The 115,343-nt window shown below is 66.4% G+C and carries 86 protein-coding genes and 1 pseudogene (2 of these 87 only partly in view); 30 read left to right on the top strand and 57 right to left on the bottom strand.

What is annotated here, in order from left to right; genetic code table 11:
• Positions 1-1,192: the 5' portion of a hypothetical protein gene (locus ACGFNJ_RS23185; RefSeq protein WP_393451694.1), read on the bottom strand. 992 nt of this gene lie to the left of the window's left edge; 1,192 of the gene's 2,184 nt are visible here — the first part of the coding sequence; the start codon lies at positions 1,190-1,192; the stop codon falls past the left edge of the window.
• Between the two features lie 298 nt (positions 1,193-1,490).
• Here ACGFNJ_RS23185 and ACGFNJ_RS23190 point away from each other — a divergent pair, with 298 nt between their 5' ends.
• From ACGFNJ_RS23190 to ACGFNJ_RS23205, 4 genes are all read left to right on the top strand, one after another.
• Positions 1,491-3,017: a hypothetical protein gene (locus ACGFNJ_RS23190; protein ID WP_393451697.1), complete on the top strand. Its 1,527-nt coding sequence runs from the start codon at positions 1,491-1,493 to the stop codon at positions 3,015-3,017.
• 203 nt (positions 3,018-3,220) lie between these two features.
• Entirely contained in the window at positions 3,221-3,679 is a 459-nt protein-coding gene (locus ACGFNJ_RS23195; protein ID WP_393451700.1) for a DNA-directed RNA polymerase subunit beta, read from the top strand.
• Positions 3,676-4,104, top strand: a complete 429-nt coding sequence (locus ACGFNJ_RS23200; RefSeq protein ID WP_393451703.1) for a DUF4254 domain-containing protein — start codon at positions 3,676-3,678, stop codon at positions 4,102-4,104. Before ACGFNJ_RS23195 ends, ACGFNJ_RS23200 begins: the two co-directional genes overlap by 4 nt.
• 40 nt (positions 4,105-4,144) lie before the next feature.
• The gene (locus ACGFNJ_RS23205; protein ID WP_393451706.1) at positions 4,145-4,939 is read left to right on the top strand and encodes a class I SAM-dependent methyltransferase; all 795 of its coding nucleotides are present in this window, start codon (positions 4,145-4,147) and stop codon (positions 4,937-4,939) included.
• Between the two features lie 559 nt (positions 4,940-5,498).
• On the opposite strand, the gene map is transcribed toward ACGFNJ_RS23205, so the two are convergent.
• From map to rpsH, 9 genes are all read right to left on the bottom strand, one after another.
• Positions 5,499-6,296 carry a type I methionyl aminopeptidase gene (gene map / locus ACGFNJ_RS23210; RefSeq protein WP_393451709.1) on the bottom strand — a complete coding sequence of 266 codons (798 nt, stop codon included), beginning with the start codon at positions 6,294-6,296 and terminating at the stop codon, positions 5,499-5,501.
• Positions 6,297-6,325: 29 nt separating this feature from the next.
• Complete coding sequence (locus ACGFNJ_RS23215; protein ID WP_069161940.1) at positions 6,326-6,871, bottom strand: adenylate kinase; 546 nt, start codon at positions 6,869-6,871, stop codon at positions 6,326-6,328.
• On the bottom strand, positions 6,868-8,196 hold the full coding sequence (gene secY / locus ACGFNJ_RS23220) for a preprotein translocase subunit SecY (RefSeq protein ID WP_393451713.1): 1,329 nt from the start codon (positions 8,194-8,196) through the stop codon (positions 6,868-6,870). The genes ACGFNJ_RS23215 and secY overlap by 4 nt, the downstream gene beginning before the upstream one ends.
• Before the next feature lie 180 nt (positions 8,197-8,376).
• Positions 8,377-8,820, bottom strand: coding sequence for a 50S ribosomal protein L15 (rplO, locus tag ACGFNJ_RS23225; RefSeq protein WP_069161942.1), 444 nt, complete (start codon positions 8,818-8,820; stop codon positions 8,377-8,379).
• Position 8,821: 1 nt separating this feature from the next.
• Positions 8,822-9,001 (bottom strand): 50S ribosomal protein L30, encoded by a 180-nt coding sequence (gene rpmD / locus ACGFNJ_RS23230; protein ID WP_014981721.1) that lies wholly within the window; start codon positions 8,999-9,001, stop codon positions 8,822-8,824.
• Positions 9,001-9,666 (bottom strand): 30S ribosomal protein S5, encoded by a 666-nt coding sequence (gene rpsE / locus ACGFNJ_RS23235; RefSeq protein ID WP_393451718.1) that lies wholly within the window; start codon positions 9,664-9,666, stop codon positions 9,001-9,003. The genes rpmD and rpsE overlap by 1 nt, the downstream gene beginning before the upstream one ends.
• Positions 9,667-9,721: 55 nt before the next feature.
• Positions 9,722-10,129: a 50S ribosomal protein L18 gene (gene rplR, locus ACGFNJ_RS23240; RefSeq protein WP_069161944.1), complete on the bottom strand. Its 408-nt coding sequence runs from the start codon at positions 10,127-10,129 to the stop codon at positions 9,722-9,724.
• A 2-nt stretch (positions 10,130-10,131) separates the two neighbouring features.
• Positions 10,132-10,671, bottom strand: a complete 540-nt coding sequence (gene rplF / locus ACGFNJ_RS23245; RefSeq protein ID WP_393451721.1) for a 50S ribosomal protein L6 — start codon at positions 10,669-10,671, stop codon at positions 10,132-10,134.
• A gap of 15 nt (positions 10,672-10,686) precedes the next feature.
• Positions 10,687-11,085, bottom strand: a complete 399-nt coding sequence (rpsH, locus tag ACGFNJ_RS23250) for a 30S ribosomal protein S8 (protein WP_069161946.1) — start codon at positions 11,083-11,085, stop codon at positions 10,687-10,689.
• A gap of 746 nt (positions 11,086-11,831) precedes the next feature.
• Here rpsH and ACGFNJ_RS23255 point away from each other — a divergent pair.
• Positions 11,832-12,020, top strand: coding sequence for a hypothetical protein (locus ACGFNJ_RS23255; protein WP_393451725.1), 189 nt, complete (start codon positions 11,832-11,834; stop codon positions 12,018-12,020).
• A gap of 272 nt (positions 12,021-12,292) precedes the next feature.
• Here the strand turns inward: ACGFNJ_RS23255 and ACGFNJ_RS23260 are convergent, their stop codons facing one another.
• From ACGFNJ_RS23260 to rplN, 9 genes are all read right to left on the bottom strand, one after another.
• On the bottom strand, positions 12,293-12,496 hold the full coding sequence (locus ACGFNJ_RS23260; protein WP_393451728.1) for a hypothetical protein: 204 nt from the start codon (positions 12,494-12,496) through the stop codon (positions 12,293-12,295).
• 195 nt (positions 12,497-12,691) lie between these two features.
• A complete protein-coding gene (locus ACGFNJ_RS23265) occupies positions 12,692-13,045 on the bottom strand; it encodes a DUF6086 family protein (RefSeq protein WP_393451731.1) in 354 nt (117 codons plus the stop codon).
• Entirely contained in the window at positions 13,042-14,457 is a 1,416-nt protein-coding gene (locus ACGFNJ_RS23270; RefSeq protein WP_393451734.1) for a hypothetical protein, read from the bottom strand. Before ACGFNJ_RS23270 ends, ACGFNJ_RS23265 begins: the two co-directional genes overlap by 4 nt.
• Positions 14,454-14,756: a WXG100 family type VII secretion target gene (locus ACGFNJ_RS23275; RefSeq protein WP_393451737.1), complete on the bottom strand. Its 303-nt coding sequence runs from the start codon at positions 14,754-14,756 to the stop codon at positions 14,454-14,456. The genes ACGFNJ_RS23270 and ACGFNJ_RS23275 overlap by 4 nt, the downstream gene beginning before the upstream one ends.
• A gap of 16 nt (positions 14,757-14,772) precedes the next feature.
• Entirely contained in the window at positions 14,773-15,075 is a 303-nt protein-coding gene (locus ACGFNJ_RS23280) for a WXG100 family type VII secretion target (RefSeq protein WP_393451740.1), read from the bottom strand.
• Between the two features lie 261 nt (positions 15,076-15,336).
• Complete coding sequence (locus ACGFNJ_RS23285) at positions 15,337-15,522, bottom strand: type Z 30S ribosomal protein S14 (RefSeq protein WP_014981705.1); 186 nt, start codon at positions 15,520-15,522, stop codon at positions 15,337-15,339.
• A gap of 4 nt (positions 15,523-15,526) precedes the next feature.
• The gene (rplE, locus tag ACGFNJ_RS23290; protein ID WP_069161953.1) at positions 15,527-16,093 is read right to left on the bottom strand and encodes a 50S ribosomal protein L5; all 567 of its coding nucleotides are present in this window, start codon (positions 16,091-16,093) and stop codon (positions 15,527-15,529) included.
• A gap of 1 nt (position 16,094) precedes the next feature.
• Complete coding sequence (gene rplX, locus ACGFNJ_RS23295; protein WP_393451744.1) at positions 16,095-16,412, bottom strand: 50S ribosomal protein L24; 318 nt, start codon at positions 16,410-16,412, stop codon at positions 16,095-16,097.
• Position 16,413: 1 nt separating this feature from the next.
• Positions 16,414-16,782 carry a 50S ribosomal protein L14 gene (gene rplN, locus ACGFNJ_RS23300; protein WP_069161981.1) on the bottom strand — a complete coding sequence of 123 codons (369 nt, stop codon included), beginning with the start codon at positions 16,780-16,782 and terminating at the stop codon, positions 16,414-16,416.
• Positions 16,783-17,094: 312 nt separating this feature from the next.
• Between rplN and ACGFNJ_RS23305 the strand changes: the two genes are divergently transcribed.
• Together ACGFNJ_RS23305 and ACGFNJ_RS23310 are read left to right on the top strand one after the other, a co-directional pair.
• Positions 17,095-19,146 (top strand): M13 family metallopeptidase, encoded by a 2,052-nt coding sequence (locus ACGFNJ_RS23305; protein ID WP_393451747.1) that lies wholly within the window; start codon positions 17,095-17,097, stop codon positions 19,144-19,146.
• 47 nt (positions 19,147-19,193) lie between these two features.
• The gene (locus ACGFNJ_RS23310; RefSeq protein ID WP_393451750.1) at positions 19,194-21,263 is read left to right on the top strand and encodes a M13 family metallopeptidase; all 2,070 of its coding nucleotides are present in this window, start codon (positions 19,194-19,196) and stop codon (positions 21,261-21,263) included.
• Between the two features lie 49 nt (positions 21,264-21,312).
• On the opposite strand, the gene ACGFNJ_RS23315 is transcribed toward ACGFNJ_RS23310, so the two are convergent.
• Together ACGFNJ_RS23315 and ACGFNJ_RS23320 are read right to left on the bottom strand one after the other, a co-directional pair.
• Positions 21,313-22,626: a hypothetical protein gene (locus ACGFNJ_RS23315; protein WP_393451753.1), complete on the bottom strand. Its 1,314-nt coding sequence runs from the start codon at positions 22,624-22,626 to the stop codon at positions 21,313-21,315.
• Between the two features lie 251 nt (positions 22,627-22,877).
• Positions 22,878-23,171 (bottom strand): type VII secretion target, encoded by a 294-nt coding sequence (locus tag ACGFNJ_RS23320; protein ID WP_069161957.1) that lies wholly within the window; start codon positions 23,169-23,171, stop codon positions 22,878-22,880.
• 304 nt (positions 23,172-23,475) lie between these two features.
• Between ACGFNJ_RS23320 and ACGFNJ_RS23325 the strand changes: the two genes are divergently transcribed.
• Positions 23,476-24,402: an ABC transporter substrate-binding protein gene (locus tag ACGFNJ_RS23325; protein WP_393451756.1), complete on the top strand. Its 927-nt coding sequence runs from the start codon at positions 23,476-23,478 to the stop codon at positions 24,400-24,402.
• Here ACGFNJ_RS23325 and ACGFNJ_RS23330 read toward each other — a convergent pair.
• The 3 genes from ACGFNJ_RS23330 to ACGFNJ_RS23340 are packed head-to-tail and all read right to left on the bottom strand — an operon-like array spanning position 24,383 to position 28,425.
• Positions 24,383-25,465: an MAB_1171c family putative transporter gene (locus ACGFNJ_RS23330; RefSeq protein ID WP_393451759.1), complete on the bottom strand. Its 1,083-nt coding sequence runs from the start codon at positions 25,463-25,465 to the stop codon at positions 24,383-24,385. The genes ACGFNJ_RS23325 and ACGFNJ_RS23330 overlap by 20 nt on opposite strands.
• A 48-nt stretch (positions 25,466-25,513) precedes the next feature.
• Positions 25,514-26,581: an MAB_1171c family putative transporter gene (locus ACGFNJ_RS23335; RefSeq protein WP_393451762.1), complete on the bottom strand. Its 1,068-nt coding sequence runs from the start codon at positions 26,579-26,581 to the stop codon at positions 25,514-25,516.
• 50 nt (positions 26,582-26,631) lie between these two features.
• Positions 26,632-28,425 carry an MFS transporter gene (locus tag ACGFNJ_RS23340; protein WP_393451765.1) on the bottom strand — a complete coding sequence of 598 codons (1,794 nt, stop codon included), beginning with the start codon at positions 28,423-28,425 and terminating at the stop codon, positions 26,632-26,634.
• Positions 28,426-28,598: 173 nt separating this feature from the next.
• Between ACGFNJ_RS23340 and ACGFNJ_RS23345 the strand changes: the two genes are divergently transcribed.
• Complete coding sequence (locus ACGFNJ_RS23345) at positions 28,599-29,582, top strand: ABC transporter substrate-binding protein (RefSeq protein WP_393451768.1); 984 nt, start codon at positions 28,599-28,601, stop codon at positions 29,580-29,582.
• 101 nt (positions 29,583-29,683) lie between these two features.
• Here ACGFNJ_RS23345 and ACGFNJ_RS23350 read toward each other — a convergent pair whose 3' ends face one another.
• Positions 29,684-34,762 (bottom strand): amino acid adenylation domain-containing protein, encoded by a 5,079-nt coding sequence (locus ACGFNJ_RS23350; RefSeq protein WP_393451771.1) that lies wholly within the window; start codon positions 34,760-34,762, stop codon positions 29,684-29,686.
• Positions 34,763-34,776: 14 nt separating this feature from the next.
• The gene (locus tag ACGFNJ_RS23355) at positions 34,777-39,342 is read right to left on the bottom strand and encodes an amino acid adenylation domain-containing protein (protein WP_393451774.1); all 4,566 of its coding nucleotides are present in this window, start codon (positions 39,340-39,342) and stop codon (positions 34,777-34,779) included.
• A gap of 322 nt (positions 39,343-39,664) precedes the next feature.
• On the opposite strand from ACGFNJ_RS23355, the gene ACGFNJ_RS23360 reads away from it, so the two are divergent.
• The 4 genes and pseudogenes from ACGFNJ_RS23360 to ACGFNJ_RS23375 all read left to right on the top strand — a co-directional run bounded on the left by ACGFNJ_RS23360 (position 39,665) and on the right by ACGFNJ_RS23375 (position 46,023).
• Complete coding sequence (locus ACGFNJ_RS23360; RefSeq protein ID WP_393451777.1) at positions 39,665-40,423, top strand: thioesterase II family protein; 759 nt, start codon at positions 39,665-39,667, stop codon at positions 40,421-40,423.
• Positions 40,424-40,439: 16 nt separating this feature from the next.
• On the top strand, positions 40,440-41,759 hold the full coding sequence (locus ACGFNJ_RS23365) for a polyketide synthase (RefSeq protein ID WP_393451780.1): 1,320 nt from the start codon (positions 40,440-40,442) through the stop codon (positions 41,757-41,759).
• A 55-nt stretch (positions 41,760-41,814) separates the two neighbouring features.
• A pseudogene (gene nbtC / locus ACGFNJ_RS23370) lies at positions 41,815-44,832 on the top strand (nocobactin polyketide synthase NbtC); the annotation flags it as partial.
• 435 nt (positions 44,833-45,267) lie between these two features.
• Positions 45,268-46,023 carry a class I SAM-dependent methyltransferase gene (locus ACGFNJ_RS23375; RefSeq protein ID WP_393452255.1) on the top strand — a complete coding sequence of 252 codons (756 nt, stop codon included), beginning with the start codon at positions 45,268-45,270 and terminating at the stop codon, positions 46,021-46,023.
• Positions 46,024-46,135: 112 nt separating this feature from the next.
• Here the strand turns inward: ACGFNJ_RS23375 and ACGFNJ_RS23380 are convergent, their stop codons facing one another.
• From ACGFNJ_RS23380 to ACGFNJ_RS23390, 3 genes are read right to left on the bottom strand one after another with little or no spacing between them, the layout of a single operon-like run.
• On the bottom strand, positions 46,136-47,284 hold the full coding sequence (locus tag ACGFNJ_RS23380; RefSeq protein WP_393451783.1) for an AMP-binding protein: 1,149 nt from the start codon (positions 47,282-47,284) through the stop codon (positions 46,136-46,138).
• A 24-nt stretch (positions 47,285-47,308) separates the two neighbouring features.
• Positions 47,309-48,250 (bottom strand): methionyl-tRNA formyltransferase, encoded by a 942-nt coding sequence (locus ACGFNJ_RS23385; RefSeq protein ID WP_393451786.1) that lies wholly within the window; start codon positions 48,248-48,250, stop codon positions 47,309-47,311.
• 41 nt (positions 48,251-48,291) lie between these two features.
• Complete coding sequence (locus tag ACGFNJ_RS23390; RefSeq protein WP_393451790.1) at positions 48,292-49,578, bottom strand: SidA/IucD/PvdA family monooxygenase; 1,287 nt, start codon at positions 49,576-49,578, stop codon at positions 48,292-48,294.
• 96 nt (positions 49,579-49,674) lie between these two features.
• Here ACGFNJ_RS23390 and ACGFNJ_RS23395 point away from each other — a divergent pair, with 96 nt between their 5' ends.
• On the top strand, positions 49,675-50,382 hold the full coding sequence (locus ACGFNJ_RS23395; protein WP_393451793.1) for a siderophore-interacting protein: 708 nt from the start codon (positions 49,675-49,677) through the stop codon (positions 50,380-50,382).
• A 46-nt stretch (positions 50,383-50,428) separates the two neighbouring features.
• Here the strand turns inward: ACGFNJ_RS23395 and ACGFNJ_RS23400 are convergent, their stop codons facing one another.
• Complete coding sequence (locus ACGFNJ_RS23400; protein ID WP_393452258.1) at positions 50,429-53,878, bottom strand: amino acid adenylation domain-containing protein; 3,450 nt, start codon at positions 53,876-53,878, stop codon at positions 50,429-50,431.
• Between the two features lie 261 nt (positions 53,879-54,139).
• Between ACGFNJ_RS23400 and ACGFNJ_RS23405 the strand changes: the two genes are divergently transcribed.
• Positions 54,140-54,610, top strand: a complete 471-nt coding sequence (locus ACGFNJ_RS23405) for a hypothetical protein (RefSeq protein WP_393451796.1) — start codon at positions 54,140-54,142, stop codon at positions 54,608-54,610.
• Positions 54,611-54,745: 135 nt separating this feature from the next.
• On the opposite strand, the gene ACGFNJ_RS23410 is transcribed toward ACGFNJ_RS23405, so the two are convergent.
• Both ACGFNJ_RS23410 and ACGFNJ_RS23415 read right to left on the bottom strand, forming a co-directional pair.
• Positions 54,746-56,482: an ABC transporter ATP-binding protein gene (locus ACGFNJ_RS23410; RefSeq protein ID WP_393451799.1), complete on the bottom strand. Its 1,737-nt coding sequence runs from the start codon at positions 56,480-56,482 to the stop codon at positions 54,746-54,748.
• 8 nt (positions 56,483-56,490) lie between these two features.
• Positions 56,491-58,341: an ABC transporter ATP-binding protein gene (locus tag ACGFNJ_RS23415; protein WP_393451802.1), complete on the bottom strand. Its 1,851-nt coding sequence runs from the start codon at positions 58,339-58,341 to the stop codon at positions 56,491-56,493.
• A 252-nt stretch (positions 58,342-58,593) separates the two neighbouring features.
• Between ACGFNJ_RS23415 and ACGFNJ_RS23420 the strand changes: the two genes are divergently transcribed.
• The 6 genes from ACGFNJ_RS23420 to ACGFNJ_RS23445 all read left to right on the top strand — a co-directional run bounded on the left by ACGFNJ_RS23420 (position 58,594) and on the right by ACGFNJ_RS23445 (position 66,893).
• On the top strand, positions 58,594-59,988 hold the full coding sequence (locus tag ACGFNJ_RS23420) for an alpha/beta hydrolase family protein (RefSeq protein ID WP_393451805.1): 1,395 nt from the start codon (positions 58,594-58,596) through the stop codon (positions 59,986-59,988).
• Positions 59,989-60,523: 535 nt separating this feature from the next.
• Positions 60,524-60,976 carry a TIGR03667 family PPOX class F420-dependent oxidoreductase gene (locus ACGFNJ_RS23425; protein ID WP_393451808.1) on the top strand — a complete coding sequence of 151 codons (453 nt, stop codon included), beginning with the start codon at positions 60,524-60,526 and terminating at the stop codon, positions 60,974-60,976.
• Positions 60,977-60,986: 10 nt separating this feature from the next.
• Entirely contained in the window at positions 60,987-61,565 is a 579-nt protein-coding gene (locus tag ACGFNJ_RS23430) for a putative glycolipid-binding domain-containing protein (protein ID WP_393451811.1), read from the top strand.
• Between the two features lie 48 nt (positions 61,566-61,613).
• Positions 61,614-62,543, top strand: a complete 930-nt coding sequence (locus tag ACGFNJ_RS23435) for an RluA family pseudouridine synthase (RefSeq protein WP_393451814.1) — start codon at positions 61,614-61,616, stop codon at positions 62,541-62,543.
• 210 nt (positions 62,544-62,753) lie between these two features.
• Complete coding sequence (locus ACGFNJ_RS23440) at positions 62,754-63,497, top strand: CPBP family intramembrane glutamic endopeptidase (protein WP_393451817.1); 744 nt, start codon at positions 62,754-62,756, stop codon at positions 63,495-63,497.
• Between the two features lie 225 nt (positions 63,498-63,722).
• On the top strand, positions 63,723-66,893 hold the full coding sequence (locus ACGFNJ_RS23445) for a hypothetical protein (RefSeq protein WP_393451820.1): 3,171 nt from the start codon (positions 63,723-63,725) through the stop codon (positions 66,891-66,893).
• 2,764 nt (positions 66,894-69,657) lie between these two features.
• On the opposite strand, the gene ACGFNJ_RS23450 is transcribed toward ACGFNJ_RS23445, so the two are convergent.
• From ACGFNJ_RS23450 to ACGFNJ_RS23470, 5 genes are all read right to left on the bottom strand, one after another.
• Positions 69,658-71,802, bottom strand: a complete 2,145-nt coding sequence (locus tag ACGFNJ_RS23450) for an MMPL family transporter (RefSeq protein ID WP_393451823.1) — start codon at positions 71,800-71,802, stop codon at positions 69,658-69,660.
• Between the two features lie 36 nt (positions 71,803-71,838).
• A complete protein-coding gene (locus ACGFNJ_RS23455) occupies positions 71,839-72,267 on the bottom strand; it encodes an EXLDI protein (RefSeq protein WP_069165347.1) in 429 nt (142 codons plus the stop codon).
• 525 nt (positions 72,268-72,792) lie between these two features.
• Positions 72,793-73,956 (bottom strand): MFS transporter, encoded by a 1,164-nt coding sequence (locus ACGFNJ_RS23460; RefSeq protein ID WP_393451826.1) that lies wholly within the window; start codon positions 73,954-73,956, stop codon positions 72,793-72,795.
• 146 nt (positions 73,957-74,102) lie between these two features.
• Positions 74,103-74,486, bottom strand: coding sequence for a hypothetical protein (locus ACGFNJ_RS23465; RefSeq protein WP_393451829.1), 384 nt, complete (start codon positions 74,484-74,486; stop codon positions 74,103-74,105).
• 197 nt (positions 74,487-74,683) lie between these two features.
• Positions 74,684-75,499, bottom strand: a complete 816-nt coding sequence (locus ACGFNJ_RS23470) for a phosphatase (protein WP_393451832.1) — start codon at positions 75,497-75,499, stop codon at positions 74,684-74,686.
• A 245-nt stretch (positions 75,500-75,744) separates the two neighbouring features.
• Between ACGFNJ_RS23470 and efeU the strand changes: the two genes are divergently transcribed.
• From efeU to ACGFNJ_RS23490, 4 genes are all read left to right on the top strand, one after another.
• A complete protein-coding gene (gene efeU / locus ACGFNJ_RS23475; RefSeq protein ID WP_393451835.1) occupies positions 75,745-76,638 on the top strand; it encodes an iron uptake transporter permease EfeU in 894 nt (297 codons plus the stop codon).
• A 23-nt stretch (positions 76,639-76,661) separates the two neighbouring features.
• Positions 76,662-77,876 carry an iron uptake system protein EfeO gene (efeO, locus tag ACGFNJ_RS23480; protein ID WP_393451838.1) on the top strand — a complete coding sequence of 405 codons (1,215 nt, stop codon included), beginning with the start codon at positions 76,662-76,664 and terminating at the stop codon, positions 77,874-77,876.
• Between the two features lie 24 nt (positions 77,877-77,900).
• Entirely contained in the window at positions 77,901-79,220 is a 1,320-nt protein-coding gene (efeB, locus tag ACGFNJ_RS23485) for an iron uptake transporter deferrochelatase/peroxidase subunit (protein WP_393451841.1), read from the top strand.
• A 312-nt stretch (positions 79,221-79,532) separates the two neighbouring features.
• Complete coding sequence (locus ACGFNJ_RS23490) at positions 79,533-80,285, top strand: ABC transporter permease (protein WP_393451844.1); 753 nt, start codon at positions 79,533-79,535, stop codon at positions 80,283-80,285.
• Positions 80,286-80,387: 102 nt separating this feature from the next.
• Here the strand turns inward: ACGFNJ_RS23490 and ACGFNJ_RS23495 are convergent, their stop codons facing one another.
• The 13 genes from ACGFNJ_RS23495 to rpsJ all read right to left on the bottom strand — a co-directional run bounded on the left by ACGFNJ_RS23495 (position 80,388) and on the right by rpsJ (position 86,484).
• The gene (locus tag ACGFNJ_RS23495; RefSeq protein WP_393451847.1) at positions 80,388-80,822 is read right to left on the bottom strand and encodes a PIN domain-containing protein; all 435 of its coding nucleotides are present in this window, start codon (positions 80,820-80,822) and stop codon (positions 80,388-80,390) included.
• A gap of 14 nt (positions 80,823-80,836) precedes the next feature.
• Positions 80,837-81,070 carry a DUF6364 family protein gene (locus ACGFNJ_RS23500; protein WP_393451850.1) on the bottom strand — a complete coding sequence of 78 codons (234 nt, stop codon included), beginning with the start codon at positions 81,068-81,070 and terminating at the stop codon, positions 80,837-80,839.
• Between the two features lie 122 nt (positions 81,071-81,192).
• On the bottom strand, positions 81,193-81,465 hold the full coding sequence (gene rpsQ / locus ACGFNJ_RS23505) for a 30S ribosomal protein S17 (protein ID WP_393451853.1): 273 nt from the start codon (positions 81,463-81,465) through the stop codon (positions 81,193-81,195).
• Positions 81,462-81,701, bottom strand: coding sequence for a 50S ribosomal protein L29 (rpmC, locus tag ACGFNJ_RS23510; protein ID WP_014981663.1), 240 nt, complete (start codon positions 81,699-81,701; stop codon positions 81,462-81,464). Before rpmC ends, rpsQ begins: the two co-directional genes overlap by 4 nt.
• On the bottom strand, positions 81,701-82,117 hold the full coding sequence (rplP, locus tag ACGFNJ_RS23515) for a 50S ribosomal protein L16 (RefSeq protein WP_025347180.1): 417 nt from the start codon (positions 82,115-82,117) through the stop codon (positions 81,701-81,703). The genes rpmC and rplP overlap by 1 nt, the downstream gene beginning before the upstream one ends.
• A gap of 3 nt (positions 82,118-82,120) precedes the next feature.
• Positions 82,121-82,927, bottom strand: a complete 807-nt coding sequence (rpsC, locus tag ACGFNJ_RS23520; RefSeq protein ID WP_069165357.1) for a 30S ribosomal protein S3 — start codon at positions 82,925-82,927, stop codon at positions 82,121-82,123.
• Positions 82,928-83,359: a 50S ribosomal protein L22 gene (gene rplV, locus ACGFNJ_RS23525; RefSeq protein ID WP_393451857.1), complete on the bottom strand. Its 432-nt coding sequence runs from the start codon at positions 83,357-83,359 to the stop codon at positions 82,928-82,930.
• Positions 83,356-83,637 (bottom strand): 30S ribosomal protein S19, encoded by a 282-nt coding sequence (gene rpsS / locus ACGFNJ_RS23530; RefSeq protein ID WP_019045020.1) that lies wholly within the window; start codon positions 83,635-83,637, stop codon positions 83,356-83,358. The genes rplV and rpsS overlap by 4 nt, the downstream gene beginning before the upstream one ends.
• Before the next feature lie 15 nt (positions 83,638-83,652).
• Complete coding sequence (gene rplB, locus ACGFNJ_RS23535; RefSeq protein ID WP_069165359.1) at positions 83,653-84,492, bottom strand: 50S ribosomal protein L2; 840 nt, start codon at positions 84,490-84,492, stop codon at positions 83,653-83,655.
• A 33-nt stretch (positions 84,493-84,525) separates the two neighbouring features.
• Positions 84,526-84,831, bottom strand: a complete 306-nt coding sequence (gene rplW / locus ACGFNJ_RS23540; RefSeq protein ID WP_033091018.1) for a 50S ribosomal protein L23 — start codon at positions 84,829-84,831, stop codon at positions 84,526-84,528.
• Entirely contained in the window at positions 84,828-85,502 is a 675-nt protein-coding gene (rplD, locus tag ACGFNJ_RS23545) for a 50S ribosomal protein L4 (protein WP_393451862.1), read from the bottom strand. Before rplD ends, rplW begins: the two co-directional genes overlap by 4 nt.
• A complete protein-coding gene (rplC, locus tag ACGFNJ_RS23550; protein WP_069165361.1) occupies positions 85,499-86,164 on the bottom strand; it encodes a 50S ribosomal protein L3 in 666 nt (221 codons plus the stop codon). The genes rplD and rplC overlap by 4 nt, the downstream gene beginning before the upstream one ends.
• Before the next feature lie 14 nt (positions 86,165-86,178).
• Positions 86,179-86,484, bottom strand: a complete 306-nt coding sequence (gene rpsJ, locus ACGFNJ_RS23555; RefSeq protein ID WP_003938093.1) for a 30S ribosomal protein S10 — start codon at positions 86,482-86,484, stop codon at positions 86,179-86,181.
• A 554-nt stretch (positions 86,485-87,038) separates the two neighbouring features.
• Here rpsJ and ACGFNJ_RS23560 point away from each other — a divergent pair.
• Positions 87,039-87,515: a hotdog fold domain-containing protein gene (locus ACGFNJ_RS23560; protein WP_393451865.1), complete on the top strand. Its 477-nt coding sequence runs from the start codon at positions 87,039-87,041 to the stop codon at positions 87,513-87,515.
• Positions 87,516-87,633: 118 nt separating this feature from the next.
• Positions 87,634-88,824, top strand: a complete 1,191-nt coding sequence (locus ACGFNJ_RS23565; RefSeq protein ID WP_393451868.1) for a lycopene cyclase family protein — start codon at positions 87,634-87,636, stop codon at positions 88,822-88,824.
• Here the strand turns inward: ACGFNJ_RS23565 and ACGFNJ_RS23570 are convergent.
• Genes ACGFNJ_RS23570 through ACGFNJ_RS23580 form a run of 3 tightly spaced genes read right to left on the bottom strand, consistent with a single transcriptional unit; the run spans position 88,794 to position 91,446 of the window.
• On the bottom strand, positions 88,794-89,654 hold the full coding sequence (locus ACGFNJ_RS23570; RefSeq protein WP_393451871.1) for an ABC transporter permease: 861 nt from the start codon (positions 89,652-89,654) through the stop codon (positions 88,794-88,796). The genes ACGFNJ_RS23565 and ACGFNJ_RS23570 overlap by 31 nt on opposite strands.
• A complete protein-coding gene (locus tag ACGFNJ_RS23575; protein ID WP_393451874.1) occupies positions 89,651-90,466 on the bottom strand; it encodes an ABC transporter permease in 816 nt (271 codons plus the stop codon). The genes ACGFNJ_RS23570 and ACGFNJ_RS23575 overlap by 4 nt, the downstream gene beginning before the upstream one ends.
• Positions 90,463-91,446 carry an ATP-binding cassette domain-containing protein gene (locus tag ACGFNJ_RS23580; protein WP_393451877.1) on the bottom strand — a complete coding sequence of 328 codons (984 nt, stop codon included), beginning with the start codon at positions 91,444-91,446 and terminating at the stop codon, positions 90,463-90,465. Before ACGFNJ_RS23580 ends, ACGFNJ_RS23575 begins: the two co-directional genes overlap by 4 nt.
• Positions 91,447-91,811: 365 nt before the next feature.
• Between ACGFNJ_RS23580 and ACGFNJ_RS23585 the strand changes: the two genes are divergently transcribed.
• Positions 91,812-93,338: an aldehyde dehydrogenase family protein gene (locus tag ACGFNJ_RS23585; RefSeq protein ID WP_393451879.1), complete on the top strand. Its 1,527-nt coding sequence runs from the start codon at positions 91,812-91,814 to the stop codon at positions 93,336-93,338.
• Positions 93,339-93,429: 91 nt separating this feature from the next.
• Here ACGFNJ_RS23585 and ACGFNJ_RS23590 read toward each other — a convergent pair whose 3' ends face one another.
• Positions 93,430-94,710: a TetR/AcrR family transcriptional regulator gene (locus tag ACGFNJ_RS23590; RefSeq protein WP_393451882.1), complete on the bottom strand. Its 1,281-nt coding sequence runs from the start codon at positions 94,708-94,710 to the stop codon at positions 93,430-93,432.
• Positions 94,711-94,838: 128 nt separating this feature from the next.
• Between ACGFNJ_RS23590 and ACGFNJ_RS23595 the strand changes: the two genes are divergently transcribed.
• Both ACGFNJ_RS23595 and ACGFNJ_RS23600 read left to right on the top strand, forming a co-directional pair.
• Entirely contained in the window at positions 94,839-95,660 is an 822-nt protein-coding gene (locus ACGFNJ_RS23595) for an enoyl-CoA hydratase (protein WP_393451885.1), read from the top strand.
• Between the two features lie 222 nt (positions 95,661-95,882).
• Positions 95,883-96,908, top strand: coding sequence for an SDR family oxidoreductase (locus tag ACGFNJ_RS23600; RefSeq protein ID WP_393451888.1), 1,026 nt, complete (start codon positions 95,883-95,885; stop codon positions 96,906-96,908).
• A gap of 41 nt (positions 96,909-96,949) precedes the next feature.
• Here the strand turns inward: ACGFNJ_RS23600 and ACGFNJ_RS23605 are convergent, their stop codons facing one another.
• From ACGFNJ_RS23605 to ACGFNJ_RS23615, 3 genes are all read right to left on the bottom strand, one after another.
• Entirely contained in the window at positions 96,950-98,185 is a 1,236-nt protein-coding gene (locus tag ACGFNJ_RS23605; RefSeq protein WP_393452261.1) for an Nramp family divalent metal transporter, read from the bottom strand.
• A 125-nt stretch (positions 98,186-98,310) separates the two neighbouring features.
• Positions 98,311-99,300 carry an alpha/beta hydrolase gene (locus ACGFNJ_RS23610; RefSeq protein WP_393452264.1) on the bottom strand — a complete coding sequence of 330 codons (990 nt, stop codon included), beginning with the start codon at positions 99,298-99,300 and terminating at the stop codon, positions 98,311-98,313.
• Positions 99,301-99,541: 241 nt separating this feature from the next.
• Positions 99,542-115,343 carry the 3' portion of an amino acid adenylation domain-containing protein gene (locus ACGFNJ_RS23615; RefSeq protein ID WP_393451891.1) on the bottom strand. 860 nt of this gene lie beyond the right edge of the window, so the window shows 15,802 of its 16,662 coding nt (coding positions 861-16,662); the start codon falls outside the window, past its right edge; its stop codon occupies positions 99,542-99,544.

The raw sequence follows: 115,343 nt of genomic DNA on the forward strand, positions 1-115,343 counted from the left end.
CGCCCCCAACAGGTGTTGAGATCTGAGGACTGTCGGGCCGTGCACCTTGCGTTGGCAGTGGTGCAACATCCGACGGTGTCGCCGAACTGCCCATCGGCTGCAGTTCGTGGGTATCACGCGACGGCTGTGGTATCGCACCGTCACGCACCGGCGTCATGCTCGAGTCGAACACGCGAGAGAATGGACCCAGTTTCCCGTCGGCCGGCGCCATCTTCACCCCGAACCCACCGCGCGCCGCACCGACCATGCCACCGCGCACCATGCCACCGACCCAGCTTTCCGCCGAAGTCATCGCGCTGGCGCCGACTATGGGCGCAAGGACAGCGTTCCCGAAGAAGGTACCGACGGCACCCGAAACAACACCGGTGGCAGTGCCTTTCAGCATGTCACCGGTCATCGGCTTGACGGTCGCCCAGCGGACGCTGTCACCGACCTTCGGTGCGAAGGTCTTTCCTGCCAGCCGGTCGAACCCTCGACCGACCTGACGCGCGGACTTGATACCGGGGTAGGTCCCCACGCCGGAGGCGGCCATCGAAATCAGCGTCTGCTTCCAATTGAGCTCCTTGCGGGTGCCCTTGGCCAATTGGGCGCCTTGCACGACGAGATCGAGGCCCCCCGAAATCAACATGCTCTCCGGGATTTTCATCGCGTAGAGGCCGAGGTTCTTGACCAGGCTGGTGCGCACACCCACCTTCTGGGCGAGTTGGCTAGCGAGCGCGACAACCTTCTTCGCTAGTTCATCCTCCAACGTCCGCAGAAAACTTCGCGTCGCAGCGACGGCGGCCGCCTCGGCCGCCGGTGCGGTCGGCGGAAACATCCAGGCCCAAGCGATTTCGACAGCAAGCGCGAGCAGCGAGACGATGATCGTCAGCTTGGTCGCTTCCAGTTCGGTTCCGGTGTTGAAGACCGCTTTCGATACCTGCAGCAGATGTTCGGCAAGCCGGTCCAACGACTGATCGCCATGCAGGAGTGCGTCATAGGCCGCGGCGATCGCCCGACCGCCCTCACCTTCCCAGGAGCGCTCGGCGGCTCGGCGCGCCATCAGCACCTGATCCGTCAGTGGCCGCACCTTGGTGCTCGCGCGGTCCCAGGCGCGCGCCAGCTCGAACATCTTGTCTTCGTCGCCATCGGGCCACGCCGCGCCCGCGATCCAGCCGAGCCAGCGCAGTTCCTCGGGCAGATACAGGCTCATCGCGCCACCGGCGCACACCACAGCGACGTATCCGCACCCACGCTGGCACCTACCAATCCCGATCACGCATTCGGCGCAGACCGAGGGTGAACACCCGGTGTCGCGCAGAATAATTGCACACCAGACGTTGTCATCAACTGGTCATCAAATGATCAGTGCTGAGCGCCGACCGTCCGGCGCCCCCACTCCCCCATCGATCCGCACGTTGGGCGAATCAACAGATGCGCTGCCTCGGCAACCGTGACAGACTCGGAGCCAAGAAAAGCGGTGTGCGGGCACCGCGCGTCGGCGGAGGAACATGCCTGAAACGAGGGTCTCGATGGATCTGGACGCGGCGGAGCGTCAGGTCGCCGCCGATCGGTATGCGGCGCTCGATCGATCGGTTGCCGCGGACCTTAGGCTCGCCACCTCGCTCGGTGAGCTCGCGAAGGCATTCATCGCCACCAAAACCGATGGGTCGGCCCGCGATCGCACCAGGGAGGGGCTGGCTCCTGCCGAGGAGGCGGTCGGCATCCGGCTGCGCTTGCTCGCCACCGGCGCGGTGGTGCTCGACGCCAAATTGGCAGGCGAACTGAACGAGGTGCTGCGCTCGGTCGAACTCGCGGCACGGCACAGCGGCCGCAGGGAACTCGCCACCACCACCATCCGCCGCGCCTGCGACGCCTATCGTCAAGTGGCGAAGATACATCCGGAGGTCGCCGGGCTCTGCGCAGACGGCCTGTCCAAGTGCGGTGTCTGGCTCGGCCGCCTCGATCAGGACGCCGCCGTCGCGGCGACCGAGGAGGCGGCCCGGATTCGCAGCACGCTGGCCGCGGCGAATCCGGAGCTTTCCGGCAAATACCTCGCGAGCTTGAGCACGTTATTGCGCACGCTCATGGTCGGCAGGTCGCGCAAGCAGGCCCTCTCGATGTATCGCGAGCGGTACTCCGCGTTCACCTCGACGGGGATGTCGATCCGACTGCGCGCGTGCGGGATTCAAGATCTCGACCTCACGCCCAAGTCGTACAAGGCGCTCGCCGAGCTCGGGTGCCGCACCTTGGAGCAGGCCGGGCGGCTGACCCAGCAGCAGATCCTGTTCAAGTCCTCCGGCGACCTGTCGACCGTCGAGGAGCTCAACTGGAAGCTGGCCCTCGTCGGCCTGCGCCCCCTCGTGCCCGGCGCCGAGCCCGATCCGCCGTCGATGCCGGTGCAGATCGGCACCAGCTTCGGCGCCCTGAGTGTCTACTGTCCGACCCCTGACGCGATCGCGCAGATCCGCGCCGCGATCATCGGCGCCTACGCAACCGACGACGCCTACCCGCTGGACCGGGCCAGTTATCTCGGTACGCACGAAGAACATTGGAAGATCGCCGAGGCCGAGGTGAATACCGCGGAAACGCTCAGCGATGACGTCGTCCTGATCGATCAGCCGTACGGCGGCTGGGTGACGGTGATGAGCCTGAACTGGGAACTGACGCCGGTCGGCAAGCATCCGTTGGCGCGGCGGCTGTCCCAGGATTGGCCGGTGGCCGCGATCACGGTGACCGAGCACATCGCCTACGAGCTGTGCTGGTACGAGCACGGAGCGGCGACCCAGTACGCCGCGCTCGGCAGACCCGCAGGGCAGGCGCCCCTGGACAAGCCGCTGGCACCCTTGGACTTCAAGATGCTTGCCGACCTGAACGCGGACCGTGTGCCCGAGACGAAACTGCGCTCCGCGTTCGGCAACACGCAAGTGTTCGCGAATCTGACCTATCTGCCGTCCAGCGGCTTGCGGCAGATTTGCGCGACCACCCCACTCGCCGAGCACGGCGACCGCGCGCTGTTCTTCCGCACCACGCCGTAGCGCAGCGCCCGCCGGTCACCTCGCCTTTCGTTAACCGGCACTGAAACGAACTTCTCGAGAACTAATTGAACGCAACCGGCGCTGCCGGTCCACCGGGTGCTCTACTGAGATCGCGTTCGAACGGTGTCGTGGGTCACGCTGAGCACCCGAGACTATCGGTTCGGGCGGCTTCACCAGACACACGATGCTAGTCGAGGCTCCCCATGGACCAAGTGGCGTTGGCGGAAACCCCAGCCGCCCGATGCGCCTATTACCGCCACACCTGTGACCTCCCCGCCGGATTCCATCCGGCGATCGGCCGGATCATCGTCCGCGCCGGATTCGTCGGCGCGATCACGATGCCCGCCGCGCTGGGTCAGCAGGTCCACGACGATTTGATACACCACCGAAATCCATTGGGCCCGATCATCTCTCACGTCCGATCGAAGCGTTGGACCTACTTGATCCGCCCCGATCTACCCGACGATGTGCGGCTCTTCGCCGAGCTGTTCCGGCTCAATGTGTCGATCGTGCCGATCGGCGGGGAGATCGCCTTGCCGTCCCCTGCCGACGTGCATGCGGGCCTACGCGAGTGGATAGTGCCGCCGCAGAACACCTTTCGTCCCTCCGGCGTTGCCATCGTGGACACCGTGCGGGTGTGCCGCAACGCAGGGCTGCGATGACGACGAGTCAACTGCCCGCGAAACATCAAGTGCTGCAAGCATGCCGAGGTGAGCATCCGGCGGGCAACCCGCTGCTGCGGTGCGCGCACGAGCTGACCACCCTGCACGAGCGCAGGCTGTGCGCCCGGCGCGAGGAACTCGACGAGATCGACGCTCTGCGTGCGAGTCTGGTGCGTGACATCGACCGCTGGATCACCGTCCAGTTGCCGCCTGCGCACGGCGCCGCGCATGTGCACACCGAAACCGTCGGCGCGGTGATCGACCGCCTCGCGCAGTTCACCGCCAATGCCTACGCGGCATTGGCGAGCAACTCGGAGTGGGACCTGTGGGATGCGTGGCAGCGCCTCGCGGAACTGGCCGTCGGCTACGACGATCTGGCCGCGGAGGTGTGTGCGGGCGTGCGGCGACTCCCCGGCGCATCGTAATTTCGCACGCGGGGCGGTAGCTCGGATCTAGGGTGGGCGTGTGGGCAATACGACGAATCGAGATGCGGACAAACGTGCCCTACGTGCCCGGCGGGCCAGCTCCTTCGGCGCTCATGCCACCGCCTACGCCGAGCACAGACCGGACTATCCGACGGCGGCCATCCAATGGGCGCTGGAATCCATTCTCCCGGCCGCGCCCGCGCCGGTGGTACTCGACCTCGGCGCGGGCACCGGAAAGCTCACAGAGGGGCTGCTCGCCGCAGGCGCCACCGTGATCGCGGTCGAACCCGACGACAGGATGCGCATCGAGTTGATGCGACGACTGCCCGGCGTGCGCGCGTACGAGGGTGCGGCGGAAGCGATTCCGCTGGCGGATGGGACGGTGGACGCGATCGTGGCCGGGCAGGCCTTCCACTGGTTCGACCAGGATCGCGCCTTCCCCGAGTTCGCGCGGGTGCTGCGGCGCGGCGGGCGCTTCGCCGCACTGTGGAACACCGACGACATGCGGGTCGACTGGGTCGCCGGACTGGCCGAGGTTGCCCGCTCGGTGGCGTCGACACCGCCGCCGGAACCCGGCGAGGCGCGGCTGCCCGCGCACCCGTTGTTCGAGACCTTCGAGCGGTCCGAGTTCCCGCACGTACAGCGGCGCACCGCCGAATCGTTGGCGGCGACCATCGGCACGCACTCGCACACGCTGGTGGTGTCCGAGCATCAGCGGGCCGAGGTGCTCCGGCGCATCACCGAGTATCTGCGCAGCAGGCCGGAGACCACGGAGGGCGAATTCGACCTGCCCCTGATGACTTTGGTGTTACGCACCCGACTGCGGACGGCCTGATCCGCCGGTACCTGCCCGCCACCGAACTCGCACGCCAGCGCCGCTTTTCCTGGCGCACCCCGCTATCGAGCCGAGGGCACCTCGGTCGCGAACCGCGTGGTGCGCCAAGCAGATTCGAGTAGTTGCCTACTCGCGCCCGCTGCTCATGCCCGGACATACGCTGATCACAGAGTCAGCGCGAATGTCACGGTCAGGCGCAGCGGGCGCAAGGAACGACGACACCGATCCAGCGATGCGGCTGGGTATCGTCCATGATTCACACCGGCAACAAACCGTGCCGGAGAATCACCGAGGCGAGATCGTCCAGCGGAGGGACACTTCGCAGGCGTCGGTGCGTATCGACTCCTCGCCACGCGCGTCGCGGGACCACAGTGTTGCGGACAACGTTGTGCCGCTACACCTTCCAGGCAAAGGTGCCTTCCGGGCTGGTGCGTCGTCTGTACGAAGACGCACCATACGGGAACCTCCACGCACGCCGATGCTCCAACCAAAGGTGTTGGACACGAAGGTGTTCCGTACGAAACGTCGCACGGAACAGGTGGGATCGCCTGCGTGGGAACTACTCCGGGCGCAGGGTGAGGATGCGGGGTCCGTCCTCGGTGACGGCGACCGTGTGCTCCCAGTGGGCGGCGCGGGTTCCGTCGATGGTGACGACCGTCCAGTCGTCCTCGAGCACCTGCGTCTGAGTCGTGCCAAGGGTCAGCATCGGCTCGATCGCGAGGACCGATCCCACCACGAGCTTCGGCCCCTTGCCAGGGTCGCCCTCGTTGGCGAGGAACGGATCGAGGTGCATCTCGCGGCCGATGGCGTGACCGCCGTAACCGTCGACGATGCCGTAGGCGCGACCGTGCTCCTTCTCCGCCGCACGGGTGCCGAGCTCGATGGCGTGCGAGACGTCGGAGAGCCGGTTACCGGGCAGCATGGCCGCGATACCCGCCTCCATCGACAGTTTGGTGGCCTCGCTCAGCAGCCGGTCGGCGTCGATGATGTTGCCGACGCCGAACGTCCACGCCGAATCACCGTGCCAGCCTTCGAGAATGGCGCCGCAGTCGATGGAAACCAGGTCGCCTTCGGTCAAGATCTCGGCGGCGGTCGGAATACCGTGCACCACACGGTCATTCACCGACGCACAGATCGAACCGGGAAAACCGTGGTAGCCCTTGAAGGACGGCACCGCGCCCGCATCCCGGATGAGCTGCTCGGCGACCTCGTCGAGCTCGAGCGTCGACACACCCGGCTTGGCGGCCGCGCGCACCGCGACGAGGGCGCGACCGACAATCGCGCCCGCCGCCGCCATCGCGTCGAGCTCGCCCGCCGTGCGGAACGGCACGACCTTCTTCTTCCGATTGAAGACCATTCGGCCTCAGCGCTCCGTCAAGTGGGGCATCAGTGGCCCAGCGCGCGCAGTGCGCGCGCGTTGACCTCGTCGACCTCGCCGATACCGTCCACCGAGACGACAAGGCCGTCGTAGTGATCCAGCAGCGGCTCGGTCTCCTCGCGGTACACCCGGAGCCGGTTGCGAATCACACCTTCGTTGTCGTCGTCGCGACCACGGGCGAGCATCCGCTCGACCACCGTGTCCTCGGCCACCACGAAACACAACACCGCGTCGAGCTTGGTGTCCATGTCCTTGAGGATCCGCTCCAACGCGTCGGCCTGATCGACCGTGCGCGGGTAGCCGTCCAGGACAAAGCCGTTCACGGCATCGGGCTCGGCGACCCTGGCCTCGACCATGCGGTTGGTGACATCGCTCGGCACGAGATCGCCTGCGTCCATGTACTTCTGCGCTTCGCGGCCGAGCAGCGTCTGCTGGCTGATGTTCGCACGAAACAGATCCCCGGTGGAGATGTGCGGAACGCCGAGCTTCTCCGACAGCAGCACAGCCTGGGTGCCCTTGCCTGCACCCGGCGGACCGAGCAGTACAACTCTCACTTGAGGAACCCTTCGTAATTACGATTCATCAGCTGGCTTTCGATCTGCTTCACCGTGTCGAGGCCGACGCTCACCATGATGAGCACCGCGGTGCCACCGAACGGGAGGTTCTGGCCACCGCCGGAAGCGCCGATGTCGAGGAACAGATTCGGCAGAACAGCTACGAGACCGAGGTAGATCGAGCCGGGGAGGGTGATGCGGCTCAGGACATAGTTCAGGTAATCGGCGGTGGGCTTACCGGGGCGGTAGCCCGGAATGAAGCCACCGAACTTCTTCATCTCATCCGCGCGTTCCTCCGGGTTGAAGGTGATCGCGACGTAGAAGTAGGTGAAGAACACGATCATGCCGAAGTAGATCGCGATGTAGACCGGGTTGCCCGGGTTCACCAGGTACTTCGAAATGATCTCCTGCCACCAACTCTGGTTCGGATTGGTCCGCGAGGAGGTGAGCTGCGAAATCAGGTTCGGCAGGTACAGCAGCGAGGACGCGAAGATCACCGGGATGACACCGGCCTGGTTGACCTTCAGCGGCAGGTAGGTCGAGGAGCCACCGTACATCTTGCGGCCGACCACGCGTTTGGCGTACTGCACCGGGATGCGGCGCTGGCCCTGCTCGACGAAGACAACGGCGGTGATGATCGCGAAGGCCGCGACACACACCAGGGCGAACACGATGCCGCCGCGGCTGTCCAGGATGGACTTGCCCTCGGTCGGGATACGCGCGGCGATACCGGCGAAGATGAGCAGCGACATACCGTTGCCGACACCACGCTCGGTGACCTGCTCGCCGAACCACATGACAAGGGCCGCACCGGCGGTCATCACCAGCACGATGATGATCATCGCGAAGATGCCGTTGTCGGCGAGGATCTTGTCCTGGTTCTTGCAGCCCTGCAGCAGCTGACCGCGCGAGGCAAGCGCGACAAGACCGGTGGCCTGCAGGATCGCGAGAGCGATCGACAAGTACCTGGTGTACTGCGTCATCTTGGTCTGGCCGGATTGGCCTTCCTTGCGCAGTTCCTCGAACCGCGGGATGACGACGGTCAGCAACTGGATGATGATGCTCGCCGTGATGTACGGCATGATGCCGATCGCGAACACCGAGAGCTGCAGCAGCGCACCACCTGAGAACAGGTTGATCAGCTGGTAGATGCCGCCGGACTCACCGCCGGACACCTCTTTGATGCAGTCTTGGACGGCCTGGTAATCGACACCGGGGGACGGCAGCGCGGCACCCAGACGGTACAGCGCGATCAACCCCAGCGTGAAGAGAATCTTCCGCCGTAAGTCCGGAGTCCGGAAGGCCGATACGAAGGCGGAAAGCACAGATCCTCCTGGCGAACGACATGGTCAGGACATGGATATTTCAGCAATGTCCAGTTTCCCTGATTCGGCACAGGGGGACGCTGAAAACCATGACGAGGCTTGGCTAGACAACAATGGAACTCTAACAGTGGCACCGGACGAGCCTTCACTCATCCGGTGCCACTGATGTTCAGAGTACCGTCAGCCCAGCTCGGTGACGGTGCCACCGGCCGCGGTGATCTTTTCCTTCGCTGCGCCGGTGACCTTGTCGACGGTCACCTGGACCGCGACACCGATCTCACCGTCGCCGAGGACCTTCACCAGCTGGTTCTTGCGAACCGCGCCGGCCGCAACGAGCTCGGCCTTGCCGATCTCGCCGCCCTCGGGGAACAGCTTGGCGATAGCGCCGACATTCACGACCTGGTATTCCGTACGGAACCGGTTCGTGAAGCCCTTGAGCTTGGGCAGCCGCATGTGCAGCGGCATCTGCCCACCCTCGAAGGCGGCCGGAACGTTCTTGCGTGCCTTGGTGCCCTTGGTACCACGGCCCGCGGTCTTACCCTTGGAACCCTCACCACGGCCGACCCGAGTCTTCTCGGTCTTGCTACCGGGCGCAGGGCGCAGGTGATGCAACTTGATGGTCATGTCAGACCTCCTCAACTGTCACGAGGTGGCGCACGACGTTGATCAGGCCACGGTTCTGCGGGGTGTCCTCGCGAACCACGGTCTGCCGGATCTTGCGGAGCCCCAGCGTGCGCATGCTGTCACGCTGGTTCTGCTTCGCACCGATCGTGCTCTTGATCTGGGTCACCTTGAGATCTGCCATTACCTGGCACCTCCCACAGCCTGGGCGCGCGCACGCAGCATGCCCGCAGGGGCAACGTCTTCGAGCGAGAGACCACGGCGAGCCGCAACCTCTTCCGGGCGCTGCAGCTGCTTGAGCGCGGCGACCGTCGCGTGCACGACGTTGATGGCGTTGTCGCTACCGAGCGACTTCGCCAGGATGTCATGGATGCCAGCGCATTCCAGCACGGCACGAGCCGCACCACCGGCGATCACACCGGTACCCGGCGAGGCCGGGCGCAGCATGACGACACCGGCCGCCGCCTCACCCTGAACCGGGTGGACGATGGTGCTGCCGATCATCGGGACGCGGAAGAAGCTCTTGCGAGCCTCCTCGACACCCTTCTGGATGGCCGCGGGAACTTCCTTGGCCTTGCCGTAGCCGACGCCGACCAGACCGTTGCCGTCACCGACGATCACGAGGGCGGTGAAGCTGAAGCGACGACCACCCTTCACGACCTTGGAGACGCGGTTGATCGCGACGACGCGCTCGAGCTGGTTCTTCTCTGCGGCGTTGTCGCGACGGTTGTCGCCACCGCCACGACGATCGCGGCCACCGCCACGGTTGTCGCGGTTGTCGCCGCCACCGGCGGCACCATTCTGTCCGGCGGGTCCGTTGCCGCCGTCACGCCGTTGACGTCCCGGCATCAGACGTTCCCTTCATTCGCACAGGCTCCGCCTGCAATGTATCCAGCTGCGGTCATCAGAACTTCAACCCCGCTTCCCGAGCGGCATCGGCGAGCGCCGCGATCCGGCCGTGGTAGTCGTGGCCACCACGGTCGAACACGACAGTCTCGATGCCTGCGGCCTTGGCACGCTCGGCCAGCAGTTCGCCGACCTTCTTGCTCTTGGCCGACTTGTCGCCGTCCAGCGCACGCACGTCCGCCTCGATGGAGGACGCGGCAGCGATGGTCTTGCCGACCGAGTCGTCCACCAGCTGCGCGTGCAGGTGCCGCGAAGAGCGGTTGACCACCAGGCGCGGACGCTCGGTGGTGCCTTCGACCTTCTTGCGGAGACGGAAGTGACGGCGGGTCTTCGACAGCCGACGCGTCGTGGACGCGTCCTTGCCGCGCGGCTTGCGCTTGGCGATCTGGTTTTCGGTTTGCGCCATGATCACTTACCCGTCTTTCCGACCTTGCGGCGAACGACCTCGCCGGCGTAGCGGATGCCCTTGCCCTTGTACGGGTCGGGCTTACGCAGTCCGTGAATGACGGCGGAGATCTGACCGACCGCCTGCTTGTCGATACCGGACACAGAGAACTTGGTGGGCGATTCCACCGCGAAGGTGATGCCAGCGGGCGCCTCGATCGGCACCGGGTGGCTGTAGCCGAGCGCGAACTCGAGGTTCGAACCCTTGGCCTGCACGCGGTAACCGACGCCGAAGATTTCCATCTTCTTCTCGTAGCCCTTGGTGACGCCTTCGATCATGTTGGCGACCAGGGTGCGGGTCAGGCCGTGCAGCGAGCGGTTCTGGCGCTCGTCGTTCGGGCGAACAACCTCGAGCTGACCGTCCTCGCCCTTGGCGATGGTGATCGGCTCGGCGACCGTGTGCGACAGGGTGCCCTTCGGCCCCTTCACCGAGACCTGCTGGCCCTCGATGGTCACCTCGACACCGGCCGGAATTGCGATGGGCTTCTTGCCAATACGCGACATTTGTCCTACCTCCCCTTACCAGACGTAGGCGAGGACTTCCCCGCCTACACCTTGCTTGGCCGCCTGGCGATCGGTGAGCAGACCGGTCGACGTGGAGATGATCGCCACGCCGAGGCCGCCCAGGACCTTGGGCAGGTTGGTGGACTTCGCGTACACACGCAGACCCGGCTTCGAGACGCGACGCAGGCCCTGCAGGCTGCGCTCACGGCTCGGGCCGTACTTCAGATCGACGACGAGGGCCTTGCCAACGGTCGCGTCTTCGGTCCGGTAGTCGGCGATGTAGCCCTCGCGCTTCAGGATCTCGGCGATGTTCGCCTTGAGCTTCGAGTGCGGAGCCTTCACCTGATCGTGGTACGCCGAGTTGGCGTTGCGCAGACGCGTCAGGAAGTCTGCGATCGGATCAGTCATGGTCATGGTTCGACCTTGACACCTTTCTCGCTACGGTTCCCATACAACGCCGACGCGCTTCAACAGCACGTCAACCGTGGGCCTATAGCAATTCGGCGGTCCGGCCGACACTTGTCGACCGGATTGAGTTCTCGTGAGAGTTCTCGGTACTCGGGCCGTCCCACATGTGGGCGCAGTCACTGCGCCAAGACATGCGGACACAGAGGTGCCCGAGCAACCGGTCTAGTGTAGACAACCCCCAGCTCGGACCCAAATCCGGGTCCCGCGCTCGTCCGGACCCCGCGCTCGTCCGCCGCTCGGTTCACCAGCCGCCCGCCCGGCACGCGCGTCGACAGCCGCCGGCCGGTGGTCGCACCCGCATCGCGTACATGTTCGAGCGCCGAGAGGGTACTGGTGCAGGTGGCTTCTCGCGATTTGCCGCCACCAGTACCCGGTGATCATCCGTCCAGGTTCTGTGGGATGCACACGCAAGGACCGAGTGGCAATTCCGCAGCACATTGGATGCAACAGCACCGCAATGCGCCTATACGCGGGTTGTCTGCATCCCACCAGGTCCACAGGGCCGTGACCAGCAACCTCTAGAGGACACCTCAGCGAACGTCACGTGACCTCTATTGCGCGGGAGCCTGGGCGGCACATACTTCGTGGGGTACTCCCGACTGGCGTAACGCTTCGAGCGCAGGTGACGGTGTACCGACCGGATCGTATGCAACATTGTCGAGAAGGGATCCCGGGTGAACGTCCTGGTCGAAATGACCGCTCTGGCTCTGAACCGCCCCACCGCCAAGGCTGACCGCGTCGAGCGCGCCGCCTGGTACGAGGCCAAAGCCAACCTCCACACCTACCTCGCCGAACAGGGTGGCTCCGACGCAGCAAGGGAATCCGCCCTCGCGCTCAGCGCCCACCGACGCTCCCTGGAACTGCTCGGTCACCAGAACTAACGCCCGGCGCCCCGCCCCAAACCGGCAGGGCGCCAGCACTATCAACCGCGCCCAACACCGCACCGGGACGCGCAGCCCGCCTGGGCCCTGGACCATGTCGTCCTGGAACAGCAGACGGAGCAAATCCCAGATCGATGCCACAGCGATGTGCGACGCGAGCGCGTCGTTCTCGGTGAGACCAACTTCGCCGCCCTGACCGGATAACTGGCCGATCGCACACCCGAATCTCGCTGGGCTACGCCAGGATTCGCTTCCGGCGATTCATGCCAGCTTCACCACTCCTCGAACTCAGTGCCACTGGTGTCATCGTAGAATTTCGGCGAGGCAGGCCTCATATCCTCAGGGCGCACCCCAGCACGCGCAGCAGCAGCTTCCGCGAACATCTCCCGCGCTCGCTCCAGCTCTTCCACGCTCAACGGCTCCAGCCCCGCCTCCTCACACGACTGGAACACCTTTCCCGCAATTTCCTTAGCCATCGACTACCAGCCTCACTTGCTACGCAATCTCGCTGGCCACCAGCATCTGCCAAGGCCGATTGACCTACCTGTGCATCAGCTGACGCAGGTTGCGCAGTCCTCAGAAACATTTCATGGTAGGCACTCAAGGGAAATCATTCCTACGGCCAATTTGATCTCCCAGCCGCCTGCGCCGAGCTCATGCCGAATCTAAGCTCATCGCGCCATGGACAGCGCGTGCGCCCTATCGTGAAACTCTCGCTCTTCGGTAGTTTCGGGGTGAATTTTCTTACCACCACGCTCCAGGATCACGATCGATGGCGCCAGGACACCTTCGATCAAAAGCCTGAAAAGCTGATTCCCACTTCCGAAGTATGTTTTATGCATCAGGCTTACAAGATCCCCAAACGCGTCGATGTCAATGTCCCACATATCAGACGAAACCGCACTGAGGCCGGTCTCCGCACCAAGCACCGTTCCGACATCCTTTAGCATCCGGACGTATAGGTCGCCCACTCGCAGCGACGGACTCCAGACCGTCTCATCATTGATATCAAAGATGTAGCTCATTGCGCCCACTCTACCAAAATCCGCGCATCTGGATACTTGGCACGCATATCGGTGACCGCCTTTTCAACGGCAGATCGGAAGGCCGGATCTGCGCCAGGGTTGGTGAACTTCAGACCTATCGGAGAGTTTTCATAACCAGCAACGTATTGCCGGGCGTCGACATACGAATCAAGCTTCTTAGTTACTTGCTTTTCAACCCATTTGTCGATATCACTAGCATTTGTAGCAGATTTATGTTCCCACAGCACCCCGTCTTTTATCTCGTCGATATCGGTGATCGTACGGGAAAGATCACCGGGTTGATCAATCTGCACTTCTGTGTCGCCCTCTTTGACGTGATACTTTCCATCATTGCCCAGTTGTGGCCTACGAGGATCCTCAAACTTGACACCAGCGTTTTCGTCGACCTTCGGCCTTCCTGTTGGGGTGTCCGGCTGGTCCTTGCCTCCCAACCGCTCCCGGAGGTCCTTGATGGCCTGTTTGGCCTTTGCCATCGCGGCCTTCACGTCACCGGCGAGCCCCTTGAGCTGCAACGCCTTTCGGGCCCGCCAAGCGGTCACTGCGGCTTTGATTTTCACGGCCCAGCGGCGGGCGGATTCAACGGCTTTGGCGCCGGCGATCACACCGCCGACGCCGGTGAGGCAGGTGGCGATGACGGTGACGGCTACGTTGATGGCGGCTTCGGTGATGATGGATTCGATGAAGCCTTTGATTTCGTTGCGGAGTTCTTCGATCGCGCCCTTGTAGTCCAGGCAGGACTTGCTGATCTGGTTGCAGGTGTTGAGGAGTTCGGCGATGGAGGTTTCGATGGTCTTCAGGTCTTCGCGGACCTGGGTCGCGTCCTTGGAGGTCACTTCGTCGAAGAGGCTGGCGGCGATGGTGATTTTGTCTTTGGCGTTGGTGTTCTGGTAGATCGTGCCGAGGCGGTCCCAGGCGTCGGCTGCTTTGGCGAGTGTGTCGGTATTGCCGTCCGGGAGTGGGCAATTGATTGCGTCGAGTACGTCGACTGCGGTCTGCGCCAAGCCCTGGGGAGTACCGCCTGCGGCGGAGGCGGGCAACGCGTAGGGGCCGAAAGTCACCGTGGAGTCCGGGTCTTTCGGCCGTTCCGGCTGTGTCGTTCCCTTCAGTGCCGCATCGGATTTGGCGTGTTCGAAGCCGAGGTCGTTGAGGGCGGTGCCGTAGGCGCGCAGGGTCGAGTAGGTCTCGCCGAAGAAGGCGACGGCTTCGCGCGCCGACTCGTCGTAGGAGGCGGCCCATGCGCGGCCGTCCTCGTCGCAACCGGCCATCCGCCCGCAGCTGTTGAGTTCACCGAAGACGTATTTGAAGCTGTCGTTCAGTGCGACGGCGGCATCGAAGCAGTTGGTGGCGGCCTGGTAATAGACCTTGGGATCTACCTCCAGCTTCGCGCTCATATGCCGAGGATCCGCTGGGTCTGAGATGCGGCGTTGGTGTAGCTTTCGTGCGCTTTCTTCAGCGCGTCTTCCAGCGCCGCGAGCCCGTCCTGCATATCGGTGACCCCGGCGGCCCACTCGCGGTGCGCCTCGCTGTAGGCCACCGCCGCCGCACCGACCCAAACACCTTCGACCTCTTTGGCTTTCGCCTCGAGCTCGGCCAGCCGATCGGCAACCGCCGCCTTGTACCCGCGCATCCGAGCAGCCAACTGCTCCAGCTTGTCGAGATCGACCGAGAATGCTGGTGTATCGGCGGTCATCAGAGCCCTCCCCACGTCACGGCAGATCCAAAGAGCTGATCCCAGAAGCACGAGACTGATCGGATGCACGCAAAGTGTCCGCAGTCACCCCCAACTTCTCGGCCAGCTCGAACAACGCATCCCACACCTGGTCTGCGCCCTCGTGGAACTCGTCCCAGGCCGCAGTGAAAGCGCCTGCGTTGTTCCCAGCCCAGCCCTCGATGGTGACCTTTGTGTCGGTGACCAGCGACGCGTACCCCGACTTGCACTCTTCGGCTATCTGGTACGCCAGACGGCCCAACGCTGTGACTTCCTCGGGATCAACCGCAAGGTCTCCCATAGTCAACAACCTCCTCGGTCGCAGCCTCCGCCGTCCCTACTATGACGCACCGGACGCCGCTCTGGTTCCACGCAGGCTCGACATCGCACGATCGAAGAACCCCGAGTGGGAACTGGTGGCGGGAGCCTCTCGGGCGATTTACCGCCACCAGTTCCCGGTGATCACCCGTCCAGATGCTGGAGACGCACGAAGGCACGGACTCGGTGCGAGTCCGTGCCTTCGTGCGGTGTTCAGTTGGGTGCGCTCACGAGGAGCGCAAGCTCACCAGGAGCTCTTGTGCACACCCGGGAGCTCACCGCGGTGCGCCATTTCGCGCAGGCACACGCGGCAGAGGCCGAACTTGCGGTAGACGGCGTGCGGACGACCGCACCGCTGGCAGCGGGTGTAGGCGCGGACCGCGAACTTCGGCTTGGCGTTGGCCTTGTTGACCAGTGCTTTCTTGGCCATGTGCTCAGTTCTCCTTGAACGGGAAGCCGAGGTGCTTGAGCAGCGCGCGGCCTTCTTCGTTGTTGGTGGCCGTGGTCACCACGGTGATGTCCATACCGCGCGGGCGGTCGATGGAGTCCACGTCGATCTCGTGGAACATCGACTGCTCGCTGAGGCCGAACGTGTAGTTGCCGTTGCCGTCGAACTGCTTCGGCGACAGGCCGCGGAAGTCGCGGATACGCGGCAGTGCGATGGAGACCAGGCGGTCGAGGAACTCCCACATGCGATCGCCACGCAGGGTGACCTTCGCACCGATGGGCATGCCCTCGCGCAGCTTGAACTGCGCGATCGACTTGGTGGCCTTGCGGATCTCGGGCTTCTGACCGGTGATCAGCTCGAGGTCCTTGACGGCGCCGTTGATCAGCTTGGCGTCGCGGGCGGCGTCACCGACACCCATGTTGACGACAACCTTGACGACGCCGGGGATCTGCATCACGTTGTCGTAGTTGAACTCGCTGTTCAGCGCGTCCTTGATCTCGGCGCGGTAGCGCTCCTTCAGCCGAGGCTGAACCTTGTTCTCTGTAGTCGTCATGTCAGATGTCCTTCCCGTTGTTACGGGAGATCCGGACCCGCTTGCCGCTCTCCTCGTCCGTCCGGTAGCCGACGCGGGTCGGCTTGCCGTCGGAGTCGACGACCATCACGTTGGACACGTGGATGGGAGCTTCCTGGGTCACGATGCCGCCCGAGGAGGCGCCACGCTGGTTGGCGGAGTTCGCGACGTGCTTCTTGATCCGGTTCACGCCCTCGACCAGGATGCGGTTGCGGTCCGGGTAGGCCTGAATGACCTTGCCCTTGGCGCCCTTGTCCTTACCCGAGATGACGAGCACGGTGTCGCCCTTGTGCACCTTCATGTCAGAGCACCTCCGGGGCCAGCGAAACAATCTTCATGAACTTCTTCTCACGCAGCTCACGGCCGACCGGGCCGAAGATGCGGGTGCCACGCGGATCGTTGTCCGCCTTGATGAGCACGGCGGCGTTCTCATCGAACTTGATGTAGGAACCGTCCGGACGGCGGCGCTCCTTGACGGTGCGCACGATGACCGCCTTGACGACCTCGCCCTTCTTGACGTTGCCGCCGGGGACCGCGTCCTTGACGGTGGCGACGATGATGTCGCCGATGCCGGCATAGCGACGTGACGAACCACCGAGAACGCGGATGCAGAGAATTTCCTTCGCACCCGTGTTGTCGGCGACGCGCAGTCGCGACTCCTGCTGAATCACTTCAGCCTCCTTGACCTGGATGTATACGCACGCCGGATTGCCGACCCGACGGGCATGGTCCGCTGCCCTCCGGACGCGCGCCTGCCAGCGGTTTCGACGGATCTCGCGACCCAACCACTGGGGGTTCGCTGCCGGATTGCGGGCATAGCTCCCGCAGGCAACCGGTCTAGTGTAGGCGAATCCGCAGGTCGTTCCCAAATCGGGGTGCGGCAGACCAGTGGGTGAGTCTTTTCGCGTCGCTACTCTCGAACTGAGCAAGATCAAAAGGAGATGTCACCCGCCCTGTTCGACCGCACCGAAAAGGGGAAGCCCTTGAGCTCGTCCGCTCGCCAGACCCGCCTCGATCGACGCGCCTTCCTGCTCGCCATCGGCGCCATACCCGCCGTCGCGGCCCTCGCCTCCTGCGCGCAGGACTCAGCAGGATCGAACATCCAGCTCACCGGTGTCGACATGGCCGGTGCGGACCCGGCGATCCGACCGCAGGACGACCTCTATCGGCATATCAACGGCGCGTGGCTGCGGGACTATCGACTGCCACCGGACAAGTCGTCGTACGGGTCCTTCACCGAAGCCAACGACCGCACTCAGCAGCAGTTGCGCGGCATCGTCGAGGGGATCAAGGATCCGCGGCCCGGCTCCACCGAGCAGCAGGTGCGCGATCTGTACGACGCGCGCCTCGATCGCGATCAGATCGAGCGCCTGGCGATGACGCCGCTCGCCGATCTGTTCGCCGCGATCGACGGCGCCTCGACCAAAGCGGAGCTGGCCCGTGTGATGGGCGCACTGCCGATCGGCGGTCTCATCGGGATCGGCGTCGTCGTCGACCAGCAGCACTCGGACAGGTACATCGCCACCATCAGCCAGTCCGGCATCGACCCGAACCTCGGTGAGCAGTACTACCGTCTGCCCGAATACGAGAAGCAGCGCGCGGCCTACCGGACCTATCTGGAGCGGATCGCCACCGGTGCAGGCATTCCCGATCCGGCGGGCACCGCGCAGCGAGTGCTCGGCCTGGAGACCAGGATCGCCGCCGGATACTGGGACAACGTCCGCGACCGCGACCCCGACACCACCTACAACCTGCTCGGCTGGGCCGAACTGACCGGTCTCGCACCGCAATTCGACTGGGACCCGTGGCTCGCGGGCAACACCGAACGGCCCAAGCAGCTCTTCGACAAGGTCGTGGTCCGGCAGCCCTCGTTCGTCACCGCAGCGGGTCAGCTGTGGGCGGAGGTCGACATCGCCCAGTGGCGCGAGTACCTGCGCGTCGCCGTGGTCAAGGAATTCGCGCCCTACCTACCCAAAGCCATCGCGGACGCCGCGTTCGACTTCGTCGACAAGACGTTGCAGGGTCGCGACCAGCGCGAGGAGCCGTGGCGCGACGGGCTAGCGACGATCGACCAGGCGCTCGGCGAACCGTTCGGCAAACTCTATGTGGCCAAACACTTTCCGCGGCAGGCGAAGGAGCGCGCGCAGGCGTTGGTCGCCGACCTGATGGCCGCGTACCGGCAAGACTTCACCAACTCGGCCTGGATGTCGCCGCCGACCAGGACGGCCGCCATCGCCAAGCTCGACAAGATCGTCGCCAAGATCGGCTATCCGGACCACTGGATCGACTACTCCGGCGTCACGATCACCAAGGGCAAACTGATCGAATCCCTGCGCGCGACCCGCACTTTCGAGAACAAGCGCGCCTTCGGCAAGCTCGGCACGCCGGTGGACCGGACCGAATGGGGTTTCCCGCCGCAGACGGTGAACGCCATGTACGACCCGACCGCCAACCAGATCACCTTCCCCGCCGCCATCCTGCAGGCGCCGTTCTTCGACGCGGACGCCGTCGATGCGGTCAACTTCGGCGGCATCGGCGCGGTCATCGGCCACGAGATCGGCCACGGATTCGACGACCAGGGCTCGAAATACGACGGTGACGGCAACCGCCGCGACTGGTGGACACCCGAGGACAACGCCGCGTTCGAGGCGAAAACGAAACAGCTGATCGCCCAGTACGACGCGCTGGTACCCGAGGGTCTCGACCCGAGCAAGCACGTGAACGGCGCGCTCACCGTCGGCGAGAACCTGGCCGACCTGCGCGGACTCCAGATCTCCCTGGCCGCCTACCGCGCCGCCGCCGAACGCGACGGCAAACAACCCGACCTGCAGGCCGTGTTCTTTTCCTGGGCCAGGATCTGGCGGGAGCGCTCGACCATCCAGATCCAGGAGCTGCAGCTGGCCAGGGATCCGCACGCGCCGAACCAGTTTCGCGCCAACCAGGTGGTTCGCAACATCGCCGATTTCTACTCGACGTTCGGCGTCAAGGACGGCGACCGGCTCTTCCTCGCCACCGACCAACGCGTCACGCTCTGATCAGCGCGAACGGGTAGCCTCGGGCGAACAAACTCTGCTCGACGAGGATGCGGCGCAGTCGCATCGAGAGAGGAATCCTCGTGACACGTCTCGGACGGCTGGACCGTCGTGCCTTCCTGATCGCGCTCGGCCTTGTCCCCGCCGCCGCGGCGCTGGCTTCCTGCTCGAACGACACTGACACGGCGAAGAAGCTGACCGGAGTCGATCTCGGCGGCGCCGACCAGGCGATCCGGCCGCAGGACGATCTGTATCGGCACGTCAACGGGACGTGGCTGCGCGAGTACCAGCTACCGCCGGACAAGGTCTCCTTCGGCTCGACCAGCGAGGCCTTCGAGCGCACCCAGCAGCAGCTGCGCGAAATCGTCGAGAGCATCAAGGATCCGAAGGACGGCTCCGAGGAGCAGCAGATCCGGGATCTGTACGACGCCAGGGTCGACTGGGACGAGATCGAACGACTCGGGATGACCCCGTTGGCTCCGCTGTTCGCCAAGGTCGACGCCGCCACCACCAAGGCCGACCTGGCAAAGGTGATGGCCGAGTTGCCGATCGGCGGACTGATCGGCCTCGGCATCGGCGTCGATCGGAAGAACTCGAACGCCTACATTCCCTCGATCGGCCAGTCCGGGCTCGGACTCGGCGAGCAGTACTACCGGAAACCGGAGCACGCCGAGACGCTCGCGCAGTACCGGGTGTTCCTCGAACGCATCGCGGCGGGCGCCGGTCTCCCCGATCCGGCGGGCCTGGCGCAGCGGGTGTTCGACCTGGAGAAGCGCATCGCCCCCGCGCACTGGGACAACGTACGCAACCGCGACGCCGACGCCACGTACAACGTGTACAAGTGGGCCGATATGACCGCTCTCGCACCGGGATTCGACTGGGACCCGTGGCTGGCGGGCAACACCGACCGGCCGAAGCAGCTGTTCGAGACGATGGTGGTCGGCCAGCCGTCCTTCGTCACGGCGGCGGGCCAGCTGTGGACCGAAGTCGACATCGCCACGTGGCGCGACTATTTGAAGCTGAGCGTGCTCCGCGAGTTCGCGCCGTACCTGCCGAAGGCCATCAACGACGCGAACTTCGACTTCAAGGGCAAGGTGCTCAACGGTCAGGAGGAGCGACCGGAGCGCTGGAAGTACGGCGTCGGCATCGTCGACGACAAGCTCGGCGAGCAACTCGGAAAAGTCTACGTGGACAGGTACTTTCCGCCTGAAGCCAAGCAGCGCGCGAAGGAAATGCTCGACGATGTGCTCGCCGCCTACCGCGAGAACTTCACCAACTCGTCCTGGATGTCGCCGGCGACCAGAACCGCGTCCATCGCGAAACTCGACAAGATCGACCCCAAGATCGGCTACCCGGACAAGTGGGTCGACTACTCGAAGCTGAAGATCACCAAGGGCAAGCTGATCGAATCACTGCTCGCCATCAACGAATTCGAGGTCAAGCGCGCCTTCGCCCGGCTCGGCGGCCCGGTCGACAAGACCGAGTGGAGCATGTCGCCGCAGACGGTCAACGCGTACTACCAGGCGACGACCAATCAGATCGTGTTCCCCGCCGCATACCTGCAGGCGCCGTTCTTCGACAAGGACGCCGAACCCGCCGTCAATTTCGGCGCGGTCGGCGCGACCATCGGCCACGAGATCGGGCACGGATTCGACGACCAGGGCTCGAAATACGACGGTGACGGCAACCGCCGCGACTGGTGGACCGCTGAGGACCGGGCGGCCTTCGACGCCAAAACCAAGCAGCTCATCGAGCAGTACAACGTGCTGGTGCCCGAGGGGCTCGAGCCGAACCAGCACATCAACGGCGAACTCACCGTCGGCGAGAACCTCGCCGATCTCCGCGGGCTGCAGATCACATTGGCGGCGTTCCGGAGGTCCGAAAAGCGGCGCGGCATAGACAATCCCGACTACCGGACGATGTTCCTTTCGTGGGCGCGCAGCTGGCGGGAAAAGCAGACCACCGCGCTGACGGTGCGTTACCTCGCCACCGATACCCACTCCCCTGCGGAGTTCCGGTGCAATCAGGTGGTGCGCAACCTCCCCGAGTTCTACGACACCTTCGGGGTCAAGGAGACCGACAAGTTGTTCATGGCACAGGATCAGCGCGTCACGTTCTGATCGCCCGCGGTCGGTCCGGTGGTGGAGGTGCCACCGGACCGTTCGCCTGTCAGGCTTCCTGAGTTTCGCTGATCTGTGCGGCGGAAACGTCCACGCGGCGAGTGTGTTCGGAATCGGATTCGGAGCGCTGCTGGGCTGGCATTGCGCCCATCAGGCCGCTGTTGGGTGTGCCGGGGTTGCTGATTGTCGATAGCTGAGGACCGGTGGGTGCGGTGTCTGTCGGCGCGGTGACGGACGAGGCTTGTGTTCCCTCGGCGGGATGCTTTGCCGCAGGCTGATCGCCGGTGGGTGGCTTCTCAGCGGAATGGTCTCCGGTGGGCGGCTTGTGCGCCGACTGGTCTCCCGTGGGCGGCTTTTCCGCCGATTGCTCGCCGGTCTGCGGTTTCTGCGTCGGTTGATCTCCAGCCGGTTGTTTCTCAGCCGACGGTTCCCCAGCGGGCTTCTCGGCCGACGGTTCCCCGGCGGGCTTCGCCGCTGACGGGTCACCGGTTGCCGCTTGGTCGACCGGCGTAGCACCCGGAACCGAATCGACGGCTTTGTCGACCGCGCTGACCACGCTCGTTATCCCGTCGGCACCGGTCTTGACCGCTTCGCCGCCTGCTTTGATGATGTCATCGAGGTCATCGTCGAGGCCGGTGAGCGACGTGATCAGGTTGGGCACCGTCCCGGTGATCTTGCTGGCTGCGGAGACCAGATCCGAGATATCGCCGGGGCGCCATACGCCGGCAGTACCTTTGTCGGTATTGGTGGTGGTTTCCTCTGCCGGCTGGGTCTGTTCACCAGTCTGTTTGGTTTGTTCGCCGGTCTGCTTGGTCTGCTCGCCAGTCTGTTTGGTTTGCTCGCCAGTCTGTTTGGTCTGTTCGCCGGTCTGCTTACTCTGCTCGCCAGTCTGCTGAGTCTGCTCACCGGTCTGCTTGGTCTGTTCGCCCGTTTGCTTACTCTGCTCGCCGGTCTGCTGCGTCTCACTGACCTGGGTTGCCGCGGGCACAGTGTTCTGCTGCGTGGTCTCCGTAGGCTTTTCCTCGGTCGCCGCGGTGCTCTTCGGTTGTCCTTGCAGCAAGCTCTGCGAATCGTCGCTGGTCCCGTCGATCGGATCACCGGTGCCGATGCGCTCGCCCTGGGTCTGCACCTCGGAAGCCGCGGTTTGGATCGCGGTTTCCGACTGGGTCTGGATATCCAGCAGCTGGTTCAACGCGGTGGTGATGGCCGTTTGATGGGTGAACGCGTCCTCGTCGCCGCCCGAACTTCCTTCGGCCGCAGTGACTTTCCAGTCGTCGCTGACCGTGAACCCGGCCTCGGTTGCGGCGGAGACCTTGTCGAGCACCACCTGCCGGTAGCTGGTCAGGTCGCTGCCCGCGGTCACCAATGCGGTTGCCAGGTCGCCGATTTCGTTGGACACCGACTTCCCGACGTCCCGATCACCCGCGATTCGGTCATAGGCCGACCAGTAGGCGTCGCCGCTCCAATGGGTGCCCGCGTCGCGGATCTGGGTGCCCATTGCCTCGAGGTAGGTGACGAACTCGGTGTTGCGGAGTTTCATCTCCTCGCCTGCTTCGCCGAGCTGCCATGGTTTCCACGAGTCGCGCACCTGCGACAGGGTTGGGGTGCCGCTTTTCACTGTCCACCATCCATTGCCGCGAGACCGCTCCGGAAATCCTCGTCGCTGACTTCGTAATTGGTTGCGCCACCCTTGGCGATATTGGAGACGCGTTTACACCGCGTCGCCATTTGCTTCCAGACCGCCTCGGCATACTCGCCTGCGTTGACGACCTGGGTGCCGATCGCCGTACCCGGTAGCGCCGCACCGGCTTCGGAGGTTTTCGCGGTCACCGTCAACGCATTCATCTGCGCACCGATTTGATCCATCGACGCGGCAAGTGCGCGCAGCTCATCGGGATTGACTTGCATCCCCCAGCCCCCTCCGAATTTCCCTGTCAGATGATCGCGGCAACTCCATACCACGACCGAAGGATGCGGCTCAGCCTAGCCGACCGCCTCGAGCCGTCAAGTCTGGCAACAGGACAGAGAGCAGGCATAAACCGTGCGATACGCACTGACTGCCCGATCTCTGCCAAAGCCCCTTTCGAGGCAACCATTTCCGAAAGAGCGCCACGTCGGATACCACGGCCATCGCGGATATCTGCGTGCCGCCGCTCGCATAGGGCGGTTCGGCATAGGCTGACCCCCTATTCCTCATCGAGGAGGGTCGACTGTGTGGTCCGGTGCCCGCGTCGCGACGCTGGTGGTGAGCATCGGCGTGCTGGTGTACGTCGCCGCTACCTGCACCTCGCCGGCCAGGGATGTGGCAGATCGCTACGAACCCATCACGGTGCAGCACACGATGGGCACCACCACAATCGACAGACTGCCGAAAAAAGTTGTCACCCTCGGCGAGCAGTGGACAGCGAACACCCTGGCGCTCGCGGTGACCCCGATCGGCGCATTCGCTCCGCTGCCTGGCACCGCGCCGCCGTGGCTGCCGAAACTCGAGCCGCCGAGCCTGATCGATCCGGCAGGAAACGTAGTTGCGCAGGTCGCGGCCCGGCAACCCGACCTGATCCTGCTCGACGGCATGTACGCCGATCGGAAGAACTACGACGATCTGGCCGACATCGCACCGACAGTCGCGGGACTGACCGGAAGCTGGCAGGAGCAGCTACCCACGCTCGGCCGGATACTCGGCAAGCAACGAACCGCCGACAAACTCGTCACCGAATTCGACAAGGCCCTTGCCGACATCGCCGCTGTATCGAGGCGACACGACGCCACCTTCTGCACCGGTTGGCTGACAAGCGACACTCAACTCCTCGTGCTGGCAGGCCCGAACGACGACTTCGGCGGCACCCTCCCCCGGCTCGGCCTGCGCCTTCCTGACCCCCTCGCCGCCAAGGGCCGAATGTCGCTCCCACCGAACCAGATCCACGAACTCTCCGCCGACGTCCTACTCCTCGGTTACTCCCCCGGACTCGCCGACACTTACCCCACCCTCCCCGGTTACACAGAACTCCCCGCGACCCGTAAAGGATCCGTCGTCCTCCTCACCACCGAAGAACTCGCCGCCCTCCAACAGCCGACAGCACTGTCCGCCCCCTACCTCCTGGCCAAACTGAAACCCGCACTCACCCTTGCGATGCGGTGACGCGACTCGCCGCGACGGCGCGAGCGCGCGGCCATGCACGGGAGAGGGCGAGGAGGTTGCGTAGTTCGGTCGCTCGATCGTGGGCCGGGAGGTGAATGCTGGTGGCTGGGTTGAGGATCGGGGTACCTTGCTGCCGCAGATGGATGGCCTTGGCGATGTGCAGCGCGTAGGCGCTGACGTCTTCGACGGCACCGGAATCCGGCGTGAACTGCTTCAAATGCAGTAGTGCGTCCTGGATTTCGACGGTCATCCGATACAACCGGGAGGCTGAGCGACGTGGTCGGTCGGCAGGCAACACGACCTCGGGGACGGCCGCGGTGAGATCACGCCACAGCGGCTGCAAGCGACGGCACTGCCGACCTTCCAAATCAAGGTTCGCGCGCACCAGCAAAGCCTCGAACAGTGGCGTCCCCACCAGGATGGCGAGCAACCCGACCGAAATGAACGCGGCAACGGCGGTCACGGTTCCCTGCTCCACGGGCGGGGTGCCGGAAGCGAGACGCACGAAGGTGAGGAGCCCGGTTGCACAAGCGTTGAAGCCGAGCAGAAGCAACATCAGGTACGTGAGTTTTTCCCTGGCGGACGTGAAACCGCTCAGTTCACGCAGACAAACCCGCAGGAATAACAGTCCGATCCAGATACCGACTACTTGGCCGGTAGCCCAGAGAATCGGCTCCCAATCGATGAATCGCTGCAGGTGCAGACCGAACTCCTCGGCAGCGGCGCACAGCAGGGCCGCCACACCCAGCGCGGCCCCAACGCGGTCGTATCTGCGCTGACGTTCCCACACCGCCCGCGGGTCGGCTCCGTCGAGCAGGCGCGCGAATCCCAGGCAATTCGTCATAACCAGTGCACCGACGCCAATGAACAGACGTTGTCCGAGATCGGGCCTACTGCACGCGGCGACCACTATGTAAACGAGGAGCGCACCGGTCTCCCACGACAAGGCGAGGTTGACCAGACGATCCGCAGCACTGTCGTTAACAAGCAACCATCGGCCGACGGTGACGAGCCCGACGACCAGGGCGATCGCAGCGGCGAGCGCTAACGGTGCGGAATTCATCGCCACCGACAATAGGGCTCGGTCCGCACGCCGCCAACCACTGGATCTTCAGCGGGCGATATCCGCAGCTGCTCGAGCTCGGGCGTGCGGCCAGGCGCGCGCGAGGTCGAGTAAGCCCTGGAGCTCGGTGGTGTGATCCTTCGCGGCGGGCAACATGGCGCTGCGCCCGTGATCGACAGATGCGGCCGCGACGCTGCCGCGGGCCTTGCTGTGCACGGCTTGTGCGATCCACAGTGCGTAGTCGCTGGTCGCTGCTCGAACATCCGGTCCGGCACCGAATTCGGGCGTATGTTGTCGGCTCAGATGCAGCAGGGCGTCGCGGATCTCGACAGTCATGCGGTAGAGGCGGGAAGCAGGTTCGCGCGGTCGCTCCTGACGCAACACCACCTCCGGCACGACGGAGGTCAGGTCCAACCACAGCGGTCGTAACCTGCGACAGGCGCGCCCGTTGCGGTCCCATCCCATCCTGGCCATCACAGCGATCACCACGGGGACCGCGATCAGTGCGGCCAGCAGCACAAAGCTCGCGGTGGCCAGCACCACCCAGGCGATACCCGGGTCTTGCGGCGCGATCCCGGCCATCGCACGCACGATCACGAGCGTGCCGGAACCCATCCAGTAGACGACCACGATGAGAAGGCAGGAGTAGGCGAGCTTTTCCGCCACCGTCCCACCCTCGACCCGCAAGTCTCGAATGCATGCGCGCGCGATGAGCACGGCCGAAAAGACCATCAGCACTTCGAAACCCACCCACACCGTGGGGAACACCCATGCGGGGCCGATCAGCACGGCAAGCGCCACCCCTGCGGCGATCAGGTCGTACCGTCGTTGCCCGCGCGGCTCGGCGTGCGCGTCGCCACCGTTCAGCGTGCGCGCGAAGCCGAAGGCGTTGACGCCGATCATCACACCGCAGCTCAGGAAGAACTTCTCCGCAAGACCGTCCAAGCCGAGCGCCACAGCCGACCCGTACAGCGCCATCGCGCCGACGTACCAGGTCAGCCCACGATTGATGCGATGGTCCATGGCCGTGTCGTTGACCAGCACCCACCGCCCGACGACAACCGTGATGGCCAGGACAACGGCTGGTATCACGATCCAATACGGAATTGCGGTCATCGGTGTCGACAGTAAAGCCGACGGCTATGGCCGATCAACTCCGACAGCGATCATCCTGCGGGAACGGGAGCACCCCTGCGCTCGGCCGCCAATTCGTCGGCCTCGGCGAGTTCGGCCCCCTCGTCGTGCACGTACTTGTCGCCCGCGAAGTAGGAGGCGACGGCGGCCAGGAACATCATCACCGCGGCCGCGACGAAGACCACGACGAGACCGGAGTGGAACGGCCCGGTGAGCAGGTGTGGGAAGAATTCCTGACCGGTCAGGGTGTCGGCATTGACGCCTGGCTTGTCCAATTCCCCAGTGGGCCCGAGCAATTCCTTGATCGGATTGAAGCCGAGGAAGGCGGCGAACATGCTGGCCACCGGCGGCATACCGGCGAGTTCGCCTGCAGCGCTCGCGGAAACCCCCTGGGCACGTAGCCCGGTATCGAGCGCCGAAGGCAGGCTCGCGGCGAGCCCGACGACCATCAGCGAGAAGAAAATGCCCATGGACAACGCATTACCGCCGTTGAACAGCGTGCCGCGCATGCCGGAGGCCGCGCCGCGTTGCGCGGCGGGCACGCTCGACATGATGGCCGCGGTGTTCGGCGAGAAGAACAGCCCGCTGCCGATGCCGTTGAGCACGATGATCGCCGCGAAGATCCAATAGTTGAAGTCAACGGGCAGGATCAGCAGCAGCACGAAGGTGACACCGGCCAGTGCGGCGCCGCCGGTGGTGAACGGCCGTGATCCGTAGCGATCCGAGAGCCAGCCCGAAAGTGGTCCTGCGGCAAGGAATCCCACGGTCAGTGGGAGCAGGTAGATGCCCGCCCACAGCGGTGTCGATTCGAAGCTGTAGCCGTGCAACGGCAACCAGATGCCCTGCAGCCAGATAATCAGCATGAACTGCATGCCGCCGCGTCCGATGGAGACCATCAGGTTGGCGAAGTTGCCGAGCCCGAAGGCGCGACTGCGGAACAGGCCGAGGTGGAACATCGGGTCGGCGACCTTGGATTCGACCACGCAGAATGCCACCAGCAGTGCGAGACCGCCGATTACCGAGCCGAGCACGAACGGACTTGTCCATCCGGTGGCATGTCCGCCGTAGGGCTGGATGCCGTAAGTGATGCCGGTGAGCAACGCGGTGAGACCGAGCCCGAAGGTGATGGTGCCTGCCCAGTCCACCTTGCCCGCCGACCGGATGCCGACCTCGTGCAGTGAGCGGTAGGACCAGACCGCGCCGATGATGCCGATCGGCACGCTCACCCAGAACACCGCGCGCCAATCCCATTCCGAGAGCACGCCGCCGATGATCAGGCCGAGGAACGAACCGGCAACGGCGGCAACCATATTGATGCCTAGCGCGGTGCCGCGCTGCTTCGCGGGGAACGCGTCGGTGAGGATGGCCGCCGAGTTCGCGGTCAGCATGGCGCCGCCGACACCCTGGATCACCCGCCAGATGATGATCCACATCGCTCCCGCCCCACCGTGGAACGGATCGAAGGACAGCGCGAGCGCACAGAACGCGAACACCGTGAAGCCGACGTTGTACACCCGGACCCGGCCGAAGATGTCGCCGAGCCTGCCGAACATCACCACGAGCACGGCGGTCGCGAGCAGGTACCCCATCAACATCCACAGCAGGTAGCCGACGTTGCCCGACTCGAGCGGGTTGAGTCCGACGCCACGGAAGATCGCGGGCAGCGAGATCAGCACGATGGACGAGTTGATCGCGGTGAGCAACACCCCGAGCGTGGTGTTGGTCAGCACGATCCACTTGTAGTGCGGATGGTCACGGTCGTACCGCAGCCTGCGGCGGATGGTCGACACTTCGCCCAGATCGAGATCTGTGGATGAAATCGTCACGGCAGCCCCTCGCGAATGGTTATCTACGCAAACTATATAGTTAGCTGATGTAACGATCAAGACCGAGGGGGTCTTCGCCTGGACAAAGTAGGTTAGCCTTGGCTGACCAAGTTCCAGGTTCGGTTCGCAGGGGAGCCGAGTCGGGGTCGGTCCCCGATGAAGGAGATTCAACGATGAAGAGTGTTCGAGCATCCCGCGGTTGGACCCGCGCGGCCGTTGCCGTGCTGGCCGGCGCGCTCGCCCTCGGCGTCACCGCGTGCGGATCGTCGAGCGACGATGCGGGATCGAGTGACCAGTCGGTCGTGATCAAGCACGCGCGCGGGGAAACCACGATCTCCGGCACTCCGAAGAAGATCGTCACGCTCGGTAACCAGTGGCTGGACGCGACGCTGGCGCTGGGTGTCACTCCGGTCGGCTACCTCGACAACGTCGCCATCCTCGCCAAGAACACCCCGCCGTGGGAGCCGGAGTCGCTGAAATCCGCGAAGACGCTGAGCGCCGTCGGCAATGTCGCCGAGCAGGTGGCCGCGCTGGAGCCGGACCTGATCCTGGTCGATGCGTTCGTCGCGGGCCAGGGCAACACCTATGACGATCTGTCCAAGTTGGCGCCGACCGTGCCCGGACTCAGCAAAGAAACGGTCAACCCCTGGCAGGACCAGGTCACCGCGCTCGGCAAGGTCCTGCACAAGCAGGACGCGGCGACTGCCGTGATTGCGAACGTGGACAAGAAGATCCAGGCGATCGCCACCGCCAACCCGGGGCTGAAAGGCAAGACCTTCGCGAGCACCTGGCTCGGTGGTCCCACCCAGCTGATGGTGCTGACCGACCCGAATGACGGCTCTGCCAAACTGTTCACCCAGCTGGGCATGGGCATCCCGAAGAACCTCACCGAGCTGCCGTCCACCGGCGGTCGCCTCGCGCTGTCACCCGAGCGAGCCGACCAGCTGACCGCCGACCTCCTGCTGGCCGGATACTCCCCTGGCCTGGAGGACGCCTACAAGCAGCTGCCCGGATACAACGACCTGCCCGCGGTGAAGAAGGGCTCGGTCGTGTTCCTGACCACCCTGGAGATCACCGCGATCAACCAGCCGACCGCGCTCTCGACGACGTACATCCTGGACAAGCTGACGCCCGCGTTCGCCGCCGCGGCGAAATAGCCGTCGCACCAGCAGCTCAACGAGATAGAGGTCCCAGCGCCTGGCGCTGGGACCTCTATCGCTATCTGGAGCTGGCTCGATCGCACCTTACGACTACTACTTCAGCCCTGCGCCGACCAGGAATCGCGCAGCGCGCGTAACGCGTCATCGTCGAGCCCGGATGCCGACATCGGTGCGTGATGGCGATCCGCGGGCGCTTGCTCCGCCGCCACCTCGGCGGGCGGATTCGCGATCCCGGCATCGATCGCGGCGGCCAATTCGGCGATCGTGAAGTACTCGAACACCAACTGCGGCTCCATCGGCAGACCGGCTTCCCCTGCCCTTGCTGCCCACTGAATCGCGATGACGCTGTCGCCGCCGAGCGCGAAGAACCCGTCCGCGCGATCGATATCGGTAATCTCGAGCAGTTCCTCCAGAATCGCCGCCAGGGTGCGTTCGGTATCGGTTTCCGGTGGCCCGCTTGCGACTTCGGTTCCAGCACTCGAACCCGTTGTGCCAGCAAGCCGCACCACGGATTTCGTGGGATCCCAACCCACCGGCAACACGTCGAGCTCGCTGACCGGCTGATCGGGCTCGATCGCGACGGCCCCGATCACTCGCGTCAGCACATCGGCGAACACCGCGGCGGTCTCCGGTCGGTAGAGGTCCGAATTGATCAAGAGCCGCGCGGTCAAGCCGCCGTCGAGCTCCACCGTGAAGTCGAAGTGGATGTCCACCAACGGAACCATCGGACTCACCGGAACCATGGCCACCGTCGTCGCGCCGTCCTCGGTGAATTCCGCAGGCCTGGTGCGATTCCAGAAGTGCATCATCACCTGGAACAACGGGTTGTGCGACAGACTCCGTGCTGGATTGAGCGTCTCGACCAACCGCTCGAACGGCACGCCCTGCCTGGTGATCGCGTCCAGCGTCGCATCGCGCACCCGGCCGAGCACGGTGTGCGGTGTCGGATCACCGGAGAGGTCGTTGCGCAGCACCGCGAGATCGGCGAACAACCCGATGACGTTGTCGGTCGCCTCGTCGAGGCGGTTGGCGACGGCAGCGCCGATGGCCAGGTCATCGCCGCCGCCGAGGGCGTGCAACGTGATAGCGCAGATGGCTTGGCACAACATGAAATCGGTGGCCCCGGCCTCCTCGGCCCGCGCTTTGGCCAGCTGCCAGGTGGCTGCCGGGATCACCCGGGTGGCGCCGACCCCGGAGCGCCCGAGCACCGGCGGACGCGGGAAATCGGGTGCGACAGCAATCTCGTCCGGCAGTCCGGCGAGGGCGTCGCGCCAGTAGTCGAACAGTTCCTGGCCGTAGTCGCTGACCGCGCCGCGACCGGGCGCCCGGTCGAACACCTCGCACTGCCACACCGCGAAATCGCTGAACTGGATGGGAAGTTCGGGCCAGTCCGGTGCCGCACCGTGCAACCGGGCCTGGTAGGCGGCACTGAGATCGTCGACGAAAATCTGGCAGGAGTGATGATCACCGATGATGTGATGCATCACGATCGACAGCACGTGTGTCTGCGGATCGAGTACCAGCAGCCGCAGCCGCAACTGCACCTCGGTCTGCAGATCGAAGACATAGGCGGCATCGGCCGTCAACTCTCGCTCCAACCGCAGCGCGATCGGATCAGCACCGGCGCCGAGCTCGACGACCGGCATCGGCACCCTCCCGGCCGGGTGCACCTGCTGGTACGGCGTCCCCTCGTGCTCAGGGAAGGTGGTCCGCAACGGTGCGTGCCTGGCAACGACATCCTCGACCGCCGCATGGAGGGCCTCGATGTCGAGCGGCCCGTCGAAACGAATCGGATAAGGGATCGTCTGGCCCTCGATCGTCCCCTTGAGTCGCCGCTGCAGCCAATGCGTTCGCTGCGAACACGACAGCGGCACCCGGTCGTGCGGCCCGGTGCGCACCAACTTCGGCCGACCGGACGTCCGCGCTTCGGCGCCTGTGCTCCCGTCGACTGTTCCTGCGATCGTGTCGTCCAGCACCTCGGCATCATCGATCGCCCTGCCGAACTGTTCGACGAACCGCTCGGCAAGGCGGGCCGCCAGTCCCGCAACGGTTGGGGTGTCGAACGGGATCCGCATATCGATCTCGACGCCGAACTCCGTGCGAATCATCGCGATCAGCCGGGCCGCGAGCAACGAGTGACCACCGAGTTCGAAGAACGAGTCGTCGGCCCCGACCCGATCGCGGTCGAACAGCTTGCCGTAGATGACGGCCAATCTGACTTCTGTCGGCGTTGTCGGCTCCCGATATGCGCGCACCGCAACCAATTCCGGCGCGGGTAGCGCCTGCCGATCGAGTTTGCCGTGCGCAGTGAGCGGAAGTTCGTCGATCGCGGTGAACGACATCGGCACCATGTACTCGGGCACCGTGCGGGTGAGATGCGCACGCACCGAGACAATATCGATCTCGGCACCCTGAGCGGGCACGAGGTAGGCGGCGAGAATCTGGCCTAGCGAAGCGTGCTCGGCCACCACGACAACGGAGTGTGCGACAGCAGGGTGATCGGTCAGCGCGGCTTCCACCTCGCCGAGCTCGATCCGGTGTCCACGCACCTTCACCTGTTCGTCTGCGCGGCCGACGAATTCGACGACACCGGCGGCGTCGCGGCGGGCAAGGTCGCCTGTGCGATAAAGCCGCCCGCCCGGCAGGAACGGGTCGGCGACGAAGCGTTCAGCGGTCAGCGAGGGCCGCTCCAGGTAGCCGCGGGCGAGCTGACGGCCGCCGAGGTAGATCTCACCGACCACACCGCTCGGCACCAGCTGCAATGCCTCGTCCAGGATGTACAGGTAGACATTGCGATTCGGGATACCGATCGGCACGATCCCGGTGCCTTGCGGCCCGTCGACCGTCATATGCGTCGAGGACACCACCGCCTCGGTGGGACCGTAGTGGTTGCGCAGTTCGGCATCGAATACCGTGGCGAACCGGTCGGCCACCTCCCCGGGTAGCGCCTCTCCACCGACCGGCACGTGTCGCAGCGTCCGCCAGTCATTGATTTCCGGCAGAAGCAGGAACGTCGCCAACATCGACGGCACCATGTGCAGCACCGAAATATCTTGGCGGGTAACCAGATCGGCGACGTACGGGATGTCGCGATAGGCGTTCGGCTTCGGGATGACCACCCGTGCGCCCGCGACGAAGGTGACGAAAATGTCGAGCAGCGATGCGTCGAAGCTGACCGAGGTCGATTGCAGCACCCGATCGTGCGCTGTGATATTCCACTGCGCGACAAAGCCGGAAAGGTGCTCGGCAATCGCGTCGTGCGGAACCGGCACACCCTTCGGTCTGCCGGTGGAGCCCGAGGTGTAGATGACATACGCAATATTCGACGGACGTAGTGGCCTGATCCGTTCGGTGTCAACAGGATTCGCATCGGGCTGCGCAACGGCCGCATCCTCTGCCGCTGTCAACTCCACGGCGTCGAGCACAAGTGCCGGCTGCGCGTCACTGAGTAGGTAGTCGATCCGATCGGCCGGGTAGGCGGGATCGATCGGCAGATAGGCCGCGCCCGCCTTCAATACCGCCAGGATGCCGACCACGAACTCTACGGACGTCGCCATCCGCAACGCGACGATGCCTTCCGGACCGACACCGCGGCCGATCAGCCAGTGCGCCAAGCGATTCGCGCGCTGGTTCAGCGCATGGAAGCTGAGCTCGATGTCGTCCGACGCCAGCGCGATCTGGTCGGGCGAGGCCACCACCTGCGCTTCGAACATGGCGACAACCGTGGTCGCCTGCTCTGTAATGAGCTCGCTGTGTGAGACCGCGAGCACATCGGCGCGACCGGCACCGAGAATGTCGACCGCGGACAGCCGCCGGTCCGGCTGCCGCAGTACGGTTTCGAGCAGCTGCACGTAGTGGTCGAGGAACTGACGGACCAGCTGTTCGTCCAGGGCGTCGACGAGATAGGTGGCCTCGATCCGGACGTCTGCGTTGTCGAGGACCACCATCAGGCCGAGCTCTTCCTGAGCGACCGCGCTGCCGAGCGCCAATTCGGTTGCCACGACACCGGGCAGCTCGAATCCATTTGCCGCACCGCGCATGCTGAAGCTCAGCTGCACAAGTTGCGCCATGGCGTCCTGCCCTGCCACCCGATTCGGGCTGATCGCGCGGATCACCTCGTCGATGCCTGCACCCTGATGGGCGAAACCACCGATGCACGCGTCCTTCGTCGCGTCGAGCAGCGTGGCGAACGTTTCCTCGCGTGCGCCGGCGGCACGGATCAGCACTGCGTTGCCGAAATAGCCGATCAACGCTGCGGCGCCGCGGCCGGTGCGGTTCGTCACCGGTACCGAGACCAGGAAATCCGTTGCCGTGGTGTATCGCCGGACCAGCGCTTCGAAGGCGGCGAGCAGCACCATGAACGGCGTCGCCGCATGCTCGCGGGCAACCGAGGTGATCAGCTCGTGCAGTTCCGGCGACAGGTGCCGGACGCAACGATCGGCGTTCTTCGACCCGTCTCGACCCGCGTGCCCACCCGGCAATTCCAGACGCTCGGGCAGCGGCGTCAACGCGGTCCGCCAGTAGTCCATATCGGCGACGATCTCCTGATCCGCTCGGGTCGCGTCGACGTCCACGTATTGGATCTGGAGTTCAGGAAGTGCGTCACCGCGGTAGGCGGCGTTGAGCTCGGCGAAGAACACCGGCCATGACTCGTCGTCCCACGCGATGTGGTGGACGACCAGAATCAGGACGTACTCGGTAGTTCCGGTGCGGACCAGCGTCAGACGTAACGGCGCATCCACCGAGAGATCGAAGGGCCTGGCGAACTCACGCCTGGCGAGCACCTCGGTGCGCCGCTCCGTGGCCGCCGCAGCCAGCTCGGTGAGATCATGCTCCTGCCAAGACAATTCACCGTCAGCGTGGCTGATCTGATAGGGCTCGCCAGCCTCGTCGATATGGTAAGTGGTGCGCAGGACCCCGTGCCTGGCGACTACCGTGGCACATGCCGCACGGAGTCGCTCGGAGTCGAGGGCGCCGTCGAGCCGATAGGCGACGCACACGTTCAGCGTGGTGTCCTCGGGGTCGAGCCGCTGCACGAACCACATGCGCCGCTGCGCGGCCGATAGCGGGCTCTGCGCTGCCCCCTGCCTGGTCGGCGGGGCGGATACCTGGAGGTTCTCCTGACGTAATCGCTGCTGCAGCAACTGCTTTCGACGCTCGAGAATATCGTCTGACATGGCCGTCCTTCGAATCAACTTGGAAGCTTGCTGAGCGACAACGCCCGTTCGAGCACCGCCGCGGCAGCACCCCAGATCTCGCCGAGCCGATGCACATCGGACTCAGTGAAAATGGCGTCGCTCCAGCGCAGGAGCGTCGCCAGCTGTGGGCCCGCCGGGGTCGAATGCACGCCTGCGATCACGTCCATCGCGTAGCGCAGCGGGAAGTCGGGCTCGGGAACGATCGGCAGGCTCGTGAGAAGCTCGATATCGGCTACCGGCGCCCACGACTCGTGCCTGTTGGCGAGGTCCAGCCTGCCGACATAGTCGAAGAGGACCTGCGGTTCCTGGGCACCGACAAGTTCGGGCGCGCGGTCGAGATAGCGCAGCACACCGAAATCGATGCCGTTGCCCGGTATCTCAGCAAGGTGCGCGGCGATGGCGTCGAGCAGCGCCTTGGCCTTGGACGGATCTTCTTGCGCGGCAGCAACATCCACCGGGTTCGGACCGGAACCGAAACGAGCGGGGAAGACGCTGGTGAACCAGCCGACGGTACGCGTCGTGTCGATGTCCGCGCCGAGCAGGCCGTCCTCTCGGCCGTGCGCCTCCATGGCGAGATACGCACCGCCCGTGGGATCGTCGCCGCGCTCCACCCGCCAGGTGGTCAGCGTCATCGTGAGGGTGGCGAGCAGGAACTCGCGCATACCGAGGTCGCCGGTCAGCCCATCCAGCACCGCGGCAGTGGTTTCCACCGAGGTCGGCACGACATGGACACGGGACGAGGACAGATTGTCGGTGGTGGGGTCGGGTCGCCGCTTGCCGAGCACCGGGTCAGGGCCGGTTGTCTCGTTCACCCAGTAGTCCTTCTGGGCAACCACTTCCGGCGATCCGCCGCGGGCACGCAGACGCTGCGCCCACGACCGGTAGCCGGTGTACTCGACCGGGGGTAGCGCGACGGCGGTCGTCGAGTTCGTCTCGACCACCTGTGCCCAGCTGTCCGCGAGATCGGCACAGATGATGTGACCGGAAACTGGGTCGACGGCGACGTGATGGATGCACAGCAACAGCAGATCCGGCCCGTCGGCGCGGGTGAACCAGACCGCGCGCACCATATTGCCGCTGCTCGGATCGATCTGCTCCGTAGCGGCCCGCGCATGCGTCGCGACGGTCGCGGCGAGGTCATGGCCGCAGTCGACCCGGGTGAGCAGATCCGCCGCTTGCACGCTGCCCGGCACCCTGGTGTGCAGCTCGTACCCGGCTACGGTATCGACGAAGCGCGATCGCAGCATGTCGTGACCGTCCAGCAGTGCCTGTAGCACCACCAGCAACCGCACCAGATCGACATCGGCGGGAAGTTCGAGCAGCGAAAGCAGCGCGAGTCGACGATATCGACCGTGTTCGTGCATCCACGACAGGGTCGGTACCGGACCGACGACGCCGTACTCGTCGACGGCGCTCACCCGCCGCGGCGTCGAACCCGCGTCGATCTGCGCGGCGAGCGCCGCGATGGTGCCTGCGGTGAGCACCATTCGTGGACTGGTCTCGATCTCTTTGCGGCGCAACGCGTTCACCAGCGATATCGCCACGATGCTGTCGAGGCCCAGTTCGACCAGATCGTCATGGACGCCGGGCTCGGCACCGCCGGTGAGCTCGGCGATCGCAGCGCACAGGCGGCGTTCGGTCTCGGTGCTCGGCGCCGCGGTCCCGCCTGCGGACAGCGCGTCCTGGGCCATCGCGTCCAACTGTCGGACATCGAGCTTGCCGTTGGTGGTCATCGGCAGGTGCTCGACCGCCAGAATGCGCTGCGGGATCATATATCCGGGCAAGCGGCGCACGATGTCTGCACGCACCTGGGCGCCATCGGCACCGACTACGAACGCGACCAGTACCGGACCGCTGGCCCTACGCACCGCGATCACTGCGGCCGCCGACACCGCGGGCACGGCAAGCAAAGCCGTTTCGATATCACCGAATTCGATCCGATAGCCCCGAATCTTCACCTGGCCGTCCGCGCGCCCCAGATAGGTCAGCGCGCGAGAAGCCGAGCGCCGCACCAGGTCTCCGGTGCGATACATCCGCTTGCCGCGGCGGAACGGGTCGGCAACGAATCGATCCGCGGTTCCGCCTGGTTTGCCGACATAACCACGGGCGAGCTGCGCGCCGGAAAGGTACAACTCGCCGACCACCCCGTCCGGCACTGCCCGCAATCCGGAATCGAGCACATATCCGGTCATGCCCGCGTTCGGTGTGCCGATGGTCGGCGATGCGTCCGCATCGTTCACCGCGGCGACCACCGCCTCGACCGTGGTTTCGGTGGGTCCGTAGCAGTTGAAGACCGCGGTGGTCGGCAAGGCGCACAGCTGTTTCCACAGTGGGGCACCGATGGCTTCGCCCCCGAGCGCAAGCACCGCGAGCGGGCTGCTGCCGCACTCATCGACCAGTCCGGCTGCAGCCAACTGGGCGAACATCGATGGGGTCGTGTCGATCATGTCCACTTCGTGCCGGACGATGCCGTCGACCAGCGCGTGCGCGTCGCGCATCTGCTCGGTGTCGAACAGATGGACCGCGTGGCCGTCGAGCAGTCCGATCAGCGGCTGCCACGAGGCGTCGAAGCTCAGCGACCACGCGTGGCCGATGCGCAGCGGCCTGCCGAGGCGGGCCACCGCGGGCCGGTAGATCCGGTCGCGGTGATCGGCGAAGTACGCGGCCAAGGCGGCGTGGGTGCCGATGACGCCCTTGGGTTCTCCGGTGGAACCCGACGTGAAGATCAGGTAAGCGGACTGCGCGGGCTGCATCGATGGTGCGAATATCGGTGCGGCGTCGTCCAGGTCACCCAGCGCAAGCACCGGCGGGTGATCCTCGACCGCGTCCAGCGCTGACGCGCTATCACCATCGACGAGCACCAGACGCGACTGTGATTGGCGCAGAATGGATTCGATGCGCGCCGCAGGCAACGCCAGGTCTACCGGAACGTAGGCGGCGCCTGCGGCGAGCACGGCGAGGATCGCGATGATCGACTGCGCCGAGCGCGGGAGTGCAAGGGCGACAACATCTTCCGCATGGATCCCCCGAGCTGCCAACGCCGCGGCCATGCGGTCGGTGGCGTCCGCGAGCTCACGATAGGTGTACCGATCGCGCTCGACGCTCAGCGCAAGAGCGTCCGGTGTCGCCGCGACCTGACGCGCGAAGAGTGCTGGCACCGATATCCCGACCACATCCGATGTGGGCAACGCGGGCAATTGCGGACGTTCGTTGGGCAGCAACACATCCAGTGCGTCCTGACCCGCATCACCGACGGCGACCATTTGATGCAGCACCGAAACCAGCCGGTCGGCCAGGTCGGCAACGGGCAGCTCACCGAGTAACTCCGGCACCGCCTCGACCACGACCGTCAGCTCGCCCTCGAGCAGATACGCCACCACGGCGAGGGGGTAATGAGTGAGGCCTTGCGATGCCGTCACCCGGAATTCGCTGCCGTCCGAGAGGGAGATAGGCCGCAGCATGTCGCCGACCGGAGCGTTCTCGAAGACGAAGAGCGTGTCGAACAGTTCGCCGCGGCCGGCCCGCTGCACGGCGGACAGACTGACGTAGCCGATGTCGCGCATCACCGCTGACTCGCGTTGCACCCGTGCGCAGTCGCGGACCACACTGCGCAACACCGTGTCCGGGTCGTCCAGTCGAACGCGCACCGGAACGGTGTTGATGAACAGGCCGATCATCGTCTCCACCCCGGCCAATTCTTTGGGGCGTCCCGAGACGGTGGTGCCGAACACCACATCGCGCCGGTCGGTGAGTCTGCCCAGAACCAGCGCCCAGGCGTACTGCACAGCGGTGTTCATGGTGAGTCCGTTGGCGCCCGCCCAGCGGCGCAGCTCGTCGGTGCCGGCCGCATCCATGGTGAGCTTGTGCACGCTCGGGGTTGTCGTGTTGATCCCGGAGATCGAACGGTCGCCGAGCATGAGTGGTTCGACGTCGCCCAGATACTCGGACCAGGTGCGCAGGATCGCCGCATGGTCGCGTTCGGCCAGCCAGCCGATGTAATCGCGGTATGGCCGCACCGCAGGAAGCCCCTCGGCGGAGCCGCCCGCTTCATAGGCCGCGTAGATCTCGCGGAAGAACACGCCGAGCGACCAACCGTCCAGCAGGATGTGATGCGCGGTCACAATCATCCGGCGCGACCCGTCCGGCAGCGTGACCAGCACAACCCGAAGCGAGGGACCGCGCGCGAGATCGAAGCCCGTTCGCCCCTCCTCCTCGGTGATGGCCTCGAATTCCGCTGCGTCGGCGGTGCGTTCTGACCATGGCAGTTCGGCGGAAGTCGGCACAATCTGCACCGGCTTCGGCAGGTCGCGATCCCAGAAGACCGCGCGCAGGTTGGCATGGCGGCCCATCGCGGCCTCGACGCTGCGTCGCAACACCGGCACGTCGATCGGACCCGTGATCTCGATGACGAACTGCATGAGGTAGAGATCGCCCGCTCCGGCCAGCTTGGCCAGCGAGAACAGGCCTTCCTGCAGCGGACTCAGCGCGAGCACGTCCTCGATTTCCGGCAGCGGCGCCGAATCCTGCTCGGCCGCAGGCACTTGCTTCTTCTCGGACATGAAGCGGACTCCTCAGCCGTCGATCTCGGACATCAGCGCGTCGAATCTGATGTCGCCAGGCTCGCTCAAAGTAGATACTTAGGTTAGCCTATGCATATCATAGGCGGCGGCGTACGGCGAGGTTGCAGACAACGACGACGTGGGTGATACTCCCGCCCGATCCAGACGTGAAGTTATGATAGCCTTACCTAATATCTGAGGCCTAGGTGCCCGCTGCGGCGACGTACTCGATCAGCCGAGGATTCGGGTCCTACTGCTCGACGCGCTCGTCCCACCCAGGTGCAGACCGTCGAGTGGGCGCAATTGAGATGCGGAGTAGTAGATGCAACATCGACCGATGTGGATCAGACAGTTCCACAAGCCGAATTCACCTGAGCTCCTTCCCCTTTTAATCTTTCCGCACGCGGGTGCAGGCGCATCGGCATACCGCGCGTTTTCCAAGGCGTTCAGTGCGAATTATGACGTCACGGTCGTGCAATACCCCGGACGACAGGACCGCGTGCGCGAGCCGGCACCGACCTCATTGCATGAGCTCGCCGCAGGCACATTCGCCGAGTTCCAGGCCTCGCCACAGCATCGAGGCCTGCCGATCACCACCTTCGGCCACAGCATGGGCGCACTCGTTTCCTTCGAGTTCGCCCGACTCGCCGAAGCTGCGGGAATCACTGTGCGGCAACTCACTATTTCGGCGGCGGTAGCCCCATCTCGTGCGGCGAATCAACCACGCACCCCCAAGGAAGACGACGAGCTGCTCGCGCACCTCACGAACCTGGAAGGCACGAATACCGCCATCTTCGGAAATCCGGAGGTGATGAAAATGACGCTCCCGGTTATCAAAAGCGATCATGCTGCGTCGGAAGCATATTCATGTGATGAATCGGTCAAGATTTCGGCGAGAATCCACGCAATCTGCGGTGACAACGACCCGATCGTCACGATGTCGGATCTGAACGCCTGGCGCTCGCACAGTGACGAGGTCAACGTCACCCTCTTCGACGGCGGGCACTTCTATCTGAACGATCACGTCGACGCGATCGCGGAATTGTTGGCCGCCAACGCCGAACGCGAGCAGACCGCATGAATCACAAGGATCAACAATGACATCGCCCGCGCAGGACCGGGATCACATCGTCATTTCCGGAATGGCCGTCGAGGCGCCGGGCGGCATCGACAGCCCGAGCGCCTACTGGTCCGCGCTCGCGGATGCCAGAGAACTGATCAACCCGTTCCCCAGGGATCGCGGCTGGCCGATCGACGACATCCTGACCCTGTCCCGGCGCGAAGGCTGGGGAAATGTCTGCGACGCAGGCGGATTCCTCGACAGTGCCGCCGACTTCGATCCGGCCTTCTTCGGCATCGGACAGCATGAAGCCACCGCGATGGACCCGCAGCAGCGAATCGGCATGCGGGTGGCCTGGCGGGCACTCGAGAACGCCGGAGTCAACCCTGGCGAGCTCGGCGGTGCGGATGTCGGCTGCTTCATCGGCGCGTCGCCGATGGAGTACGGTCCGCGCGGAACCGAGTTCAATCCCTATGTCGGGCACCGGATCGTCGGCAGCGGGCAGTTGGGCGTGGCAGGCCGGATCTCGCACAGCTTCGGCTTGGTCGGTCCGTCGATGTGCGTGGACGCCGCGTGCGCGTCGTCGCTGATCGCGGTGCACCTGGCCGCTTCGGCAGTGCGGAACGGCGAATGTGATTGGGCGATAGCCGGAGCCGTGTGCGTGATGGGCGGGCCAGGCGCGTTCTACGAGTTCTCGAAACTCAACGCACTGTCGACCGATGGGCATTGCCGGTCATACACCGACGACGCCAGCGGCACGCTCTGGGGCGAAGGTGCAGGCGCCCTGCTGATCGAACGGGAGTCGCGCGCAAGGAAACTCGGGCATCGCGTCTACGGCCGGATCCTCGCTACCCACACCAACCACAACGGGCGGGGCAAACCGATCCTGGTTCCGCGCGCGAACGCGCAGCAACAGTTGATCCGCAAGACCATCGAGAGCTCGGGGATCGACCCGGCCGATATCGAGATGATCGAGGGCCACGGCACCGCCACTCGGGCAGGCGATCCGGTTGAGCTCTTCGCCCTGCAGAACACCTATGGCGCAGCAGGTTCCGCGGCGCTGGTCGGCTCGGTGAAGTCCAACGCAGGACACGCGCAGGCTGCTGCGGGCATCCTCGGCCTGATCAAGGTGCTCCTCGCGGGCCAATACGGCCATATTCCACCGAGCTTGTTCGCGGACAACCCCACCACCCGGGTGGATTGGGAGCGTTCGAAGCTACGGATAGCCACGAAGTTGCAACCGTGGGAACCGAAGAACGGCGTCCGCCTCGGCGCCGTCTCCTCGTTCGGCGCAGGGGGATCCAACGCCCACGCCATCATCGCGATGCCCGTTCGTGAGGAGAACGACGATTTCTAGCTACCAGTTGCCCGACGGCACCGTTCCGGTTCTGCTGTCGGCGGATACACCCGGCCTGCTGCGCAAAGAAGCCGCCGCCCTGCTCGCCTATGCGGCGGATCGTCCCGAGGTTTCCCCGGAACGTATCGCCGACATGCTGTTTCGTACCCGGATCGCGCGCCGCACTCGGGCGCTGTCGATGGTCACCGACCGTGCGTCGCTACTCGACGCATTGCGTGCGATCGCCGACGACGACGAGCATCCCGCCGTGGTCCGCACGAGCGCACCCGCCACCACCCGCTCGGTTGCGTACATTTTTCCCGGGCAGGGCGGTCAGCGCCCCGGCATGGGCAGGCTCTACTACGAGTCGGCGCCCGCATTCCGTGCCGCAGTGGATCGATGCGACGCCGTTTTTCACGAGCTGTTCGGCGAATCACCGCTGAAATACCTACTCGACGAACATGTCCCGGCAGACGACAGCGCACAGATCGTCCAGCCCGCGCTGTTCATGCAGATGATCGGGCTCGCCGCGATGTGGCAGGCGATGGGGCTGGCGCCCGCCGCCGTCATCGGGCACAGCCAGGGCGAAATCGCCGCGGCCTACGTCTCGGGCACGATGTCGCTCACCGACGCGGCGCTCATCGTCGGCACCAGAGCTCGCGCCGTGGACAAGATCTCGTCCGACGACTACGCGATGGCGGTGGTCGCCGCCGACCGCGACACCTGCGAGGAGCTGCTCACCCGGCGATCGGGCTGGGCCCAGGTCTCGGTGATCAACGCGCCGAACATGATCGGGATCTCGGGCGAGCGAGACACGGTGCAGGACATCGTAGACACCCTTGCCGAACGCGGGACCTTCGCCAGGGTGATCCGGGTCCGGTACCCGGCACACACCAACCTCGTCAACGAGTTACACGCCGACGTCCGTGCGGCGGTGCGGCAACGACTCACCAACGAGTACTTCCTCGACAGCGACATCGCTTGCCTCGGAGCCACCCTCGGTGACGTGATCACCACGGACCTGCCGGTCGACGAATACTGGTTCTGGAATCTGCGCAACACCGTTCGGTTCGACAAGGCCGTCGGCGCCGCCGTAGCGCGCGAGATCGACACCTTCATCGAACTCGCCGAACACCCGACACTGCAGCTGTCGGTCCAGGAAAACCTGACCGCGGTCGCCCCGGAGTCGGACGCGCTGGTTTCGGGCACGTCGAGCCGAACCGCCACCGATCTCAGCGAGTTCACCAGGAACCTCGCAACCGTTGCGGTGCACGAGCTGAACTACCGATGGGACTGCTTGCGCACCGAATCACCTGGCCCTGTGCGTCTTCCCTTACGGGACTTTCCGAACGTCTTGATGAACGACGTGCCGCTGTGGTTGCCGTACACCACTGACGCGCCACAGCCTGCCGAACCGGCCGCCGTCGCCCCGACTGCTGTCGAAGCCGACACGGGTACGGACATCGTTCAGTTGGTTGCCGAGGACTGGGTCCGGCTGGTCCGGCGCTCGATGGTGTCGCCGCGCCGCATCGGCATCGTCGACCACACCGGCGACCGCGCCGAGCTCGCCGCAGCGCTGTGCGCCAAGGCACGGGACGTCGGCGCGAGTGCCCGCCTGATCGACGCCGAAAATGACAGCGACAGAGCAGATCTCGACACTATCGTGGTGCTGCTCCCGGAGCTTCCCGACATGGACGCGGCCACGTCCGCCGACGCGACGGCGGAATTCTTCGGCACCAGGCGCTGGTGGCCTGGGCTGACCGACGACGTGACCACCTGCTGGCTGGTGACAGTCGGCGGTGAAGCGGTGCGGTCCGACGACGATCCGCCACATCCCGTTGCCGCTGCCGCCGCCGCTGGATTCCGCAGTGTCGGTACCGAACACCTCGGCGTCGCGTTCAACCACTTGGATCTCGCTCCGGGACAAGCAGGTCCGGACGCAGCAGGAGCGATCGCGATGGCGCTGCACACCGCGGGGGAAACGGAGCTGGCACTGCGCGGTAACACGCTGTACGCCAAACGGCTCGTCGAGGCCGACCCGGCCGAGCTGCGCCCGCAGACCCCACGCAACATTGTCGTCCTCGGCGGTACCGGCACGCTCGGCCTCGAATTCTGTGCGCACTTCGCCGCGCAGGGTGCGCAACGGATCACGCTGGTGAGCCGGTCTGGTGCGACCTCGGCGGTGACCGAACGGTTGCGGCGGATTCGAGCGGGCAGTTCCACCGAAATCCGCGTGGTCGCCTGCGATGTCGGCGACAGCGCCGCCGTGCACCGGCTGGCCGTCGAAACCGAGGACGCACCAGCGGATCTGATCATCCACGCCGCGGTCGACTATGCGGACATGGCCGAAGTCGAGCTGTCCGGCATCACCCCCGATCTGGTGCGCAGTGCACTGCACGGGAAGTTCGTCGGCATCGCGAATGTGCTGGACGCGCCGCTGCGCGCCGACGACTGTCAGGTGGTGCTGTGCTCCTCGTTGGCCGCGACGCTCGGCGGCCGCGGCAGGCTTGTCTACGCGGTGGCCAACCGGATGCTCGACGCGTTCGCGCATCGGGCGCGCGCGGCCGGGATCGATTGCGTCTCCGTGCAATGGGGACTGTGGTCGGTCTCCGAGAGTCAGACATCGTCCGACGGTGTGTCGTGGGCAGCGGTCGGCTACCTGCCCATGTCCTCCTCGGCGGCCATCGCTCTCGGCTTCGGCGGCCTGCGCCGTAACGCGATCGTCGCGGCATTCGATTGGGCGCGTGGATATTCCGTGCTGGACGCCTTCGGGTACGGGCCCGTGCTTTCTGTACTCGCCACGGCGGCGCCGGCAGCGACGCAGGCCGCATCGATCAGCGTCGAACCCGTGCCCGCCGAGCAAGGGAACGTTTCGGACCGGATGACGCGACTGCTCGCCGCCGTCTTCGGCGCCGACGATATCGACACCATCGACACCACGCGGCCGTTGGTGGCCCTCGGGTTGGATTCCTTGCAGGCGTTGGAATTCCGTAGTCAGGTCAAGAAGGCGTTCGGTTACGAAATCCCGGTTGCCACGCTGCTCAGTGGCGCATCGATCGATGATGTCGTGCGTCAGATCGGTGCGGCATCGCGGGGCGCATCACCCGCCAATACCGCGCGGGGGACTGTCGCACCGCAGATTGCCCGTCCGGACGTTGCCGCGCCCTCCAGCGCCGACATCATCGAGCGGGCACGGCGTACGGCCGAGCAAGCGATGCCTGCCGATCTGGATGCCGATCGCATTCGTTCTGCCCGAACAGATCTGGATTTGTTCGGCATGCGCGCGATGATGCGCGCACTTGATCCGTTGCTCGGTGACGGCAAGGCGCACAACGTGGACGAGCTCGTATCGGGACTCGGTGTCGCACCCCGGCACCGCTGGCTGCTGAACCGGTGGCTCGGCGAACTCACCGCTCAGGGCTGCCTCACGCAGGACCAGGACCGTGGCTATCGAATCCTCGGCGCGGTGCCGGAGCCGACTCGCCCCGATCTCTTCGCGGTCTGTGCCGATCTCGGGTACTCCGCCGACATGGCGTCCTTCCTGCAACGCAGCGCGGACGAGCTGACAGCGCTGGTTCAGGATCGGATCCGGGTGCAGGACTTGTTGTTCCCCGACGGCGATGTGCGCACCGCCGCGGACGCGTATACCGAGAACGTCACCAGTCGGTACCTCAATCTCGCTGCCCGCGAGGTGGTTTCCGGCATTGCCGCACGGATCAGGCAGGACCGTGCACCGGTCCGCATCCTCGAACTCGGTGCCGGTTTCGGCGGCACAACTACCGAGGTGATCGCAGGCCTGCCCGGTTCGCCCGTCGACTATCACTTCACCGATCTGTCGCCCTACCTCCTCAGTGAGGCGGCGGAGCGGTACGCCGAGCATCCGTGGATGCGATACGGCATCGTGGACATCAACGAGGATTTCGCGCCCGACCAGCGCTATGACGTCGTAATCGGCGGCAACGTCCTACACATCGCGCAAGACATCGGCACACTGCTCCGCGCCGTGCACGACATGCTCGATCCTGGCGGCGCGGTCGTCTTCATCGAGGCGTGCCGGGCCAACTATTCGGTGCTGACGTCGATGAAGTTCCTCAGCTCGGCTGCCCCTGGACAGCCGCACCCCGGCCTGAACGATGTCCGGGCGGGTGCACGGATCCTGCTCACCGAAGACGAATGGCAAAGTCAGCTCGTCGAGGCCGGATTCGCCCCGATGCTTGTGCTGCCCACGGTGGATCATCCGCTGTACCCACTCGACCAGCGGATTTTTGCCGCCGTACGGGAGTGAAGTAGGTCACCCGCTCGACCGTGCCGAGCTGTCTGCGGAATCCTCCTCGGACAGCTCGGCATTCGACGTTCGCGGATAACAAGCCCATGTCGACAGGGACTAGGGGAATGAACTAGGCAACCGTGCGGCGCAGCGGCTCGGCCACGACCAGCCAACCGTCCGGCGTCCAGCTCGCCCGATCTCCGGTGCGGAACAGCCGAGCGGCCGGCTCGAACGGGTCGTCCACGAATCGATGTGCGGCATATGAGTTCTCGGCGCCGAGGGCGGCGCCACCGATGTAGACCTCACCGACCACGTTGGGCGACACCGGCATTCGTGAATCGTCCAGAACCAGTGTCCTGGCTCCTGGGATCGGGCGGGTGCGCCCGGTGTCGTCGAGCAGTCCGCGGGCCACTGCGCCTGCATACACCGGCGCGGTATAGGAGATGGTGGCCACCGAGCTGACCGAGGCGGCCAGAAGTTGCACGGAAAGGCCTGGGACCGTGGTGGTTCCGGTCATATCCCAGCGCCGCACGGTCGGCAAGACGCTTGCTGCGGTGACGATCCGAGAAACCGTGTCGGGCGCGGCGACGACGTGGGTGACCCGGTGGCTCTCGATGAGCTCGACGAGTGCGGTCGGCTCCGCGAGCTGCGCTGGGGTTGCGACGATCAATGTCGCACCGTCGGCGAGGGTGGCGAGCAGCTCGACCACGGTCTCGGTGGGGTCCCACTCGGCGGCGAGCAAGCGTACGTCGGCGGGGCGGAGCGCGGGATCTCTTGGTCGACAGCGCTGTTCGGCCGCTACCGCGCGGCGGTCGGCGATGGCTGCGGCCAAGGCGAAGCTGGGCAGCCGAGCCGTGCGGGTGCCCGCCATGGCATGTCCGGTTCCGGCCGTCGGATGCCCAGCGCCAACCACCGCATGCCCCACGCTGACAACCGCCTGGACGGCACTGACCACGGCCTGCCCAGCGCCGACGACCGCGTGCCCCGCGGCAATCACGGTGTGCATCGCGCTACCTGCGACATCCCGGTTTCCGAGCAATGGCGTCGCGCGGATCAGCTGATCGACCAGCGCACCGTGCGATGTCGCGTGCGGCGCCACCCGGTCCAGCTGCCCGAAAAGCTCACCGTAAGTGCGTGTCTCGGCGCCGTACCGGATCGCGGTGCGCATGCCGGGGATGCTGCGGCCGCGCCGGATCAGTTCGGCGATGCCTGGCACGTCCGACAATTCGACCCCGGTCGACCATTCGCCGAGTACTCGCCGCCGATCCTCGGCGGTCAACGCAAGTAACACCGATCCCCCTACTTACTCCGGCACGTCAGTGAGATATCCACCGCGCGTGAAGAACTCGGCGCCGGAATGCTCGGTCCCGTCCGCGGCGCGGACCCGGGTGATCACCAGCCCGTGGTTGTCTCCGCGAATCGGGTCTGGCCCGCACACCACTGCGCCACCGCCCTCCTGCACCACCACCCGCCCCGTGGTGCCGCCGTATCGTACGGTCGACACCTCGGCAGCCAAGATCTCGATCCGCTCGCCTCGGTAGTAGCTGAACGCGCGCGGATACGGCTCGGACAGCGCGCGCACGAAGCGCTCCAGATCAACGGCGCTCCAGGACAGGTCGATGCGGCTGTCCCGATCCGAACGCTTGTGGAAGTAGGTGCGCGCGGTCTTGTCCTGCGGACGCCAGTTCGCCGTGCCTGCTTCGAGCACGCTCAGCGCCTCGTGCAGCGCACCGGGAATCAGCGCCATGCCCGCCTCGACGAGCTCGGTGCCGGTCGCGGTCGGCCCGATCGGCAGCGAGCGTTGCACCAGGATGTCGCCGGTGTCCAGCTGCTCGTCCATCCGGTGCACGGTAAGGCCGAATTCGGGCGCGCCGCTGATCAACGCCCACAACACAGGTGAGAAGCCGGTGAATTTCGGCAGCAGCGAATCGTGCAGGTTCAACGTGCCGAACGGCGGCAGCTGATATAGCTCCGGCGGCATCCAGGTGTACCAGCTGTTGACCACGATGACGTCCGGCTCGGCCTGCTTGACCAGGTCGATCGTGGCGGCGTCGGCCCGCTCGGTGAGATGCACAGGAATGCCGTGCTCCTTGGCCAGTTCCTCGACCGAGTCGGCCCAGATCGCCTTGTAGGACTGCGCGCTCGCCGGATGGGTGACCGCGAGCACCACCTCGTGCTCCGAGTCGATCAGCGCCTGCAGGGTCTTGCGGCCCCAGGTCTGGAAACCGAACGAAACGATGCGCATGAACCGAGCCCCATCCTTGTCGAGAGTAAGGCTAGCCTAGCCTAGCTAGCTGCGGCCGTGGTGGTCGACCTCATTGCCGCCCGCGCACTGCTCGGCCCGGAGGCCAGCACCCGATCCGAAAGCTCGCCGAGGCAGCTGAGATTCGGAAATCCGGGCCCCTGCGCCAAGCCGGCCAGATTCGGCAGATAGAGCTTGGCGTCGAGCCCCGACACCGCGAGATCGTGACCGATCGACGCCTCGAGGCGATCCATGGTGATCGGCCCGCCGAGCGCGAGCTCGACCCGATCGGCCGCGTCCGCGTCGAACATCTCCAGAAACCACAGCGGTTCGCCACCGGTGGCGTCGACCACCAGGTCGAAGGCGTGCACCCGATCCGAGCGCTGCTCGTTGCGCAGAGTGAGTGCGACCCCCTCACCCTGCCCGGCGACCCGCACGACTCGGCCCTGGAGGTGATGCACGCGACTGTCGCCGAGCAGGCTCTCCTGCACCCGCACGGAGAAGACGCCGCGGTCGGTCCGCCGAACGACGTCACGCCGTTCCTGGAGACTGAGCGCGCGCCACTTGGCAGGATCGCTGTACATCGCGTTCTCGAAATAGCTTTCACCGCGGGTGTAGATCGTGGCGCCAGGCGAGATCACCGAGACGGTCAACACATCGTGGCGGACCAACTCGTCCATCGCCGAGCCCGCGGTTTCGCCGCCGCCGATCACCGCGGCGCGGGAGGAGACCGGCAATCGCCTGCGCGCGACCAGATCCCAGAACTTCGCGATGCTCAACACCTTCGGATGATCGGCCAGCGCGCGACCGCTCTGGCCGGGCCCGGTGATCATCAGCCGGTCGGTCGCGATCTCGGTCGCCGAGCCGTCCCCGTCGACCACCGAGACCAGCCAGCCGTCGGCCGCGCCGGAAATCGTACGCACCGAGCCGCGCACGAGCTCGACACCGGACTTCTTCGCGACCCACTGCAGATATTTGGCCCAGACGTGATGCTGCGGATGCGGACGGCCGCGGTCGACCCACTCGGCGTAGGTGCCCCGCTCGACCTGGAACGACGTCCAACTGAACGCCATCATCGCGCGGTCGATCGCGTGGCTGTTTCCGCGCGACCAGGTCGAGTGATACGGGAAGCCGACGTCCTTCTCCGGGCTGGTGCCGAGCCGATGCCTACCGTCGGTCCAGCCACCGCTCGGCAGCCAATTGCCGCCCACCGCATGCGGTTCCACGACGGTCACCTGCGGCGCGGGCAAACCCAGTTCGCGAAGCACGTGCGCCTTCGCCGCGACGGCCATCGCCTTCGGGCCCGCACCGACCACCAGAAGTCTGTCCACCGGTTCTCCTATCCAACTTCAGCCAGCGCACAGCCACCCCCCGTCGAATCGACGCCACCGCAAGACTTCCAACTATACTTAGGCTAACCTAATGGCATGGGCAAAGGAACCAACGGCGTCCTCCTGAAGGTGTGGCGCGCCGACGACTACCGGCTGCGCGTCACCTCGACGGCGACTATTACCGAGAAGTACCTGCGTATCGGCTTCGCCGCGGGCGGGCTGCTCGCCGACCATCCGGCCCACCCGACGCAGTTCGTCCGGCTCTGGATACCCGACGCGGTGACCGACAAGCTGCACCACCGTCCATACACGTTGGTGGATCAGGATGCCGAGAACGACCACTTCTACATCGAATTCGCGCTGCACGGCGGCCCTGCCAGTGCGTGGGCCCAGCGCGCTGCCGTCGGCGACGAACTCGAGGTCTCCGTGCTCGGCTCGGACTTCCAACTGCCCGAGACCGACCCGGCCGAGTATGTGATCTTCGGCGACACCGCCTCGCTGCCCGCGATCAACTCGCTGCTCGACGCGATCGGCGACATCCCGGCGCGGGTTTGGCTGGAATGGCAGCACGAATCCGACACCTCACTGCCGGTGCGCAACAAGCCGCACCACAAGGTGACCTGGTTGCAGCGCATCGACGACGGTCGATTGCTGCGCGAGCAGGCGCACGAGATCGACTGCGCACAGAATGTTTTCGCGTGGGCGTGCTGCGATGGCAACACCACCCGATCCATTGCGAAGACACTAAAGACGACGCACAAGCTGCCCAAATCCTCGCTGAAGTACCTGCCGTACTGGAAGTAGGTCGACGGCGCCTCGCACACCGGGGGACGAGGCGCCCATCCTGCTCCTAGGTCTGTGCCAGCACCTCGTCGTCGCTCAGCGCAGCGACCTCCAGATACATCTTGGCCACCTGTGGCAGCCGAGAGTCCTTGGCCTGCAGGCGTTGTGCGAGTCCCGCGATAGTCCTGGCCGCAAAGATATCCGCGACCAGCGCTTGCTCCACGTCCAGCCATTCGCGCACCCGGGCGATGACCGTGGTGGCCAGCACCGAATCGCCGCCGCGCTGGAAGAAATCGTCGTGCACCCCGATGGTGTCGACGTCGAGCACCCCACCGACGATATCGGCAAGCGCCGCTTCGACATCGGTGCGCGGCAGATTGTCGGTCGCCTCGGCCGCGCCGGGCGCAAGCAGTGCGAGCACAGCCCGCCGGTCCAGCTTTCCGTTGCCGGTCAACGGCATCTGATCGAGGACCTCGATGCGGGCCGGAATCATGTAGCCGGGCAACAGCTCCGACACCGTGTCGATGATGTCGGCCGCGGTTCCGGTCGCGCCGGTCACCGCCGCGACCAGTTGCGGCGCGCTCGCGCCGACGACGGCCGCGACAGCGTGGCGCACCCCTGGCGCCGTCCGCAGCGCGGTCTCGACCTCGCCGAGTTCCACTCGATAGCCACGGATCTGGACCTGATGGTCGGCTCGGCCGAGGAATTCGATGGTGCCGTCCGGCCAATAGCGCGCCATGTCGCCGGTCCGATACCAGCGCAGGCCTTCGTATTCGACGAATCGCTGTGCGGTGCGCTCCGGATCGTTGCGGTAGCCCGCGGCCACACTTGCCCCGCCCACCCACAACTCGCCGGGGACCCAGTCCGCGCAGTCCCGTCCGGCAGACGAGACGATCCGGCACCGCACGTTGCGCAGCGGAACGCCGAACGGCACCGTCGCCCAGTGCCCGGGCGGATCGGCGACCTCACAGATGGTGCTGTGGATGGCGGCTTCGGTCGCACCTCCCAGACCCGAGAATCGACAGCCCGGTACTTGGCGCGCGAGTCTGCGAGCCAAGTCGGCACCGACCCAATCGCCACCGAGGAGCACCGCGCGCAGCGAATCACCGAGCCGAGTGCCGCCGATCTCCAGTATCAGGTCGAGCAGCGCTGGAACGCAGTTGAGCAGTGAAACACGGTGCTGCCGAAGAAGTTCCACCCAGCGGGTGGCCTCAGAACGTTGCGCGTTTTCCAAGGTGACCACCGACGCGCCCACCGCGAACATCCCGAACATGTCATAGACCGAGAGATCGAATTCCAGCGCCGACAGGCCGAGCGCGCGATCGGTGGGGCCGACCTCGAACCAGTCGTTCAATGCGTCGATGGTGTTCATCGCGGCACGGTGCGAGACGTCGACACCCTTCGGCACACCGGTCGAACCGGAGGTGAACAAGACATAGGCGATGCTGTCGGTATCCGGAATCACCGGTTCGGGCAAAGGATTCGGGTAGTCGCGAGCGATATCGATCGCCACGCCGCGCACCTGGGGACCCAGCTCCGCGCCATCGACGGTGATCGCCGCGATCACATCACCGGTCCGCAGGATCTCTGCCCGGCGCGCAGTGGGCTGATCGAACCCGATGGGTACGTAGGCAGCGCCGGCAGCGAGAACTCCTAGGACTGCGACGATCTGGTCCGGGCCCTTGGGCAGCTGCACCGCCACCGCTGCGCCGGGCCCGACCCCGGTGTCGCGCAACAGACCCGCGACGGCCAGTGCCTGCGCGGCCAGTTGCCGATACGTCCAGCCGCCGCCGACACCGTCGCGGGTCCACAACACAGCAGGCACGTCAGGTGTCGTCCGCGCGTGCTCGAACAAACCCTGATGTAGACAACGCCCGCTGACCGGCGCATCGGTGGCGTTCACGGCCGCCCGCACTGCGGCCTGCGCCACCGGAAGGCGCACCGGCGCTTCGGCTTCCCAGCCCGCCGCCCCCTCGCCGAGCCGAGTGATCGCCTCGGTGTAGCTGGCGAACATGGCGTCGATCATGCCCGCGGGGAAGGCCGCTTCGCGAACATCCCAGTTGAGCAGCAGGCCGCCGCGGACCTCGGTCACCTGCGCATCGAGCAGCACTTGCGGGCCTTGCGAGATGATCCACACCGGCTCGCCGAAGGTGTCGGTGACCGACTCGGCAAACAGCTCGCCCAGGTTGAGCGCACTCGTGTACACGATCGGGGCCAGTACCGGCTCGCCGCGCTGCCTGCCGAGGTCGCGCAGCACCTGCAGCCCGGAATACGCCGCGTGCGCGCCATTGTCGTGCATGCTGCGCTGTAACGCCTTCGCCCGTTCGGCGACCGTCACGTTCTCGGTGACGTCCACGTCGAGCATGATCGACGAGGTGAAGTCGCCGACGACGCGATCGATCCCCGGATGCACCGGCTCGCGGTGGAACAGCGGCACATTCAATAAGAATCGACTCTGCGCCGACCAGCCGCCGATGGTCTCGGCGAACACCGCAGCCAGTGCCATCGCGGGCGTGATACCACGCTCGTGGGCGGCCGCGAGCAATCGCTGCTTCGACTCCGGCGCCAGCCAATGGTCGTAGCGGACAGTGCGATTCGGCTCGACTCGCTCGCCGACGGGAGTGGTCGGCAGCTCCGGAGCACCCGGCAACTCGGGCAGGCGGTGCTGCCACCACTGCCGGTCGCGCTCGTATGCGGCGGTGTCAACGGGACGCTCGGTGCGATACCGGCGATAGCTGTAGGTCTCGGTGGGCAGGGTTGCGCCGCTGTACAACTCAGCGAGATCGCCGACCAGCACCCGGTAACTCATCGCGTCGCCTGCCAGCATGTCGACGTCGAGATGGAGGCGGGTCCGGTCGGCGTCGAGCAGGGTGAGGGTCACATCGAAGACCTGTCCGTCCTCGATGACCAAGCGCTGGTGTGTCTTCTGCGCGCGCAGGTGCGCCAGCGCCTGCTCGACGGCGCCTGCGGTCTGCCCGCGCAAGTCGACAACGGCGAACGCGCTCCGGCCCGGCGCGGTCATCGTCTGCTGGGTGCCATCCGGCAGGAAGCGAGTGCGCAGCATCGGATGTGCCGCAACCAAGTCGGCCACCGCGCGTTCCAGCCGAACCGGATCGACCTGGCCACCATCGAATTCGACGTAGAGGTGCGCGGCGACCCCGCCGAGCTCCTGTTCGTCGGAACGGCCGATCCAGTAGGCGTGCTGCATGGCCGCGAGGGGGAACGGCGCGGAATCGTCCGGCGCGAGAGCGGCTTCGGACTCGATGGCCTCGGACGTGTCCTCGGCAGGAGGCTGCCCGGCCACCAGGAGGCTGCACCAGTCCGAGACCGTCGGCGCAGCGGCCAGTGCGGCGAAGTTGATGTCGTAGCCGCGCTTGCGCCACGCACCCGCCAGCTTCATGGTGCGGATGGAATCCAGGCCGAGCTGAATCAGGTCGGCCTCGTCGGCGATGTCGGCCGCGGCGATGCCGAGCTGCGTGGCAACCGCGTTGCGGACCTCGTCCGTAGTCACCGGCACGCCGGCAACCGCGTCGACCCCGCTCCCCCGCTGCCTTGACTCCGTCACTGTTGTCACTCCTCGATCCCGCGGAAAGCCCGCACTCGATCAGGGTAGCCCACCTAGATAGGGTTGCCTAACCTATGTACCGACGGCGGTGCCGAGGATCACGGCCATATTCCAGCAAACCTGTGATTGAGTTTGCATAGCCTTACCTTACAGTGAGGTGGTGCGTTCGCCCCGACTATGTGTGCGCATTACACGAATGATTGGAATGATCAGATGAACGGAACCAGCCGAAAGACCCTCGGTGCCTTCGCGGTAGCCGCCGCGATCCTGACCGGCACGCTCGGCACCGTCGCCACCAGCACGGTTGCCCAGGCCGCCCCGCTCGTCGCCCCACTGCACGCCAAGGCGCCGAGCACCGGCGAACTGCGCGCCAAAGTCGGCATCCTCCTCAACACGGGCGCTTCGCGTTCCGCCAGGGCCGCCGAGCTGGAGAACGGAGAGGCAGGCCTTCCCGTCTTCGATCGCGCCGTCGAGCTGATGTCGATCGCGCCTGCGAGCCTGCGCTGGGACATCGTCGACCCGGTTGCCGTCAGCAACAATCAGCTCAACGCCAAGCTGCGTATCACGACCGAAGGCTACGAGCCGTGGGTCTACGACGTGTCCTGGCGTCAGATCGACGGCACGTGGAAGCTGACCAAGGAGTCGGTCTGCACCGTCGGCAACATGCTCGGCGCGGGCTGCTGACCGTCAATTTTCCTCTGTACCAGTCGAAGTGCCCCGCCTCGCTGCGGGGCACTTCTGCGTTGACGACTGCCTCATCGAGCACCACCACTGCCGCCCGCTTCCGGAGAAAGCGGGCGGCAGTGTTATCGAGAATCGTCAGACCGCGGCGGGCTCCAGGCGCCAGCCGGACGCGCGGGAGCGCTCGTTCCAGAAGTCGGCATAGCGCCCGCCGAGTTCCAAAAGCTCAGCGTGCGTGCCTCGTTCGACAATCCGACCGCCGTCGAGGAACAGAATCTGGTCGGCGTGTGCGATGGTCGCCAGTCGATGGGCGACGACGATCACCGTCTTGTCCCTGGTGAGCTGGTGCACGCCACGCACGACCACCGCCTCGCTGTGCGGATCCAGCGCACTGGTCGCCTCGTCGAGCAACACGATCGGCGCGTCCTTGAGCAACGCGCGAGCGATCGAAACCCGTTGCCGCTCACCACCGGACAGCGCCGTCCCGCCCTCGCCGACCGCCGAGTCCAGCCCGTCGGGCAGTCGCTCGATGATTTCGTCGACACGCGCTGCCTGCGCCGCCTGCCACACCTCGGCATCGGTGGCCTCGGGCTTGCCGATCCGGATGTTTTCCGCCACAGAGCGATTGAAGAGATAGACGTTCTGAAAGACCAGCGACAGCTGGTCGAGCAGCGTCACCGACGGCTGGTCCCTGACGTCGTGTTCGCCGACCAGCACGCGACCCGAGTCGGTGTCGTAGAACCGCGCGGCCAGCCGCAACAGCGTGGTCTTGCCCGCGCCGCTCGGGCCGACTATCGCCGTGGTGGTGCCCGCAGGGACGCTGAAGGTCAACTCCGAAACCACCGGCTCGCCAGGGCGATAGCCGAAGGTCACGTTGTCGAACACCACGGCAGGAGCACCGGGGGTGACCGCAGCGGTCGCCTCCGGCAGCACCGGCTCGTCCAGCAATGCGGTGACCCGATCGATGGCGGCGCCGGCCGCGCGCAGGCCGGTGCCGAGCAGCGCGGCCTGATTCAACGGTTCGATGAATCGAGAGCTGACGGCGATCAACGCAATGGCCGCCGCTGCCGAAATCGCACCGCCGGTGGCCCTGCTCACCACGATGTAGGCGAGCACCAGGAAAACGGCCTGCACGAACAGCGAAAACACAATCAGGCCAGGCACAGCCGCGAACAGCATCCGTGAGGCCGCCGACCGCTGCCGGTGCAGCGCCGCCTCCAGCGCGCGATTGCCCGCACCGACCGCGCCGAACGCCCGGAGCACCGGCTGCGCCTGCGCGAATTCGACCACCCTGGTGTCCGCCTCGGCGGCCGCGGCGTGCACCCGTGCATCGGATCGGTGGTAAGCCAGGTTGGCCAGGTTGTTGACCACGAAAAGCACTGGCGCCGCGAGCAACATGGTGAGCGCGATCCGCCAGTCGATGAACAGCATGCCCACCGCGACGGCGAGCGGAACCAGGACGCTGCTGAGCAACTTGGCGATCAGATACGCCACGGCGCCCTGGATCTCGCGCACGTTCTCGACGGCGAGCCTGGACAGCGGTCCGGCACTGTGGGTTTCGAACCAGCCGAGTGGCAGCGCGTTGAGGTGATCGCCGATCCTGGTCTGCAGGCCGCGTTGCATGCCGACCGCCATCCGCAGCCCGGTCGATGCCTGCACGTAGCTGAAGATCGCGACGCCTGCGACGGCGGCGACCATCCACAGCGCCCACACCCCGGCCCGGCCGAGGTCGTCGTCGAAAAGCGCCTCCAGCACCGGGATCAGCAGGAGGTATGCGGCAGCCTGGCACAGCGCCTGCGCCGTGATCACCGCGAGCAGTCTCGGTGCCAGGGGGGCGAACTCGTCAGGGACGAGCCCGAGAACCTTGCGAATCATCGAACCCTTCACTCCGCCGCCTTCGTGTCGATGAGCGAGACCGCGCCGACCGCAGCCTCGTTGATTTCCCAGAGCCGCTGGTAGGTCCCGCCTGCGCGGTACAGGCTCTGGTGGTCACCCTGTTCGACCACGGTGCCGTTCTCCAGCACCAGGATTCGGTCGACACCGGTGATGGTGTGCAGGCGGTGCGCGATGACCAGCACCGTCCGCCCGGCGACGAGCACCGCGAGCGCGTCCTGCACCGCCGCCTCGGATTCCGGGTCGGCGAATGCGGTCGCCTCGTCGAGGACGAGCACCGGGGTATCCGCCAGCAATGCCCTGGCGACCGAGAGCCGTTGTGCCTCACCACCGGACAGGCTGGCGTCGACGCCGATCTCGGAGTCGTAGCCACGTGGCAGCGCCACGATCCGGTCGTGGATCTGGGCCGCGCGCGCCGCGCGCTCCAGTGTGGCGTCGTCGGCGTTCTCGTCGGCCAGGCGCAGGTTGTCCCGGATGGTGCCACGGATCAGGCGCACATCCTGGAAGACGAAACCGACCGTGCGATACAGCTCTTCGGTCGAGTAGTCGCGAATATCGCGTCCCGCGATGGTGATTCGACCGGAGTCGACGTCGTAGAAGCGGGGCAGCAGCTTTGCCAGGGTCGATTTGCCCGAGCCGCTCGGGCCGACCAGCGCGGTGAGCGTGCCCGGCGCCAGTTCGATATCGATGTCGTGCAGCACCTGACGGTTCGACCGATAACCGAAGGCCACCGACTCGAAGCGGACGACGCCCGCTTGCGTGTCGTCCCGTTCCGGCACGGCGTCGGAACCCGACACCAATTCGGGCGTCTGTTGCAGCTCGTGTAGCCGGACCGCGGCCGCACCGGCGGTCCGCAGTGTCTGCCCGCCGTAGCCGAGGCTCGTCAGCGCGCTGCCGAGCCCGAGCCCGACCAGCAGGAACGGCAGCACATCGAGCGGCGCGAGCCAGTCGAGTCCGACCGCGCCCAGGCCGGCGAGGACAATCACCAGCATCACGAACACCGGCATGATCACGATGTCGGACATCGATTGCAGCCGGATTATCGGCGTCTTCCACCGGTCGAGACTGCGCGCCTGGTTCTCCACCGCGTCCTGGAACACGCTGTGCGCCTTGCCCGCCTGTCCGAATGCGCGCACCACCTGGATGCCGTCGACGAACTCGACCGTCGCCTCCTGCACCCGCTTCTCCCAGCGGGTGTATATGGCGAGCCGATCTCGGTTGTCCTGATCCAGCATCTTGCTCAGCGCGACTGCGTAGGCAGCCAACGGGATAAGCAGCACGATGGTGAGCCGCCAGTCGACGGTGAACAGGTAGCCGAGAGTGACAATCGGCACGATCAACGCACCGACGAATTCCAGTCGTGCATGCGCAACCAAGTAGTGCAGTGCCTCGACATCGTCCTGAAGGAACCGCTTCACCTCACTGGAAGTGCGCTCGCCGAACCAGCCGAGTGGAACCCTGGTCAGCTTGGCAGCCAGTGCCCGGCGGACCGTCAGCTGGAAGCCTGCGTCGACCAAGTGCGCCCAGGTCAACGCCAAGGCCTGCAGGAGACCGCGCACCACGAGGATGATGACCGCGATCCAGACCAGCTGCCAGACCCGATCGGTGTCGACCTGCTCGGCGAGCAGTTCCCGGCAGGCCGCGACGATCAACACGAACGGCACGACGGTACACACCGATGCCACCGCGACGATGACGCTCGCAAGCGTCAGCATGCCCTGCACCGGCGCAAGGATCTCCTTGCGCGCCAATGCTTCCTGCTGTTTGAGCGCCTTGGCCGCCGCTTTGGTTGGGCGGTTCCCCGTCTCCGCCGCAGGCAGCGGCTCGACCTCCACCGTCATGTGTTGTCGCCTCTCGACCATCGTGGGATGCCTCGTCGGAATCGGGCCCATCCTCACACAGAACCGATCGAGAAGATAGGTTAGCCTAAGTTACTAAGGACTACGGCGGGTCATCCTGCTGGATGACGCAGTCGCGACCTGCTGTCGACGCGCGGGCGCCGGTCCATGCCGCACGCTGTACCTGGGTTCGGAGCAGGCAGCGCAGCCGAGGCGAACCGATCACGGAGCGGAGGTCAGCGGCGCATGTCGGTCATGGATGTTCTCCTGGCGCTCGGCGCCATCGCGTACGCGGTGACGGCGATAGCATCGCGGCGCCTCGCGCGCTGGGGCACCCTCGTGCTGCTGCCCGTGCTCGTCGTCGGAGGCGTGGCTCAGTGGATTGTCGAGGGGTTCTACTGGCAGTTCGTGCCGACGTATGTCCTGGTTTGCGCCGCCACCGGGCTCGTGGTCGCACAGCGTGATCGAGGTCCACAGACCCGCTGGCGGCGCAGAGCGGTCGTTGTCGCTCGCGGCGGCGTCGGGATCCTGGTGGTGGTTGCCGGGATCGCCTGGCTGCTGGTGCCGGTGCCGAACCTGCCGAGACCGACCGGCCCGTATGCGGTGGGCACCGAGGTCTTTCGCCTGGTCGATCCGCAACGGCCGGAGACCGCAACGGATTCGGCCGACGACCACCGCAATGTCGTTGTGCAAGCGTGGTATCCCGCCGACCCAGCGGTTTCCGGAACACCGTCGACCTACCTCGACGGCTTGGATCGACTACCCAAGCAGGTGCTGATATTGCCCGCATGCCTCATGCGCGGCTACGGGCGGATCGACACGCACGGGCAGACCGGGGTTCCGGTCAGCGCCGACCGGGCGCGCTGGCCCGTGGTGGTGTTCTCGCCCGGATACGGCGCTCCCCGCGGCTTTTACACCGGGTTGATCGCCGATCTGGCCAGCCGGGGTGTCGTGGTCCTTGCGGTGGATCACCCCTACGAGGTGGCGGTCACGGAACTGGCCGACGGCACGATCGCGACGCAACAGCAGCGCTTTCTCGACGACGATCCGGACCAATCCCGTTATATGAGTGCGCAACTCGATGTACGCACGGCGGATCTGCGCTTCGTGGTTGATCAGCTCGGGCGGCCGGGCGGGTTCGGCGCCCGACTGTCCGATCGCCTCGACACCGAACATGTTGCCGCCATCGGACATTCGTTCGGCGGTGCGGCCGCCGCCGCGGCACTCGCGAGCGATCCGCGTCTCACCGCAGCCGCGAATATAGATGGGACGCTGTACGGCACCCTCCCCCAGCAAGCGCTGACGAAACCGTTCCTGTTGCTGGAAAGCGATCATTCGGAAACCGGCCACTCCGCGCAGTACTTGGACGGCAACCGGGCGCTGCTGGATCGGCTGCGCGCGCCAGGCTTTCGCTACGAGATCGCCGAGGCCAACCACTACAGCTTCACCGACGCGCCGCGGTTTCTCGCCGACCCGGCCAGGCACCTGGTTGCCCAATTCATCGGCGGTTCTCGTGGGCCGAGGCAGACACAGCGCGCGACCAACGACATCCTGATGGCGTTTCTCCAGGACCCGCTCGGCATCGGCCACGGGGACATCGCGGCAGCGGCCGCCAAGTACCGGGATATTCACGGCGGGCCGGTCCGATAGCTGGGAAACCACTCGACAAATCCCCAGCGCCGCCGAATAGATTGTCGCACTGCGGACTTGTCCCGGACATCTGCGAAAACAATTCAGGGCTCGAGGATTTCAGCCGTCCATCACGTTGGGTAATGCTCTGTGAACGGCGAGGCAACCAGGCCCGATAGCGCCGAGACATAGCTAGATTTCCCACCGTACGGAAACACTGGCCATGGAGTCGTGAATATGTTTGTTACACAGATCATTTCCACAATTGCGCCCTGTTCGGTCGATCCCGGCGAACTGACGCCGGAACAAGCGCACCGCGCGATGCAAGTGCATTTGAGTTGCAGTGTCGACGCGTGCCGGATGCGCAGGCGGGCCAGGCGGACACTGGTCGAGGCCAGGCGGATGGTCCTCGACGAGCGGGCTACGCCGTAGACCGACAATGCACACCCCGAGGCAGTGCCGCGCAGCGGCGGCGCGGGCAGCGGCGGTCGAACACCAGGGATGGCGGATATTCGCGTATCGGAATCCGCCAGGGTGTCGTGGCGTTGTTCCAGCCATGACCACAACGGCATCCGAACGTTCCCTCGGCCCCGTCGTCGACCCGGACACCGATTTCGGTGCCAAGGTGATCGACCGCTTCCAGCGCGAAGAAGTGATCTGGCTGACCACCGTCGGCAGCTCCGGCACGCCGCAGCCCAACCCGGTCTGGTTCCAGTGGGGCAACGACGAAATCCTGCTGTTCAGCAAGCCCGACCAAGCCAAGCTGCGCAACCTGGTCCGCAATCCCAGGGTCTCGCTGAACCTGAACGCCACCGTGCACGGCGGTGATGTCGTCGTGCTCACCGGCACCGCGCGCATCGATGAAGCGGGCGCATCCCCCGACGAGATCGCCGCCTACACCGCGAAGTACGCCCGCGGACTGAAGAGCCTCTCGATGACCGCCGACCAGTTCTACGCTGAGTACTCCACCGTCGTCCGGATCAGTCCGGACCGCCTGCGCGGCTTCTGAATCGGACGCGATGTTCCAGCCGCCGCCCGCCACCGCCGCGTGGCAGCATCGCGACGCACGGGCCGGTTTCGAGACCGCGTTCCTGGCGGTGACTACGGCCGGGATCCAGATCGACGGATGGGTCACGGCGGTCGAGGACGGGCAGGCGTTCGCGGTGGGCTACGAGATCACGCTCGACCCGTCGTGGCATACCAGGCGGGCCAGGGTGACCAGCCGCACTCCCGGCCGCAAGCACGTGGTCGAACTCGTCACCGACGGAACGGGGACCTGGACGGTCGACGGCACCCGGTTCGACAGCCTCGACGGCTGCCTCGATGTCGATCTGGCCGCATCGGCGCTGACCAACGCCTTCCCGGTGCATCGGCTCGGGTGCGAGATCGGCGAGTGCGCAGACGCACCCGCGGCTTATGTCGACGTCGACACCTTGACGGTGACCCGACTGGAGCAGCGCTACCGCCGGATCGAGGACGACGGTGCGCGGCAGCGCTTCGCTTACGCCGCACCCGAATTCGACTTCACCAGCACGCTCACCTACGACGAGTCCGGGTTCGTCCTCGACTACCCTGGCATCGCCGTTCGCGCGTACTGACCGGGCGCTTCCTCGGCTCGAACAGGCCGACGACTAGGGTCGATGCCGATGAGAAGGCGGCAGCAACCGCCGTTGCCCAAGCGGCACGGCCTGGATCCGGCCCGGCTCCGGCTGCCGGAAGCCGGTGAGTGGGCGACGATCCGCGACCATCTCGTCGAGCGGCTGCCCAGGGTCGATCCGGCCCGAATCGACGAGCTGCTGCGCGACGGCGGGATCGTCGACCTCGACGGTCCGATCGCGCCGGACGCCCCGTACGCGCCGGGCGGTGCGGTGTGGTTCCACCGCGATCTGCCCACCGAGACGCCGGTGCCGTTCGACATCACCGTGGTGCACCGCGACGACGACCTGCTCGTAGTAGACAAGCCGCACTTTCTCGCGACCATTCCGCGCGGCCAGCACATTCTGCAGACAGCGCTGGTGCGGCTGCGCCAGGACCTCGAGCTACCCGACTTGATTCCAGCGCATCGGTTGGATCGGGTGACGGCAGGGCTGGTGCTGTTCATCGTCAATCCGGCGCGACGCGGGGCCTATCAGACGATGTTCCACAAGCGCACGGTCAGTAAGGAATACGAGGCGATCGCGCCGTTCGATCCCGAGCTGGAGTTGCCGCGCGTGGTGCGCAGCCGGATCGTGAAAGAGAAGCACATCTTGGCGGCGCAAGAGGTTGCGGGCGAACCCAATGCCGAGACCTCGATCGAACTGCTCGAGCAGCGGGGCGGGCTCGGCCGCTACCGGTTGCGGCCGGTGACCGGACGCACCCATCAGCTGCGGCTGCATATGAACAGCCTCGGCATTCCGATCCTCGGTGACGATTTCTATCCGGTGCTCACCGACAAGCCCGTCGACGATTTCACGCGGCCGCTGCAGTTGCTCGCGGCGTCGCTCGCGTTCACCGATCCGATCAGCGGGCAGCCGCGGCGTTTCGACACCACGCTCAGCCTGCAGGCCTGGCGCGACCCGGACGGGTGGGCCGGCTGACCGCACGGAAAGGTCAGCCGACCCGTTGTGCCCGCCGCGGTGGCTCAGGCCACGCCGGGCACGGCTCCTCCAGCTGAAACAAGTTCTAGTCAGATTAACGCGTCGCGTGCTGCGGCACGGCGAGACCGATAGATCCGACCAATTCGGGTACTACGGGAGCAAATGGACGATCAATCTGCGGCCTTGACGCCGGTCCGTACACTAGGCGGGATGCTCGCACAGGACCTCGAGGAAGCGACCCCGCCCCGCCACAAAATGCATGCGTATATCGATGTGGCCGTGGTCGTCGTGGTCTTGGCAGGCACCAATCTGATCGCCCATTTCACCACCGCGTGGGCCAGCATCGTGACCGTGCCCGTGGCGGCCATCGTGCTGCTCGCCCTGGTGCGTCGGCGTGGCCTGCACTGGCATGAGCTCGGCCTTTCACCGAGGCACTGGCGGCGCGGGACGCTCTACGCGCTCGGCGCCGTCGGCATTGTCCTCGCGGCGGTCGCGATCGGGGCGGTGCTGCCGATCACTCGGCCGTTCTTCCTCGCCGACCGCTACGCGACCATTTCCGGCGCGCTGATCGCCTCGATGATCGTGATCCCGTTGCAGACGGTGATACCGGAAGAGTTGGCGTTTCGCGGCGTGCTGCACGGCACGCTCGACCGGGTTTACGGAGTCCGTGGCGTCTTCGCGGCGGGATCACTGCTTTTCGGGCTGTGGCATATCGCCTCTTCGCTCGGCCTCACCAGTAGTAACCGCGGGCTCGCAGGCTTTGTGGGCGGCGGTGTCGCCGGTCAGGTCATCGGAATTCTGCTGGCGGTGGCCGCCACCGCAGGCGCAGGAGTCGTCTTCACCTGGCTGCGGCGGCGCAGCGGCAGCCTGCTCGCGCCGATAGCGCTGCACTGGTCGGTCAACGGCGCGGGCGCGCTCGCCGCCGCCATCGTGTGGCACACCACGCTGACCTGAATTCGTCGCCTTCCCAGCGGAATTCCTTCGGTTTTCGAGGCGCGCGCTCGGCGGCGTGTTGCCCGAATCGGCGTGTCACAAGATCACCCGAGGACAACCGAATATTCGCACGGGTTTTCGAGCGTCGGCATTGACCTCGGACTGCGGTCGGTCTAATCTCACTCCGATCACACATATGTTCGAGCAAGTAGGTCTGACTGACGATCTGCTCCGGGAAGGCTCGCGATGCGCGACGAACAATCGACCGGTAGTTCCGAGATCGCCGCGTTGGCGCAGCGGGTCGAGACAGCTCGCGGGAAATTGCCGCTGCAACATGATTCCGCACTTTTCGAAGTGATGTCCGAGGGCGAGATCGCGGCGGAACGTGAACTCGCGGAATGGGTTCGGGCCCAGCGGCGCAAGCAGCGGCGGCGGGCGGTCGAGGAAGAGCTGGCCGCCGAGAAGCGAGACCGGCAGAGCGCGGCGAACATTCGACGAGCCGACGAGGCAGACGCGCGCTGGCATCGGCGAGCGCTCGCGGCCCGGCGGCGGGTGTCCAGTGAGGATGCGCGGCTGGCGCAGCTGTACAAGCGGGCCGAATGGTCGTCGCGGGCACTGATCGCCGTCGTCGTGCTCGGCATGGTGTGGGCCGGCGTCAACGTGCAGCACAACCTGGTGCCGAGCGGCGACATGTCCGACCCGCTGTACTGGTTGAGCTACGGCATCGAAGCGATGATCTCGATCCCGATCATCACCATCATGGTCGCCGCGACCACCGCAGCGCGCTGGGGACGCGAACTGGCCCGCGGCAAGGTGATTTTCTTCGAAACCGCACTGCTCGGCACCACCATCGCACTCAACGCAGGCCCACACCTGACCTCCGGCGCCTACGGCCGCGCCGCCGAATACGCGATCGCCCCCGTGATGGTCGGCGTCGTGATCTGGTTGCACGCTTGGGTTTCCGCGCGCTACGCGCTGCTCATCGACGGAGCGCCGGTAGTCGACCATGAGCCGGTGCGCCGAGTCAGCACGGACCGCGACGCGCGCATCGGGATGACCCTCGACATGGCAACCAACCAGTGGGTGCTCGGCCATGCCGAGAACGATCGATTCTCGCCGACGTACGGCGACACGAGCCTGGGTATGCCCACGGCAGCAACGCGATCCGACCACCATCCGGGCGCGGTTGCGGCGGAACGCCTCGAGCACGCCGACTCTCCGGCCACCAACGGACACGCAGTGCCATCGTTCTCCACCAACACGACCGACCTCTCGCAGCTCCCCGCGTTCCCTCGCACCGCGTCGGAGCACGCCCACCCGGCAACGAACGGCCACACGGTGCACACGTTTTCGGACACCACCGTGCCCCAGCTGCCCGGCCAGCCGATAACTACCGACAACCTCACCACCAACGGACACGCCGGTCCGCCCTTCCCCCGTGACCTCATACACCAGCTGGCCGGCGAGCCGATGACTACCGGCAATGTCGCTACCAACGGACAAGCCGGTCCGCCTCTTGCACGTGACCTCGTGCACCAGCTGGCCGACGAGCCCGCGACCAACGCCGAAGCCGCCGCCAATGGCCGTGCCGGGCAGTCGTTCTCTGGCGACATCGCCCACCGGACCAACGGGCACTCGCCTCGCACCAGCCAGCCATCGGAAGACGCCCACCCGGCGACCAACGGGCATGCCGGGCGCTCGTTCCCGCGTGACACCGCGCAGCCGCTGCCCGACGGACCCACGACAAGCGACAAGATCGCGACCAACGGGCACGCAGGACAGTCGTTTTCGGACAGCGCCGCCCACCAGATCAACGGGCACTCGCACACCAACCAGCCAACAGAAGCTGCCCGCCCGACCACCAACGGGCATGCGGGACAGTCGTTCTCGGATAGTCGGGCGGCGGCGTCCGGGCATACCGCCCACCAGATCAACGGGCACTCGCCGCACACCAGCCAGCCGTCGGAAGACGCCCACTCGCCGACCAACGGTCACGCCGCACGTTTCGTACCGGGTGAAGGCCGTCGTCTCGCGGACGAGCTCATCGCCGTCGAGTCGGACCAGCGCACCACCAACGATCCAGTGGCTCAGCCGTTCTCGGCCGCCAACGGGCGTCCGGTGCCGATGGCTGCCCACGGCACGCAGCATGATGACGGCGCTTCCTCGACCAATGGGCATGCCGTTCAGTCCTTTCCGCTCGATCAGCCGAACGGCAGGGCGGACATGGACAGTGTGCAGACGCCGCTGAGCATGGCATTCGTGGTCGACGAAGCGTCGGCGACGCCCGATGCGCGCACCACACGGAACGGCGACGACGGGGCCGTGAGCGCCGCAACCAACAGTCACACCGGAGACGAGCGCGCCGCGACCAACGGTCACAACGGGGCGGGGCGCATCACAACCAACGGCCACCCTGGATACGAGCGCACTACAACGAACGATCACACCGGACACGAGCACGTCACGGCCAACGGCCACGACGGGGCGGGGCGCATCACGACCAACGGTCACAACGGGGCCGAGCGCACCGCAACCAACGGCCGCTCCGGAGACGAGCGCATCACAACGAACGCTCACGACGAGGACGATCGCGCCGCAACGAACGATCACACCGGAGATGAGCGGTCCACAACAAATGGCCACGCTGGGGTGGGGCGTGCAGCGGTCAACAGCCGTTGGAACAACGGGGGATCCGGTGACGGCGCGCCAAACAATGGCAACGCGGCGAATGGGCGGGCGCTGTCGACGAATGGGCATGCTGGGCCGAAAAGCAATGCTGTCCAGCAGTTTCCGCTGAGCGAGGCACCGCGCGAGCGGCAGCGGACCGAGCCGACCGCTGCGGCGGACGCCCCGCTCGGCGACGAGCCAGAAGAGCCTCACCCTGGCGACCCCATTCGCAAGGCTGCCGCGACGATCGCCGACACCGTAGCCCAGGCGATCTCGGGCGACACCGGCTCCCGGCCTGCCGGCTCGCGGGGCAAGTCGCCCGCCGCCAGTGCCGGTCGCATCAGCGACGCCGAGATCGAACAGCTGGTGTTCGAGGAGGTCCTCGCCCCGCCCGGACCCCGGCCGCACCTCGAGCCCGCCCGGCCTGCCGAGCCAGTCCGCGTGGCCGCGGCCACGCGCGTCGTCGCCGAACCACCCCCCGTCGCCGAACTCGACGATGAGGACCTGGATGACGAAGACGACGAGGACACCCTCGACGAGGACAACGAGATCTCGGCCATCGCCCGCGAAATCGTCCGCCGCCGGTGGTCGAACCTGCCGGTCGAGCAACTCGCCGAAATCCTGGTGCTCGCCGACGAATCCTGGCCCACCCCCGGCATCGCCAACGAAGTAGGCGTATCGCGGGCCGCCGTATCCCGCGCACTGGAAGCCGCCATCAAGGTCCGCAGGCCCTACGCGATCAGCGGATAGGTGAAATCGCCGAGATCCGTTGCAAGGCCAGCAGGCTCTCGAGACCTACCGTCTCGGCTGCACTTTCGGGTTTGGGACAGGCGGGCACGGCCAGGCGCCAACGGCCCGAAGGTCGGCCGAAGACGGCACCCGCCCTATGCCGCCGTCGATGAATAGGCCGAACCCTCCGTCGCGTCCCGCTCGGTGAGATGCGCTCTCGCGAGTGGTACATGGTGGAGGTGACACGCCGCAAACGCCTCCACCATGTACCACTCGTGAACCGCTACCCGCACGAACGGGACATGGCTGCACCGACTCTCGCGCCGAAACCAGTTTGAGACGGCAAGCCTCGCATCGGCGTGAGAGAAGTGGTTGCTGAGCCTGTCGGCGTGAGAGAAGTGGTTGCCGAGCCGCCTTGAGCGGTAGTCGAATGGTTGCCGAGCTTTAGTGGCGTGAGAGAAGTGGTTGCTGAACCTGATTGGCGTGAGTGAAGGGGTTGCGACGCGTGTCGCGACATGCGCCTTTTCTCTCACGTCAACGCTTCAAGATCGCTGTGAAGCTTGCTGAGCCGGACCACTGTCCGATGATCGGGGCGGTTGCCGCCCGTGTTGACGGGAGTGAAGTGGTTGTTGACCCGTTGACGGGAGTGAAATGGTTGCTGACCGTCGTTGGCGGGAGTCCTATGGTTGCCGTGCGCCTGAAAACGGCCACCATATGACTCCCGTCAACCTCCCTCGAGATCACTTCCCCGAAAAGATCTTTGGACCGGACCACAGCCAAGCAACCCGCCCTGGGACGAGAGAACGCGTGAGCGACTGCGGAGGTCAGCCGGGTACGGCACACGACGCCACCACGCTATCCAGTGCAAACCCCGAAACTGTCCCGCTCGCCAGGAAACCGTTCAACCCGCGGATAAACCACCACCCCAAACGCAACACGCCCTGACCAAAGCCGCACTCACCCAAAGCCGCGTCCGTCCGGGCTGAGTTGGTCTGACACCGCGCCGCTTTGGGCTCGGCGAAGGCAAAGATTTCCCCGACTCCACGGTCTCCTGTGAGTACGGCATCTCGGTGTGTGCACCGGATTAGCGTGGTCGCTTCGCCTGCCGTACCCGGCTGACCTCCGCAGTCGATCACCCGTCGTCTTGTCCCAGCCGGTTACTTGGCTGTGCTCCCGTTTCGAGAACTTTCAAGATCAAAGATGTCGAATGTTCAGGCACACCAATGGGTTCTGCCATCCGCTCGGTTCGTCCTGGCGCACTTGACGTACAGAACATGCACCTGACCCATGCCGCAGCGTGGGTCAAGAGCGCAATTCCTACGTCAAGTCACGTGCGAGCTCGGGGTTCACGGCTGACGGGCTCGAATCCGCACTGGTTCTGTGGATTCGCACTGGTTGTGGGCTGCCAGAACGGGTGTGGATCCACAGAACGAGTGCGGATGCACAGCAGGGGTGCGGATTTCGGTGTTGGGGCGGGGCTGGCCGCGGTTGCCGGCCTCAGGGGTACCTGCGATCCCGGTATGTGCGATCGCAGGGGGTGTTTGCTTGCCGAGTGGGAATTGGCGGCGGGGGCTTCGGGCGATGCCGCCGCCAGTTCCCAGCGATCAATCGACCAACTCCAGAACCGGTGCGGATCCACAGTAGGAGTGCGGATTTTCGGTGTTGGGGCACGGCTAGCCGCGCGCGCCGGTCTCGGAGAGACCTGCGATCCCGACATCTGGGATCAGAAGGTTGGTTTCGCGGTGAGAGGGCACTGGTGGCGGGGGCCTCTCGGGCGATGCCGCCATCAGTGCCTCGTGATCAGTCGACCAACTCGAGGCGTAGTGCAGGGTTGGGGCCGGGGGTGAATTTGAGGTAGTTGCGATCGCGTTCACCGGCTCCACCGCGACCGGCAAGCGGAGCATGGCCGCCGCGGCCGACACCTCACCCCGGTGCTGCTGGAATGTGGCGGCAAGGACGCGGTGATCATCGGCGCGATTTGTGGGCCGCGTAGGGCTGCGGTCGGTTGGCTCCAACAACCGCGGCTTGGTGGGCCGCGTAGGGCTGCGGTCGGTTGACTCCAACAACCGCGGCTTGGTGGGCCACGTGAAGCTGCGATCGGTTGACTCCAACAACCGCGGCTTGGTGGGCCACGCGAAGCTGCGATCGGTTGACTCCAACAACCGCGGCTTGGTGGGCCACGCGAAGCTGCGATCGGTTGACTCCAACAACCGCGGCTTGGTGGGCCGCGTAGGGCTGCGGTCGGTTGGCGCGAACGACCGTGGTTTGCACACGTCGCAGGTGACCGGGAGCTGGACGGCGGCTGCGGAGTGCAGCGGGATGTACGGCTGGGACCTGTCAGCCTCCGCCGCCGCAGCTGCTCCCGCCGCCGCAGCTACTTCCGCTGCTCGAGCCGCTGTCGCCGGAACCGCTGGAGCTACTGTCAGCGGCGGAGCTGCTCACATCACTTCCACTGCCGTGGTCGCTGAAATTTCCACCACCACAGCTGCTTCCGCTGCCGATGGTGTCTCCGAGAGAACTGCCGAGGTCAGCACTGGTGCCCGCATCCCAGGTGCGTCGACGGTCCGCGGCGGCCGTTCTCGAGCCGCCCCATCGGACGAACCCCACAATGACCGCGGCGATACCGATCACCACCACAAAGACTGTCATAGGCGCACCGTAACCCTTGATCGTCATCGAGGCGCGGTACTTATTGTGGCCAGCGGGTGAACAGCGAAAAGGCCGGCACTCCGAATAGTCCGGAGCGCCAGCCCTTTCCTAACTTAGGCCCGCATGCGAGCCATGCTCACGGAGCCGCTGTCGAATACTCGCCCTCGCGAACGGTTTTCGATCCATTCGACTTCTCATCTCCATGCCCGGGCCACCAGGCGCGGTGTCCGAGCAGCGCGGTCAGCGCCGGAGTGAAGAACATCGCCATGACGAATGCTGCGATGGCGATGCCGACCGAGATGGCGAAGCCCATCTGCGACAGCACGTTGTTGCCTGCCAACATCATCGAGGCGAAGGTGCCTGCGAGGATGACGCCCGCCGCCGCGACCGTCGGCCCGGTGTGCCGCAGGCTCAGTGCCGCAGCCTGCCTCGGGTTGTGGCCTTCTCGGGCTTCTTCCCGCAACCGCGCCACCATCAGGATGTTGTAGTCGGTGCCGAGCGCGACCACGAACAGGTACATGATCACCGGCAGTGTGAAGATCAGGCCGGAGTTCCCCTGAATGTGCTGGAACACCAGCACTGCGGCGCCGAGCGTCGCGACGAAGCCGAGGAACACCGACGCCATCAGGTACCACGGTGCGACCAGACTGCGCAGCAGCAAGCCGAGCACGATCATGATCAGGATCGCGGCCACCGGGAACACGATGCGGTAGTCGTGGTTCATCGCGTCTTGGAAGTCGACGAACACCGCGCTGATGCCGCCGACCACCGCCGTCGTGCCTGCGGGCGCTGCCCCGTGCACGGCGTCCCGCAGCGGGCCACGGACTGTCTCCAGTGCGGCGTCCGACTCCGGTACGGAGTTGAGCGTCACCTGGAACGCGGCAGTTGTCTTGTCCCCGGACAATATCGGCTCCGACACCTGCCCCACGCCGGGCACCTGCGTGAGCGTCGTACGGAACGCAGCCAACTGATCGCCTGCCAGCGCGCCCTCGGACGTACGGATCAGCACGTCGGTCGGCTGGGTGGCGCCTGCGGGCATGCCCTTCAGCAGTTCCTTGTTGTAGACAACCGATTCGGAACTGTCCGACGTCGAGCCCGAGGTGAGGTCGAAGGTCGGGTTGAAGCCGACCGCGACGATGCCGAGCGCGATCAGGATCCCACCGGAGACCACGGCAAACACGGCGGGACGCTTGCCGAGCGCGGCGCCGAGCGCGGTGAACCGTGCACCCTTCGGTTCCGACTGCCACGCTTTGGACGGCCAGAACACCTTGGTGCCCAACAGCGAAACGATGGCGGGGATCAGCGTGAGCCCGGCCAGCAGCGCCATCGCGACGGCGATCGCCAGCGCCGGGCCCAGCGCACGGAACATGCCGAGCGTCGAGAGCGTCAGCGCCATGAACGCGATGATCACCGCGCCCGCCGCGGACGTGATCGCCTCACCGACCCTGGTGACCGCGTTGACCATGGCGGTCTTCGGATCATCGCCTGCCCGCAGCCGTTCCCGGTAGCGGAACATCAGGAACAGGATGTAGTCGGTGCCGACGCCGTACAGCACGACGAGCAGGATGGCGTTCACCGAGGTGTCCACCTGGAGGTCGAATGCCTTGGCCACCATGGCGATAAGTCCGTTGACCACCATGGAGACCGCCCCGATAGTGAGGATCGGCAGCAGCGCGATCACCGGGCTGCGGAAGATGAGGAGCAGCAGCACGAGGATCAGCACGATGGTCGCGACGCCAACGATGGCAAGGCCTTTCGTGCTCGACTCCTGCTGATCCAGGAATTGCGCGGCCGAACCGGTGATGCCTGCCTTCAGGTCGGTGTCACGGACCTGATCTTTCAGCACGGTGCGCAGTTCCTTGACCGCGTCGGTCTGTTTGGTGTCGCCCGCGCTGGTCACCTTCGTCATCTGCACCGCGATGATCTGGATGAGCCGATTGTCCGACGGCGGCACCGGCTGTAGTCCGGTGACGTCCTTGATGTTCGCCGCGGCCAGCGTCGCGCCGACCTCGCCGATCTTCGCGGTATCGGAGCCGCTCAGTGGCGCGCCGTCGGCCCTGGCGAAGACGATGATCGCCGCCGGTGCCGCGCTCTGCGGAAATGCCTGCTGCTGCAGTTGCATTGCTTGAATCGACTCATAGTGCGAAGGCAGGAACTCGGCTTGGTCGGTGGTGGATTTGAGTTCCGGCGCGGCCGCCACCACGCCGATGATGATCAGCAGCCACAGGCCGATCACTTTCCACGGGTGGTGGACAACCAGTTGCCCCAGTCGAGCGAACATGTGGGAGAAGTCCTTTCGGTATCCGAGCCGTCCGGCTCAGATGTCGAGATCCTCGACGGACGGGTGCTCGGTCACGTCGACGACGGCGCGATATACCTTGGCCGGTACTCGTTCACGCAATTCGTCGAGCGAATCCACTACCTCCAGTGTGTAGTCGCCCCAACCCAGATCGTCCAGATCGAGCACATTGCGCCAGTTTTTCCAGTCCTTGATCAGGGTGGTGACCACCGAGTAGTCCGACCACTCCGCGGACTGCCGGTGCACCGCGTATTTCCCTTTCTTGCTGAGGTAGACGCGAAACGCTTCGAGCCCTTCCTTGGTGAACTGCCGCGACTCACCCACCAGCCGACCCGCGAACCGCTGCCTGCGCCGCCCGCCGGGCCCCACCTTCAGCTCGACCTCCGGGTACTCGTCCCCCTTCGTCAACTCGACCACCGCACCGACCTGTGTCGATTCGTTCTCCATGACAACTCCATCCATGAGCGAATGCGCATGCGCGCATAGATCTACTAGCGACGGGTCGCCTCTGCGTTCCCGCCGTCTCAGCCGATCTCCAGTTATCCGATACCCCCGAGCCACCACTCCGCAGCCCGTTGCAGTCACTATAAGTAGATGTATACGTATAACGCAAGACCCAGTTCCGGAGCGCTCGGCAGACCCGAACATCTCGACGTGCACAGCACAAAATGCCCGATCCGACCTCCCATTCGGCCGTATCGCAGCGTGCTCGATACCCGCCCGGTTGATTCAAGCCGCAGGAGTGGTCCGGTCGACTGGCCGGCGCAGGCCGCAGGGGCGGTCCGGTCGGTCCACTGGGCCACTACAGGCCGCAGGGCGGTCCGGTCGACTGGGCCGGTTCAGGCCGCAGGATGGTCCGGCCCGCTGGCCGGTTCAGGCCGCAGGATGGTCCGGCCCGCTGGCCGGTTCAGGCCGCAGGACGGTCCGGTCCGCTGGCCGGTTCAGGCTCCCTGCCAACTCAAAGCAACGGGTTCACGCTTGGGCAGCTCCCACCGGTTCCGGCACATCGGTCGGGTGGCGGCGGGATCGAAGCGCGAGAAGGAGGGGCAGTCCGAGGCCGACGCCCAGGCCTAGAGCCGCCGCAGCGCCGAAGCCCGCGGGAAAGCCGCCCGCATCGATCGCGACACCGGCGAGCGAGCTGCCGATACCGTTGCCGAGAGTGAGTGCGGCACTGTGCCAGCCGATCGCTTCGCCACGGCCGCCTTCGGGGACGATCCGGCTCATCTGATCGATGGACGCGGTAATCGTTGGGGCGCAAAACAATCCGGCGATGAGACCGGTGATCGCAAGGGAGATCGGGCCGACCGCGAAGGCCATCGGCAGGGTGACGACGCCAAGTCCGGCCAACAGCAGATAGGTGGAGATCTTGCGACGCAGGGCACCGTAGGTGAGGCCGCCGACGACCGACCCGAACCCCCACACGGCCAAGACCACCCCGAGCAAGGGCTGTGCCTCGAACTCGCGGATAGCGGAAACGAAGGTCAGTTCGGAGCCGGCGAGCACAGCGATGGCCGCGCTCGCACCGATGCACAGTGCGACGAACTCGAAGCGGAACCAGCTGCGCCGCGGGACGGAGTTCGCGCTGTCGGTGTGCTCAGCGGAGCGCAGCGGCGGGTTGTATATCCAGAGCAGGATGCCCGCGAGCACCAAAGTCATTTGCACGCAGAACAACACCGTCGTCGTCGACCAGATCCCCGCGGCGGCGACACCGACGATCGGGCCGATCATGAAGGCGCATTCGACGGACACCGCTTCCAACGCGAGCGCGGGCTGCCGGTTCTGCTCGGTCGTCGCGGCGATGACGGCCTGGCGCACCACGGTGAAGATCGGGACATCGAACAGTCCGGCGATCGCGGCCAGAATGAGCAGCGGAACGTAGTCGACGAACGGCGCGATCGACCAGCACACCGCGCCGATCAGGATGGACGGCGCGATCGTGCGGCGCAGACCGAATCGGTCGAGGAGCCGCCCGCGCCACGGACCGCTCAGCGCGATGCACACGGTGACGATCGTGCTCAGCGCACCGGCCTGCACGTACGAACCGTCCAGCGTCTGCACGACGTGCAGCGCGAGCAACACGGCCCCTGCGAAAAACGGAATGCGGACCAGCGCCCCGAGCAGAAGGATATTGCGCACTGCCGCGCTCGAGAGAACCACCCGGTATGACCGCACGATCCGAGCTTGTCACCCCGGACGCGCGGTCGCCACCGAATTTATCCCATGAATTCAGTGATCCAGACAATATTCCAATGAGCAAGCGGCTGTGCCGATTTCGACCACGATCAGTCGGCCACCGCTGCGACAATTGCCGCGACAACGACAAGTGCGAGAGCGACAAGGTCGACGTGCACGATGCGCCGAGACTTGGCGGTGAGACCGCTCATGCCCGACAGCATCGCGAACACGATGAACGACGTCATGCTGATGACCGCCGCGCCGATCACCACCGGCCGCACCGACGCCACGACGGCGCCGACGAGCAACCCGACGCCCACCGTGGCGAGCAGGATCGCCCGGTGCCGCAACAGCAAGGTCAGATCCGGTCCGGCAGCACGGGTTCCGTAGAACGCGCCCGCCCGCCGCGGCGACAACGCCACCACACCGGGCCAGATGTGGATCGCGCCCACGATCACCAGCAGCAGCCGCACGACGATGTCGATCAGCACGAGCACCCTCCTTCATCTCGATCTCCTGCCAGCATCGTGGCGAGAAGAGGGGTGGCGCTTCCGGAAACGTGCGGTCGCTAGGGGCTGGATCGTCGCCGGACGAGGCGCCGGAGGAGCCGATACCGGGTTGTATCGGCGACGACGACACGGCCGGGCCGCGATCCAGCCCCGGTGCCGGTTGGGCTTCAACACCGGCGCTAAGCGCCGAGCCCGGCCCGATCGAGGAGGAATTCGGTCATCGGCCCGTAGTACTCCGGCAGGACACCATCATCGATCGGCACCGTGACCAGAATCTTTCCTTCCGCCCGCCCGACGAACAGCGCGGGATCGTTGGAGTCGGCGAACCCGACAGTGTCGATGCCTGCCTCGCCCGCCGCACCGGCCCACCCGTGGTCGGCGATCACCAGATCCGGCCACTCGGTGCCGCCGCGCAGTTCGGCGAGCATGGCTCGCATCGCGTCCGGATCATGGGTGTGTTTCAGCCTGCCGCCGGTGCCGACCGCGGCGACGCCGGAGGTGTAGACGATCTCGCGGGTCCGCGGCCCGGTGTGCGTGACAACCGGATACGACCATCCGGCCGCAGGCGTGAGCACCGTGCACCCGGCAGTCCGCAACGCATCCTCGACGGTCCGGTACACGCCCATCAGTGCGCCGGGATGTCCGGTCGCCAACAGCACCTTTTCCCGGTTCCGCGCCGCCTGCCCGATCCGCTCCCCCATCGTTTCCAGCGCGTCGAGCGTCAGGTCCGCGTCGATGGTGTCCTGTCCGTGCGTGTACGCCGGATCGGGATTGACTCCGCACAGTCCGACCATCGTGTCCAGCGTCTCGCGGAACGTCCAGTCCCGTAGCACCAATCCGAATTGAAAACCGGGATCCTTGGCGACCATCCGTCGACAGTGCTCGAGATTTCCCTCCCGGGGTGTCGCCACGTCGCCGGCGATCCGGGTCTTCAACAAATGCTTCCGCAACAGCACCCGGTCATAAGACTGCCCAGGTCGCGAGACAAACCCCACGCGCCGACCTCCCGCCGTTCGCTACGCCACCGACCACCCAAGCCAACCAGACTTCGGCCTCGATCTCACCCCTCGAATTGCCGTCAGGCGCAACGCTGTCGGTGTTCGCCGATTTTGTGTCGCCGAATCAGCGCACTCCGGGGGGCTATCTCTGGACCGGGTAGTTGTACTCTTACGCAATCACACCTAGGACAGGCTTGCCTACTTCATAGTTGTCGTAGGTGACGCGCATAGAACGAGGTGATGTGGGAGTGTTTCTCGCGGTATCGACGCCCACAGTAGCGACGCAGCTGTTCGGCAGCGGGCTGATCGGCCTGCGCGAAGGTCTGGAAACCGGGATCGTGGTGATGATCCTCGCCGCCTTCCTGGTGAAATCCGACCGTCGCGACAGCCTCAAATGGCTGTGGCTCGGAGTCGGTGCGGCCGTGCTGATGGTGCTCGCGATCTTCGCCGGAATTCACTACGGCACCTCGACGGTCAGCGGCCTGGCCGCCGAAGCCGTCGCCGGTGTCGCCTCGCTCGTCGCGGTGGTCATCGTCACCGCCATGGTGCTGTGGATGCGCGGCGCCGCCACACACATCTCCAAAGATCTCCGCGCGGGAATGTCGCACGCCACCGAGGTGGGCGGGCTCGCGGTGCTGTCGCTGTCGTTCCTGGCCGTCGGCCGCGAAGGCGTCGAGACCGCGCTGCTGATGGTCGGATACGCCGAGAACACCTCCGGTAGCAGTTGGCCGTTGCTCGGCTTGCTGCTCGGCATCCTTGTCGCCGTCGTCGTGACCATTGCCTTGTACTTCGGCGCCGTCCGGGTGAATCTCGCCAAGTTCTTCACCTACACCGGAGCGCTGCTCGTGGTCGTGGCCGCGGGAATTCTCGCCTACGGTATTCGCGCAATTCAGACGGTCGGCTGGTTGCCCGGCGGCGCCAACGTCGCCTTCGATATCAGCGGCTTCTACGACCAATCATCTTGGTACGGCAGCACATTGGCCGGACTGTTCAATATCCGGCCCGACCCGACCGTCCTACAGGTCATCGCGTGGTCGGTGTATCTGGTGGTGGTGATGACGCTGTTCCTGCGTCCGCGCCGCACCGATTCCGCGGACTCGTCTCCCGCGCCGCACGATCGGATTCCGGCAGCGTGATCGCCGGCATGAAAGGAAAAACAGTGAGACCGAACATTTCCCGTCAGGCGGGCGCCGCCGTAAGCCTCCTGGTGTCGGTGCCGGTGCTGCTGGTCGCGTGCACGGCCAAAACCGACTCGAGCGGCGGTATCGGGGTGACTTCCACCGAGTCCGCGTGCGAATTGTCCACCAGCAAAGCCTCGACGGGAACGGTGACCTTCAACGTCACCAACAACGGGTCGAAGGTCACCGAGTTCTATGTCTTCGGCAAGAACAATCGAGTGCTCGGCGAGGTCGAGAACATCGGCCCCGGCGTCACCGGCAAGCTGGTCGTCGACATTACCGACCCGGGACAGTACGAGACGGCGTGCAAACCGGGCATGGTCGGCAACGGAATCCGCCAGACCCTCGAGGTGACCGGTGAGCAGAAGTCGAAGTCCGACGCCCCCGACGATGTCGAGCAGGCCAAACAGCGCTACCTCGAATACGTGCGTGGACAACTCGACGGCTTGGTCGCGCAGACCACCACCTTCACGACCGCGGTGAAATCCGGTGACCTGGCCGCGGCTCGCGCCCAGTTCGGGCTGACCCGCACCTTCTACGAACGCATCGAACCCGTGGCCGAATCGTTCGCCGACCTCGATCCAGCGCTCGATATGCGCTGGGACGACACCGAAAACGGCACGCAGCCGTTCACCGGATTCCATCGCATCGAGCGATTCCTGTGGACGCCGCAGCAAAGCCAGGTCGGCGAGAAGCCCGACAGCATCTCCCAGGCGGACCTGGACCACGCGAAGGCCGACACCAAGGCAGAGATCGACAAGGCCGCAGATGCGTTGCTGGCCAACGCGACCGCGCTGCGCGACGAGGTGAGCAAGCCCGACTTCACCTTCGAAACCCAGTCGTTCGTGAAGGGCCCGCAGGCGTTGGTCGACGAAGTCGCCGCGACCAAGGTCGGCGGCGAGGAAGACCGCTACTCCCGCACCGACCTGTGGGATTTCGCCGCCAACATCGACGGCTCGGAAACCTTGATCGCCGAACTGCAGCCGATGATCACCGCGAAGAACGCGGCGCTCATGGACAAGATCACCGCGCAGTTCCAGGCGGTCCGCGACAGCATCAACAAATACCGTCAAGGTGACGGCTATGTCTCCTACGACACGGTGACCGCACTGCAGCGCAAGGAGATGTCCGACAAGATCGACGCACTGTCCGCGAGCCTGAGCCAGGTTCCCGCCCTCGTGCTCGGTCAGCAGTAGTACCGCAAGAAAGAAGGTCTGGCGATGACCGAAGAATCCGTGGCTGCAGCCGAGCGTGAACCCCAATCGCGAAGAGTGTCACGTCGCGCCCTGCTCGGCGCGGCCGCGGGCGCCGGAGTGGTCGTCGGGGCCGCGGGCAGTGCCGCCGTCCAAGGATCGAGCCTGTCCTCGGACGGCAGCCTCGGCGACCTCGTCATCCCGTTCCGGGGTGCGCGGCAAGCAGGCATCACCACCGCCGTGCAAGACCGGCTGCACTTCGCCGCGTTCGACGTGATCACCCGATCCAAGAGCGAGCTCGTCGACCTGCTCAAGCGGTGGACGCTCGCCGCCGAACGGATGGTGCAGGGACAGGAGACCGTCGAGGGTGGCGCGGTCGGGCACGGAAAGCGGTTGCCGCCACCGGATACCGGTGAGGCACTTGGCTTGTCGCCGTCGTCGTTGACGCTGACAGTGGGATTCGGGCCAGGACTGTTCGGGCCGACCGCGGCCGTGCCGACCCGGGCCGACCGCTTCGGTTTGGCACGGCATCGGCCCGCCGGGCTCGAAGAGCTGCCGATCTTCGCCAAAGACGCCATCGAGCCGTCGCGCAGTGATGGTGATCTGTGCGTGCAAGCCTGTGCCGACGATCCGCAAGTGGCCGTGCACGCCATCCGCAACCTGGCGCGCATGGGTGTCGGCATCGTCAGCGTGCGCTGGTCGCAGCTCGGGTTCGGCCGCACCTCGAGCACCACCCGAGGGCAGCAGACGCCGCGAAACATGTTCGGGTTCAAGGACGGTACCGCCAACCTGAAAGCCGAGGACACCGGGCTACTCGACCGGTGGGTGTGGGTAAACGAAGCCGACAATCCGCCGGAAGCGCAGTGGCTCACCGGCGGAAGCTATCTGGTGGCACGGCGTATTCGCATGGACATCGAGCCATGGGATCGGGCCTCGCTGGTCGAGCAGGAAGACATCATCGGGCGCACGAAAGGCGTTGGGGCACCGCAAGGTAAGGACGCGGAGTTCGACACACCCGACTTCGTCATGACGTCGAGCGGGACCCCGATCATCGCCAAGGACGCACACGTGCGGCTCGCCCACCCCGACAACCTCGCCGGTGTCCAGCTGCTGCGACGCGGGTACAACTTCACCGACGGCTCCGACGGTTTCGGACATCTCGACGCAGGGTTGTTCTTCATCGCCTACTGCCGCAACGCCCACACCCAATTCGTGCCCATGCAGCGCGAATTGGCGAACAAGGACGCGATGATGGAGTACATCACCCACACCGGGTCCGCCCTGTTCGCCTGCCCGCCCGGGCTCGGCGGCGGCGAATGGTGGGGACAGCGGCTGTTCGAATCCTGACGGGTCGGTTGCCCGGCTGCCCGCGCACGCTGGCGGAAAGCGGTCGGATAGCGGAAGCTCGGCTCGCACACCGCGGCGATGTGGTGCGTATCGGCGGACCTGCCGGGCGACCAGAGCGTTGTCGTGGATCGGTCCACCGAACGAGCAACTGGCGACGCGCTGGGGGCTGGATCGACCGCTGGCACCTGACCTGATCACAGGGAAGTGCGCACATGAACGCGGTGGCGCCGCCGCATGCCGCTCCCTGTGGGGACGACGGGCGCATGACGGGGCGACCGTCCGCATCTGACCCGATCGTGGGAAAGTGCGCACGTGAATGCGGTGGCGACGCCAGGGGTTGGCCTGGCGATTCTGTGTGTGGCGTTGGTGGCCGCTGCGGCGGCGGTGTATTGGGTGGCGCAGCTCGGTCCGATCAGTGTCGCGCCGTGGGCGGCGACGCGGGCGGTCGTGCAGCTGGCAGTGGTCGCCTCGGTGCTCGCGGCGGCGTTGGCACATTTGTGGTCGTCGATGCTGGTGCTGCTGGTCATGTTCGCGGCTGCGGCGTTCACCGCGGCCCGCCGGGCCGGCGCGGGGTGGTCGGCGGCGTGGCTGACGCTGGGTCTCGGAGCCGGACTGGTCGCCACGATCCCGCCGATGATCCTCAGCGGTGTGGTTCCGTTGGCCGGGGTCGCCGTGGTTCCGGTCGGCGGAATCATCCTGGGCGGCACCATGACCGGGACCTCACTGGCCGCCCGGCGTGCCCTTGACGCACTGACCGAACGCCGCGGCGAAGTGGAGGCGGCGCTGAGCCTGGGTTTCACCGAGCGCGACGCTCGATTGGAGATCATCCGTGCGACCGCAACCGATGCGTTGCTGCCCGGCGTCGATCAGACCCGAACCGTCGGATTGGTAACGCTGCCAGGCGCTTTCGTCGGCGTCCTCGTCGCCAGCGGCTCCGCAGCCCAAGCCGCTGCCGTACAGGTACTGGTCCTGTTGGGCTTGCTCCTCGCCCAGTCCTGCGCAGTAGCAACCACGATCGAACTGGTCGCCCGCGGCCGAGTCGGCCGAACCCACCACCATCCCTAGAAACCGCCCGGCACACAGTAGGAACCACTGCCGTTACTCCACCACCTAGCGGCGCGACCGGATTCGCCACATTCTCCGTTCCTTAGCCGGTGGGCGACCTACTCAGGTTTCACTGCGGAACGGGTTGCGCACCTCGAGCTCACCGAAGCGTCTGCCGTGCTGAAGGTCTTCCGACAGTAGGTATTTCGCGCCGGACTGGGATGCCGCTTCGATGATCACTGCGTCCCACCAGGAGACCTTGTGTGTTTCCTGGAGGAAGGACGCGTTCATCACTATCAACGGATGCGTGTCCATCGAGCACCACTCGCTATACGCCGCGATAACAGAGCGGGCCCTCTTGATGCTCATCCGCGGCGAGAGCTTGCGGATTGCGACGTTGTAGAACTCGGCGAGCACCTGAGCGCTGAGCAAACCGGTCCCATTGGCCCACAGGTCACTCAGGACGGCTTGTGCCATCGCATGCCGTTCGCCCGCATCGGTGTCGAAGGCGTAGATGAGGATGTTGGTATCAATAAACGTGCGTTCCGTCGTCGCCATGAAAGGGCTCACTCCTAATCTTTGTAGATATCGGCGCGGCTCCACCGGCGGCCACCGTGCGGCTCGGCCTCAGCCATCAGCTGTAGCGCAAGACGTTTGGCGCGTTCGTAGCGCATGTCGTCGTAAGACAGCTCCACCAATTGCTGCGCTATGAGGGCACTGACCGACGTTCCCCGCTTGGCCGCAATCACCTTCGCATCGGTGATCACGTCCTCGTCGAGCTGGATCGTGATATTCCGCTTCGCCATGCACCACAGCATATGACGTGGACCACGCAAAAGTCACGAGATTTAGAGATTCGTGGCAAACAAGAAAAAGGGCCGTCCGCCGGGATAACCCGGGGGACGGCCCTTTTCGAGGGGTGAGCGGCCTACTTGGCCTTCTCCAGCACCTCGACCAGACGCCAGCGCTTGGTCGCCGACAGCGGTCGGGTCTCCATCAGCTGGACGCGGTCGCCGATGCCGGCGATCTCGTTCTCGTCATGCGCCTTCACCTTGGAGGTGGTGCGAATGATCTTGCCGTAGAGCGGGTGCCGGTTACGGTCTTCCAGCTCGACGACAATCGTCTTGTTCATCTTGTCCGAGACAACGTAGCCGACGCGTACTTTGCGGCTGTTGCGCTCTTCCACTTTCTGTTCGCTCATGCCGCATCTCCCTTGTCAGCGGGTCCGGTGGCCAGACCGAGCTCGCGCTCGCGCATGACCGTGTAGATGCGCGCGATTTCGTGACGGACCACGCGCAGCCGACGGTTGTTGTCCAGCTGACCCGTCGCCATCTGGAAGCGCAGGTTGAACAGCTCTTCCTTGGAGTCGCGCAGCTTCTGCACCAACTCCTCTTCGGTGAGCTCGCGGAGCTCTGCGGCCGGTGTTTCAGTAGCCATCAGAACTGCTCCTCCCTGGTCACGATCCGGCACTTCATCGGGAGCTTGTGCATCGCGCGGCGCAGGGCCTCACGAGCGATCTCCTCATTCGGGTAAGACATTTCGAACATCACGCGACCGGGCTTGACGTTCGCGATCCACCACTCCGGCGAACCCTTACCGGAACCCATGCGGGTCTCGGCAGGCTTCTTGGTGAGCGGGCGATCCGGGTAGATGTTGATCCAGATCTTGCCGCCACGCTTGATGTGGCGAGTCATCGCGATACGCGCCGACTCGATCTGCCGGTTGGTGACGTAGGCCGGCTCCAGCGCCTGGATGCCGAACTCGCCGAACGCCACCGAGGTGCCGCCCTTGGCCATGCCGGAACGACCCGGGTGATGCTGCTTGCGGTGCTTCACCTTACGAGGCATCAGCATGCGTCAGCCCTCCTGTGTCTCTGCCGGAGCGTCCACCACCGCAGTGGCGGCGCGCCCGGCCTCGGTGCTGGTCGCCGTGGTGCCGGCGGAACCGGACCGACGCGGACGGCTCGGACGCTCGCGGCGCGGACGATCACGATCGCCACCCGCCGGAGCGCTCACGGCGGCCAGCTCACGCTTGCCACCGACGATGTCGCCCTTGTAGATCCAGACCTTCACGCCGATGCGACCGAAGGTGGTCTTGGCCTCGTAGAGGCCGTAGTCGATGTCGGCGCGCAGCGTGTGCAGCGGCACCCGACCCTCGCGGTAGAACTCCGAGCGCGACATTTCGGCGCCACCGAGGCGGCCCGAGCACTGCACACGGATGCCCTTGACGTTCGGCGAACGCATGGCCGACTGGATGGCCTTACGCATCGCACGACGGAACGCCACGCGGTTGGAGAGCTGCTCGGCCACGGCCTGGGCAACCAGCTGCGCATCCGACTCGGGGTTCTTGACCTCGAGGATGTTCAGCTGCACCTGCTTCTTGGTGAGCTTCTCCAGCTCGGCCCTGATGCGATCGGCTTCGGCGCCACGGCGGCCGATGACGATGCCAGGACGAGCGGTGTGGATGTCGACGCGAACCCGGTCACGGGTGCGCTCGATCTCGACCTTGGAGATGCCTGCCCGCTCCATGCCAGTGGCGAGGAGCTTACGGATGGCGACATCTTCCTTCACGTAGTCCGCGTACTGCTTGTCCGCGTACCAACGCGACTTCCAGTCGGTGGTGATACCGAGGCGGAAGCCATGGGGGTTGATTTTCTGTCCCATTTACTTTGCCCCTCCCTTCCGGCGGTTGCGAGTTGCTCCACCGGCGGTGGGGATGCTCTCGACCTCGATGGTGATGTGGCTGGTGCGCTTGCGAATACGGAACGCACGGCCCTGGGCACGCGGCTGGAACCGCTTCATGGTCGCGCCCTCGTCGACGTAGGCAGTCGAGATCACCAGGGTCGACGGGTTCAGGCCGAGGTTGTTCTCGGCGTTCGCCGCAGCGCTGGCGACGACCTTGGCGACCGGCTCGCTCGCGGCCTGCGGCGCGAACTTCAGGATCGCGAGGGCGTCCTCGACACGCTTGCCGCGGACCAGGTCCACGACGCGGCGCGCCTTCATCGGGGTGACGCGAACGTGCTTCGCCGTTGCGCGTGCATGGGGGTTCTGAGCCTCAGTCGTCTGCTGCGCTGATTGGCTCTTCGCTTCGCTCATCGCCGCTTGCTCTTCCGGTCGTCCTTGACGTGGCTCTTGAACGTCCTGGTCGGCGCGAACTCACCGAGCTTGTGCCCAACCATGTTGTCCGAGACGAACACCGGCACGTGCTTGCGACCGTCGTGGACGGCGAAGGTGTGGCCGATGAAATCGGGGATGATGGTCGAACGACGCGACCAGGTCTTGATGACCTGCTTCGTGCCCTTTTCGTTCTGTACGTCCACCTTCGCGAGGAGGTGGTCGTCGACGAACGGGCCCTTCTTGAGGCTGCGTGGCATTTCTTACCTCCTCCTTCAGCGCTTGTTCTTGCCGGACTTGCGGCGGCGGACGATGAGCTTGTCGCTCGGACGGTTGGGCTTGCGGGTGCGGCCTTCCGGCTGACCCCACGGCGAGACCGGGTGGCGACCACCGGAGGTCTTGCCTTCACCACCACCATGCGGGTGGTCGACCGGGTTCATGACGACACCACGGACGGTGGGACGACGGCCCTTCCAGCGCATACGGCCGGCCTTGCCCCAGTTGATGTTCGACTGCTCGGCGTTGCCGACCTCGCCGACGGTGGCGCGGCAGCGCACGTCGACGCGACGGATTTCACCGGAGGGCATACGCAGGGTGGCGTAGGTGCCTTCCTTACCGAGCAGCTGGATGCTGGATCCGGCCGAGCGGGCCATCTTGGCGCCGCCGCCCGGACGCAGCTCCACCGCGTGGATGGTGGTACCGGTCGGGATGTTGCGCAACGGCAGGTTGTTGCCCGGCTTGATGTCGGCCGTCGGGCCGGACTCGATCGGGGTGCCCTGCACGATGCCCTTGGGCGCGATGATGTAGCGCTTCTCGCCGTCGACGAAGTGCAGCAGCGCGATGTTGGCGGTCCGGTTCGGGTCGTACTCGATGTGCGCGACCTTGGCCGGGATGCCGTCCTTGTCCAGCCGACGGAAGTCGATCAGACGGTAGGCACGCTTGTGGCCGCCACCGCGGTGCCGAGTGGTGATGCGACCGTGCGCATTACGACCACCCTTGCTGTGCAGCGGACGGATGAGCGACTTCTCGGGGGTCGACCGAGTGATCTCAGCGAAGTCCGAAACGGACGACCCGCGGCGACCCGGGGTAGTCGGCTTGTACTTACGAATTGCCATGAGTTCTTCTCTGCTTTCTGGATTCCCGTCCGCTTACGCGACCGGGCCTCCGAAGATCTCGATGGGCTTGCTGTCGGCCGAGATGGTCACGAGCGCGCGCTTGGTGTCCTTGCGCTTGCCGTAACCGAAGCGGGTCCGCTTGCGCTTGCCCTGACGGTTGGCGGTGTTGACGCTGGTGACCTTGACACCGAAGACCTTCTCGACGGCGATCTTGATCTGCGTCTTGTTGGAGTCCGGGTGCACCAGGAAGGTGTAGGTACCGTCCTCGATCAGTCCGTAGGACTTCTCGGAGATGACCGGCGCCAGCAGGATGTCGCGGGGGTCGGCGATCGTGGTCACTTGCTCTCCTCCTGTGCTGCCTCGGCCGGGCCGTGCACAAAGGTGTTCAAGGCCTCGACGCTGAACACCACTTCGTCGCTGTAGAGCACGTCGTAGGTGTTGAGCTGGTCCGGTGCGATGGGCTGCACGTGCTCCAGGTTCGCCACGCTCTTCCACGCGGCCAGGTCCTCGCGTCCGACGACGACCAGGAACTTCTTGCGGTCCGACAGTTCGGCCAGGAAGCTCTTGGCGGTCTTGGTCGACGGGGCCTGCCCGGAAACCAGTTCGGTGATCACGTGGATGCGTTCGTTGCGCGCCCGATCGGAGAGGGCACCGCGCAGGGCGGCGGCCTTCATCTTCTTCGGGGTGCGCTGGCTGTAGTCACGCGGCTGCGGGCCGTGCACGGTGCCACCGCCGGTGAACTGCGGTGCGCGGGTCGAACCCTGACGGGCGCGACCGGTGCCCTTCTGGCGGTACGGCTTCTTGCCACCACCGGACACCTCGCCACGCGTCTTGGTCGCGTGGGTGCCCTGACGGGCCGCGGCCAGCTGCGCGGTGACGACCTGATGCATCAGGGCGATGTTGGCGGTCACGTCGAAGATCTCCGCGGGGAGCTCGACGGTGCCGTTGGTCTTGCCGCCCGGCTCTTTCACCGGCAGCGTGAGGTTAGCCTTCTTCTCCAGGCTGGTCATGCGTGCGCACCACCCTTCACTGCGCTCTTGACGGTCACGACGCTGCCGCGACGACCGGGGATCGCTCCCTTGATCAGCAGCAAGCCGTTCTCGGCATCCACCTTGTGAACCGACAGGTTCTGGGTGGTGACGCGGTCGTTACCCATCCGACCCGACATCCGCATGCCCTTGAACACGCGGCCGGGGGTGGCGCAACCACCGATGGAACCCGGGCGACGGTGCACAGCCTGCGCACCGTGCGAGGCGCCCTGACCGGCGAAGCCGTGACGCTTCATGGTGCCGGCGAAGCCCTTGCCCTTGCTGGTACCCGTGACGTCGACGTAGGTGCCCTCTTCGAACACGTCGGCGTTGATCTCCTGGCCGACCTCGAAGGTGGACGCGTCCGCGACGCGGATCTCGGCGACGTGGCGGCGCGGGGTGACACCGGCCTTGGCGAACTGGCCGGAGACCGGCTTGTTCACCTTGCGCGGGTCGATGGCGCCGAAAGCGACCTGGACGGCGCTGTAGCCGTCGCGCTCCACGGTGCGGATCTGGGTGATGACGTTCGGTCCGGCCTTGATGACGGTCACGGGAACGACGCGGTTCTTGTCGTCGAACACCTGGGTCATGCCGAGCTTGGTGCCCAGAATGCCTGCCGCAGGCCTGTTCTTGTTATCAGTCATGTCTCGAGTCCCCGTCACTGAATGTTGACGTCGACGCTGGCCGGCAGGTCGATGCGCATGAGCGCGTCAACCGTCTTCGGCGTCGGGTCGAGGATGTCGATAAGCCGCTTGTGCGTACGCATCTCGAAGTGCTCGCGCGAGTCCTTGTACTTGTGCGGCGAACGGATGACGCAGTACACGTTCTTCTCGGTCGGCAACGGCACCGGCCCGACGACACGGGCCCCGGTGCGGGTCACCGTCTCCACGATCTTGCGCGCTGAGGCGTCGATCGCTTCGTGGTCGTAGGCCTTGAGCCTGATGCGGATCTTCTGTCCCGCCACGCTAAGTGTCCTTTTCTCCGCTTTAGTCCTTCGTGATCCGGAAGCTGGCTTCCGTACCACCCTCAATTTGCACAGCCCGAACACACGAAGACGTCTCACGTGAGACCGCGACCGAGCACGCATGCTCGACCCTCGCCGCTGTTCATCTGTCATGGTTCTCCGGTCCACGCGGTCGGGCGTGTCGCCCATCCGCTCATTCCTCGGCCCTGGATCGAACTTCATCTCAGGCCTGGAACACTGTCCCGGACGTACCCACACCGGTAGTCCGGCGAGGTACACGATTGGTACTGCTCGCCTCGCTCGGCCACTCCGTCTCACGCGGAAACAGGCACGGGCCGGTGCAAGGCAACCCGAACAGTATGCCCGACGGGCTCAACGACTACAAATCCGACCCCCCACTTCGGGTTCGGTGCGCCCCCGACCCAGGTCAGACCGCGGATCCCGGGCGCGCCGTCTACGTTACCCGCGCCGTCGCACCCCTCGCGAGTAGCGCGGCTCGACGTGAGTTGGGGCACGGCGAGCGGGCATAACTTACTCCGCAGTAAGATGCAGTCATGACGAAAGAGACCGCAACCTATCGCGGCTGGAAGAAGCTGCCGGACAACCGGCTCGGGCACACGCTGTTCTCCCTCGGGATGGTGGCGCGGGTGCCGTACTTCGGCACCGTGCTGCCGAACGTGGTGCGGCTGGAACCGGGGCTGTGCGAGGTGACCTCGCCGAAGTGGTTCGGCATCCACAACCACCTCGGCACGTTCCACGCCATCGCGGCATGCAACCTGGCCGAGGTGGCGATGGGCATGCTGAGCGAGGCGACCGTGCCGTCGACGCACCGCTGGATCCCGAAGGCGATGAACGTGCAGTACCTGGCCAAGGCCGAGACCAGCCTGCGGGCGGTCGCGAAGCTGGCGGACGTGCCGGACTTCACCACGATCACCGAGGGCCAGAACCTGATCGTCCCGGTCTCCATCTACGACAAGCACGGCCTGGAGGTCGTGCACGCCGACATCACCACCTGGGTCACCCCGAAGTAGGCAGCACTTCCGCAGGGCAGCGGCGGCCATCAGGTCGGCGATCCTCGCGGCCCGTCGACGGATCCACGCTGTGCGTGGACAGTTGCTTCGGGGCCGCCGCTGCGGATTGAATGCCCTCATGGGTGTCAGCGCGGTCCCGAATGTCGATGTATGCGTGGTCGGGCTCGGACCGACCGGCCGGGCGCTCGCGCATCGCGCGATGCGTGCCGGATTGCGGGTGACCGCCATCGATCCGCGGCCGGACCGGCTGTGGGCGCCGACCTACTCCTGCTGGGTCGACGAGCTGCCGCAGTGGCTGCCGTCGAGCGCGATCGCCACCACCATCCCGGCACCCACCGTCTGGACAAAGGTCGAGCACCGCATCGACCGCCCCTACTGCGTGCTGTCCAAACCCGGTCTGCACGAGGCACTCCCGCTCGACGACGCAACGGTGCTCGCACAGCGCGCGAGGACGGTCGGCGCACACACGGTGGAACTCGGCGACGGCACAACGATTTCCGCGGCAACGGTGTTCGACACGCGCGGCCTGCCTGCGCTCGGCAAGCGCAGGGCCGCAAGCGCGCACGGCATCTTCGTCGCCGAGGAAACCGCCGCGCCCATGGTCGCCGCGCACGAAGGCTTACTGCTGGACTGGCGCCCGGAGAACGGCGCTGGCCCCGACGAACCGCCCTCGTTCCTCTACTCGGTGCCGCTCGGCGACGGCACGGTGATCTTCGAGGAAACCAGCCTCGGCTTGCGCGGCGGGATGCCGCAACACGAATTGCGCAAGCGCACGCTGAATCGCCTTGCCGCGCACGGCATCCGGCTCACCGGCGACGAGCCGAGCGAGGCAGCGCACTATCCGCTCGATCAGCCGCCGCCGAAAAAGGGCGTGGCGCAAGCCGTTCCGTTCGGATCACGCGGCGGCATGATGCACCCCTGCACCGGCTACAGCGTCGCCGACTCGCTGGCACTGGTCGACACCGCGATCACCGCGGTGCTGCACGGCCGCGATCCGGTCGCCGAACTCTGGCCGCGCCAGGCCCGATTGGTGTACTGGATGCGGATGCGCGGCCTCTGGGGTCTCGGCAGGCTGACCACCGAACAGTCGATCGCCATGTTCGACGCGTTCTTCAGTGCCTCGCCGCGCGGACAGCGCGCTCTGCTGTCCGCCCACGACGACTACACCGCACTCGGCGCGGTGCTGTTCAACACCGTCGCGCACACCTGGCCGTTCCGCTGGCGCTACGACCTGGTCGGCTGGACCCATCGCAATCGCTGGCTCGACTACGACTTCGATCAGGCGCCGGTCTCCGCTGCCCGCCGGTAGCCGCGGACCGCGGGGTAAGCGCACACGGCGACGATCCCGACCGTCCAGAGCACCGTCAGCAGCAGGGGCTTCGCGACCGGACCGCCGTAGGACAACCCACGGATGGCATCGATCGCACAACTCATCGGCTGGTATTCGACCGTGCCCTGCAACCACTTCGGGTAGGCAAAGGCGGGCGCGAAGCCGGTGTTGAAGAACATCAGCAACGTGTTCACGACGCCGATGACGTTCAACAGCACCACGCCCTCGAAGCGGGTGGCCAAGGCGGTGACCAACACGGCGAAAGCAGTACCGAAGAGCACCGGTACGCCGATCAGGGCGAGCCCGGCCAGCGCCCCCTGCTGGAACCGGAACCCGAGCAACAGTCCGACCCCGATCACGAACACCGTGGTGATCAGCACGCGCACCGCCTCGGCGAGCAACCGGCCGGTCAAGCCCGCGGCCCGATGAATCGGCATGGTCCAGAACCGGCCGAGCAGCCCGGTCGCCTTCTCGCGCCCGAATCCGAGCGCGCTCACGACCGCGCCGGACATCGCCGCCACCAGCGAGAGCAAACCCACCTGGCCGAAGATGCTCGGCTGGCCGGTGAACGCGGTGACCGGATTGCCGAGCACGATCTGGAACATCACCAGCGTCAATGCCGGAAAGACCAGCGTCTGAATGGTTGTCGCGGGATCGCGGGTCCACACCAACAGCAGTCGCTTGCACTGGATCAGGCTGTGCTCGACCCAGGTGCTCAGCGCGCTCTCCGGCTTCGCCGTCACCTCGGGCAGCGGCGTCTTCCAGCCGAGGGTCTCGCCTGCGTCGATGGGCGCTTCCGTAGTACTCATGACCGCCTCACGCTCGCCCACACCGCGAGCGGGACGAAGGCGAGCGTCAGCCCGACCACCCAGACCAGCGGCACCCACAACACCTGCCACGTAACCCCGTCCGCCGCCATATCGCGCAGCGCGAAGGAGAACTGCGAGATCGGCTGGTTGCGCACGAACCCGCGAATCCACGCCGGGAAGCTGTGTTCCGGCACGAAGCCGCACGACAGCATGCCGAAGATGAGCGTCGGCAGCGTCAGCGCCTGGCTCAGGGCTTCCGGACTCTTGGTCAGGCTGCCGAGTGCGTCGGCGCCGATCGCGAGCGCCGTGCCGACCGCAAGGGAGAACAGACAGAACAGGACGGCCTGTACGAAGCCCGCAGAGAACCGGAAGCCGATCACGTAGCCGAACACCAGCGCCGCGGCCAACGCGACGACCGAGCGAACCAACCCGGCCGCGATCCGAGCGGACAGCGGAACCAGCAGGCCGATCGGCATGGTCTGCAACCGGGTACTCAGCCCGGTCAGCGCCTCGAACGCGGCACGCTGCGCATTCGACATCATCGTGAAGGACATGGTCTGCAGCACGATGATCGGCATGACGTACTGCTCATAGTGGACGCCCTGGAAATTCATCACCAGACGCAGCGGCAAATAGAACCCGACGGTGAACACCAGCGGCACCACGACCGCGAAGATCAGCTCACCCTTGGTGGCCATGGTCCAGACGATGCGGCCGGTCAGCGCTCGCCACTGGGCGAACGAGGACAGGCGCGCCTCGGGTAGTGCTTCGAACAGCGCGGGCGCAGTGGAGGTGGTGGTCGCGGCGGTCACGAATTACCGCCCGAGTGACCGGTGATGGACAGGAAGACGTCGTCGAGCGAGGGCCTGCGCAGCGCGATGTCGGCCAGCTTGACGCCGGCGGAGTCGAGCCTGCGCAGCGCCTCGGTCAGCGTGGCAGCGCCCTCCGGCGCCGGAATCGACAGGCGGTCACTGCCGTTGACGGCGGCCAGCACCGCGGCGGGCACCAGATCACCGAGCGCGTACGCCGCGGTGAGCACCTGCGCCGGATGCAGCGGAACCACCTCGCAGTAGCTGCCGCCGGTCTTCTCCTTGAGCTCGTCGGCGGTGCCTTCGGCGATCACCGTGCCCTTGTCGATGACGATGATGTTGTCGCTCAGCACATCGGCTTCCTCGAGATACTGCGTGGTGAGCAGCACCGTGATGCCCTGCGCCTTCAGCTGGTTCACCAGATCCCAGACGCCTTGGCGGCTGCGCGGATCGAGGCCGGTGGTCGGCTCGTCGAGGAACACCACCTCGGGCCGAACCACCAGCCCGCACGCGATATCGACGCGGCGGCGCATGCCGCCCGAATACTGGGCCACCATGCGACGGCCCGCACTGGCCAGATCGAATTCCTCGAGCAGGGTGTCGGCCCGTTTGCGGGCCGCGGACTTGCTGAGGCCCATCAGCCTGCCGAACAGTTCGAGGTTCTCCCGGCCGGAGAGGTTCTCGTCGAGTGCGGCGTACTGGCCGGTCATCATGATCGAGCGGCGCACCCCGGCCGCGTCCTTCAACACGTCGTGCCCCGCGACGATGGCGGTGCCGGAGTCGGGGCGCAGCAGCGTCGACAGGATCTTCACCATCGTCGTCTTGCCTGCGCCGTTCGGGCCGAGGATGCCGAGGACGCTGGCGCGGTCGGCCGTGAAGCTGACCCCCTGCAGTGCATGCACATCGCCGAATGACTTCCGAACATCCGTTACCCGGACCGCTGGTTCACTCGCATGCAGGTCTGCTTGGTTCAAGCTCGGCATCAACTCTCCACTATCGGCGATTGCGGCGACATGGCATCGCCGGAGCGCGCATCCACGTTCCCACTAGTGATCCGTAGCGCTTGGCGTGATGTTACCGGCATGTGCGGGGTGCACCGGGTGCCGCGATCGGTACCCAACTGGACGACAAACTAATTGTGTCCTTACTCACACCCACCGCGCGCGACGGGACCCGGTGCAGATCGGCGTGGGTTGACACTGTCAAGGGCAGCGCGGTGGCGGCAAAGGAACCTTGTCGGCCGGTCGTGGCGACCATAGTCTGCTATTCGGGGGAACACTCACTCGTCCGCGGCGGCGGCTGTTGGTAAGTGGTCCGCACGCCGATTTCGACACTGCGAGAGGTGATCATGGCCGAGTCCGCGCAGCCACGCGTGGCGGCGCAGCCGGGAGGTTCGGGCCGATCGAACGTGTTGACGTCCTACGACCCACGCACGGGCGAGGTCGTCGGCAACTACGCGGTGATGGGCGCAGGCGAGATCAACCGCACGGTACGCAGCGCACGAGCCGCCGAAAGATGGTGGGCCGACCTGGGTTTCAGCGGACGCAAACGGTGGCTGCTCGACTGGAAGCGCGACATCACCCGCCGGGCAGGCGAATTGGTGGAGATCCTGTCCGAGGAGACCGGTAAACCGGAGGCGGACGCGACAATCGAGGTGATGCTCGCGGTCGAGAACCTCGATTGGGCGGCCAGGAACGCGAGCCGCGCGCTCGGCAGGCACCGGGTCGGCTCCAGCTGGCTGACCCGCAATCAGCGTGCCTCGGTCGGCTACCTGCCGCTCGGCGTCATCGGGGTGCTCGGCCCGTGGAACAACCCGGTCTTCACACCGATGGGCTCGATCGCGTACGCGATGGCCGCGGGCAACACGGTGGTGTTCAAGCCGCACGAGCTCACCACCGGCGTCGGCGTCTGGCTGGCCGACAGCTGGACTCGGCTCGCGCCGAATCAGCCGGTGCTGCAAGTGGTTACCGGCGACAACGGGACGGGCCGTTCGCTGTGCCGGGCGAAGGTCGACAAGATCGCCTACGCCGGTTCGGAATCGGGCGCGCGCGAGGTGATCGAGCTGTGTACGCACACGATGACGCCGGTCGTTGTCGAGCGCAGCGGCAAGGGCAGCATGATCGTGCACGTCGACGCGCGGCTCGATGACGCCGCGGAGGCCGCGGTCTTCGGGGCGATGGCCAATGCTGGCCAGAACGCCACCGGGATCCAGCGGGCCTACGTCGCGGAGTCGGTGTACGAACCGTTCCTCGCGCTCGTGGTCGAACAGGCCGGTCGACTACGGCCCGGCGCCGACAAGCGGGCGTCCTACGGCCCGATGATCCTGGAGTCGCAGGTCGAGGTGGTGCGCAAGCAGATTCGGGACGCGCTGGCCCGCGGCGGACGCGCGGTGGTCGGCGGGCTCGATTCGATTCGCGAACCCTACGTCGAGCCGGTGGTGCTCACCGAGGTGCCCGAGGAAAGCCTGGCGATCACCGGCGAGGGCATCGGGCCCGTGTTGATCGTGAACAAGGTGACCGACATGGCCGACGCGGCGCGGCGCATCAATGCCGTCGGCAACGATGTCGCGGTCTCGGTGTTCACCAGGGACGTGCACGAGATCGAGTCGTTCGCCGAACAGCTGCGGGTCGGCGTGGTCACCATCAATTCCGCGACGGCCTACGCGGGCATCCCCGCGCTGCCGTTCGGTGGCGTCGGCGAATACGGGCAGGGCCACAGCCATGGCGATCAGGGCCTGCGGGAGTTCAGCCACACGCTGGCCATCGCGCGCAAGCGCTATCAGGCGCCGGTGAATCTCTCCACCTTCGACCGGCATCCCCGGCATCTCCGGTTGGCCAGGACCATCTTCCGGATCCGGCACGGACGCCACACCTAGGGTCCCAGCCACTTCGGCACCAGGCTCGGGTCACCGATCGGTTGGGTCACCAAGTAGCACGGCCTCCGGCGACTTCGACACCGGGCTCGGGTCACCGATCGGCGGCGGGACCAAGCAGCACGGCCTCCATCAGCGCGGTGACCCGAGCCAATTGCGCTGGGCGGGAATCGAATCGGAGCAACCGCCCGACATCGATGACCTGGCCGATGGCGGCGTGCACCCGGAAGCGCGCCTCGACGGGATCGCCGTCGAGCAGGTTGGCCCATTCCAGGACGTTCTGTCGTTGGATCGCGCGCAGCTTGTGCTGTTCGGCCTGGGGCAGATTGCTGAATTCGGCGTAGTAGACGGGCATGATCTCCGGCATCGCGAAGGTCAGCCTGGCTTGGCGTTCGGCGATGCGGCGCACCGCGTCCTCGCGGCTGGTCGCCTCGGCCAGTGCCTCGGTGATCGCCAGCGCGACCCGGTCGCCGGTGCGATAGAAGGCGGCGGCGAGCAGATCGGACTTGCTGGCGAAGTAGCGGTACACGCTCGACGCGTTGATGCCGACGGCCGCGCCGATCTCCTCGATGCTCGCCTCGTGATAGCCCTGCCTGCCGAATATCCGGATGGCCTCGGTGAGCAGCTGTTCGCGTTTCGACGACACCGGCAGCCCCTTGGTCACCGGGCCAGGATCGGGTTCCGGTGGCGCGGGCGGCAACTCGGCGCGCAGGATGGCCCATGCCATGTCGTGCAACAGCGGAAGCAGTTTGGCACCGGACAGCGCGCTGCGGTGCGCGGAAATGCTCGCGATCGCGCTCAGCACCGCGGCCGCCGCGATCGCCACATCGGCGGGCGGCGCCGTTGGCCGCAGCTGCGCGATCGGCCCGGCGAGGGTCGCGTTCAGGTCGTCGTAGATGGCCCGGATCCGGAGGCGATCTTCGCGTTCCAGATAGCGCCGCTCCCAGCGGTACAGCCCGGCCTCGCGGCGGATCTCGATGGTGTGTTCGCTGATTGCCTTGATCAACGCGTCCAGCCGCCGCTCGGGTGCCAGCTGCGGATCGTCCGCGGCGCGTGCCACCGTCAGCAGGTGCCTGGCGCCTTCTTCGGCGGCCGCGACGAGCAGTGCGTATTTGTTCGTGAAATGCCGGTACAGCGCGGGGCCGGAGATCCCGACCTCGGCGGCGATCTCGTCCACCCCGACCGGGTAATACCCGCGATCGCTGAACGCGCGCGCGGCCGCCCTGATGATCTGCACCTTGCGATCCTTGGGCCTGCGACGCACCGGACCACCTGGCGCCTGACCACCGCCCCCCGCGGGATCGCTGCGCATCGCCTGACCGCCTGCATCAGGCCGCGCGGAAGCGAGACCGACCTCGCTGCGATCCGCGACCATGCACCTTCTCCGTTCTCCGGCGGCGCTGGTTGACAGCGCCCGACAATGGAACCTAAGTTAACCACAATTCGCAAAGTTAACCGCGATTCCGGATAAAGCAGCCGCCGAGTCCCAGCGTAGGAGTAGACATGAGCATTCCCGATTCCGCGGCTTCAGCCGCGTCCGCCGCGCCTGCGGCCGGCTTCTCCGCGGTGCACGACGGCAAGGTGCTCCGGGTGACGATCACCAATCCGAAGCGCAAGAACGCCGTCGACTACGACACGATGCAGGCGCTCGGCGGCACCTTCGTCGCCGCGGCCACGGATCCATCGATCCGGGTGATCGTGCTGACCGGCGCGGGCGGCGACTTCTGCACCGGCGCCGACCTGTCCGCCAGTGCGGGCGAGGCACAACGCGGCATCACCTCCGAGATGGTGATGGATGTGGCGAACCGCCTGGTGAAGTCGATCGTCGATGCCCCCGTCCCGGTGATCGCCAGGATCAAGGGCGCCGCAGCGGGCGTCGGCGTCGGCATCGCGCTCGCCGCCGATCTCGTCTACGCCAGCGAAGACTCCTACCTGCTGCTCGCCTTCATCAACATCGGCCTGATGCCCGACGGCGGCGCCGCCGCCATGGTCGCCGCCGCGGCCGGTCGTCCCCTCGCCGCCGAAATGGCGCTGCTCGGCGAGCGCCTGCCCGCCCCCGCCGCCAAACAAGCAGGCTTGTTCACTGCGGTCCTGCCCGACGACGAACTCGACGCCAAGGTGGAAGCCGCCGCCGCCAAGCTCGCCGCGGGCCCCCGCCGCGCTCTCGAACTCACCAAACAGGCACTCAACCAAGCCACCCTGACCGCCCTCGACACCGCCCTTGCCGCCGAAAAGACCGGCCAGAGTGAACTATTGAAGTCCCCCGACTTCTTCGAAGGCGCCACCGCCATGCTCACCAAACGCAAGCCGATCTTCGCGGATTGAATACGCTCTTCCTACTTCACCTACACACCAACTGATTTCGCAGGCACATGGGTAACTCACCGGGCACCGGCTAACTGGCTAACTGGCTAACTGGCTAACTGGCTAACTGGCTAACTGGCCCAACCAACTCACCACCGGCCGCCAACGCGACTCGCCACGCGCCTCGATCTGGCCAGAAGTCCGGGAGAGGCGGGACAGCCGGGGGAGCTATGCTCTCTTGCTATGGCTTACCTGGTTAGCGGGGCAACTGGGTTTATCGGTCGGTTTCTCATCCCCGAGCTGCTGAAACGCGAGGGTGATATCCATGTGCTGGTGCGGCCGGGCGCCGAGTCCGCCGACCGGTTCACCTGCTGTGCCCGGGAGTGGGCGGGCGGGGATCGGGTGCGCCCGGTGCGCGGTGACCTCGGCGCGCCCGGGCTAGGTATCGATCCGAGTTGGCTTGCCGAGCATCGCGGCTCGATCGACCATGTCTTCCATCTGGCGTCCAGTTATGACAGCGCCGAACGTGGCGATGGGACCCGACATCTGGTCGAGGTCGCGGAGCAGGTGAATGCCGGTCTGCTGCATCATGTCTCGACGGTGGAGGTGGCGGGCACGACGGAGGGCCTGTTCACCGAGGGCATGTTCGACGAGGGCCAGACGCTTGCCACACCGGTCCAGCGGGCCAAGTTCGAGGCGGAGCGGATCGTGCGCAAGGCCGGGCTGCCGTGGCGCATCTACCGGCCTTCGATCGTGATCGGCCATTCGCGGACCGGTGAGATCGATCGGATCGACGGGCCGTACTACTTCTTCCGACTGCTTCGGATGGGTGCGCAGCTGCCGAGGATCCTGCCGGTGCTTGTCCCCAAGCTCGGTGAAACCAACATGGTGCCTGTCGATTTCGTGGCTCGCGCGCTGAATCATCTCGCGCACCTGCCCGGCCCGAACGAGATGACCTACCATCTGGTCGATCCGCGCCGCCAGAGTGTCGCCGAGGCGATGAACCTGTTCGCCGACGAGGCGGGCGCGCCGCACCTGGTCGAGGTGATGCCGAAACGCACGCTCGACATGATGTTGCAGGTGCCCGGTGCGAGCTGGGTCCTCCCCCGCATCGGTGTGCCCCGAGATGTCTTGGAGCACAGCGAGTTCACCTGCTGGTTCGACTGCCGCAACACCACCGCCGCGCTCGCGGACACCGATATCAAGGTGCCGCCGCTGGCGGGCTATGCCCCACTGATCTGGAAGTACTGGATCGAGAACTGGGCCTGAACCCGACGTCCTCGACGAATGAAGGCCCCGCTGTTCGGCTTTCAGGCGCCGGTGATCGTCAGGTAGATCAGGGCAATGTTGAGCGCCGAGATGATGACGGCGATCAGCCAGGCCAGTGCGGTGGTGACGCGGTGGTTCACGTCGTCGCCCATCAGCATGCGATCACTGGTGAATCGGACCAGCGGTATCAACGCGAACGGGATGCCGAAGGACAGCACCACCTGCGAAATGATCAGTGCGCGAGTGGGATCGATGCCGGCGGCGAGGATGACCAGTGCCGGGATCAATGTGACCAGGCGGCGCAGCATCAGTGGAATGTGGCGGCGCAACAGGCCCTGCATGATCATCGCGCCCGCGTAGGCGCCGACCGAGGTCGATGCGAGGCCGGAGGCGAGCAGGCCGATGGCGAGCAGCAGCGCCGCCACCGGGCCGAGCGCGGTGCCGACCGCGGCGTGCGCGTCCTGCAACGTCTCGATTTCCTGATCCCGCAACGTGTTCGCGGCCATCAGCAGCATCGCCAGGTTCACCGTGCCTGCCAGCAACATGGCCAGCACGACGTCGACCTTGGTGATCTTCAGCAGCCTGCGCCGGGCCGGCCCGACCTCGGGATGCCCGTGCCGGTCCCTGGCCAGGCCGGAGTGCAGGTACACCGCGTGCGGCATGACCGTCGCGCCGATCATGGCCGCGGCGAGCAGCACGCTCTCGGTGCCTTGGAAGCGCGGCACCAGGCCGCCGATGGTGCCGCCGACCGAGGGCGGTGAGATGAACACGCTGGCGAGGAAGCCGATCGCGATGATCGCGAGCAGGCCGGTGATCACCCGCTCGAACGGTTTCTGTCCGCGCCGGTCCTGCACGAGCAGCAGACCCATCGACACCACGCCGGTGATCACGCCGCCGACCAGCAGCGGAAGCTGGAACAGCAGGTTGAGTGCGATCGCGCCGCCGACCACTTCGGCGAGATCGGTGGCCATCGCAACGGTCTCCGCCTGCCCCCAGTAGGCCAGCCTGGTCGAGCGGTTCGACTTCTCCCGCACGGCCTCGGGGAGCGACATCCCGGTCACCAAACCCAGCTTGGCCGAGAGGAATTGGACCAGCCCGGCCATCACGTTGGCCATCACGATGACCCACACGAGTAGATATCCGTACTGCGCGCCCGCGCTGATGTTCGAGGCGACGTTGCCGGGATCGACATAGGCGATGGCCGCGACGAACGCGGGTCCGAGCAGCAGGGTCGCGGCGCGGGCCCGCGTGGTGGCAGTTTTAGCGGACTCCGCCAAGGTGGTACTCACAGAACAGAATTTTACGGGTTCCCGAACTTTTTCGTTAGTACTGGCCGTAAAAAGCAACCGCCTGGTCATACCCGAGGGTAAAACCAGGCGGTTGGTTGGTGCTCAGTGGGTTGCTAGATGCCGAGTCCGCGGGCGAGCACCGGCCAGGACTGCAGGAACTCCTCGCGCCAGTAGCCCCACGAGTGGGTGCCGCTCGGCCGGAAGTTGAAGGTCGCGGGGATGCCGAGCGAATCGAGCTTGTTCTTCAAGTTGTTGGTGCAGAAGTTCGTGCCCGCCTCGATGATGCCGCCGATGATGATCTGGTTGGCCAGGCCGTAGGCGCCGGGCAGGGCGTACGGACCGTTCAACGTGTCGTACTGGCCGGGCAGCCCGTTGCCGGTCGAGATGTAGAGGCCGACGCCGCGCAGACCCTCGGCGTGCACATAGGGATCGTTGGCCGCCCAGTCCGGCGAACCCGGCGGGCCCCACATGTTCTCGGTCTTGCCGCCGCCCCAGGTCTCGACGGTGAGCCGGACGAACTCCGAGCCGACCGGATCACTGGTCTGTGCGCATCCGCTGTAGGCCGCGGCCGCCTTGTACAGGCCAGGCTTGGCGATCGGCAGCGCGAGCACGGTGGTGCCCGAGGTGGACAGGCCCGCGATCGCGTTCACGCCGTTGGTGCCGAGCGCGCCGTCGACCAGCGGCGGCAGCTCCTCGGTGAAGAAGGTCTTCCACTTGTTGCGGCCGAGCGCCGGGTCGTCCTTGATCCAGTCGGTGTAGTAGCTCCACTTGCCGCCGATCGGCTGGATCACGTTGACGTTCTTGTCCAGCAAGAACTTCAGCGTGTCGGTCTTGGCCTGCCAGGACGCGTCGTCCTGGCCGCCGCCCGCGCCGTTGAGCAGGTACAGGGACGGCCGTGGCACCGAGGCATCGGCCGGGCGCTGCACGTCGATGATGACCTTCTGGTCCATCGCCGCCGAGTACACGTACAACCGGATGTTGCGGTCGTCCTTGTATTCGGCCTTGGTGATACGCGAGCCGTCCGGTGCGGTCGGGTTGGCGAGCAGAGCCTTGGAATCGAAGATCGGGTCAGCCGAAGCAGGTGCCGCGCCGAGCCCGGTCATCATTCCCGCGAGGACCGCCGTTGCCGCGATCGCCGCCGCGGTACGCAGGCCGCCGCGCCGGGTCTGTCGACGTATCAATTCCGCACCTTCGCTTCGTCTCGAGATTCCATTGCCTTCACCACGGGGCCGACGGTGGATCCTGGACCACACCACGCCAGACCCTACGGGCTCTGTGGTCGCGACAAAAGGGGACACTCCTACCACAGCGCTGCCCCATCATGCCCGAGCGCCCTCGCTCGGATCACGCCAGACCCACCGTCCGATTCAGCTGCCGTTGCCGAGGATCCAGCAGCTCCGCCAGCATCGGCCCGATCTCGGCCAGTGCTTCCGGTGTAGTCATCTGATCATGCGTAACACCAATAGGACGGTCTTCGACACGGCCTTCGACGAACGTTTGCCAACTATGTGCCGCGTTGTCATGTCCGGTAGCACTGAAGTAATCGAGCCGGCCACGGAACACGTCGGGCCGGTGTTCGGCGATCAACTCCGCCGAACGCACCGCGCTGCGGTAGATCCGGCGCACCCGCTCCGGCGTGAGCACCGCCATGCCGGGCGGAATGGTCGCGTGCAGCGCGGCGAGCGCGTCATCGCCGAGGTCGTGGATGTCGCCGTCGCCGGGAATCAGCGCATCGGCGCCGATGCCGAGTTCGGCGAGCGCCTCGCGGACCGCCGCCCGCAAGTCGGTGACATCGATGTCGTGGTGGCTGTCCAGCATGACGAGCAGCGCGATCTCCTCACCGGCGGCCTGCAACTGGGTCGCGACGGCATGCGCGAGCACGCCACCGAGCGACCAGCCGAGCAGCCGGTACGGGCCGACCGGCTGCACCGCTTTGATCTCCGCGACGTACCGCCCGGCCAGCTCGACCAGTGAGGTCGGCAGGTAGCCGTCCTCCGAGAGCGCGGGCGACTGCAGGCCGAAGACCGGCGTGCTGGCGGGCACGTAGCGGGCCAGACCCGCATAGCACCAGGACAATCCGTACATCGGATGGAGGCAGAACAGCGGCTCGGCGGCGGGCATGTCGTGCGGCACCCTGGTCCGGATCGGCAGCAGCACGCCGAGCGCGGCGTTGGAGTCGATGTCGTAGTCGGGGTCGTCGGCGAGCGCAGCCGTGATGCGGGCCGACAGTGCCGCCGGGGTGGTGTCGGTGAAGAACCACTGCACCCGCACCGCGCTGTCGGTGAGCGTGCGCAACCGGTTGACCACCCGGGTCGCGGACAACGAGTTGCCGCCGAGATCGAAGAAGTCGTCGTCGACGCCGACCTGGTCGACGGCGAGCACGTCGGCGAAGACCTCGGTGATGGTCCGCTCCAGCGGCGTGCCCGGCGCACGGTACGCGCGGGGCACCGGCCCGGCGCCGTGCGGCGGCACCCGGAAGTCACTGCGGCCCACGTACTCCAGCACGCCGTCGTGCCAGCGGACGATGTCGCCCGTGCGGTAGAGCCGCTCGCCGCCCGTGTGCGCGATGAAGCGCTCTGCGGTGCGCGCGGGTGCTCCGAGATAGCCACGCGCCAGCTGTATGCCCGCGACGTACAGCTCGCCCGCGGCGCCGAGCGGGACCGGACGCAGCTGCCGGTCGAGCACGTGCACCCTGGTGTTGGCGACCGGCGTGCCGATCGGCACCATCGCGGTGGGGTGGTCGACGGGGTAGTCGGTGACCACGGTTGCCTCGGCGAGCCCGTACCAATTGATCAGCCGCGCACCGGGAATCGCGGCGGCGAAGCGCGCCGCGGTGTCGCCGGACAGTGCCTCGCCCGCGGCGAACACCCGCCGCAGCGTCGGCTGCGTGGTCGTGGTCGACGACTCGAGGAAGGCGTCCAGCATCGACGGCACGAAATGCACCGTGCTGACGCCGTATTCGCCGATGGTCCGCGCCAGATAGTCGGGGTCGCGATGGCCGTCCGGCGCGGCGACGACGATCGAGGCACCGGTCTGCAAGGGCCAGAACAGTTCCCACGCGGCGCTGTCGAAGGTGGTCGGGGTCTTGTGCAACACCACGTCGGTGCTGTCGAGCGGGTAGATCCACTGCGCCCAGCGGAACTGGTTGACCAGCTGACGGTGCGTGATCAGCACGCCGTTCGGGCGACCGCTGGCCTCGACCGAGTAGCTGACGTAGGCGACGCTGTCGGGATGCATGCTGTTGTTCAGCAACGGAACCGCCGACAACGGAAGGTACAGCGTGTCGGTCGCGACGACCTGGATGCCGGTCTCGGTGCCGAACGCGTCGGCGGTGGTGGTCAGCACACACGCGGGAACCGCGGTGGCCAGCAGGTATTCGCTGTGCTCGGCCGGGTGATCAGGATCGATCGGCAGGTAGCCCGCGCCGGTCCGCAACACCGCGTAGACCGTCACCACCAGATCGACGCTGCGCCGCATCGCCACGGCCACCAGCGATTCCGAGTCGATGCCCCAGCGCATGAGCTCAACGGCCAGCGCCCTGGAGCGCAGCTCGAGCTCGGCGTAGCTGAGCGTGCCGTCGGCCGACCGCACCGCGACCGCCTCCGGCGTGCGCGCCACCTGGGCATCGAACAGGGAAAGCAGCGTCGCCTCGTCCAGCAGATCCGGCACGTCGGTGGCGTTGCGGGCGGCCAGTTCGGCACGATCGCTGTCGAGCAGCACGTCGATATCGGCGATGCGCGCCTGCGGGTTGGTCACGAATCGGCGGATGAGTGCCGAAAGTCGTTGTGCGAGTGCCTGTGCCGCCGTCTCGTCGAACAGATCCCGCAGGTACTTCACCGAAACCCTGAGCTGGCTGTCCAGCGCGACCGTCACGGTCAGCGGGTAGTGTGTGCCGACGGTCGCGTGGACGCCGGTGACGCGCATGTCGTCGATATCGCAGGCCTTGTCCAAGCCTTCCCGATCGACCGGGAAGGACTCGAACACCACCAGGGAGTCGAAAAGCCCTGCCACGCCGATGGTTTCCTGGATATCACTCAGGCCGAGATAGTGGTGGTCGAGCAGCCCGGCCTGCTCGCCTTGCAGCTGCCGTAGCAGCCCGTCGAGGGTGTCGGTGGCGCCGAGGCGCACCCGCACCGGGATCGCGTTGAGGAACAGGCCGACCATGCTCTCGACGCCGTCCAACTCCGGCGGCCTGCCGGAGACGGTGGCGCCGAAGACGACGTCGTCGCGGTCGACGCTGCGGCCGATCAGCAAACCCCAGGCCGCCTGCACCACGGTGTTGACTGTGACGCCGAGACCGGCGGCGAGCCTGGTGAGCGCGGTGGTGTCGGCAGGCGCCAGCTCGAAGGCGACTTCGCCGATGCCCCTGGCGATTTCGCGGCCCGGATCGACCGGGGCCAGCGGTGTCGGCTCGGTGATGCCCGCCAGTGCGGTGCGCCACGCCGCGCGCGCCGAGTCCGGCTCCTTGGCCTGCAGCCAGGCCAGGTAGCCGCGATAGGACGGCACCTTCGGCAGCTTTCTGGCGGCACCGCCGAGCGCGTACAGCGTCAGCAGGTCCTTCATCAGCAGCGACATCGACCAGCCGTCGACCAGGATGTGATGGCTGGTCACCAGCAGGTGGTAGGCGCCGGTTTCGCCCGCGGACGAGCGGATCAGCGCGAATCGCAGCAGCGGCGCGGTGCGCATGTCGAAGTGCTCGGCGAGGTCGGCCGCCTTGATGACGGCCAGCTCCGCGCGCGCGGCCCCGGGTTCGAGCTGGGCCAGATCGATCAACCGCCACGGCACCTCGACCGAATCCTGCACGATCTGCACGGGATTGCCGTCGGTGTCCTCGGCGAAGGCGACGCGCAGGTTGTCGTGCCGGTCGAGCACGGCCTGTGCGGCCGCGTGCATTCTGGCCGCGTCCACCGAGCCACCGAGGTCGAGGGCGAACTGGGTGAGGTAGACGTCGACCGAGGACTCGGCGAGCAGGGCGTGGAAGAGCAGGCCCGACTGCAGCGGGGTCACCGGCCACACATCGGCCAGCTTCGGGTAGGCAGCGCCGAGCCGGTCGATATCGGCCTGCTTCAGCGGGACCAGGGCGAAGTCCGACGGCGTGAATGCGCCTGCGTCTTGGCGAAGGCCGTGCTCGGCAAGCCCGCCGAGGGCCCGGATCCAGTGCTCGGCAAAGGTTTTCACCTGATCGCCGGTGCAGGCCGCCACCGCGTAGTCGAAGCGGGCGAGCAGGCCGTCGTCGCTGGCCTCGACGGTGAGGTCGAGCAGCAGGTCGTCGGCCGTGGTGTCGGTGTGCACCCTGGCCGGGCGCACGTCGCGGTATCGCAACGAGAAACGGGCGCGGGCAAGCGCGCTCAAGTCGGCGGCGGTGTCGGCGTTCAGGTAGCGCAGCAGCCCGTAACCGACGCCGCCGGACGGCACCGCCCTGCGCTGCTCCTTGACCTGCGCGAGCGCCGCACCGGCGGCCGGGCCGCCGACCAGCGCGTCGGTGACATCGATCCTGGTGAGCCGCAACGGCAGCGGGTACTCGGTGGTGAAACCGCCGACCATGCTTTCGTCGGCGTCGGTCGCGGAACGCTCGTCGGCCGACAGCCGGATCACCGAACCGAGTGCGCGCGTGATGGATTCATCGGCCGAGGTCTGCAATGCCAGCGCGACGGCGGTGAGCAGGACGTCCTCGACGACGGTGTGGTACGCGGCGGCAACGGCGGCCACCGCCGCGGCGCCTTCGGCGGTGATGGCCAGCGAGACCCGGCTGCGGGCCCGCAGATCCCGGTGGTCGGGCTCGGCACCTTCCGCAACGGCGCCGAGTGTCCGCTCCCACCAGCCGAGTTCGCCGACGGTCCGCGGGTCGTTGGCCCGTGCCGACAGGGCGCGGATGAGCACGCCGAGGCCGTGTTCCGGCGCCGCGGGAGCGGCATGCCTGCCGCGGCTCCACGCCGCGGTCAGCTGATCCACGATGGTTCGCCAGGAAATGTCGTCCACGACAAGGCCGTTGGCGACGACGATCAAGGTGGAGCGGCCTTCCGGGCCACCGGTCAGCACGAAGTGGATATTGCGTCCCTGCTCGGGATCCAGTGCCGCGGCCGCGGCCCGCACCACATCGTCGACGGGCAACGAGGTTTCACCGTGCGTGGCGTCGAGCTGCCGGAACGCCTCGCCGGTGCGCTCGTCGACCGGGGGAATCCGCAACACCGGGGCGGTGCCGGTCCGGTCGAGCAGCACCCACAGCATCGGGTGCTGCTCGAGCACCTTGCCGACGGCGTCGTGTACCGCGTCGACCGGGCAGCTGTCCGGAACATCGAGCGCGATGGCCCTGACTTCGACGCCGGATTCCAGCAGCCGCGCCGCGTGCGGCGTGAGCGGCAGGTCGCCCGACTCGTCCCCCGGCCCGTTCTCGATCACCGCGACCCTGGCCAACGCGCCGACCGTGCCCGACTCGAAAACATCACGGGGCGTGAGGATCACGCCTCGGGTGCGGCAGCGCGACACCACCTGGATGGCGACGGTGCTGTCGCCGCCGAGCGCGAAGAAGTCGTCGTCGAGCCCGACCCGGTCGAGGTCGAGTACTTCGGCGATCACGGCGGCGATGGCCAGTTCCGCCTCGGTCTGCGGCGCCCGGAACGCGGTGGGCTCCAGTACCGCGTCGGGCAGCGCGCGCCGGTCCAGCTTGCCCACCGGTGTCAGCGGGATCTCGTCGAGCACCACGATCGCCGTCGGCACCATGTAGTCCGGCAGTGTCGCGCCGAGCTGTTCGGTCAGGGCTGCGACATCGAGGGTCACCCCTGATTCGGGCAACACATAGGAGACGAGCGTTGTTGCGCCGGAAGCCGACTCGCGGCCGACGGTGACGGCGAACTCCACACCTGGTCTGGCGACGAGCGTGGCGTCGATCTCGCCGAGCTCCACCCGGTGGCCGCGCACCTTCACCTGGAAGTCGTTGCGGCCCACGTACTCCAGCGTGTGATCGGGGCGTGGCCCGCCGGTCTCCCGAGCGCCACCCCGCAGCGCATCGCCGCGTGCGGCAGGCACCCATCTGACCACATCGCCGGTGCGGTACAGCCGCTCCCCCGGCAGTCCATAGGGGTCGGCGACGAACCGGGCTGCGGTGCGGCCAGGCCTGGCGTGGTAGCCGCGAGCCAGCTGGATGCCGCCCAGATACAGCTCGCCCGCAACGCCTTCCGGCACCGGGCGCAACCTGCTGTCGAGCACCAGCGACCGCATGCCGCGGACCGGGCCGCCGATGGTGACCGGCTCGCCCGGCCGCAACGGGTCGCTGATAGTGGTCATGATGGTGGTCTCGGTGGGGCCGTACCCGTTGTGGAAGTCCCGGTCTTTCGCACCCGCCCAGGTGGCGACCAGGTCGGCGGAAACCACCTCGCCGCCTGCCACGATCGCGCGCAGCCCGGACAGCGCCTCCTGATCGAGCGAGGCGAGCACGGACGGGGTGAGGAAGGCGTGGGTGACCTTGTTGGTCTGGATCAGCTCGGACAGTTCGGCGCCGCCGTCGATGCCGGACGGCACGACAACGAGCGCACCCGCCGAGCCGAGCGCGAGCAGCAGCTCGAGCATCGACGCGTCGAACGACGGCGACGCGAAAGCCAGCGCACGAGTGGACTGGTCGAGCTGATAGCGCTCCACCTGTTCGGCGCTGAAGTTGGCGAGGCCCGCATGGGTGACCACGACGCCTTGGGGCAGACCCGTCGAACCCGAGGTGTAGCTCACGTACGCGGCATTGGTGCTGCGGATAGGCCCGAATCGTTCGCCGATGCTGATCGGGCGGTCCGGCCGGGCCGCGACGTCGTAGGTGAAGGCGCGATCGTCGAGCACCAGCCACTTCCGCCCGCCCGCCATCGGCGGCAGGCCGCCGACCTCGGCGGTCAACGTGATGCCGAGTCCCGCATTCGAATCGGTGACCATGTGCGCGATCCGGTCGGCCGGATAGGTCGGGTCGATCGAGACGATCGCCGCACCGGTCTTGGCCACCGCCCACAGCGCGAGCACGGATTCGACCGAGCGCCGGATGGCAACGGCAACAAGCACATCCGGTCCGGCACCATAACCGATCAGCGTGCGCGCCAATTGTGAGGACGCGGCGTCGAGTTCGACGTAGCTGAAGGGCCTGCCGCCGCCGAACAGGGCGATGCCGGTGGGGTTTCTGGTGACGGCCGAGGCCATCAACTCCGTGAGGGTGCGCGGCGGCACCGCCTCACCGCCCGTGCGGGAGAGCAGGTCGACGCGCTCGGAGTCGTCCAGGATCTCCAGGTCACCGACCGCGACGCCGGGATCCTGCGCGACGGTGGCCAGGATGCCGCGGAAACGGCGGCCGAAGTCGACCACCGTCTGTTCGTCGAAGAGTTCACGGGCAAAAGTGAATTCGGCGGCGAGTCCGGCTTCGGCGCCTGCTTCGGTGCGCTGCTCGCGCACGGTGAGCAGCAGGTCGAACTTTGCCGTGTCGGCGGCCGGGTCGAGCGCGGCGAAACCGAGACCGGGCAACTCGAAGCTGGTGTTCGCCAGGTTCTCGAAGGACAGCGCCACCTGGAACAGCGGGTGCCTGCCCACCGAGCGCGCCGGGTCGAGGATCTCGACCAGCCGCTCGAACGGGGTGTCGGAGTTCGCGAAGGCCCGCAGGTCGGTCTCCCGGTTGGCGGCGAGCAGCTCGGTGAAGCCGAGGTGCGGCGCGACCCGGGTCCGCAACACCAGTGTGTTGACGAACATGCCGATCAGATCGTCGAGTTCGGCCTCGCCGCGCCCCGCGATCGGGGTGCCGATGGCGATGTCCTCGGTGCCCGACATCCGCGCGAGGAACACCGCGAGCGCGGTGTGCACGACCATGAACAGGGTCGCGTTGTGCTGCTTGGCCAAGGCGGCCAGCGCGGCGTGTACGTCGGCGTCGACCGTGAAGTTCGTCTTGCCGCCTGCGAAGCTCTGCGCGGCGGGCCGCGGCCGGTCGGCAGGCAGTGTCAGCTCGTCCGGCAGATCGGCGAGTTCGGTTGCCCAATAGGCCAGTTGGGTGCCTGCGGCGGATTCCGGGTCGTCGTCGGCGCCGAGCATGTCACGCTGCCAGAGCGCGTAGTCAGCGTATTGGATGGGCAGCGGCGCCATGGCAGGCGCCTCGCCGCTGCTGCGTGCGGCGTAGGCCAGCATCAGGTCACGAGTCAGTGGGCCCATCGACCATCCGTCGGCGCTGATGTGGTGTGCGACGACCACCAGCACGTATTCGCTGCCCGCGAGCTGGAACAACCTGGCGCGGAACGGCACTTCCTTGGTGACGTCGAACCCGGCGGCCACGACGCGTTGCACCTCGTGCGCCACGCGCTCCTCGCCGATCTGCGCGGGCGCCAGCTCGACCGGCACCTCGTGCGGCGCGAGGATCCGCTGCTCCGGTCCGTCCGGTGTCTCCGGGTAGCGGGTGCGCAGGATTTCGTGCCGCGCGACCAGGTCGGCGACGGCCTGCTGCAGTGCGTCGACATCCAGATCGCCGGAGAGGCGAATGGTCATCGGGATGTTGTATACCGCTGCGGTGGGGTCGAATTGGTTGAGGAACCACATCCGCTGCTGGGCGAACGAGAGCGGAATGCGGTCGGGGCGCGGCTGGGCCGCCAGCGGAACGCGGGTGCTCTCGCCCTCGGTGCGTTCGACCTTGACCGCGAGCCCGGCCACCGTGGACGCCTCGAACAGCGCACGCACCGGCACGCGGGCATCCAGTGCGGCACCGATGCGCGCCGCGACCTGAGTGGCCAGCAGCGAGTTGCCGCCGAGCGCGAAGAAGTCGTCGTCGGCACCGACGCGTTCGACGCCGAGCACGTCGGCGTAGACGGACGCGACGATCTCCTCGATCGGCGTCGCGGGTGCACGGAAGGCCAGCGCCTCGAACTCAGGCTCCGGCAATGCCTTTCGATCCACTTTGCCGTGTGCAGTGCGGGGCAACGCGTCGAGCACGACGAACGCCGACGGCACCATGTAGGACGGCAAGCCGGTCGTCAACGCGGACTTCACCTGTGCGACATCGAGCCCCGCCTCCGACTGCGCGGCCTCGGCGGCCTGCGCGGCGAACGAGGCCGCCTGCACGGCAAAGGAGATGGCGGGGACCGCCGAGGCCGGCCGATCCGAGTGGGCGGCAACCAGATAGGCCACGAGACGATCGCCGGTCTTGGGATCCGACTTGGCGATCACCACGGCCTCGGCGACCTCGGGCAACGCGAGCAGCGCGGCCTCGATCTCGCCCAGCTCGATGCGGAAGCCGCGGATCTGCACCTGGAAGTCGGTGCGGCCCAGGTACTCCAGTTCGCCGAGGCGGTTCCAGGCGACCAGGTCGCCGGTGCGGTACATCCGCGCACCGGACTGGAAGGGGTTGGCCACGAACCGATCCGCGGTCAGGTCCGCGCGATCGACGTAGCCGCGCGCCAGCTGACTGCCCGCCAGATACAGCTCACCCGTGACACCGACGGGCACCGGCCGCAGCCTGCCGTCGAGCACGTACGCCTGGCTGTTCCACACCGGTGCACCGATGGCGACCGTGGTCTGGTCGGCCTCGGTGACCCGGTGGTCGGTGATCGAGACCGCGGCCTCGGCCGGGCCGTAGAGGTTGTGCAGCGCCACATCTGGGTGTGCCGCCAGGAAACGCTGTGCCAGTGCGGCGGGCAGCGCCTCGCCGATGGCGAGCACGCGCCGCAGCGGCGACGCCGCAGGCTCGGTGTCGGTGCCGGTGTGCACGAGCAGCGCGTCCAGCATGGACGGCACGGCGTGCAGCATCGTCACCGTTTCCCGGCTGATCAGGTCGTTCAGGTAGGCCGGGTCCCGGTGCCCGTCCGGCAGCGCGATCACCAGCTTGCCCGCGCAGACCACCGTCGACCAGAACTCCCACACCGAGAGGTCGAAGGTCGCTGCCGTCTTCAGCAGCACCGTGTCGTGCCCGGACAGGCCGAATGCGGCGATCTTCCACTGCAATTGGTTGGCGATGGCGGCATGCGAGACCGCGACACCCTTCGGCCGACCGGTCGATCCGGACGTGAAGATCACGTAGGCGGTGTGCTCCGGCCGCAGCGGCGCCACCCGCTCCCGGTCCGCGAGCGGACCGCTCGGGAACGAGCCGAGCACCAGTTCATCGAGCAGCACCACCGGTGCGACCTCGGTGTGGAAGCCCGCGGCCGCGTCGGTCAGCACGCAGACCGGCGCCGCGGTCGCGAGGATGTAGTCGGTGCGCTCGGCGGCCTGATCCGGGTCGACCGGCACCGCCGCGCCACCGGATTTGGCGACCGCGTACATCGCGACGACCAGATCGACCGAACGCCGGAACGCAAGCGCGACCCGCGATTCCGGCCCGACGCCGCGCGAGATCAGGTACCTGGTCAGACGATTCACCTGCGCGTCGAGTTCGACGTAGGTGAGCTCGCGGCGCGCGCCATCGGGCAGGTCGGCGACCACGGCGATGGCCTCAGGGGCCGCCGCCATCACCGAGCGCTGCAGGAACGAGGGCAGGGTCGCGGCCTCGTCGACATGGTGTGCCGTGTCGTTCCACGTCGCTAGGACCGAGCTGCGTTCGTCGGCTGCGAGCAGGTCGATGTCGCCGACCGCCGTCGTGGCGTCGGCGACGACCGCGGCGAGGATCCGCGACAGCCGGTCGGCGAAGCCGCGCACCGTCGCCGCATCGAAAAGATCGGTGGCGTAGGTGAAGTGCGCGTCGATGCCGGTAGGCGCACCGGACTCGTCGTAGTTGTCCGCAACGCGCACCTGCAGATCGAACGGCGCGACATCGAGATCCGCGTCGATACCCGTTACGGCGAGTCCTGGGAGTTCGAGGGTCGGGTGTGCGCTGTTCTCGAAGGACAGGCCGACCTGGAACAGCGGGTGCCGCGCCGTCGAGCGTGGCGGGTCGAGCACCTCGACCAGCCGCGCGAACGGAAGGTCAGCGTGCGCGAACGCGTGCAGGACGGTCTCACGTTGCCGCGCAAGCACTTCGGTGAACGGCTCGCCGCCGTCGAAGGTGGCCCTGACGACAACCGTGTTGCCGAACAAGCCGATCAGGTCGTCGAGCGCACGCTCGCCGCGGCCGGCCACCGGCGTGCCGATGGCGATGTCACCGGTGCCGGACAGCCTGGCAAGCAGCACGGCCAGCGCGGTGTGCACCACCATGAACAGCGTCGCACCGTTGGCGCGCGCGAGCTCCGCGAGTCCGGCATGCGTTGCCGCGTCGATCCGCACCGCCACGCGCCCGCCCGCCAACGAGGCGAGCGCGGGCCGCGGCCGATCCGTCGGCAACTCCAGCAGATCGGGCAGGTCGGCGAGCTGCCTGCGCCAGAAGCTGATCTGCTGCGCGGCAATGGATTCGGGATCGGCTTCGGGGCCGAGCACGGCGTACTGCCACAGTGCGTAATCGGCGTACTGCACCGGCAGCGGATCCCACCCCGGCGTCGCGCCTGCGGTCCGCGCGGTGTAGGCAACCAGCAGGTCACGCACCAGCGCACTCATCGACGACGCGTCCGCCGCGATGTGATGGACGACCACGGCGAGCACGTACTCCGGTGCGTCAGAGGCATTTTCGGGTCCGTCGGTGACCTCGAACAACCGCACCCGCACCGGCACCTCGGCGGTGACGTCGAACGGCGTGGCCGCCAACGCGTACACCGCCTCCGGCACATCGGCCGCGGCCACCGAGCGGGCGGTGACGTCCAGCGCCACCCGGCTCGCGGGCAGCACGACCTGCACCGGACCCGCCGTGGTCTCCGGGTACACCGTCCGCAGCACCTCGTGCCTGCTCACCACGTCGTCGAGTGCGGCGCCGAGGGCCCAGACGTTCAACGCGCCGGTCAGCCGCAGCGCGAACGGCACGTGGAACGCGGCCTCGCGCATTCGCGCCTCGCCAGTACTCTTTTCGGCGCCGCCGACCGCCGCGTCGTCGGACTGGTCGAAGCGATTGAGGAACCACATCCGCCGCTGCGCCAACGACAACGGCACCTCGGCGGGACGCACGATGCTGCCGAGCGCCACCCGCTCCGCGTGTGTCTTGGATTCGATCGCGGCGGCAAGTCCGCGCACCGTCGGCGCCTCGAACACCGTGCGCACCGGGACCTTGGCCTCGACCGCCGCGCCCAACCGCGCCACCAATTGCATGGCGAGCAGCGAGTTGCCGCCGAGGGCGAAGAAGTCGTCATCGGTGCCGACCCGGCCGAGACCGAGCACCGCGCCGAATACCCCGGCGATGATCTCCTCGACCGGCGTTGCGGGGGTGCGGAATTCGCGCGCGGCGAAGGTGGGCTCAGGCAACTCCGTCCGGTCGAGCTTGCCGCCATGTGCGAGCGGGAACTCGTCCAGCACCGTGATCGCCGTCGGAACCATGACGGCCGGAAGCGTTTCCGCGATCGAGTCGACCAACCCGGCGGGCACGACGGTGGCGCCTGGCGCGGGCACGACATAGGCAACCAGCTGGTCGCCGAGGGTAGACCCGCTCACTACAGCCACCGCCTGGTGCACCGAAGGGTGGGCGAGCAGTGCGGTCTCGATCTCGCCGAGCTCGATGGGCTGGCCGCGGAACGTGACCTGGAAGTCGGTGCGACCGAGGTAGTCCAGCCGGTGCGATCGACCGGCGCCCGCGTCCCGCCAGACGACCAGGTCGCCGGTGCGATACATGCGCTCGCCGAAGCCGAACGGATTGGCCACGAATCGATCCGAGGTCAGCGCGGGCCGCCCGAAGTATCCGCGCGCGAGCTGGGCACCGGCGACATAGAGCTCACCGGGCACGCCTGCGGGCACCGGGCGCAGCCGGGCGTCGAGCACGTACACCTGGGTGTTCCACTGCGGCAACCCGATCGGCACCGAGCGGGTGTCCGCACCGTCGGCGGTCCAGTAGGTGACCGATACCGCGGCCTCGGTCGGTCCGTACAGGTTGTGCACCCGCGCGTTCGATACCGCACGGAACGCGCCGACGGTCTCCGGCGGCAGCGCCTCGCCGATCACGAAGACGTCCCGCAGGGTCGGGCAGGAGCCGGGGGCGGTGTAGGCGGCGAACACCGTCAGCATCGACGGCGCGAAATCCGTGACGGTCACCGATTGCGCGGTAATGGTTTCCGCGACGTAGACGGCATCACGATGCCCGTCGGGGGTGGCGATGACCAGTTTCGCCCCGGCCCGCAGCGGCAGGAAGAAGCCCCACAGGGACACGTCGAAGGTCGTCGCGGTCTTCTGCAGATACACGTCGTCGACGCCGAGCGGGTATTCCGCGAGCATCCACTCGAGCTGGTTGTCGATGGCGGCGTGCGAGACCGCGACACCCGTTGAACCCGAAGTGAACAGGACATACGCCGGATGCAGTGGCAGCACCGCCCGGAGCAGTTCGTCCTTGCGCACCGGCGCACCGTCGAATGCGCTGGTGTCGACGGTGTCCAGGGTCAGCTCCGCGATACCGGCAGGCACCGTGATCGCGGCGCCCGACGTGGTGAGCACGCAGGTCGGCTGCGTGGTGTCGAGGATGTGCGCGATCCGCTCGGCCGGATGATCGGGATCGAGCGGCACGAACGCACCACCCGCGGTCACGATCGCATACATCCCGACCACAAGATCGACCGAACGACGAACCGCCAACCCCACCAACGACTCCGCACCAACACCACGCGAAATCAACAACCGAGCAAGACGATTGACCCGCGCATCGAACTCCCGATACGACAGCTCCACACCCTCGAACGCCAACGCGACCGCATCCGGACGCGCCACAGCGGCCCGCTGGTACCCGTCCAGCAACAGCTCGGGGGTGACGGCATGCCTGGTTTCGTTCCAGCCGAGCAGAATCCGCGCCCGCTCGGCGGGGTCGAGCAGGTCGATGTCACCGACCGGGTGCTCGGGATGCGTGACGACCGCGACGAGCAACCGTTCGAAGCGGCGGGCGAATTCCGCGATCGTCGCCTCGTCGAAGAGCTCGGTGGCGTAGGTGAATTGCGCGGTGAATCCGTCGTCCGCGGCGGGGACCATGGTCAGCTGCAGATCGAAGGTCGCCACCGCGCGGTCGACGTCGATCGCATGCGCGGAGAGCCCCGGTAGCTCGATGCGCGTCTTGGCCGTGTGCTGAACGAGCAGCGCCACCTGGACCAGCGGATGATGCGCCGGCGAGCGCACCGGATCGAGCACCTCGACCACCCGCTCGAACGGCAGCTCCGCATGCGAGAACGCCGCGAGATCAGCCGCTTTCGTCGCCGCGAGCAGCGCGCGGAACGATGCGCCGGGATCGATGACGGTCCGTAGCACGAGCAGGTTGGCGAACAGGCCGATCAATCCGTCGAGCGCCGACTCGCCGCGACCCGTGACCTGGGTGCCGACGGTGATGTCGGCACTGCCGGACAGCCTGGCAAGTAGCGCCGCGAACGCGGCGTGTACCGCGATGAACTCCGAAGCGCCTGTCTCCTCGGCCAGTTCGCCGAGTGCGCGTCGCACCTCTGCGGCGATCTGGACGGTGTATTCCGCACCGGCACGGGACGCGACGGCCGGGCGCGGCCGATCCGTCGGCAGCGCGAGCCGGTCCGGGATGCCCGCCAAAGTCCTACGCCAGTAACCGATCTGGGCGGCGGCCAGCGAATCCGGGTCGTTGTCGTCGCCGAGCACCTCGCGCTGCCACAGCGCGTAGTCCGCGTACTGCACCGACAGTGGCGGCAGCGCCAGCCGGGCTCCGTTGCGCCGGGAGAGGAACGCGCCGAGCAGATCCTGCAGGAACGGCGCGACCGAGGCGTCGTCGGCGGCGATCTGGTGCACCACCACCATCACGACGTGATCGCTGGGCGGACGGTGGCCTGCGGACTCCGGAGCCAGCTCGGCGAGTGCGATGCGCAGCGGCACCTCCGCGGTGACATCGAAGCCAACGGTGGCGAAGTCGCGCGACCAGTCGACCAGTTCGTGCTCGGCGAGCGGCTTCGGCGCCAGGTCGGGAACCGCCTGCGCCGTGGGCAAGACGACCTGGTGGCCGGTGCCGTCGCTGGCCGGATACACCGTGCGCAGCGTCTCGTGTCGTTCGACCACATCGGTGATCGCCGCCTGCAACGCCGACACGTCGAGCGCGCCGGACAGCCGGATCGCGAACGGGATGTTGTGCGCCGCCGATGCGGTGTCGAACTGGTTGAGGAACCACATCCGCTGCTGCGCCAGCGACAGCGGAATGCGCTCCGGTCGCTCCATCGGCGCGAGCGCACGCCGATCGCCCGCGCGGGTGAACGGCGCCAACCGTTCGGCAAGCCCTGCGACCGTTGGCGTTTCGAAGATCAGCCGAGCGGGCACCGGCGTACCGACCACCTCGCTGAGCCGGGTGGACACCTGCGTCGCAATCAGCGGGGTGCCGCCGAGCACGAAGAAGTCGTCGGCAGCGCCGACCGGAGCCCCCGGCCCGAGCACCTCCGCGAAGACATCGGCGACCAGCTCCTCGAGCGGGCCGAACGGCGGCCGAAACGGCGTGGTCCGCAATCGCGGTGTCGGCAGCGCGGCCCGGTCCACGATGCCTGCGGGCGTCAGCGGGATCGCCGCGAGCACCATGACCACCGTCGGCACCATGTGCGCGGGCAGGTGCTGCTCGGCCACCGCGGCCAATGCGGCGGCGTCGGCTTCCATTCCGGGCGCGGAGTGCACGTAGGAGACGAGAATCGTCGGGCCGTTGTCCGGCGTGTGGGCGAGGGTCGCCGCGAAGTCCACGGTCTCGTGCGCGGCAAGCACCGCGTCGATCTCGCCGAGTTCGATCAGGACGCCGCGGATGGTCACCCGGGAATCAGTGCGGCCCAGGTACTCCAGCGCACCGTCCTGATCCCGGCGCACCGAATCACCGGTGCGGTAGAGCCGAGAACCGCTGGTGTCGAACGGGTTCGCGACGAATCGGGCTGCGGTCAACCCCGCCCGATCGTGATATCCCCGCGCGAGTTGCGCGCCGGTGATGTACAGCTCGCCCACTGTCCCGTCGGGCACCGGGGCCAGTCGGTCGTCGAGCACGTATTCGGTGACCGCGCGGATCGGGGCACCGATAGTCACCGGTGCGTCCGCCGTCAGCGGCGCACTGATATTCGTCATGATCGTGGCCTCGGTGGGCCCGTAGCCGGTGAAGAACTCGCGCTCCGGTCCCCCGACCTCCGCGATGTCCCAGCGGCGCACCAGTTCCGGCGAGACCGCCGCGCCGCCTGCGACC

The sequence above is a fragment of the Nocardia sp. NPDC049149 genome (assembly GCF_043197455.1).
Classification (GTDB): domain Bacteria; phylum Actinomycetota; class Actinomycetes; order Mycobacteriales; family Mycobacteriaceae; genus Nocardia.

Excerpts from the sequence above, each read along its gene's own strand:
- ACGFNJ_RS23190 (WP_393451697.1), top strand. The coding sequence starts at position 1,491 with ATGCCTGAAACGAGGGTCTCGATGGATCTGGACGCGGCGGAGCGTCAG.
- ACGFNJ_RS23195 (WP_393451700.1), top strand. The coding sequence starts at position 3,221 with ATGGACCAAGTGGCGTTGGCGGAAACCCCAGCCGCCCGATGCGCCTAT.
- ACGFNJ_RS23200 (WP_393451703.1), top strand. The coding sequence starts at position 3,676 with ATGACGACGAGTCAACTGCCCGCGAAACATCAAGTGCTGCAAGCATGC.
- map (WP_393451709.1), bottom strand. The coding sequence starts at position 6,296 with ATGGTCTTCAATCGGAAGAAGAAGGTCGTGCCGTTCCGCACGGCGGGC.
- rplO (WP_069161942.1), bottom strand. The coding sequence starts at position 8,820 with ATGACCATCAAGTTGCATCACCTGCGCCCTGCGCCCGGTAGCAAGACC.
- rpmD (WP_014981721.1), bottom strand. The coding sequence starts at position 9,001 with ATGGCAGATCTCAAGGTGACCCAGATCAAGAGCACGATCGGTGCGAAG.
- rpsE (WP_393451718.1), bottom strand. The coding sequence starts at position 9,666 with ATGCCGGGACGTCAACGGCGTGACGGCGGCAACGGACCCGCCGGACAG.
- rplR (WP_069161944.1), bottom strand. The coding sequence starts at position 10,129 with ATGGCGCAAACCGAAAACCAGATCGCCAAGCGCAAGCCGCGCGGCAAG.
- rplF (WP_393451721.1), bottom strand. The coding sequence starts at position 10,671 with ATGTCGCGTATTGGCAAGAAGCCCATCGCAATTCCGGCCGGTGTCGAG.
- rpsH (WP_069161946.1), bottom strand. The coding sequence starts at position 11,085 with ATGACCATGACTGATCCGATCGCAGACTTCCTGACGCGTCTGCGCAAC.
- ACGFNJ_RS23255 (WP_393451725.1), top strand. The coding sequence starts at position 11,832 with ATGACCGCTCTGGCTCTGAACCGCCCCACCGCCAAGGCTGACCGCGTC.
- ACGFNJ_RS23260 (WP_393451728.1), bottom strand. The coding sequence starts at position 12,496 with ATGGCTAAGGAAATTGCGGGAAAGGTGTTCCAGTCGTGTGAGGAGGCG.
- ACGFNJ_RS23265 (WP_393451731.1), bottom strand. The coding sequence starts at position 13,045 with ATGAGCTACATCTTTGATATCAATGATGAGACGGTCTGGAGTCCGTCG.
- ACGFNJ_RS23270 (WP_393451734.1), bottom strand. The coding sequence starts at position 14,457 with ATGAGCGCGAAGCTGGAGGTAGATCCCAAGGTCTATTACCAGGCCGCC.
- ACGFNJ_RS23275 (WP_393451737.1), bottom strand. The coding sequence starts at position 14,756 with ATGACCGCCGATACACCAGCATTCTCGGTCGATCTCGACAAGCTGGAG.
- ACGFNJ_RS23280 (WP_393451740.1), bottom strand. The coding sequence starts at position 15,075 with ATGGGAGACCTTGCGGTTGATCCCGAGGAAGTCACAGCGTTGGGCCGT.
- ACGFNJ_RS23285 (WP_014981705.1), bottom strand. The coding sequence starts at position 15,522 with ATGGCCAAGAAAGCACTGGTCAACAAGGCCAACGCCAAGCCGAAGTTC.
- rplE (WP_069161953.1), bottom strand. The coding sequence starts at position 16,093 with ATGACGACTACAGAGAACAAGGTTCAGCCTCGGCTGAAGGAGCGCTAC.
- rplX (WP_393451744.1), bottom strand. The coding sequence starts at position 16,412 with ATGAAGGTGCACAAGGGCGACACCGTGCTCGTCATCTCGGGTAAGGAC.
- ACGFNJ_RS23310 (WP_393451750.1), top strand. The coding sequence starts at position 19,194 with ATGCGGCGCAGTCGCATCGAGAGAGGAATCCTCGTGACACGTCTCGGA.
- ACGFNJ_RS23320 (WP_069161957.1), bottom strand. The coding sequence starts at position 23,171 with ATGCAAGTCAATCCCGATGAGCTGCGCGCACTTGCCGCGTCGATGGAT.
- ACGFNJ_RS23330 (WP_393451759.1), bottom strand. The coding sequence starts at position 25,465 with ATGAATTCCGCACCGTTAGCGCTCGCCGCTGCGATCGCCCTGGTCGTC.
- ACGFNJ_RS23335 (WP_393451762.1), bottom strand. The coding sequence starts at position 26,581 with ATGACCGCAATTCCGTATTGGATCGTGATACCAGCCGTTGTCCTGGCC.
- ACGFNJ_RS23345 (WP_393451768.1), top strand. The coding sequence starts at position 28,599 with ATGAAGAGTGTTCGAGCATCCCGCGGTTGGACCCGCGCGGCCGTTGCC.
- ACGFNJ_RS23350 (WP_393451771.1), bottom strand. The coding sequence starts at position 34,762 with ATGTCAGACGATATTCTCGAGCGTCGAAAGCAGTTGCTGCAGCAGCGA.
- ACGFNJ_RS23355 (WP_393451774.1), bottom strand. The coding sequence starts at position 39,342 with ATGTCCGAGAAGAAGCAAGTGCCTGCGGCCGAGCAGGATTCGGCGCCG.
- ACGFNJ_RS23360 (WP_393451777.1), top strand. The coding sequence starts at position 39,665 with ATGCAACATCGACCGATGTGGATCAGACAGTTCCACAAGCCGAATTCA.
- ACGFNJ_RS23365 (WP_393451780.1), top strand. The coding sequence starts at position 40,440 with ATGACATCGCCCGCGCAGGACCGGGATCACATCGTCATTTCCGGAATG.
- ACGFNJ_RS23375 (WP_393452255.1), top strand. The coding sequence starts at position 45,268 with ATGGCGTCCTTCCTGCAACGCAGCGCGGACGAGCTGACAGCGCTGGTT.
- ACGFNJ_RS23385 (WP_393451786.1), bottom strand. The coding sequence starts at position 48,250 with ATGCGCATCGTTTCGTTCGGTTTCCAGACCTGGGGCCGCAAGACCCTG.
- ACGFNJ_RS23395 (WP_393451793.1), top strand. The coding sequence starts at position 49,675 with ATGGGCAAAGGAACCAACGGCGTCCTCCTGAAGGTGTGGCGCGCCGAC.
- ACGFNJ_RS23405 (WP_393451796.1), top strand. The coding sequence starts at position 54,140 with ATGAACGGAACCAGCCGAAAGACCCTCGGTGCCTTCGCGGTAGCCGCC.
- ACGFNJ_RS23410 (WP_393451799.1), bottom strand. The coding sequence starts at position 56,482 with ATGATTCGCAAGGTTCTCGGGCTCGTCCCTGACGAGTTCGCCCCCCTG.
- ACGFNJ_RS23415 (WP_393451802.1), bottom strand. The coding sequence starts at position 58,341 with ATGACGGTGGAGGTCGAGCCGCTGCCTGCGGCGGAGACGGGGAACCGC.
- ACGFNJ_RS23420 (WP_393451805.1), top strand. The coding sequence starts at position 58,594 with ATGGATGTTCTCCTGGCGCTCGGCGCCATCGCGTACGCGGTGACGGCG.
- ACGFNJ_RS23425 (WP_393451808.1), top strand. The coding sequence starts at position 60,524 with ATGACCACAACGGCATCCGAACGTTCCCTCGGCCCCGTCGTCGACCCG.
- ACGFNJ_RS23430 (WP_393451811.1), top strand. The coding sequence starts at position 60,987 with ATGTTCCAGCCGCCGCCCGCCACCGCCGCGTGGCAGCATCGCGACGCA.
- ACGFNJ_RS23435 (WP_393451814.1), top strand. The coding sequence starts at position 61,614 with ATGAGAAGGCGGCAGCAACCGCCGTTGCCCAAGCGGCACGGCCTGGAT.
- ACGFNJ_RS23440 (WP_393451817.1), top strand. The coding sequence starts at position 62,754 with ATGCTCGCACAGGACCTCGAGGAAGCGACCCCGCCCCGCCACAAAATG.
- ACGFNJ_RS23445 (WP_393451820.1), top strand. The coding sequence starts at position 63,723 with ATGCGCGACGAACAATCGACCGGTAGTTCCGAGATCGCCGCGTTGGCG.
- ACGFNJ_RS23450 (WP_393451823.1), bottom strand. The coding sequence starts at position 71,802 with ATGTTCGCTCGACTGGGGCAACTGGTTGTCCACCACCCGTGGAAAGTG.
- ACGFNJ_RS23455 (WP_069165347.1), bottom strand. The coding sequence starts at position 72,267 with ATGGAGAACGAATCGACACAGGTCGGTGCGGTGGTCGAGTTGACGAAG.
- efeB (WP_393451841.1), top strand. The coding sequence starts at position 77,901 with ATGACCGAAGAATCCGTGGCTGCAGCCGAGCGTGAACCCCAATCGCGA.
- ACGFNJ_RS23495 (WP_393451847.1), bottom strand. The coding sequence starts at position 80,822 with ATGGCGACGACGGAACGCACGTTTATTGATACCAACATCCTCATCTAC.
- ACGFNJ_RS23500 (WP_393451850.1), bottom strand. The coding sequence starts at position 81,070 with ATGGCGAAGCGGAATATCACGATCCAGCTCGACGAGGACGTGATCACC.
- rpsQ (WP_393451853.1), bottom strand. The coding sequence starts at position 81,465 with ATGAGCGAACAGAAAGTGGAAGAGCGCAACAGCCGCAAAGTACGCGTC.
- rpmC (WP_014981663.1), bottom strand. The coding sequence starts at position 81,701 with ATGGCTACTGAAACACCGGCCGCAGAGCTCCGCGAGCTCACCGAAGAG.
- rplP (WP_025347180.1), bottom strand. The coding sequence starts at position 82,117 with ATGCTGATGCCTCGTAAGGTGAAGCACCGCAAGCAGCATCACCCGGGT.
- rpsC (WP_069165357.1), bottom strand. The coding sequence starts at position 82,927 with ATGGGACAGAAAATCAACCCCCATGGCTTCCGCCTCGGTATCACCACC.
- rplV (WP_393451857.1), bottom strand. The coding sequence starts at position 83,359 with ATGAGCGAAGCGAAGAGCCAATCAGCGCAGCAGACGACTGAGGCTCAG.
- rpsS (WP_019045020.1), bottom strand. The coding sequence starts at position 83,637 with ATGCCACGCAGCCTCAAGAAGGGCCCGTTCGTCGACGACCACCTCCTC.
- rplB (WP_069165359.1), bottom strand. The coding sequence starts at position 84,492 with ATGGCAATTCGTAAGTACAAGCCGACTACCCCGGGTCGCCGCGGGTCG.
- rplD (WP_393451862.1), bottom strand. The coding sequence starts at position 85,502 with ATGACCAGCCTGGAGAAGAAGGCTAACCTCACGCTGCCGGTGAAAGAG.
- rplC (WP_069165361.1), bottom strand. The coding sequence starts at position 86,164 with ATGACTGATAACAAGAACAGGCCTGCGGCAGGCATTCTGGGCACCAAG.
- ACGFNJ_RS23560 (WP_393451865.1), top strand. The coding sequence starts at position 87,039 with ATGACGAAAGAGACCGCAACCTATCGCGGCTGGAAGAAGCTGCCGGAC.
- ACGFNJ_RS23565 (WP_393451868.1), top strand. The coding sequence starts at position 87,634 with ATGGGTGTCAGCGCGGTCCCGAATGTCGATGTATGCGTGGTCGGGCTC.
- ACGFNJ_RS23570 (WP_393451871.1), bottom strand. The coding sequence starts at position 89,654 with ATGAGTACTACGGAAGCGCCCATCGACGCAGGCGAGACCCTCGGCTGG.
- ACGFNJ_RS23580 (WP_393451877.1), bottom strand. The coding sequence starts at position 91,446 with ATGCCGAGCTTGAACCAAGCAGACCTGCATGCGAGTGAACCAGCGGTC.
- ACGFNJ_RS23585 (WP_393451879.1), top strand. The coding sequence starts at position 91,812 with ATGGCCGAGTCCGCGCAGCCACGCGTGGCGGCGCAGCCGGGAGGTTCG.
- ACGFNJ_RS23590 (WP_393451882.1), bottom strand. The coding sequence starts at position 94,710 with ATGGTCGCGGATCGCAGCGAGGTCGGTCTCGCTTCCGCGCGGCCTGAT.
- ACGFNJ_RS23595 (WP_393451885.1), top strand. The coding sequence starts at position 94,839 with ATGAGCATTCCCGATTCCGCGGCTTCAGCCGCGTCCGCCGCGCCTGCG.
- ACGFNJ_RS23600 (WP_393451888.1), top strand. The coding sequence starts at position 95,883 with ATGGCTTACCTGGTTAGCGGGGCAACTGGGTTTATCGGTCGGTTTCTC.
- ACGFNJ_RS23610 (WP_393452264.1), bottom strand. The coding sequence starts at position 99,300 with ATGACCGGGCTCGGCGCGGCACCTGCTTCGGCTGACCCGATCTTCGAT.